Source organism: Salibacter halophilus (genome assembly GCF_008806325.1).
Taxonomy (GTDB): domain Bacteria; phylum Bacteroidota; class Bacteroidia; order Flavobacteriales_G; family Salibacteraceae; genus Salibacter; species Salibacter halophilus.
This window is the reverse complement of the sequence record NZ_WACR01000012.1, coordinates 1-103892: the sequence shown is the minus strand read 5'-3', so window position 1 is coordinate 103892 and position 103892 is coordinate 1. Positions and strand designations below refer to the sequence as shown.

General features: G+C 40.0%; 88 protein-coding genes, 1 tRNA gene and 1 pseudogene. 49 read left to right on the top strand and 41 right to left on the bottom strand.

Annotation, left to right across the window (positions count from 1 at the left end):
- Nucleotides 1-1131, bottom strand: a 1131-nt coding sequence (locus F3059_RS12820; RefSeq protein ID WP_223274619.1) for a LamG domain-containing protein, incomplete at its 3' end; no start/stop codon positions are given.
- Nucleotides 1132-1288: 157 nt separating this feature from the next.
- Between F3059_RS12820 and F3059_RS12815 the strand changes: the two genes are divergently transcribed.
- A complete protein-coding gene (locus tag F3059_RS12815) occupies nt 1289-1738 on the top strand; it encodes a GatB/YqeY domain-containing protein (protein WP_151169904.1) in 450 nt (149 codons plus the stop codon).
- Nucleotides 1739-1815: 77 nt separating this feature from the next.
- Nucleotides 1816-2811, top strand: coding sequence for an aminopeptidase (locus tag F3059_RS12810; protein ID WP_170265176.1), 996 nt, complete (start codon nt 1816-1818; stop codon nt 2809-2811).
- An 89-nt stretch (nt 2812-2900) separates the two neighbouring features.
- Here F3059_RS12810 and groL read toward each other — a convergent pair whose 3' ends face one another.
- The 7 genes from groL to miaB form a co-directional block, all read right to left on the bottom strand.
- Nucleotides 2901-4547, bottom strand: a complete 1647-nt coding sequence (gene groL, locus F3059_RS12805) for a chaperonin GroEL (protein WP_151169900.1) — start codon at nt 4545-4547, stop codon at nt 2901-2903.
- 37 nt (nt 4548-4584) lie between these two features.
- Nucleotides 4585-4863, bottom strand: coding sequence for a co-chaperone GroES (locus F3059_RS12800; RefSeq protein WP_151169898.1), 279 nt, complete (start codon nt 4861-4863; stop codon nt 4585-4587).
- A 181-nt stretch (nt 4864-5044) separates the two neighbouring features.
- Entirely contained in the window at nt 5045-5467 is a 423-nt protein-coding gene (secG, locus tag F3059_RS13855) for a preprotein translocase subunit SecG (protein WP_151169896.1), read from the bottom strand.
- A gap of 6 nt (nt 5468-5473) precedes the next feature.
- A complete protein-coding gene (locus tag F3059_RS12790; protein ID WP_151169894.1) occupies nt 5474-6424 on the bottom strand; it encodes a tetratricopeptide repeat protein in 951 nt (316 codons plus the stop codon).
- Nucleotides 6424-6927: an LptE family protein gene (locus F3059_RS12785; RefSeq protein ID WP_151169892.1), complete on the bottom strand. Its 504-nt coding sequence runs from the start codon at nt 6925-6927 to the stop codon at nt 6424-6426. Before F3059_RS12785 ends, F3059_RS12790 begins: the two co-directional genes overlap by 1 nt.
- Before the next feature lies 1 nt (nt 6928).
- Nucleotides 6929-8179: a sigma-54 interaction domain-containing protein gene (locus F3059_RS12780; RefSeq protein WP_151169890.1), complete on the bottom strand. Its 1251-nt coding sequence runs from the start codon at nt 8177-8179 to the stop codon at nt 6929-6931.
- 2 nt (nt 8180-8181) lie between these two features.
- Nucleotides 8182-9642, bottom strand: coding sequence for a tRNA (N6-isopentenyl adenosine(37)-C2)-methylthiotransferase MiaB (gene miaB, locus F3059_RS12775; protein WP_151169888.1), 1461 nt, complete (start codon nt 9640-9642; stop codon nt 8182-8184).
- A gap of 222 nt (nt 9643-9864) precedes the next feature.
- On the opposite strand from miaB, the gene topA reads away from it, so the two are divergent.
- The 7 genes from topA to porN all read left to right on the top strand — a co-directional run bounded on the left by topA (nt 9865) and on the right by porN (nt 19444).
- The gene (topA, locus tag F3059_RS12770) at nt 9865-12210 is read left to right on the top strand and encodes a type I DNA topoisomerase (protein ID WP_151169886.1); all 2346 of its coding nucleotides are present in this window, start codon (nt 9865-9867) and stop codon (nt 12208-12210) included.
- 2 nt (nt 12211-12212) lie between these two features.
- Nucleotides 12213-13382 carry a formimidoylglutamase gene (locus F3059_RS12765; RefSeq protein ID WP_151169884.1) on the top strand — a complete coding sequence of 390 codons (1170 nt, stop codon included), beginning with the start codon at nt 12213-12215 and terminating at the stop codon, nt 13380-13382.
- 132 nt (nt 13383-13514) lie between these two features.
- Nucleotides 13515-14501, top strand: coding sequence for a PorP/SprF family type IX secretion system membrane protein (locus F3059_RS12760; RefSeq protein ID WP_151169882.1), 987 nt, complete (start codon nt 13515-13517; stop codon nt 14499-14501).
- Between the two features lie 91 nt (nt 14502-14592).
- A complete protein-coding gene (porK, locus tag F3059_RS12755; RefSeq protein ID WP_151169880.1) occupies nt 14593-15906 on the top strand; it encodes a T9SS ring complex lipoprotein PorK/GldK in 1314 nt (437 codons plus the stop codon).
- 42 nt (nt 15907-15948) lie between these two features.
- A complete protein-coding gene (gene porL / locus F3059_RS12750; protein ID WP_151169878.1) occupies nt 15949-16782 on the top strand; it encodes a type IX secretion system motor protein PorL/GldL in 834 nt (277 codons plus the stop codon).
- A gap of 89 nt (nt 16783-16871) precedes the next feature.
- Complete coding sequence (porM, locus tag F3059_RS12745; RefSeq protein ID WP_151169876.1) at nt 16872-18566, top strand: type IX secretion system motor protein PorM/GldM; 1695 nt, start codon at nt 16872-16874, stop codon at nt 18564-18566.
- 8 nt (nt 18567-18574) lie between these two features.
- Entirely contained in the window at nt 18575-19444 is an 870-nt protein-coding gene (gene porN, locus F3059_RS12740; protein WP_151169874.1) for a type IX secretion system ring subunit PorN/GldN, read from the top strand.
- Nucleotides 19445-19518: 74 nt separating this feature from the next.
- On the opposite strand, the gene der is transcribed toward porN, so the two are convergent.
- Nucleotides 19519-20832: a ribosome biogenesis GTPase Der gene (der, locus tag F3059_RS12735; protein ID WP_151169872.1), complete on the bottom strand. Its 1314-nt coding sequence runs from the start codon at nt 20830-20832 to the stop codon at nt 19519-19521.
- 3 nt (nt 20833-20835) lie between these two features.
- Nucleotides 20836-21714, bottom strand: a complete 879-nt coding sequence (gene era, locus F3059_RS12730; protein ID WP_151169870.1) for a GTPase Era — start codon at nt 21712-21714, stop codon at nt 20836-20838.
- Between the two features lie 121 nt (nt 21715-21835).
- On the opposite strand from era, the gene F3059_RS12725 reads away from it, so the two are divergent.
- A tRNA-Met gene (locus F3059_RS12725) sits at nt 21836-21908 on the top strand.
- A 57-nt stretch (nt 21909-21965) separates the two neighbouring features.
- On the opposite strand, the gene F3059_RS12720 is transcribed toward F3059_RS12725, so the two are convergent.
- From F3059_RS12720 to F3059_RS12705, 4 genes are all read right to left on the bottom strand, one after another.
- Nucleotides 21966-23405, bottom strand: a complete 1440-nt coding sequence (locus tag F3059_RS12720; RefSeq protein ID WP_151169868.1) for an O-antigen ligase family protein — start codon at nt 23403-23405, stop codon at nt 21966-21968.
- A 3-nt stretch (nt 23406-23408) separates the two neighbouring features.
- Nucleotides 23409-24434, bottom strand: a complete 1026-nt coding sequence (locus tag F3059_RS12715) for a GumC domain-containing protein (RefSeq protein WP_151169866.1) — start codon at nt 24432-24434, stop codon at nt 23409-23411.
- A 121-nt stretch (nt 24435-24555) separates the two neighbouring features.
- A complete protein-coding gene (locus tag F3059_RS12710; protein ID WP_170265175.1) occupies nt 24556-26001 on the bottom strand; it encodes a flippase in 1446 nt (481 codons plus the stop codon).
- A gap of 1 nt (nt 26002) precedes the next feature.
- Complete coding sequence (locus tag F3059_RS12705) at nt 26003-26734, bottom strand: FkbM family methyltransferase (protein ID WP_151169862.1); 732 nt, start codon at nt 26732-26734, stop codon at nt 26003-26005.
- Nucleotides 26735-26805: 71 nt separating this feature from the next.
- On the opposite strand from F3059_RS12705, the gene F3059_RS12700 reads away from it, so the two are divergent.
- From F3059_RS12700 to F3059_RS12675, 6 genes are read left to right on the top strand one after another with little or no spacing between them, the layout of a single operon-like run.
- Nucleotides 26806-27933 (top strand): glycosyltransferase family 4 protein, encoded by a 1128-nt coding sequence (locus F3059_RS12700; protein WP_151169860.1) that lies wholly within the window; start codon nt 26806-26808, stop codon nt 27931-27933.
- Entirely contained in the window at nt 27930-28535 is a 606-nt protein-coding gene (locus F3059_RS12695) for a ribonuclease HII (RefSeq protein WP_151169858.1), read from the top strand. Before F3059_RS12700 ends, F3059_RS12695 begins: the two co-directional genes overlap by 4 nt.
- Complete coding sequence (locus F3059_RS12690; RefSeq protein WP_151169856.1) at nt 28532-29137, top strand: hypothetical protein; 606 nt, start codon at nt 28532-28534, stop codon at nt 29135-29137. The genes F3059_RS12695 and F3059_RS12690 overlap by 4 nt, the downstream gene beginning before the upstream one ends.
- A complete protein-coding gene (locus F3059_RS12685) occupies nt 29134-29922 on the top strand; it encodes a peptidylprolyl isomerase (protein WP_151169854.1) in 789 nt (262 codons plus the stop codon). The genes F3059_RS12690 and F3059_RS12685 overlap by 4 nt, the downstream gene beginning before the upstream one ends.
- Nucleotides 29923-29927: 5 nt before the next feature.
- On the top strand, nt 29928-32636 hold the full coding sequence (locus F3059_RS12680) for a DUF3352 domain-containing protein (protein WP_151169852.1): 2709 nt from the start codon (nt 29928-29930) through the stop codon (nt 32634-32636).
- Between the two features lie 21 nt (nt 32637-32657).
- Nucleotides 32658-34010, top strand: coding sequence for a DUF5723 family protein (locus F3059_RS12675; protein WP_151169850.1), 1353 nt, complete (start codon nt 32658-32660; stop codon nt 34008-34010).
- 297 nt (nt 34011-34307) lie between these two features.
- On the opposite strand, the gene F3059_RS12670 is transcribed toward F3059_RS12675, so the two are convergent.
- Both F3059_RS12670 and F3059_RS12665 read right to left on the bottom strand, forming a co-directional pair.
- The gene (locus F3059_RS12670) at nt 34308-35300 is read right to left on the bottom strand and encodes a glucosaminidase domain-containing protein (RefSeq protein WP_223274618.1); all 993 of its coding nucleotides are present in this window, start codon (nt 35298-35300) and stop codon (nt 34308-34310) included.
- 93 nt (nt 35301-35393) lie between these two features.
- On the bottom strand, nt 35394-36368 hold the full coding sequence (locus tag F3059_RS12665) for a D-alanine--D-alanine ligase (RefSeq protein WP_151169846.1): 975 nt from the start codon (nt 36366-36368) through the stop codon (nt 35394-35396).
- 86 nt (nt 36369-36454) lie between these two features.
- Between F3059_RS12665 and F3059_RS12660 the strand changes: the two genes are divergently transcribed.
- Both F3059_RS12660 and F3059_RS12655 read left to right on the top strand, forming a co-directional pair.
- Nucleotides 36455-37594 carry an acyloxyacyl hydrolase gene (locus F3059_RS12660; RefSeq protein WP_151169844.1) on the top strand — a complete coding sequence of 380 codons (1140 nt, stop codon included), beginning with the start codon at nt 36455-36457 and terminating at the stop codon, nt 37592-37594.
- On the top strand, nt 37579-38313 hold the full coding sequence (locus F3059_RS12655; protein ID WP_151169842.1) for a GIN domain-containing protein: 735 nt from the start codon (nt 37579-37581) through the stop codon (nt 38311-38313). The genes F3059_RS12660 and F3059_RS12655 overlap by 16 nt, the downstream gene beginning before the upstream one ends.
- Nucleotide 38314: 1 nt before the next feature.
- Here F3059_RS12655 and F3059_RS12650 read toward each other — a convergent pair whose 3' ends face one another.
- Nucleotides 38315-38995 (bottom strand): SDR family oxidoreductase, encoded by a 681-nt coding sequence (locus F3059_RS12650; protein ID WP_151169840.1) that lies wholly within the window; start codon nt 38993-38995, stop codon nt 38315-38317.
- Between the two features lie 20 nt (nt 38996-39015).
- Here F3059_RS12650 and F3059_RS12645 point away from each other — a divergent pair, with 20 nt between their 5' ends.
- On the top strand, nt 39016-39570 hold the full coding sequence (locus F3059_RS12645; RefSeq protein WP_151169838.1) for a hypothetical protein: 555 nt from the start codon (nt 39016-39018) through the stop codon (nt 39568-39570).
- Here the strand turns inward: F3059_RS12645 and purL are convergent.
- The gene (gene purL / locus F3059_RS12640; protein ID WP_151169836.1) at nt 39567-41804 is read right to left on the bottom strand and encodes a phosphoribosylformylglycinamidine synthase subunit PurL; all 2238 of its coding nucleotides are present in this window, start codon (nt 41802-41804) and stop codon (nt 39567-39569) included. The genes F3059_RS12645 and purL overlap by 4 nt on opposite strands.
- A 153-nt stretch (nt 41805-41957) precedes the next feature.
- Between purL and F3059_RS12635 the strand changes: the two genes are divergently transcribed.
- Both F3059_RS12635 and F3059_RS12630 read left to right on the top strand, forming a co-directional pair.
- Nucleotides 41958-43598 carry an amidohydrolase gene (locus F3059_RS12635; RefSeq protein ID WP_151169834.1) on the top strand — a complete coding sequence of 547 codons (1641 nt, stop codon included), beginning with the start codon at nt 41958-41960 and terminating at the stop codon, nt 43596-43598.
- Nucleotides 43582-44226: a CAP domain-containing protein gene (locus tag F3059_RS12630; protein ID WP_151169832.1), complete on the top strand. Its 645-nt coding sequence runs from the start codon at nt 43582-43584 to the stop codon at nt 44224-44226. Before F3059_RS12635 ends, F3059_RS12630 begins: the two co-directional genes overlap by 17 nt.
- On the opposite strand, the gene F3059_RS12625 is transcribed toward F3059_RS12630, so the two are convergent.
- Nucleotides 44227-45240, bottom strand: a complete 1014-nt coding sequence (locus F3059_RS12625) for an NAD(P)H-dependent flavin oxidoreductase (protein WP_151169830.1) — start codon at nt 45238-45240, stop codon at nt 44227-44229.
- An 82-nt stretch (nt 45241-45322) separates the two neighbouring features.
- Here F3059_RS12625 and F3059_RS12620 point away from each other — a divergent pair, with 82 nt between their 5' ends.
- Entirely contained in the window at nt 45323-47098 is a 1776-nt protein-coding gene (locus tag F3059_RS12620) for an AMP-dependent synthetase/ligase (RefSeq protein WP_151169828.1), read from the top strand.
- A 21-nt stretch (nt 47099-47119) separates the two neighbouring features.
- Here F3059_RS12620 and F3059_RS12615 read toward each other — a convergent pair whose 3' ends face one another.
- From F3059_RS12615 to F3059_RS12600, 4 genes are read right to left on the bottom strand one after another with little or no spacing between them, the layout of a single operon-like run.
- The gene (locus F3059_RS12615) at nt 47120-48547 is read right to left on the bottom strand and encodes a TolC family protein (protein ID WP_151169826.1); all 1428 of its coding nucleotides are present in this window, start codon (nt 48545-48547) and stop codon (nt 47120-47122) included.
- Complete coding sequence (locus tag F3059_RS12610; protein ID WP_151169824.1) at nt 48547-49929, bottom strand: HlyD family secretion protein; 1383 nt, start codon at nt 49927-49929, stop codon at nt 48547-48549. Before F3059_RS12610 ends, F3059_RS12615 begins: the two co-directional genes overlap by 1 nt.
- Entirely contained in the window at nt 49910-51661 is a 1752-nt protein-coding gene (locus F3059_RS12605) for a peptidase domain-containing ABC transporter (RefSeq protein ID WP_151169822.1), read from the bottom strand. The genes F3059_RS12610 and F3059_RS12605 overlap by 20 nt, the downstream gene beginning before the upstream one ends.
- Nucleotides 51658-52323 carry a TetR/AcrR family transcriptional regulator gene (locus tag F3059_RS12600; RefSeq protein ID WP_151169820.1) on the bottom strand — a complete coding sequence of 222 codons (666 nt, stop codon included), beginning with the start codon at nt 52321-52323 and terminating at the stop codon, nt 51658-51660. The genes F3059_RS12605 and F3059_RS12600 overlap by 4 nt, the downstream gene beginning before the upstream one ends.
- A 164-nt stretch (nt 52324-52487) precedes the next feature.
- Between F3059_RS12600 and F3059_RS12595 the strand changes: the two genes are divergently transcribed.
- Nucleotides 52488-54005 carry a SulP family inorganic anion transporter gene (locus F3059_RS12595; protein WP_151169818.1) on the top strand — a complete coding sequence of 506 codons (1518 nt, stop codon included), beginning with the start codon at nt 52488-52490 and terminating at the stop codon, nt 54003-54005.
- A 23-nt stretch (nt 54006-54028) separates the two neighbouring features.
- On the opposite strand, the gene crcB is transcribed toward F3059_RS12595, so the two are convergent.
- The 5 genes from crcB to hpt are packed head-to-tail and all read right to left on the bottom strand — an operon-like array spanning nt 54029 to nt 57143.
- Nucleotides 54029-54406: a fluoride efflux transporter CrcB gene (crcB, locus tag F3059_RS12590; protein ID WP_151169816.1), complete on the bottom strand. Its 378-nt coding sequence runs from the start codon at nt 54404-54406 to the stop codon at nt 54029-54031.
- The gene (locus F3059_RS12585) at nt 54391-54996 is read right to left on the bottom strand and encodes a phosphatase PAP2 family protein (RefSeq protein WP_151169814.1); all 606 of its coding nucleotides are present in this window, start codon (nt 54994-54996) and stop codon (nt 54391-54393) included. Before F3059_RS12585 ends, crcB begins: the two co-directional genes overlap by 16 nt.
- Nucleotides 54989-56011 carry a GTPase ObgE gene (gene obgE / locus F3059_RS12580; protein ID WP_151169812.1) on the bottom strand — a complete coding sequence of 341 codons (1023 nt, stop codon included), beginning with the start codon at nt 56009-56011 and terminating at the stop codon, nt 54989-54991. The genes F3059_RS12585 and obgE overlap by 8 nt, the downstream gene beginning before the upstream one ends.
- A 9-nt stretch (nt 56012-56020) precedes the next feature.
- Nucleotides 56021-56593: an adenylate kinase gene (locus tag F3059_RS13850; protein WP_151169810.1), complete on the bottom strand. Its 573-nt coding sequence runs from the start codon at nt 56591-56593 to the stop codon at nt 56021-56023.
- 10 nt (nt 56594-56603) lie between these two features.
- Nucleotides 56604-57143 (bottom strand): hypoxanthine phosphoribosyltransferase, encoded by a 540-nt coding sequence (hpt, locus tag F3059_RS13845; RefSeq protein ID WP_151169912.1) that lies wholly within the window; start codon nt 57141-57143, stop codon nt 56604-56606.
- Between the two features lie 302 nt (nt 57144-57445).
- Between hpt and F3059_RS12565 the strand changes: the two genes are divergently transcribed.
- From F3059_RS12565 to F3059_RS13835, 13 genes are all read left to right on the top strand, one after another.
- Nucleotides 57446-60328 (top strand): T9SS type A sorting domain-containing protein, encoded by a 2883-nt coding sequence (locus F3059_RS12565; protein WP_151169808.1) that lies wholly within the window; start codon nt 57446-57448, stop codon nt 60326-60328.
- A gap of 12 nt (nt 60329-60340) precedes the next feature.
- Nucleotides 60341-60973 carry a hypothetical protein gene (locus tag F3059_RS12560; protein ID WP_151169806.1) on the top strand — a complete coding sequence of 211 codons (633 nt, stop codon included), beginning with the start codon at nt 60341-60343 and terminating at the stop codon, nt 60971-60973.
- Nucleotides 60974-61060: 87 nt separating this feature from the next.
- Complete coding sequence (locus tag F3059_RS12555; RefSeq protein ID WP_151169804.1) at nt 61061-62197, top strand: 5-(carboxyamino)imidazole ribonucleotide synthase; 1137 nt, start codon at nt 61061-61063, stop codon at nt 62195-62197.
- The gene (gene purE / locus F3059_RS12550) at nt 62194-62682 is read left to right on the top strand and encodes a 5-(carboxyamino)imidazole ribonucleotide mutase (protein ID WP_151169802.1); all 489 of its coding nucleotides are present in this window, start codon (nt 62194-62196) and stop codon (nt 62680-62682) included. Before F3059_RS12555 ends, purE begins: the two co-directional genes overlap by 4 nt.
- Before the next feature lie 67 nt (nt 62683-62749).
- The gene (locus F3059_RS12545; RefSeq protein WP_151169800.1) at nt 62750-63568 is read left to right on the top strand and encodes a PorV/PorQ family protein; all 819 of its coding nucleotides are present in this window, start codon (nt 62750-62752) and stop codon (nt 63566-63568) included.
- On the top strand, nt 63558-65654 hold the full coding sequence (locus F3059_RS12540; RefSeq protein ID WP_151169798.1) for a ComEA family DNA-binding protein: 2097 nt from the start codon (nt 63558-63560) through the stop codon (nt 65652-65654). Before F3059_RS12545 ends, F3059_RS12540 begins: the two co-directional genes overlap by 11 nt.
- Before the next feature lie 211 nt (nt 65655-65865).
- Nucleotides 65866-66063: a helix-turn-helix domain-containing protein gene (locus F3059_RS12535; protein ID WP_151169796.1), complete on the top strand. Its 198-nt coding sequence runs from the start codon at nt 65866-65868 to the stop codon at nt 66061-66063.
- Nucleotides 66063-69443, top strand: coding sequence for a helicase-related protein (locus tag F3059_RS12530; protein ID WP_151169794.1), 3381 nt, complete (start codon nt 66063-66065; stop codon nt 69441-69443). The genes F3059_RS12535 and F3059_RS12530 overlap by 1 nt, the downstream gene beginning before the upstream one ends.
- A gap of 30 nt (nt 69444-69473) precedes the next feature.
- Nucleotides 69474-70301, top strand: coding sequence for a KilA-N domain-containing protein (locus F3059_RS12525; RefSeq protein ID WP_151169792.1), 828 nt, complete (start codon nt 69474-69476; stop codon nt 70299-70301).
- The gene (locus F3059_RS12520) at nt 70298-73984 is read left to right on the top strand and encodes an Eco57I restriction-modification methylase domain-containing protein (RefSeq protein WP_151169790.1); all 3687 of its coding nucleotides are present in this window, start codon (nt 70298-70300) and stop codon (nt 73982-73984) included. Before F3059_RS12525 ends, F3059_RS12520 begins: the two co-directional genes overlap by 4 nt.
- A 28-nt stretch (nt 73985-74012) precedes the next feature.
- Nucleotides 74013-75044, top strand: coding sequence for an SIR2 family protein (locus F3059_RS12515; protein WP_151169788.1), 1032 nt, complete (start codon nt 74013-74015; stop codon nt 75042-75044).
- Nucleotides 75045-75049: 5 nt separating this feature from the next.
- Complete coding sequence (locus F3059_RS12510) at nt 75050-76810, top strand: ATP-binding protein (RefSeq protein ID WP_151169786.1); 1761 nt, start codon at nt 75050-75052, stop codon at nt 76808-76810.
- A gap of 62 nt (nt 76811-76872) precedes the next feature.
- Nucleotides 76873-77004: a hypothetical protein gene (locus tag F3059_RS13835; protein WP_262713931.1), complete on the top strand. Its 132-nt coding sequence runs from the start codon at nt 76873-76875 to the stop codon at nt 77002-77004.
- Between the two features lie 409 nt (nt 77005-77413).
- On the opposite strand, the gene F3059_RS12500 is transcribed toward F3059_RS13835, so the two are convergent.
- Both F3059_RS12500 and F3059_RS12495 read right to left on the bottom strand, forming a co-directional pair.
- On the bottom strand, nt 77414-77785 hold the full coding sequence (locus F3059_RS12500; RefSeq protein WP_151169782.1) for a type II toxin-antitoxin system HicB family antitoxin: 372 nt from the start codon (nt 77783-77785) through the stop codon (nt 77414-77416).
- 91 nt (nt 77786-77876) lie between these two features.
- Nucleotides 77877-78116 carry a type II toxin-antitoxin system HicA family toxin gene (locus tag F3059_RS12495; RefSeq protein WP_151169780.1) on the bottom strand — a complete coding sequence of 80 codons (240 nt, stop codon included), beginning with the start codon at nt 78114-78116 and terminating at the stop codon, nt 77877-77879.
- A 121-nt stretch (nt 78117-78237) separates the two neighbouring features.
- Here F3059_RS12495 and F3059_RS12490 point away from each other — a divergent pair, with 121 nt between their 5' ends.
- Entirely contained in the window at nt 78238-78696 is a 459-nt protein-coding gene (locus F3059_RS12490) for a hypothetical protein (RefSeq protein WP_151169778.1), read from the top strand.
- Here the strand turns inward: F3059_RS12490 and F3059_RS12485 are convergent.
- Genes F3059_RS12485 through porX form a run of 6 tightly spaced genes read right to left on the bottom strand, consistent with a single transcriptional unit; the run spans nt 78683 to nt 84598 of the window.
- Entirely contained in the window at nt 78683-79954 is a 1272-nt protein-coding gene (locus F3059_RS12485; RefSeq protein WP_170265173.1) for a 3-phosphoshikimate 1-carboxyvinyltransferase, read from the bottom strand. The genes F3059_RS12490 and F3059_RS12485 overlap by 14 nt on opposite strands.
- A complete protein-coding gene (gene aroB / locus F3059_RS12480) occupies nt 79951-81012 on the bottom strand; it encodes a 3-dehydroquinate synthase (RefSeq protein WP_151169774.1) in 1062 nt (353 codons plus the stop codon). Before aroB ends, F3059_RS12485 begins: the two co-directional genes overlap by 4 nt.
- A 2-nt stretch (nt 81013-81014) precedes the next feature.
- Complete coding sequence (locus F3059_RS12475) at nt 81015-81419, bottom strand: hypothetical protein (RefSeq protein WP_151169772.1); 405 nt, start codon at nt 81417-81419, stop codon at nt 81015-81017.
- Nucleotide 81420: 1 nt separating this feature from the next.
- Nucleotides 81421-82638 carry an alanine dehydrogenase gene (locus F3059_RS12470; RefSeq protein ID WP_151169770.1) on the bottom strand — a complete coding sequence of 406 codons (1218 nt, stop codon included), beginning with the start codon at nt 82636-82638 and terminating at the stop codon, nt 81421-81423.
- The gene (gene tsaE / locus F3059_RS12465; RefSeq protein ID WP_151169768.1) at nt 82635-83054 is read right to left on the bottom strand and encodes a tRNA (adenosine(37)-N6)-threonylcarbamoyltransferase complex ATPase subunit type 1 TsaE; all 420 of its coding nucleotides are present in this window, start codon (nt 83052-83054) and stop codon (nt 82635-82637) included. The genes F3059_RS12470 and tsaE overlap by 4 nt, the downstream gene beginning before the upstream one ends.
- Nucleotides 83054-84598: a T9SS response regulator signal transducer PorX gene (gene porX, locus F3059_RS12460; RefSeq protein ID WP_151169766.1), complete on the bottom strand. Its 1545-nt coding sequence runs from the start codon at nt 84596-84598 to the stop codon at nt 83054-83056. The genes tsaE and porX overlap by 1 nt, the downstream gene beginning before the upstream one ends.
- 67 nt (nt 84599-84665) lie before the next feature.
- Between porX and F3059_RS12455 the strand changes: the two genes are divergently transcribed.
- The 7 genes from F3059_RS12455 (at nt 84666) to F3059_RS12425 (ending at nt 91445) form a co-directional block, all read left to right on the top strand.
- Nucleotides 84666-85898, top strand: a complete 1233-nt coding sequence (locus tag F3059_RS12455; RefSeq protein ID WP_151169764.1) for an HD domain-containing protein — start codon at nt 84666-84668, stop codon at nt 85896-85898.
- A 111-nt stretch (nt 85899-86009) separates the two neighbouring features.
- Nucleotides 86010-87065, top strand: coding sequence for a UDP-3-O-(3-hydroxymyristoyl)glucosamine N-acyltransferase (lpxD, locus tag F3059_RS12450; RefSeq protein ID WP_151169762.1), 1056 nt, complete (start codon nt 86010-86012; stop codon nt 87063-87065).
- Between the two features lie 2 nt (nt 87066-87067).
- Entirely contained in the window at nt 87068-88465 is a 1398-nt protein-coding gene (locus F3059_RS12445) for a bifunctional UDP-3-O-[3-hydroxymyristoyl] N-acetylglucosamine deacetylase/3-hydroxyacyl-ACP dehydratase (RefSeq protein WP_151169760.1), read from the top strand.
- A gap of 10 nt (nt 88466-88475) precedes the next feature.
- On the top strand, nt 88476-89252 hold the full coding sequence (gene lpxA, locus F3059_RS12440) for an acyl-ACP--UDP-N-acetylglucosamine O-acyltransferase (protein ID WP_223274617.1): 777 nt from the start codon (nt 88476-88478) through the stop codon (nt 89250-89252).
- A 3-nt stretch (nt 89253-89255) separates the two neighbouring features.
- Complete coding sequence (locus F3059_RS12435; RefSeq protein ID WP_151169758.1) at nt 89256-89885, top strand: ABC transporter ATP-binding protein; 630 nt, start codon at nt 89256-89258, stop codon at nt 89883-89885.
- A 44-nt stretch (nt 89886-89929) separates the two neighbouring features.
- A complete protein-coding gene (gene efp / locus F3059_RS12430; RefSeq protein ID WP_151169756.1) occupies nt 89930-90496 on the top strand; it encodes an elongation factor P in 567 nt (188 codons plus the stop codon).
- A 31-nt stretch (nt 90497-90527) separates the two neighbouring features.
- Nucleotides 90528-91445 carry a UDP-3-O-(3-hydroxymyristoyl)glucosamine N-acyltransferase gene (locus tag F3059_RS12425; protein WP_151169754.1) on the top strand — a complete coding sequence of 306 codons (918 nt, stop codon included), beginning with the start codon at nt 90528-90530 and terminating at the stop codon, nt 91443-91445.
- Between the two features lie 2 nt (nt 91446-91447).
- On the opposite strand, the gene F3059_RS12420 is transcribed toward F3059_RS12425, so the two are convergent.
- A complete protein-coding gene (locus F3059_RS12420; protein ID WP_151169752.1) occupies nt 91448-92248 on the bottom strand; it encodes an XRE family transcriptional regulator in 801 nt (266 codons plus the stop codon).
- Nucleotides 92249-92332: 84 nt separating this feature from the next.
- On the opposite strand from F3059_RS12420, the gene F3059_RS12415 reads away from it, so the two are divergent.
- A complete protein-coding gene (locus F3059_RS12415; protein ID WP_223274616.1) occupies nt 92333-93430 on the top strand; it encodes a PA0069 family radical SAM protein in 1098 nt (365 codons plus the stop codon).
- A gap of 3 nt (nt 93431-93433) precedes the next feature.
- Here F3059_RS12415 and F3059_RS12410 read toward each other — a convergent pair whose 3' ends face one another.
- The 4 genes from F3059_RS12410 to kynU all read right to left on the bottom strand — a co-directional run bounded on the left by F3059_RS12410 (nt 93434) and on the right by kynU (nt 97141).
- On the bottom strand, nt 93434-94258 hold the full coding sequence (locus F3059_RS12410) for a hypothetical protein (RefSeq protein ID WP_151169751.1): 825 nt from the start codon (nt 94256-94258) through the stop codon (nt 93434-93436).
- Complete coding sequence (locus F3059_RS12405; RefSeq protein ID WP_151169748.1) at nt 94248-95591, bottom strand: FAD-dependent oxidoreductase; 1344 nt, start codon at nt 95589-95591, stop codon at nt 94248-94250. Before F3059_RS12405 ends, F3059_RS12410 begins: the two co-directional genes overlap by 11 nt.
- Before the next feature lie 153 nt (nt 95592-95744).
- Nucleotides 95745-95873 carry a hypothetical protein gene (locus F3059_RS13830; protein ID WP_262713930.1) on the bottom strand — a complete coding sequence of 43 codons (129 nt, stop codon included), beginning with the start codon at nt 95871-95873 and terminating at the stop codon, nt 95745-95747.
- Complete coding sequence (gene kynU, locus F3059_RS12400; RefSeq protein WP_151169746.1) at nt 95870-97141, bottom strand: kynureninase; 1272 nt, start codon at nt 97139-97141, stop codon at nt 95870-95872. The genes F3059_RS13830 and kynU overlap by 4 nt, the downstream gene beginning before the upstream one ends.
- Nucleotides 97142-97289: 148 nt before the next feature.
- Between kynU and hemL the strand changes: the two genes are divergently transcribed.
- The 4 genes and pseudogenes from hemL to F3059_RS12380 all read left to right on the top strand — a co-directional run.
- Nucleotides 97290-98579: a glutamate-1-semialdehyde 2,1-aminomutase gene (hemL, locus tag F3059_RS12395; protein WP_151169744.1), complete on the top strand. Its 1290-nt coding sequence runs from the start codon at nt 97290-97292 to the stop codon at nt 98577-98579.
- A 209-nt stretch (nt 98580-98788) separates the two neighbouring features.
- Nucleotides 98789-100057, top strand: coding sequence for a methionine adenosyltransferase (metK, locus tag F3059_RS12390; RefSeq protein WP_151169742.1), 1269 nt, complete (start codon nt 98789-98791; stop codon nt 100055-100057).
- Between the two features lie 154 nt (nt 100058-100211).
- Entirely contained in the window at nt 100212-102596 is a 2385-nt protein-coding gene (locus F3059_RS12385) for a T9SS type A sorting domain-containing protein (protein WP_151169740.1), read from the top strand.
- Between the two features lie 336 nt (nt 102597-102932).
- Nucleotides 102933-103892: pseudogene (locus tag F3059_RS12380) on the top strand (hypothetical protein); the annotation flags it as partial.

Genomic DNA, 103892 nt, shown 5'->3' with positions numbered 1-103892 from the left:
ACAATTAGCAGGCGAAGTTACCTGAACAGTGTAGAGTCCGGTATCGTTAACGAGCGTGAAAGAATCGGTAGAAGAAGTGTTCCATAAGTAAGTAAAACCGGAATCAGCTCCAATCACATAAAGTGAATCGCCACAACTGTTAGAAACAGGAGGAACAATAGAAATATCAGGAAATGAATCCAGTGTAAAGGAATACGTAACAGAATCGGGGCAAATCGTAGAGTTGCGGTAGAGTTTGAATTCGTAGTAGCCTCCTGATTGAATTTGGATCTGAAAGGTGTCGTTGTTTTGAGTAAAAGAAGTATCAGGCGTGTTGACAACCCACGTTTTAGAAAAAACATTGTTGGTGTCAGCAGAATATCCAGTAAGGATATCACCAAGACACAGGTTATTTGAATCGAGCCCGAAAAAGCTAATATTTGAAAAACTTATATCGAATAAATTTTGAATTTCAGAGCTTGTTAGTTTTCTATCCCAAACCCCAGTGTCATCTATTTTTCCTTCGTAATGAAAAATCGGAACAAGGTTGTTTGGTGGATTAGTACACCATCTTGACATCCCGAAATAATATGGGACACTTGATGAGTTCGAGGAATTAGGTATAGATATTGAATTGAATAATTGACCGTTGAGATAATAATGAAGAGAGTCAGCAATAGCATCTTTAACCATTGTTATCATTTGCCAGTCGTAACAAGGAGAGACCTGACTTCCTGTAATATTACCAGTTGAAATACCATCTTGTCTTAATTTCACTCTTATTGTATCATAAAAATCTAATGTTATGATATCTTGACCTGCACCGTAAGGGCATCCATATTTTTTAAAGAGGTGTTCTTTAGTATTAGGATCAAATTCAACAGGTTTAAACCAAAGATTAATCGAAAAGTTGTCGCTATTTCCAAATACTAACTCGTTAGGAGCTGGAATCTCTATAAAATCATCTACTCCGTCAAAATCGTAAGCGCTATTTTGATTTCCAAAACGGTCTGTAGTCAAAGATACTCCGCCAAATAGATTTCCATCATTATTGAAAGTACTCTCATCATTTGCATTACCATTAAAAGGGTACCAAGCAATTAGCCCGTTAGATGGCACGTTTGGAGGAAGCGTTTGAGTATTTCCTGACATGTAAAACGATATCAGAATAGTTAAAAAAACTAGTTTTTTTAAATAGGGCATTATAGGATTGAATTCAATACTTTATGACAAATTAATAAAAATTAGTTTAAAGTAGCCTGTCTCTTCTTATTTTACAGATATTTATCTTTGCACAAAACATTGAACAATGACTTTAAAAGACAAGATAAACAACGACATTAAAAATGCTATGAAAGCGAAGGAGCGTGAGAAGTTGGAAGCTCTCCGCTCGATTAAGTCTGCCATTCTGAATGCAGAATCAGAAAAAGCCGGATCTGAACTCAACGAAGAAAAAGAGTTGGGAATGCTACAAAAGCTTTTAAAGCAAAGAAAAGATAGTGCTGAGCTTTACAAAGAGCAGGGGCGCGATGATCTCGCAAAAGATGAAGAACTTCAGGCAGCTATTATCGAGGAGTACATGCCAGAGCAAATGAGTGAAGATGATGTGAGAGCTGAAGTACAAAAAGCAATTGAGCAAACCGGAGCTTCTGGTCCTTCTGATATGGGGAAAGTAATGGGACCTCTCGTTGGAAAACTAAAAGGAAAAGCAGATGGTAAATTGATATCTTCACTTGTTAAAGAAGAACTCAATAAATAACTTTCTGTCTTTGTAAAAATGATAATTTAGGGGTGAATTTATTCATCCCTTTTTTATTTCAGGAAATGCGGTTATTCATGTCTAATGCAATAGTCATCTTACTTTTATCTGGATTGGCTTTCCTCGATCTCATCGGTTATGGAATTAGACAAGGCGTAGGACAATTGAAAATCTTGCGCAAAGCTGAGCCGCTTGAAGAGGTTCTTAAGAAAGACGAACTGCCAAATAATTATCGCGATAAAATAAAGTGGATCAATGAGGTGAAGCAATTCGCTTACGATTCTTTAAAACTCGATAAGACTGATAATTACACTACTTTTTATGATCATGGTGATGATCCCATTCTATGGGTAGTGACTGCCACACCACAGTTTTCACTTCAGCCACATCGCTGGAAGTATCCCTTTCTTGGGAGTTTACCATACAAAGGACATTTCAAGAAAAAACTCGCTGTAAGAGAGAAGCGAAACCTCGATACATTGGGGTTTGATACAAGAATTGGAAGTGTTGATGCCTGGAGTACTCTCGGGTGGTTTTCAGATCCCATTTTGAGCGGAATGTTACAGCGAGACTCTGCCGAGTTAGCCGAGTTGATCATTCACGAGCTCACACATTCAACCATTTACCTTCCCTCACAGGGCGATTTCAACGAGAATCTGGCAACGTTCATCGGTAGACAGGGAGCTATGAAATTGTTGATCTCAAAAGGTGAAAAAGATCTTTTAAAGCGTTACGGTCAGAACCTGGATGATGAAGTAACCCTAAGACTATACCTCAATCAGTCTGCGAAAGATCTGGATTCGCTTTATCAGAATTTTGATTCTGATCTTTCTGGATTGAAAAAAAGAAATTTAAAAAAGCAGAAAATTCAGTCAATTCTTGACGGTTTGCTCAAGCTCGAATTAAAAGAAAAAGACCTAAATCCGGCTTATTTTAACTCTGACCGAGTAAACAATGCCTTCTTTTCAACTTATCTCACGTATAATTCTGCCCAGGACAGTTTACAGTCAGATCTTGATCAAAACTATGGGGGAGACCTCGTTCGCTACATCGATCATTTCAGAGATATGTGACAGCAAAATTTCCGGATCTGACCATTACCAAATAAAAAATCCCGACTTCAAAAGAAGCCGGGATTTTTATGTTTAACTAAATGGGTTGATTACATCATTCCTGGCATTCCGCCACCCATGCCGCCTGGCATTCCGCCACCTGCAGCATCGTTGTCATCTTCTGGTTCATCAGCCATTACGCACTCAGTTGTGAGTAACATACCAGCAATTGAACCTGCGTTTTCAAGTGCTACGCGCGTCACTTTTGTGGGATCAATAACACCAGCTTTGAGAAGATTTTCATACTTCTCAGTGCGAGCGTTATATCCGAAATCATCTTTTCCTTCAAGGACTTTTTGAACGATTACAGCGCCTTCACCACCTGCGTTGTGTACGATTTGGCGAAGCGGCTCTTCAAGTGATCTGCGAACGATTGCGATACCAGTTGTTTCGTCTTCGTTTTCACCTTCAAGTGATTCGATTGCTTTAATTCCACGGATTAGCGCAATACCACCACCCGGTACGATTCCTTCTTCAACCGCTGCACGAGTTGCTGCGAGCGCATCGTCAACACGGTCTTTCTTCTCTTTCATTTCAACTTCAGTAGCTGCACCGATGTAAAGAACAGCAACTCCACCAGCTAATTTTGCAAGGCGTTCCTGAAGTTTTTCTTTATCGTAATCAGATGTAGTTGATTCGATTTGCGCTTTTATTTGGTTGACGCGAGCATCGATATTGTCTTTTGCTCCGTTACCATTTACGATAGTCGTGTTGTCTTTATCGATTTGGATTTTTTCGCAAGTACCGAGGTCTTCAATAGTTGTATCTTCTAATTTACGACCCTGATCTTCACTGATTACATTTCCACCAGTTAAAATTGCGATATCTTCGAGCATTGCTTTTCTGCGGTCACCAAATCCTGGAGCTTTAACAGCTGCGATTTTAAGTGATCCACGGAGTTTATTCACTACGAGAGTAGCAAGTGCTTCCCCTTCAATGTCCTCAGCAATGATCAATAATGGTTTTCCACTTTGAGCAGTTTTCTCAAGGATCGGAACCATATCCTTCATTGTAGAAATCTTCTTGTCGAAGATGAGGATGTAAGGATTCTCAAGATCAGCGATCATTTTTTCAGAATCAGTCACGAAATAAGGCGAGAGGTATCCGCGATCAAATTGCATACCTTCAACTGTTTTTACTTCAGTCTCAGTTCCTTTCGCTTCTTCAACACTGATTACACCATCTTTACCAACTTTTTTCATCGCTTTAGCGATAAGGCTTCCGATTGTGTTGTCGTTGTTCGCTGATATAGACGCGATTTGTTCAATTTTAGAGTTGTCATCACCAACTTTCTTAGAAATTCCAGTTAGGTGTTTTACAACTTCAGCTACAGCTTTGTCAATCCCGCGCTTTAGGTCCATTGGGTTAGCACCTGAAGCTACGTTCTTAAGACCTGTAGTGATCATTGATTGTGCTAAAACTGTAGCGGTTGTTGTACCGTCTCCGGCAACATCAGCAGTTTTAGAAGCAACTTCTTTTACCATTTGAGCGCCCATGTTTTGGAACGGCTCTTTCAGCTCAACTTCTTTTGCTACTGTAACACCATCTTTAGTTACTTGTGGTGCTCCAAATTTTTTGTCGATAACTACATTACGACCTTTTGGTCCTAATGTAACCTTTACTGCATTCGCCAATGCATCAACACCAGCTCTAAGCTGATCTCTTGCGTCAATGTCGTATAAAATATCTTTAGCCATTTTTATTCAGATTTAGTTTTATTCAAAAATTGAATGATTAAACAATTGCGAATATGTCTGATTCGCGCATGATCAAATAGTCTTTACCTTCAATAGAAATTTCGGTACCGGAGAATTTACCGTAAAGAACAGTGTCTCCTTCTTTTACCGTCATCGGTTCATCTTTTTTACCGGCTCCTACAGCTACAACATTGCCTCTTTGAGGCTTTTCTTTTGCTGTGTCAGGAATGATAATTCCGCTAGCTGTTTTCTCTTCTGCAGGTGCTGGTTCTACTACCACGCGATCTGCTAAAGGTTTTATTTTTAATCCTGCCATTTTATAAGAATTTTAAAATTTATTGTTTTTAAATTTTCAGTTGTGGCATTGTCATAAAATGTGCCAATAGTGTAGCAGATACATTTTGTCAGCGCATGGAGAATTTTGGGCAAAAAAAAATGTCAGCATGCTGTCATGCTGACATTTTTTATAGAGTGAAACTATAATGTGTAATGTCAAATTATTCCTGATCTTCTTCTTCGTCATCGAAGATTGGCAAATCTTCACCACCGCCATTTTCTGCAGGAGCTTGTTGTTGCTGTTGCTGCTGAGGCTGTTGTTGTTGCGGTTGACCGGGTTGTTGGGGAGTTTGAGTTGGTTGAGATTCCATCAATTCTTCAAGTTCTCCGCCCTGGTTTTGATTTCCTGTAGCAACCTGTTCTTTTTTCATGAAAGAAGAAGATGCTATACTGAGCAACATCAACACGATTACAAGTGTCCATGTAGATTTTTCGAGGAAGTCGGTTGTGCGCTTAACACCACCAATTTGGTTAGCTCCTGAAAATCCTGATGCCAAACCACCACCTTTAGGGTTCTGAACGAGAACAACTAAGATGAGTAAAAGGCAAACAACTGCGATAAGTACGGTGAAAAAAGTTGCCATAATTATTTATTTGTCTTGATTATCGATCTTTTTAAGTTGGCCGGCAAAGTAAGCCTTTTTTTCGGGATATTTCAACATGAGTTTGTTGTAGATATTTTTTGCCTTTTCAATATTACCTTGCTGGATGTATATTTTGGCTAATGTCTCTGTTACAAAGTCATTGTTATCAATGACATTCATGCGGGAAATGCCCTCTGGTGAAAAGTCTTCATCTTTGTCGACTTTTGAAATTTGTGGCTCTTCTTTTATGAATTTGTCGATCAGCTTTTTTTGCTCTTGCTTTTGTTCTTTTTTTTCTTTCTCGCGGACTTTTTCGAGTCGTTCTTTATCTAAGATCTGGAGCCATTTTGAAAATGCCTGCCTTTCATTTGGAGAAAGCTTTTTCTCCTCACGGTCAGAGCCGGATGTTTCCTCGGGCTTTTCAGTCTCTTCTACAGTTTCGTTTTTCTCAGGGATTTCGTCAGATGTGAAGGCATAAGCACTTTCCATCGCGTGCTTGAGAACCTCACTTTCCAGCTCATCGAGTTGTTCCTCTTTTTGCGGATTTACTTCATCTGAGTTTTCTTTCTTTTCATCAGGTATAACTGTGGTTTCACCTTTCAATGAATGAAACTGAAGTGGCTTTTGAAAAGCTACTTCTTCATCTGTAGCGGTTTCTTCTTTTTGAGCTTTTGCTGGCTCGGGTTGCGGTTTCTCAACAGTGCTGGCTATAGTGGTTCTGACCGTTTCCCTGTAAAGCAATTCGTACAATCTTTTGCGATTGGGAATGAGGATAGCGGTTTTTTTTATTTGCTGGCCAGCGTGCAAGTCATTGTTGTCATGTAGTTTTTTGGCAAGAAGTAAATGTGGTAAAGTCATGTAAGGAAAATCACCAACTAGCTGATTGAGCTCCTCAACCGATACTTCGTTGAGAACATCAATATTCCTCAGTAATTGTGTGATTTTTTGACTGTTCATTACCAATTTCCAATAGCGTTCTGCAAGATATCTTGAGTAAGCTGCCTGTTGATATCCTCTATTAGTTGATCCTCAACTTGCTTTAAAGATGCAGTACTTTCGTAATCCTCAAATTTACTAAACCGTTTTTCAAAATTGTCTTCTTCATTGAGTGTATTTGTGAAACGTACATTTACAGTTATCGTCAATCTGTTGAGTGCTGCCTGCTCATTTCCCTGAACAGCAACCGGTGCATTGTTGTAGCCCACAATTTCACCTTCAAACTGGAGCTCACCATTGTTCTCAACTAATGCAATATTCGTTTGCTGGAGAAAAATATCTTTTAAACTTTCTGTAAAAGCCTGGCTGTAAGTTGGTGGAGCTAATGGAGCTACACTTGGGAAATATTGAATGCTCACCGTTTCTGCATCAGTGCTAATGCCTGTAAACGAATAATTCACTTTGCAGTTTTGCAGCAAAACAGGGATGCAAAGAAGCATTATGGCTGTAAAAAAACGTTTCATATTAACTCAATTCGTACTCTTTAATTTTTCTGTAGAGTGTGCGTTCAGATACACCTAATTCTTCAGCTGCATACTTGCGTTTACCATTGTGCTTCTCAAGTGCTTTCTTGATCAATATTCTTTCTTGATCTTCGAGATTTAATGACTCTTCAACTTCCTGGTGCTGGTGGAAATTTGAGTCCTGGAACTCGGCTTGTGCAGCGTATCCTTCACTCGTATTGGCCGGAAGTTGCAATGCTTGATATTCCGGATCTTTAGCCGGATCAGTCTCTGCCTCAGTGTAAAGCTCTTTGATGATTTGTGTATCCTCATCAGAGATGCTGCCGTCTTTTAATAGATCACCAACCAGTTTTTTGAGATCGTTCATCTCATTCCTGAGATCGAAAAGTATTTTGTAGAGAATTTCTCTTTCGTTTAAGTCACTGTCTGATCCGGAAGCACTTTGCCTCGTAGCAGGTAGGTTGGATTTCGATAAATCCGGGAGGTACTTGAGCAGGGTTTGAGCATCGATATTTCGTTCCTCTTCTAATACGTTGAGCTGCTCCGTGATATTCTTGAGCTGGCGGATGTTTCCGTGCCAGTAATAGCGTTCGAGCATTTCACGAGCTTCATCTGTAAGACGGATGAGAGGCGTTCTGTATTTCTCAGAGAAATCAGCTGCAAATTTTCTAAAGAGAAGATGGATGTCCTCTTTTCTTTTACGCAGTGCTGGTAAGTGAATGGGGACAGTATTTAACCTGTAATAAAGGTCTTCTCTAAACTTGCCTTCATCAATTGCTTTTGAAATATCCACATTCGTTGCCGCAACGATTCTCACATCCGTTTTTTGAACTTTTGACGAGCCCACTTTCAAGAATTCTCCTGCCTCTAAAACACGCAAGAGTTTAACCTGAGTTTCAAGGGGCATTTCAGCTACTTCATCGAGGAAGATTGTACCGCCATTAGCTTCTTCAAAATATCCTTTTCGTTCAGTACCGGCTCCGGTGAAAGATCCTTTTACGTGCCCAAAAAGTTCAGAGTCCATCGTGCCTGATGGAATGGCTCCACAGTTTACCGCGATGTAGGAATTGTGCTTCCTCGGGCTCTGACTGTGAATAATTTGCGGAATAGCTTCTTTACCAACGCCACTTTCACCCGTTACCAAAATTGATAAATCAGTTGAAGCAACGCGTACAGCTGTTTCCAAAGCACGGTTTAAGCCATCGTTATTCCCGATGATGCTAAAACGTTGCTTAATGGGTTGTAAATTCATTTTTAGGCTGTTGTTAGTACTTTTTCTTCTTCCACAACTTCACCGAGTAGCGTTGCGCTAGTGCAATCGTTTACTTTCACTTTTACGTACTGCCCTTTTTTGTGATCACCTTTTGGGAACACGATCATGGTGTTGTGTGTATTTCGACCACACAAATCAGCATCAGATTTTTTTGAAACACCTTCGATCAGAACCTCAAACGTTTTGCCGAGTTGGCGTTTGTTGCTCTCGGCAGAGTGTTGTTGTTGTAGTTGGATAACTTCTTGTAACCTCGCTTTTTTGATTTCATCTGGGACGTCATCTTCAAATTTTCGTTCGGCTACAGTTCTCGGGCGTTCTGAATATCTGAACATGTAAGCGAAGTCGTATTTCACCTCTTTCATGAGGCTAATAGTATCATTGTGTTGCTCATCAGTTTCGCCACAAAAGCCTGTGATAATATCAGTAGAAATTGCACAATCTGGAATGATGCGGTGAATAGCTTCAATTCTGTTCAAGTACCACTCTCTCGAGTAACCGCGGTTCATTTTTTTGAGCATTTCTGTATTTCCGCTCTGTACAGGGAGGTGAATATACTTGCAAATATTATCATACTTCGCCATTGCGTGAAGTACATCATCAGTCATGTCTTTAGGGTGAGAAGTTGAGAATCGGATTCTCAAATCAGGGGCAACCTGAGCGACCATTTCAAGGAGTTCGGCAAAGTTCACCGTAGGCTTAGATTCGTCCTTGATTCTGCCTTTGCTGGACATATTCCAGCGGTAACTGTCAACATTTTGTCCTAAAAGTGTCACTTCTCTGTATCCGTTATCGTGAAGTTCTTTAGCTTCTTGTACGATAGATTGAGGATCGCGACTTCTCTCACGGCCACGAGTGAAAGGAACTACACAAAAAGAACACATGTTGTCACAGCCACGCATTATAGAGATAAAAGCTGTTACTCCGTTTTTATCGAGACGAACAGGAGAAATATCAGCATAAGTTTCCTCTCTTGAAAGAAGTACGTTTACTGCTTTTTGGCCGCCTTCAACTTCACTGATCAGACCCGGAAGATCGCGATAGGCATCAGGCCCGGCTACCAGATCAACGAGTTTTTCCTGATCGAGCAATTTTTTCTTGAGGCGTTCTGCCATGCATCCTAAAACTCCAACAACGAGGTTTGGTCGCTCCTTTTTTGCGTTTTTGAATTGCTTGAGGCGAGTGCGAACACGTTGCTCAGCGTTATCTCTGATAGAACATGTATTGAGTAGCACAACATCAGCTTCACTACTTTGGCTAACCGTTTCGTAGCCCTCTTTTGAAAGTATTGAAGCGACTACTTCGCTATCTGAAAAGTTCATTTGACAACCATAGCTTTCAAGATAAAGTTTTTTATTTCCTCCCTTAGTGGAATCTAATAAAGTTGCTTCACCTTGTTTGCTTTCATCAATAGTTTTATTTCCTTCGTGCAATCCTTCTATCATGCCTTATCAGTTTTAGCAATTCTAAGCCCGCAAAAATAACGATTTGCGTGTTGGTGTCAAAATGACAGTTGCGAATGAATTGTTAAAATCTAAGGTCAATCCCTTATTTTTTAGCTTTATGTTAGTTGCGGCTATTGCAAAGAGAAAAAATGTTTGCTTTTCTTTGTAAGCATTCAACAAGGTATTAATATGCCTGTTAGAGATTAAAATGTCGAGTAAAATATGAACTTAGTTATAGTGGAGTCGCCTGCAAAGGCTAAAACGATTGAGGGGTTTTTGGGTAAGGATTTTGTCGTGAAGTCGAGTTACGGACATGTTCGGGATTTAGCCAAAAAAGGACTCTCAGTAGATGTTGATAATGCATTTACACCAAATTACGAGATTTTATCAGATAAAAAGAAACTGATCACTGAACTCAAGAAGCTTGCGAAAAAATCAGAGATGGTTTGGTTAGCAACGGATGAGGACCGCGAGGGAGAAGCTATTTCTTGGCACTTATACAATGTGCTTGGACTAAAGCCGGAGAAAACCAAGAGGATTGTATTCAATGAAATTACAAAACCGGCAATAACAAAAGCAATTGAAAATCCGCGTGATATAAACGATGACCTGGTAAATGCTCAGCAGGCAAGAAGAGTTTTAGATAGACTAGTAGGTTTTGAGTTGTCTCCGGTTCTTTGGCGAAAAGTGCAGCCAAAACTGAGTGCCGGAAGGGTGCAAAGTGTTACTGTGAGACTCATTGTTGAGCGCGAACGTGAAATAGAAAACTTTACTCCTCAAAACTCATTCAAGGTATCAGCTTATTTTGATGTTGATGGTACAACATTGAAAGCTGAGCTGAATAAAAAATTCAAAACAGCAGAAGAGGCAAAGTCATTCTTAAACGAATGCTCTGATAGTAACTTTTCAATTGATAAGCTGGAGAAAAAGCCGGGTAAAAGAACTCCGGCTGCTCCATTTACTACATCAACGTTACAGCAGGAAGCTTCCAGAAAACTCGGTTTTTCTGTTGCTCAAACTATGTCGGTCGCTCAAAGGCTTTACGAATCAGGTAAAATCACTTACATGCGTACCGATTCTACTAATTTGAGTGATACTGCAATCAAGCAGAGTAAGGCTGTCATCAGTGATAAGTTCGGATCTGACTATCACAAAAGCAGGAATTACGCAACAAAGTCGAAAGGTGCTCAGGAAGCTCACGAAGCTATTCGTCCAACAAATTTAGGTGTTAACGAAGCTGGTGATGATTCAGCACAGCAGCGACTTTACGATTTAATTTGGAAAAGAACGATCGCCACTCAAATGGCTGATGCTAAACTCGAACGCACTACAGTTACGATTCCTGTTCAGAACCGGGATGAAGTTTTCACAGCTAAAGGTGAAGTAGTGAAATTTGACGGTTTCCTCAAGGTGTATGTTGAGTCGACTGATGATGAGCACGAAGAGGATAAGAAAAATACGCAAGGACTTTTACCACCACTAAAAGAAGGGCAGGAGTTAGAGCTTCAGAAAATTGATGCAATTGAAAGGTTCACGCATCATCCACCAAGATATACTGAGGCTAGCCTTGTGAAAAAACTCGAGGAGTTGGGTATTGGGAGACCTTCCACATATGCGCCAACAATCAGTACAATTCAGAAACGCGGCTATGTCGTGAAAGAAGATCGTGATGGTTACGAGAGAAAATATCGTCATCTAACTTTAAAGGACAGTAATGTCAAAGAGGAGGAGAAAAAAGAGACAACCGGTGCAGAGCGCAAAAAACTTTTCCCAACTGATATTGGTGTTGTTGTAAATGACTTTTTGATCGATAACTTTACCAAAATTCTCGATTACAATTTCACTGCTGAGGTGGAAAAAGAATTTGATGATATTGCTCAGGGTCAGCTAGAGTGGAATAAAATGATCGATAATTTTTACGGTCCATTCCATTCAAATGTTGAAGATACGCTCGAACATTCAGAACGCGCTAAAGGTGAACGACACCTAGGAGACGACCCAAAAACAGGAAAGCCTGTTTATGCCAAAATAGGCCGTTACGGCCCCATGGTTCAGTTGGGTGAAACGGAATCTGAAGAGAAACCGAAGTTCGCTTCTTTGAGAAAGAACCAGAGTATCCAGCAGATTTCTCTTGAGGAAGCCCTGGAACTTTTCAAACTTCCGAGAGAGTTAGGTGAGTTTGAAGGAGAAAAAGTGTCGGCTAATGTTGGTAGATACGGTCCTTATGTTAGGCACCAAAATCAGTTCGTCAGCTTAAAAGAAGACGACCCGATGGAGGTCAACTTAGACAGGGCAATTGAGTTGATCAAAGAAAAACGCGAGCAGGCTGAAAAGAATAAAATCAAGACTTTCGAGTCAGAGCCGGACTTGCAGGTTCTGAACGGTAGATATGGCCCATACATTAAATACAAGAAGAAGAATTTTAGAATTCCTAAAGATGTAGAACCTGAAGAGTTGACTCTAGAGCAGTGCATGGAGATCATTGAAAAGGGAGGTAAATCAGGAAAGGGCAAAAAGAAGTCGACTAAGTCAAAGACCAAAAAGAGTACTAAAGCTAAGGGGAAATAACGATGGATATTGCATTTTACTTCAATGAGGTAGATGCTCAGCTCATGAAAAATGAGAAGGGCGACCTCGGCTCCATTATCGAAAAGCACGGTGACGGTGAACTGCCATCTATTACTGAAGGCGTTCAAATTGTTTTGTTTGGGGTTGGAGAATCACGAAATGCATTATCAAATAAAGGGTCAGAACACGGAGCCAATTATGTGAGAAGCTATCTCTATAAACTCAAAAAGGATACAGGATTTAACTTACCTATAATTGATTTGGGGAATATCCTGGGTGGCGAAACTGTATCTGACACTTACTATGCTGTTAGTTCGGTAGTCGCTTATCTTGTGAAACGCAACTGCATTCCTGTAATTATTGGCGGAACGCAGGATTTGACATATGCGAATTACTTGGCTTATGAGAATTTGGAACAAGTTGTGAATTTAACGACTATCGACAGGAAATTCGATATGGGCGTTTCTCAGGAAGAGGAAATCAACAATGAAAACTTCCTCAGTAAAATTTTACTGCATCAACCTAATTACTTGTTTCACTACACTAATATTGGTAATCAGAGTTACTTTGTCGATGAGGATGTTAAAGACCTTATAGATAAACTCCATTTTGATGAACTCAGACTTGGTTTATGCAGGCGGGATATGAAATTGGTTGAGCCACTTGTTAGAAACTCTGATATTGTCAGTTTTGATATGAGTTCTATTAAAGGAAGCGATTCTCCGGGGAATGAACTAGCAGGTCCAAATGGACTCACCAATGATGAATGCTGCCAGGTGGCGAGATATGCTGGTATCAGTGAAAAGGTTACTTCAATTGGTTTTTATGAGTATGATCCCGAATTTGACCGTCAGGGTATATCAGCACATGTATTAGCTCAAATGATTTGGTATTTTATTGATGGTGTAAACTCAAGAAAAGGAGATTTACCTTTGATGAATTCTAAAAACTACCTTAAATATAGAGTGCACATAGATGGTTTTGATGAAGACCTGGTTTTTTTGAAAAGTGTTAAGACAGATAGATGGTGGATGAATGTGCCATTCCCTTCTCCAAAAGCTAACCGTTTTAAAAGACATCAATTGGTGCCCTGCAGTTATGAGGATTATCAGGAGGCCTGTAAAAATGAAGTTCCTGATTTGTGGCTAAAGACTTACCAAAAGTTCTTGTAGCTTGCGTTTATATGACAATTCAATCTGTTTAAGTTATCACACGATTGATGTTAAAAATTTTTGTTAATAAAATCTTTTGACTATTTTAGCGATCACTATTTGGACAATTGCTTTAATAAAGCGTATTACTCTATGAAGAAAATTTTACTTTGGAGCATTGCTGTAATGAGCGTGACTACTGTTTTTGGGCAGCAAGACCCCCAATTCACGCAGAATTATTTTAACAGATTCTATCCGAACCCTGCAGTAGCAGGAAGTAATGACGGAATTTGCGCAACACTTATTGGGCGTCAACAGTGGGTTGGCTTTGAAGGTCGTCCTGAGTCGTATTTGTTTACGGCTCATATGCCATTCACTGATCCATGGTTGAATCAGTCTCATGGAGTTGGCTTTAGTGTTTTGTCTGATAAACTCGGTCAAGAGTCAACTTTTGGCTTTAAGGTTTCTTACGCTTACAGAAGGGCTATTGGTCCGGGTATGTTAAGTGGTGGAATTGGCCTTGGATTAATAAATAAAACCATTAATAATGACTGGGATGCAGTTGATGATTTTCAGGTAGACCCGTCTATTCCTGATAATGGTGCATCTGATTTGTCATTTGATATGGATTTTGGCTTGTATTACAAGATTCCTAAAAAAGCTTACGTAGGTGTTAGTGTTACACACCTCAATGGAGCTGTTTTACAGGATGAGGATGAAAATGCCGCAAGTATTCCTGCTAATCTTGAATACGGTATGGCTCGTCATATTTATGTAATGGCTGGATACCAGACTCAAATAATTAGTCCGGATTGGCAAATTAAGCCTAATGTATTCATTAAGTCTGATGGCGTTTCAACAACATTTGATATTGCCGGGCTGATCGAATACCAAGAACGTTTTTGGGGAGGTATCAATTACAGATTACAAGATGCGATTGGTCCAATCTTAGGGGTGAATTACCAAATGCCCGGAACTGGTTTAACAGGCGGGATGTTGAAAGTTGGATATTCTTATGATGTAACTACTTCTCAGTTGAGAAAACATAGCTCTGGATCTCATGAGTTAATGATCAATTACTGCATGAACATCATTTCTAAACCAAAATTTGAGCGTCACAGAACAGTTAGATTCCTGTAATATTTCATAATAATTGAATAAACAAGGCGTTAAATCTGGCACAATTTAATTGTAAGATTATATTTGTGTCACCGATATAAAACACACCAGCATGAAACGATTGTTGTTTTTCTTAATAATAGGTGCTTTTGTAGCCAGTTGTGGTCCTCGTGAGACGGGCCAGCTAATTGGTGTGCAAAACAGACCGGCATGGTATGATATTGATCCGTATGGAACAGTTTACATACCAATGGGAAGCTTTACAATGGGCGGGAACGACCAAGATGTACCTTATGCTCATGTTTCTAAAGCTAAAACAGTTTCTGTTCAGGCATTTTACATGGATGATACAGAAATCACAAATAACGAATACCGTCAATTTGTACATTGGGTTAGAGATTCGATGGCTTTGACTCTTCTAGCAGATGTTGATGAAGAACAATACTTCATTATGGAAGATCAGTACGGTAGAGAGCTCGATGAGCCCAAATTGAATTGGGATGCAGAAATTCCATGGAACAGTCCTGAAGAAGATGTTCAGGATGCACTAGCGCCATTGTTTTACCCTCGAGCAGAACGTATTCACGGTATTAAACAAATTGATACGAGAAGGTTGATCTATGAATATACATGGATGAATTATAGAAAAGCTGCTAACAAAGGTCGTCCTCGTCACCAGTATGGTGAACCAGAAGGATTAGATCGTACCAGCTTTATTGAAAGAGATAGGGTAGAAGTGTACCCAGATACTTTATGTTGGGTAGCTGATTTCTCTTACTCATTTAATGAGCCAATGACGAATACTTATTTCTGGCATCCTGCATACGATGATTATCCTGTTGTAGGTGTTAATTGGAAACAAGCTACAGCATTCTCTCAATGGAGAACTCAATTATTCAACTCTTTCTTGAGAAGAGCAGGGGTTCCAATGGTTCAGGATTTTAGATTGCCTTCTGAATCTGAATGGGAGTACGCAGCACGCGGAGGATTAGATCTTTCTTCATACCCATGGGGCTCGCCTTACATAAGGAATGATAAAGGTTGTTTCCTTGCTAACTTTAAACCGTTGAGAGGTAATTATGTAGATGATGGTGGATTCCATACTGTTGCAGCCAACTCTTACTCCCCTAATGATTACGGCCTGTATTGTATGGCTGGTAACGTATCAGAATGGACAAAGAATGCATATGACGAGTCAGCTTATAGTTTCTCCCATGATCTCAATATGGATTATCAATATCAGGCTGATGAAAATGATTTACCTGTATTTAAAAGAAAAGTTATTCGTGGTGGATCATGGAAAGATGTTGGTTACTACATCCAAAATGGGACAAGAGCTTACGAATATCAAGATACAGCAAAAAGTTACATAGGTTTTAGAAACGTAATGACCTACCTCGGTAGGGCTAAAGGCGATAGATTATAATTTTTATTAACGCAGTTAAACTGAACTCTAAATCGATTAATTATGAGCAAGGAAATAACAGGTTTTAAACCGGGAAGTAAAAGCTGGAAAAACTTCATGGCGAAGTTATACGGTATTGGTGGTGCCATCGTGATTATTGGTGCACTCTTTAAATTACAACACTACCCCGGTTCTAGTCTTATGCTTATCCTTGGACTTGGAACAGAAGCCCTTATTTTTACATTTTCCGCATTTGAACCCCTACATGAAGAACCAGATTGGTCAAAAGTTTATCCAGAATTAGCTGAAGATTATGATGGTGAGCCAGCTCAAGGCGGCCGCGGTGGCGGTGGCGGAGGTGGAGTTTCCTCAACTCAGGAACTCGATCTCATGTTGGAGCAGGCCAAGATAGGACCTGACCTAATTGAAAGTTTGGGTAAAGGCATGAATAACCTGGCAGACACAGCTAAGAATATGAATAACTTGGGGGATGTTGCTGGAGCTACAAACGATTTTGTAGATAATGTTAAAGATGCTTCAAACAGAGTAGGAGAATTATCAGAATCTTATCACCATGCTGCTGAATCATTAACAGGGTTATCTGTTTCTAATGAAGATGGAGCTACTTATGCTGAAAATCTCAAAAAGGTAACTGATAATCTATCAGCACTGAATAATGTATATGAGTTACAATTGAAAAACTCTCAAGATCAAGCTGAGGTTTCTAATCAAATGTTTGAAAACATTCAGGAACTCATTACTAATCTCAATAATTCTGTTGAAGATACGAGAAGATATAAGGATAACATTTCTGAGCTGTCTAATAACTTAGAATCGCTCAATACAGTATATGGAAATATGTTATCTGCTATGAATTTCCAGAAGCCACAGAGCTAAATAGAATCTTGATTTAAATTATTAATTGTTGAATCTTATAAAAGAGAGACACTAGGTTGTCTCTCTTTCATAATAAATAAAGGAAACAAATGGCTGGAGGAAAAGAGACACCCAGGCAGAAGATGATCGGGATGATGTATCTCGTGCTCATGGCGCTCCTCGCGATGAACGTTTCGAAAGAAGTGCTTCTTTCTTTTGTCGTGATTAACGATGCTATGGAACAAACAAATGAAGCCCTTGCTGAGCAAAATGCCGGCACCATGGCTGAGTTCCAAAAACAAGCTTCTATAAACCCTGAAAAGGTTGGGCCATGGTTGAAAAAAGCTGAAAAAGTTGTATCAGCTTCTGATGATTTAGATAATTACCTTAGAGATCTTAAACAGGTTTTAATTGCACAAACAGAAACAGGAGCAGAAGATAACGAGACTGCAAAGCAGAATTATGTTGAATCTAGAACGGCTGATGAAATACCTAAAGATTCAGTTTGGAGTCTTCGTTATGTAGAAGCTAAAGATAGCTATGATGCTGTAACCTCTATTATGATTGGATCTGAACCAGCTAACCCAAAAGAAGGTCCTTTCACAGCTTTAGAGTTGAGAAGTAAGATGCAAGAGTTTAACTCTAACATTAAATCAGCTATTCCAGATAAACATCAAGCTAACTGGGACATGGGATTTGAGTTTAATCCAGTTCGTGTTGCTCGTGATGAAGTTCAGGAATGGGAATCTGCTAACTTTTATCATGTTCCAATTTCTGCGGTTATCACAAACTTGAGTCGTTATCAGGCAGAAGCTAAAAAAATAGAAAGTGATGCCTTGAAGCTTCTCTTCAGTGAAATTAGCGCTGAGGATTTCAAGTTCGATACACTTGCTGTAAAGGTAATTCCTAATTCAAATTATGTAACATTAGGTGACTCATTTAAAGCTGATGTAATTGTTGCAGCTTACAGTACTACTGATAATCCAAAATTAGAAGTTGGACAATCAATAGACACTTCAAGTGCTAATCCTGAGGATTGGAAAATTTTAGACCCATTAGACACATCAAGAGTAACTGTTGAAAATGGTGTGGCACAATATGCTTACAAACCAACTACTGCAGGAGAAGTTGAATGGGGCGGATTTATTAAAATTAGAAAACCAGGAACTGATCAATACGTTCCTTATCCATTCAAGCATAAATTCATTGCAGCAAAGCCATCAACAGTTGTATCTCCTGTTAAGATGAATGTTGTTTATCGAGGTCTTTGGAATCCAATTGATGTGTCTGTTGCTGGGTTTAGTGCTCAAAAGATTAAAGCAAGCGCTTCTAATGCTCAGATGAAACAAGTTGGACCTGGACAGTATGAAGTTAAACCAGGGAATGGGCAGGAAGTTAAAGTAACTGTACAAGTTCAAACTGAAGACGGAGGTACTAAATCAATGGGACAACCGTTTACATTTAGAGTTAAGAACATACCTAAACCTGAGCCTTACTTTGCAGGACAAACAGGTAAAGGATCACTACCTGGAGGAGCGCTCAAAGTAGGAAATAAAGTAAATGCTGTTCTTAAAGATTTTGACTTTGAAGGTGTGAAATACAACGTTGTTGAATTTACAGTTAGTACTCTTAAAGCAGGACGATATGTTTCTAAAGAGTCTAACAGTGCTAGTATCACACCTGCACAAAGAGCTTTATTAGATGGCTTAGGTCGTGGAGACCGTGTTACCTTTGAAAATATTTGGGCAGTTGGTCCAGATGGTCAAAGAAAAAATATAGGTAATATCATTATTGACGTTAAATAGGAGTAGTTATGAAAACCGTTGTTTCACTTCTTTCTTTATTGGCTATATCTCTAACTGGGTTTAGTCAGGTGTTAGATCCAGGAGAGTCTCCATTAGATGGGGTTTACTCCAAATCTATGCACAATGCCAATCGTGAACCAATACCTTACGTCCATCTTCGTGAGGCCGATCTCATGTGGTTGAAACGTGTTTGGAGAATGGTTGACATGGAAGAAAAAATGAACCAGGTTTTCTATTACCCAAAAGATCCTGCTCAGGGAAGAAAAAACTTTATCACCATATTAATGGAGGCTATTACTGAATCTGGTAACATAACAGCTTATGCTGCTGAAGATGAAAGTGGTAATCCGAATGATATGTTTACAATTCCCATGACTCCTGAAGAGATTAAAGAAGATGTTCTTTCTTACTCTTCAACAATTTCTATTACAGATCCAAATACAGGTCAACCGATGGACTCTACAGTATATACTGATATAGAGTATAATCAAATAAAGCGTTTTAAGATTAAAGAAGAAGTTTTTTTTGATAAACAAAGATCTGTACTTGAATTTAGAATATTAGGAATTGCTCCAATGGTTCCTGCTTATAACTCGAACGGAGAACTGGTTAACGTACAGGAAGGTTTTTGGGTTTATTTTCCAGAAGCGAGAAGAGTTTTAGCGCAAGCAGAGGTGTATAACCGTCATAATGATGTACACAGGCTTACTTATGATGACATTTTTATGAAGAGAATGTTTTCTTCTAAGATTGTGAAAGAGAGTAATGTTTACGATAGAAGCCTTGAACAATATCTCTCACCTCTAGATGCTTTACTTGAAGCTGAGAAAATAGAAGATAAGATCTTCAGATTTGAACACGATCTTTGGAGTTTCTAATAGTTGGAACTTTACGATATCTAAAAAAGGCTACCTGGTAGCCTTTTTTATTGCCCTATTATTTAGAAAAGATATTATTTTTTTCTCATGAATATTCTAACCGGTGTCCCGGTAAAATCAAACTGGTCCCTTAACTTGTTTTCGAGAAAACGTTTGTACGGTTCTTTTACATATTGAGGAAGATTCGCAAAAAAGGCAAATGACGGAAACTTCGTAGGGAGCTGTGTCACGTACTTTATCTTTATATATTTCCCCTTTAATGCCGGTGGTGGTTGTTTAGCGATTACAGTCTGGAAATAATCATTAAGAGGTGAAGTTTTAATCCTTCGTTTACGATTCTCGTAAGCTCTGATAGCCGCATCAAGTGATTTGTGAATTCTCTGCTTGGTCAATACAGATGTGAAAATAATTTCAACATCATCAAACGGATTAATTCTCGATCTTATAAGCTTCTCAAATTTCTTAGCTGTTTGATGATCTTTTTCGATCAAATCCCATTTATTTACAAGTATTACAACAGCTTTGTTGTTTTTAGCAATAAGACTAAAAATATTTAGATCCTGTGAGTGAAAACCTTCTTCAGCATCTATCATCAAAATACAAACATCTGAGCTTTCTATCGATCTAATAGAACGCATGACAGAGTAAAACTCTAGGTCATCATGGACCTTAGACTTTTTTCTGAGTCCGGCTGTATCTACCAGCGTAAAATCAAATCCATAGGCTTTGTAATGTGTATCTATCGAGTCTCTTGTTGTACCTGAAACTGGAGTCACAATATTTCGGTCAGATCCTGTGAGTGCGTTAATAAAAGATGACTTACCAGCATTTGGTCTACCCACAACTGATATGCGCGGTAATTCCTCGGCTTCTTCGTCCGGATCTGACTGTGGCTTTGGGAATTTTGCAACTACTTCATCTAAAAGATCACCTGTACCGCTACCATTCATAGCTGAAATAGGATAAGGTTCACCAAGTCCCATAGCGTAGAACTCTGATGCGTCCATTTTACGTTCGTTTGTATCAGCCTTGTTGGCTACTACAAAAACAGGTCGATCTTGCTTTCTTAGTAGGTTGGCCACATCATTATCCATATCGGTGATTCCTGTCATTGTATCGACAACGAACATAATCACATCAGCTTCCTCAACGGCCAATTGTACCTGCTTGCGAATTTCATCCTCAAATACATCGTCACTTCCGGTGACATAGCCGCCTGTATCAATGATGCTGAATTCTTTTCCAATCCATTCTGTTTTACCGTAATGACGATCACGCGTAACTCCGCTAAATTCATCTACGATGGCATCACGCGTGCCAACTAAACGGTTGAAAAATGTTGATTTTCCTACGTTGGGTCTCCCAACGATGGCTACCATGTTTGACATATCTTATTGAATGTATCCGAAGCGTTTTAGCTTATTTGCGTTGCTTCTCCAGTTTTTATCTACTTTAACGTACAGGTCTAAAAAAACCTGCTTTCCTACAAATGCTTCAATATCTTTACGAGCATCTATCCCAACTTGTTTGAGCGCTTTTCCGCCTTTACCGATGAGAATACCTTTTTGAGAATCTCTTTCCACGTAAATCTCAGCTCTGGTTCTGACGATATCTTTTTCCTCCTTGTATGATTCTACGACTACTTCTGCTGCGTACGGAATTTCCTTTTTGTAATGGAGGAGTAGTTTTTCGCGAATAATTTCAGATACGAAAAAGCGCATCGGTTTATCAGTGAGCTGATCTTTTGGGAAGTATGGAGGTGACTCTGGTAAAAGTTCAGTGATCTTTTTCAGAACCAAATCGACATTCAGGTTATGAAGTGCTGAAATTGGTAATATCTCAGCCTGTGGGAATTCCTTATTCCAAAACTCCACCTTTTCTTCGAGCTCCTCCTGGCTCGATAGATCAATCTTGTTGACCAACACGAGAGTTGGGAGTGAAGCTTCATTTATTCGTTTGATCAAATCAGGATTTTTAAATCCTTTTTCACCAATCTCCACAACAACGAGAAGCACATCAGCATCCTGTAATGCATTGTACACGTAATTCAACATCGACTCGTGTAACTTGTATGCAGGATTTACAATTCCTGGTGTGTCTGAATAGACGATTTGAAAATCCTCACCATTCACAATTCCCATTATGCGATGGCGCGTAGTTTGAGCTTTTGAAGTAATGATGGACAGCCTTTCACCTACCAACTTATTCATCAACGTGGATTTTCCTACATTCGGACTACCGATGATGTTTACGAATCCCGATTTGTGCAATGTGATTTTAATTTTAGATTTCTTTTGCAAAGAAACGAAATCTTTTATTACATTTGCACTCCGCTATCGAAAAGGATAGCAAGCGTTCTGAAAAATAAACCGATTTAGGTTAAAGATATATCGCGGAGTGGAGCAGTTGGTAGCTCGTTGGGCTCATAACCCAAAGGTCGCAGGTTCGAGTCCTGCCTCCGCAACTTATTTAGGCTGGTCTATCGACCGGCCTTTTTTATTTCCAAAGGTTTCTCAGTTTATTAGTTGGTCTTTTCTGTCTCTGGCTCATTCTTCTCACAGTAAAGGTCCATCACCACAATTACAGCCAAAAAGCCCCAAAACGGGACACTCGCTTTGTCTGTATCGAGGAAGTTGTTGAGGATTCCATGAGTCAAATAAGTTGTGAGGCCAAGAATAACAGACATCAAAATAGCTCTGTCGCGTTTGTGTTTAAGCTTGTAATACAGAGGTATTCCTGTGTGATAAAGCATGAAAACGATCAGTAAAAAAGTCAACATTCCCATTACGCCCTGTTCAGCTAATGGTCCAAAATACTCGCTATGAGCAGTTCCCAGGTCGCCAAAGTTTGTTGAAATAATGGTCAGATCCGAAGAGTGCTGATAAGGAGCGTATAAAAATGCATACGTTCCGGGGCCCTTACCCATAACAGGGTCTTCAGCAAACATCCTAAAAGCTGATTTCCACCTGTTGATTCGTTCCAAATTTGAAGCATCAGTTGCAACATTTGTAATCGATTGTACGTGCTCTGCTAAATTACCTGATGAGTCCTGCCTATTCTGTTCGAGTTCCTGAAGAATTGTAGATTGAAAAGAAAAGAACAGCGCTACAAGTGTGACACCTAATAGCGACAGAACCCACCAGCGAATGCGTAGTTTGATGAAAATGGCAAGGAATATTGCAGCCACAACGCTTACCCAGGCAGCCCTGGTATAGCTCATGATCAATCCAATCAAAAAGATGAAAAAGAAAAATCCAGAAACAATTTTTGCGTCAATTTTAAATTTTTCATCAAACATAAAATTGAACAAGAGCGGAATAAACATCGCGATCAAAGCACCATAACTCGTGTGATCATTAAAAAATGGAGACATTACCCAGTGGGCTGCTTTTTCATCAAAAGCTCTAACATATTGGCGGGACATCGTGTAAATGATGACAAACGTCATCGGGATGATGTACATCCAAAAATACTTAATCAACAGATCTCTGTATCGAAACATCTGTACAGCGATAAAGTAAAATGTCACAACAAACCACAATCTTGAGATCAAAAACTTGAAAGAAACAAGTGGTAACTCACTGGTGATTGATGTCAAAAACATCCAAATGAGATTGATGAAAATCGCAATACTAATAGGATGCCTGACTATTCTCATGTCGTACCGATGATCGTAAAAAACCTTGAAAAGGAAAACGAGCATGGCTCCGAACATGAGTGGATCAGTAGGCAGAGTGAGTCCAAAACCGCCACCAACGTTATCAATTGTGATTGAAATTGGCGTAACAAAAACAATCAACAACATCAACCAGTGTAGCCTGAACAGGGCGAGGTATACAATTACCAGAGCAACGGGTAAAGCGAGAAACCAAAGTACCTCAAAGTAGAGAAACAGAGCTGCCAATCCGATGAAAGCCAACCCAGATCCGTAAACCCATTTTTGTTTTAAGCTATCCAGCACAAACTACTTTTTTTCGGAAGATCTCAACCTGCGGAAGTTCTCATAACCGATAATTACCAGAATTGTCAAAAGAAATGCAGAAAGTGTCGATACAACTACGATCAACCACCTAACAGGATATGCCTTTTTCTCTTGCGGAACAGCTCGGTTCACAACGAATTTGTGCGAAACACTTTGATTGGCATCTACTTTAACCTCTTCGTATTTACCCTGGATCAGCACAAAACGCTCTCTCAAAAACTCGAGGTTCTCAGTCATCGACTTGTAAGCCGATCCATATTTTGCGAGTGTGTCCAATTTTGCTTCAAGTGTTCTGATAGCACGTTGGTTATTGTTAGAAATCGCTTCGTAATAAACTTTCGTCAACTGCTCAATTTGTTTTTCATATTCGTGAACTCCTTTATTCCTCAGAATAGTGAGAGAGTCATCGAGCGTTTGCATGTAATTACTCAGGTCTTTGTATTCCTGTTCAATTACAACAAGCGCATCTCTTGCACGCTCACGGAGCATTTCGTTTTTTGTAGAATCGACAAGTGATGCAATGTCATTGGCAATATTGGCAGCCATTTGCGGATCTTTATCCAATACGTCTATCCTGATAGAATTAAACTCAGTTCGCTTGAAGTTGACATTACTTTCCCATTCTTGTCCTAGACGCGTTTTGGCATATTCAGCTTCAGGGTCAATTTCATAGTGCTCCATCAAATTGTATTTCCCCCAAATCTTCCACTTGATCTTGTCAGAGTTCAAAATCTGAAGCATTGCCTCTGCCTGTTCTTCTTCACCAAAAGTTGAGATGTCATTTTTCCCCTGGGCATCTTCAGTCATCACGGCTTTTGAGAGTGAACTGTTTTGTGCAGGGAAAAAGATCACGCTTGAGTTGTACTTTTCTTCAATCAAAAGTGAAACAACTGAACTGACAATTGCAGCTAAAACAGAAACAATGATTAAGGGTTTGCGGTATCTGAGCAGGAATACGATCAGGTTACTCGAGTCGAATTCTGCTTTGTTCTGGGTTTGATCAGTCATGAAATATTGATTTTAAAGCGCCAAAAATATGAAACGAACATAAACAAACTTTCATCACACCTCTATAACTAGTGTGAATTAGTCTGCAAACTCGATGATAATTGAGTAAAACAACGGTAGGTCAGGCCCTATATTTTAGCAAATTAAACAAATCTTTTAATCTGATGAGCTTTAAAAGGAACGCGCCTGTAATGGTCAGAACCGGTATAGCGAAAACACCAGCATATTTCGGGATTTGAGTTTGCTTTTCAAGATAAATGAGTCCCGCCATGAATATAATTAGCCCGAGTGATTTCAATAGATCCTTTTTATGAATTCTAAGGTCATTGAATTTGTTAGCTGCAACGAATTGCGAAATAGCCACACCGCTTTGAGTGAATGCTGTAGCCCAGGCGGCACCGAGAGCTCCATAACTGTGAATCAAGAACCAATTGAGGATAACATTAACCACTATTCCTGCCAGGGATAAAAGGTTCAACAATTTCATTTTGCCCTGGGCTGTAAGTAAGGTTCCGTATATGTAGTTAGCAGCCATCGCAATAAAAGCGATCATCAAAACCGGGAAAATAGAAGCTGTTTTTTCCAATTCTGCTTTGTAGAGCAAATCAATTAATTCACCTCCATAAAACCAGGACCAAATAGAAATTATCACAGCCGGAATTAGCAAAAGTCTTACCGTCCAATCGACAATTGGTCTAACAGACTCTCTGTTCGCGATGAGTTTTGAGAAAACCGGTAACAGTAGTGTGGCAAACAAAAAGGCGAACATATTAGCTGCTTCATACACTTTGTATCCCTGAGCGTAAATTCCGGCTTCAGTAGTTCCGTTGGGTAAAAGCCGCTCAATCATCACCGAGTCGATGCGCGTGTAGAATGACATGAGTAATGTCAAAAGCGCAAAAGGGTAGCTTTGTCTCACGACCTTTTTGAGCAATCCTTTTTTTATCGTCCATTTAATTTTTACGGTTTTTCCCGCCATCACCATGACCGCATAAACGATGGTTAAAGCGTAAGCTATTGTTTGTGCCCAGGCAAAATGGAAAATGGAAAATCCTGCTTCATTCGGTTCTGACCATAAAAGGGCTCCACAAATCACGATCATCAATATGCGATCTAAAACAGAAGCTACGCTATCCCACTTGAAAAGGTGGAGGCCGGCTAAATTTGATCGCAAAAACATGAGAGCTGAAGAAAGAAAAAGGTTGAGGGCTATGATCCACAATAAGTCGAGATAGTGTGATGGATATTTCATCACCCAAATACCTAAGATCATAAGAACTGCTAGATAGATGATGCCTAAAAGCAGCTTGACGCCAGATATTGTCACGAAATGATTTTTGACAAAGTAGTTGTCCTGTGCTACTTGCTTATTCGTGTAGTTGTTGAGTCCGGCATCTAGAATGATGAAAAACAAATACCCAAAATTGAGCAAGGAGAAATATGTTCCAAACTCGGTTGGACCCACGGCATTTTGCACCATAACGGTGATGCCTAAAATCCAAAAGGGTTTAACCAATAGGTTTAGGCCGAGCAAAAAAGCCAGATTTCTCAAAAACTTTTGCTGCAATTTAAAGGGTTTTAGTGCTAAAGATGAAGTTTTGAGTGTGGTGAAAATCAGGATTAAACGGGACTGTTTTATTGTCTACAACAGCATAACAGGTGTAGCCAAGATTCTTTAAAAGATCAAAGCATTTTTTCCTGTTTTCGTTTTCCCAAAGCTCAGTGTAAATAACGGGAAGATGTTGTTTTAAAAGCTCTTCACCTCCTTTGAGCACGAAATACTCAAAATTCTCAACATCCAGTTTAATACCACTTACACGCTCATTCTTCAACTCGGTTAGATCATCTAAACGAAATTGTTGAGTTGTTATTTTTTCACCCTCCGTAAAATCTGTAATCGATTCGTGATTGACATGACTAAGCCCCTGCATTTTAACATCATCCACAACAGGAACAATCATTTCAATTTCATCACGGTCAGATCCAAGCGCAAAATCGTAAACATCTACGTTTAGCAGTCCGTAGTGATCGATGACTTTTTTGAGAGCTTTCACATTTTGGGGAACGGGCTCAAATGCTTTTACAGATTGACACTTTCTTGCCAAATGAACACTCATGATTCCAATATTAGCTCCAATGTCTAATACTGTTGATTCTTTGGGAAGTAGTTTGAGGAAAGTGAAAAAATCTCTTTCATTACTGTCCCATTTGAGCGTATTTATTTTAAATCTTGCGAAAGTGAATAAATAGCGCTCGTACCCCAGTATGCTTTGTAAAAGGTATTTGATTCGTGTTTTCAAGGCGGTCAAAGATAGTTTTTTCCTCAAGTAGAATAAGGGATTACTTATTTTCGCAAACCAACGAAAGAAACATGAAGATTGCTGTCAATACAAGATTATTGTTGCCCGGTAAACTTGAGGGAATAGGATGGTTTACATACGAAACCATGAAACGTATTGTAAAACAGCATCCTGAACACGAGTTTCATTTCATTTTTGACAGAACTTACGACCCAGATTTCATTTTTGCCGATAATGTAAAAGCTCATGTTTTGAGTCCGCCAGCTCGTCATCCATTTCTCTTTTATCTTTGGTTTGAGTGGCGACTTCCATCTTTATTGCGAAAAATAAAGCCAGATGTATTTCTGTCACCTGATGGTTATCTCAGCTTGTCATCTTCTGTCAAACAATTGGCAGTAATTCACGACATAAACTTTGAGTACTATCCGTCATTTTTACCTCTTGGAGCAAGAATCTATCTAAAGACATTTTTCCCAAAATTTGCTCATAAAGCTACCAGAATAGCAACTGTATCAGAGTTTTCTAAAAATGACATCAGTTCTCAGTACAACATTGATAATTCACTAATCGATGTTGTTTACAATGGAGCATCCTCAATTTACAAACCCGTTGAGGAAGATGAAAAGAAGAAAGTAAAAGCAGACTTCACGAATGGGAGCGAGTACTTCGTTTATGTTGGTGCTATTCAACCGCGAAAAAATATCACCAATTTAATGCTGGCATTTGAACAGTTTAAGATTGAGTCTGGATCTGACCAAAAGCTCGTACTTGTTGGTGAAAAGAAATGGTGGAGCAAAAGACAAGAAGAAACATTTGATTCGCTGACCTACAAGAAAGATATTATCTTTACTGGTAGGTTAGAACAGGATGAGCTCAATCTTATTTTAGGCAGTGCGATGGCTTTGACTTACGTTTCATTATTTGAAGGTTTTGGTATTCCAATTCTCGAAGCTATGAACTGTGATGTTCCGGTTTTGACTTCCAGTGTGACTTCAATGCCTGAGGTTGCCGGAGAGGCAGCTTTACTCGTAAATCCTTTTACGGCCGAGAGTATAGCTGACGGAATGTTGGAACTGCATCAAAAACCGAAGTTGCGTAAGGAACTTGTTCTAAAAGGACGAGAACAAAGGGCGTTTTTCAATTGGGATAAAACAGCTGACTTAATGTGGCAAAGTATCACAAAAACAGCCGATCAATGAGTTTGCTTTTGCAACATACACCGGGAGTAATTGAAGCAGGTTGCGATGAAGCTGGGCGTGGCTGCCTTGCCGGACCAGTAGTTGCTGCAGCAGTCATTTTACCAAATAACTTTGAAAATGCACTACTCAATGACTCCAAGCAGCTTTCTGAGAAAAACAGAAATGAGTTGAGGTCAGTTATTGAAAAAGAAGCGTTGGCCTGGAAGGTCGCTTTTGTCGATCATGAAGAAATTGATGAAATCAATATTCTGAAAGCTTCTTTCATGGCGATGCACCGCGCAATTGACGGACTCAAAACAAAACCGGAATCTCTACTGATCGATGGAAACAGGTTCATTCCTTATGAAGGCATCAACCATCATTGTATCATCAAAGGTGATGGCAAATATTTGAGCATTGCAGCGGCAAGTATTTTAGCCAAAACGCACAGAGATCAATTCATGGAAGAACTTCATGAAAAGTTTCCCCATTACGGTTGGTTTAAAAACAAAGGTTATCCTACAAGGCAGCACAAAACGGCAATTGCCGAAATAGGCCCGTCACCTTATCACCGCAAGAGTTTCAACTGGAAAATCAGGCAAACTAAGCTCAAGCTAAAATGAGAAAAAGGCTGCTGATATTGTTTTTCTTTTCAACCTCAATCGTTGAGGCGAGCCATTACATGGACTATGTGATTTACAAGCAGGATACTTTTTATCAGGGCTATTTTGATGAATCACTGGTTCCTGGAAGTAAAGATGGCGTTTACCTTAAACCGGTTTTCAAAAACCGACTTTTTGGAACAACTCAGGAAGAGTTTTTTGAAGTCGTGAAGAAAGATCTTTACCCAAATGCTCACCAGTTGATTTCGATAAGCTCAAAAGGGGATTCATGTTTCATTGAGGTGGACTCATCAACCATCAGCTCAATTGATCCAAACAGATTTCACAATGAAATGCTGGCTACTTTAACTCAATCCTCGCTTTGCAATGTGGTGTTGATTGAAGTATCAGGCGAGCGGGGAACGGCTCTGACCATTAAAGATCTTACAGCCCCTTATTTCACTTTGGTTAATGATTCAGTTAGTAGCAAAGAAGAAACCTTAAAGGAAACACGAAAAGTTGATGAAATTGGTAAAATACAGCCACTTGAAATCATTTTACTCACCTTTGCTGCTGTATTTGCATTGACAACCTTATATTTAGCACTAAAATCGAAAAGATGATGAGATTTTTTCAAATCGCTGTACTCAGTTTGATACTTGTAAGTTGTGGAGGTTCACAGTCAGAACCGAAAGAAAAAAAGGAGCCAACGAACAAAATAGACAAAAAGGCTGAGCCTAAGGAAAAAGAGCCAAAAGAGAAGTCTTATCCAAAGCTCAATAATGAAAATGCAGCTGATTTTTTACTCGAATACGGCAAGGAAAACAAAGAAACAAGAGCTGTGATCAAAACAAGATTGGGTGATATTCAGGTTAAGTTATATGAAAACACTCCTGTTCACCGCGCAAATTTTGTCTACCTCACAAAGCGAGATTACTACGATATGACAGAGTTTTACCGCGTGGCTGAAGGTTTCATTTGCCAGGCTGGAAACAGCGATTCGTGGGATACACAAAGAATGAGAGCGAAAATTGGTCATTACACGCTCATGCCTGAATATGTGAAATCAAATATTCACAAATATGGAGCAATATCGGCAGCACGGCAGTACAAGAAAAACCCCGATGAAAGATCATCAGGTTATGAGTTTTTCATTTCCACAGGAAGGGTTTATTCAAAAGCTGAGCTAAAAGCTATTGAAAAAGAAGAAGGAATTACCTTTACTGATAAACAGCGAGAAGCTTATTCTACAGTAGGAGGTAATCCTTATTTAGATGGCGACCACACAGTATTTGGCGAAGTGATTAGCGGAATGGATGTGGTTGATGTCATTGACACGCTTGAAGTTGATCGCAAAGAATGGCCAAAAGACATTGTGCCTATTGATGTTGACATTGTAAACGAATAAATTATATGGTGAAAAGAATAATCCTCTATGTTTTTATAGCTCTGATGATTGGAGCGCTTGTTTGGGTTTTTCTGGACCTGCGACAGGCGAATAAACCCGTGAAAAGTGCGCTCTATGCAATTCCGCAAAGCTCATCGGTTGTCATTGAAAACGATAACCCATTTGAAACATGGAACCGGATTGCCAATAAAACTGTGATTTGGGAGGAGTTTAAATCGCTTGACGGCTTTCAGTATGCTGATTCTTCACTTTTCCACCTCGATACATTGCTCAAAAAAGATGAAAACTGGGAATCTTTATTGCGAGATGAAAAAACGTATTTGGTATTCAATCATACCGATAATGGTGCAGAATGGGGGTGGCTGATGAAGTTCCCCGCAAACTATGATTACACTGAGCTTGAAGGTGTTTTGACAGAGTCACTCGAGGCGAAAAAAGACTCAGCTGGTGCTTATTCGATCAGCATTCATGAGAAAAACTTTTTCGTGAGGTTTAAAGAGCAAATGGTAGTCGTTTCGCCAACAGAAAAATTCATTTCCAAATCACTTGAAACGCTAAAAACCGGGAAATCACTCGCGTCAGATTCGCTTTTTCAGGAAGTTTATAAAACCGCAGGCTCAACAAGGCACGGTCACGTTTTTGTCAATTACCAAAATATTTCTGCTATCGGTCAGAACCTTATTAAAGCTGGCGATGAGGAGGTTTTCAAAACTGTTACCAATCATTTTGCTGAATGGTCGGTGATGGATATTTCAATGAAATCTAACGAGGTAATGCTCAATGGATTTACGAATCTCGATCCGCTCGATAATCAGTTTTTGGGAACGTTTTCGAATCAGAGTCCGCACGATCATGATGCTGCTAAGATATTACCTGAAAACACAGCGTCATTCATTCATTTTGGATTTTCAAATTACCTCAACTGGTACGAGCACTATCGCCAATGGCTAGAAAAAACGAGTCAGCTCTACAGTCATGACAGCCTGATCAAAGAGCTGGAAGTGAATTATAAATTAACTTTAGAGAAAGACATTTTGCCGTGGATTGAACACGAGTCTGTTTTGGGATATTTAGATGACGAAACGCTCAATCATAAAGATCGCTACTTTGCAGTTGTCAAAACATCAAATGAAGTATTGGCGAGCAAAAAGTTAAAATCAGTTTCAATTGAAAGTGCTGAACCGCGCAGTTATCGCGATTATGAAATCCATCAACTCAAAACAGGTAAACAGTTTTCTCTGGCTTTTGGCAGACACTTTAAAGCGATTGAAAAACCGTTTTACACGATTATCGATCGGTTTGTGATTTTGGCAAACGATGAGCGCACATTGGTGAAAATAATCAATGATTACCTGGCTGGTGAACCACTTATCAAAAAAGAATCCTTTGCTGAGTTTAATGAAAGCGTTTCAGAGGAGTCGAATGTGTTTTTGTATTGTAATCCGGCTGCATCAGCCAATTTGCTGATGTCTTTTGGATCTGACCGTTTAGATAAGTTTATCGCTAAAAATAAAACCTTTATCAAGAAGTTCCAGGCTATTTCATTGCAGTGGAGCAGGGAGAGTGATAACCTATTTTATCAAAACGCTTACTTACTTCACAATCCGGTTTATAAGGAAGAAGTTCATTCTCTTTGGGAGTTGGCACTCGATACAACAACTTCTATGAAGCCGGCTGTTGTGAAAAATCATTATACCGGGGCGAATGAGATTTTCATTCAGGATGATAATAACAAGGTTTATTTGATAAGTAATACGGGCAAAGTGCTTTGGGAAAGGCAGATTGACGGACAAATTATCAGCGAAATCGAGCAGATTGACGTTTATCAAAATGATAAGCTTCAAATGATTTTCAATACTGATGAGGCTGTTTATTTGCTCGATAGACTTGGAAATGATGTAGAATCTTTTCCTGTGAAAATTGCCGGTGGAGCCTCTGCACCAATAACCGTATTGGACTACGATAATGATGGTGATCACAGGATTTTGGTTCCGACCAAAACGGGAGATTTACTGAACCTGAGCAATAGAGGCGAGCCAGTAAAAGGCTGGGCTTTTGAAAAGCAAGAATCGGCAATTAAAAGTCAGGTACTTTACACGGTTATTAAGCGAAAAGATTACCTGATTACGGTTAACGAAAAAGGGCATGTTTACGGTCACAGCAGGAGAGGAAATGTGAGACTTGAAATGGAGGAAGTGCTTCCTGTTCACAACAATTCAAACTTCTATTTACATTCAAATAGTTCGCTCGAATCGAGTTATTTATCAACTGCAGATTCTTTTGGGCTGGTTCATAATCTGCTTTTAGATGATCGTTTGATCAAGAAAGAGTTTGGCGATATTCATACTCCAAATATTTACTTACACGCTGATATCAATATGGATAATAAACCAGATTTTATTCTTGCCGATTCAAGCGGAGTTAGAGCCTGGAGTGATGATGACGATGAATTGTTGAATTACGAACTCGATAATGTAACACCAACCTCGCTCAACAACTACCAGTTTCAAAATACAAGTGCTGTTGGGGTTTCTTTCAGATCCAAAGATGAGATTTTGCTTATTGACAGAACCGGGAAACTATGGCCTCATTTCCCCTTGAGAGGTGGAATGCCATTCTCAATTTCTGATCTAAATGATGATGGCTCTTATAACTTGATCGTTGCAGATAAAAATGGGATATTGTACACATACCTGTTAGATGATAAAATGTAACTTTATACAAACCCTTTGCTGATGAAAAATCTAGTTTTACCATTGATCGTTTTCCTGTTTCTTTCATTCAATATGAATGCACAGCAGGAAACGATGCTATACGGCACTTCGAGGATTCCGCAGAGCTTTAAACTCAACCCGGCAATGATGCCATCCACAAAGTTGAATATTGGAATTCCGGCTACGAATATGCTTTTTGAAGTTGGTAAGTCGAAATTCAAAACCAAAGGAATTGTAACAAGGAGCGGTGATGGGTACGATGTAGACGTTGACGCTCTTGTCAATGGGTTCGAGGATCGCAATCAGGTTTTCATGAATTTCTCAAGTGAGTTGTTACACGGTGGTTTTAAAGTGGGGAACAACTATTTTCAGTTCAATATTTCTGAACGTATCGGCATCAAAGCTGACTTTCCTAAAGAGTTAGCTATCTTGTTTAGAGAAGTTTATGAAGAGCGTTACATCAATCAAAATTTAGCGGTCAATAATATACGTTTTAGTGGTTACCATACACGCGAATTCGGTTTTGGGTACAGTCGCAAAATCAATGATAAACTGAATGTAGGAGCCAGGTTCAAACTGCTTTACGGAGTTAGTAATTTCTACGCTGAAAGTACTGATCTTTATGTGGATACTCAGCTCCGCGATGAACAGGATGAAGTTGGAGGTAATATTACATACCAGTTTAGAAGCTCAGGTTATGAAAACTACAACGAAGGGAACATCGAAAACATTCTTTACGCAAATGGAAACTGGGGAGCCGGTTTTGATTTGGGAGCGGAGTATAAGTTTAATGACCGCATCTCTGCTTCGGCAAGTATTCTTGATTTGGGTTCGAGTATTCGGTTCAAAAATGACAACCATAACTACGAGCAAACAAATATTAATGTGAGTTTGCAACCTATGGATTTAGTGGCATTTTATTTTCAAAACGATTCCTTATCTGTAGAAGACCAGGTTCAAAAGTTTGCTGATAGTTTGCAGTCTGAAGTTGATCCTGTTGAAAATGGAGATGCTTACACTTACTCAATTCCAACCAGATTATTTTTATCAGGTACATTCGATATAACCAAAAAGCACAGCGTAACCTTGATCAATCAAAATATCTTTAGCGATCAACAAAATGTGAGTTACGTGAAAGCTGTTTATCGCGGCCAAATCAAAAACTTTTTCACCGGAATCGTGGGTTACGACTTGTATAACCCTTACACAAAGTGGTCGAATCTTGGGCTTGGGTTTTCCATCAATGGCGGACCTTTCCAGTTTTACCTGATGACTGAGGATTTTGTTTCGGTTCTCATCAGGCCTGATGATCAAATTCAGCCGAACTTAAGATTGGGAATGAACCTTACCTTTGGGAAAAATGAAGACGAATAGTTTTACTTAATCGTCAAAAATGGAAGAGTTTTATCTGGTTTTGTGGAGATTAATAACTTCATGAATTCTAGGGTTTCAATCAATTAAACCACCATTATAAATTCATTCTCCTCAGCCTTGACTACTAACGCTTTTGGTCAGCACTTTCAGCTTGTCCTTTAGTTGTTGGTACTCCCCAAGTCCAAACCTATTATCAACTTAAACACCTAATAATTCCATAGCGTTATTTGGACGGATTTCGACCTTGATCTCGGCCTCAAACCTCTCAACCTACAAACACCAAACTAACATTCGCATTTACTTGAAAAGCTTGAACTTTTCACTGACAGGCTTTGGTTTTTTTGATTGGAGGTACATTTTTTGACCGGGCTCTGGCTGTTCGCCTTTATCCATTCTGTTTTTTCTTCTCAACGCACCGTCTTTGATGCCGAAACGTTGTGATATTTCCCACATGCTATCACCTTTTTTAGCAGTGTAGAATTTTTGTGTCCCTTTGTATTTCTTTGGCTGAAGGTAAACTTTAGCACCCTTTTCAAACTCATAACCGCGATCTACATCATTGTACATCTTGATTTGCCATCTACCCATTTCCATTGTATGAGCAATTTCTCCGGGCGTTTCACCACCTTTTGCAGTCAGGTATTCAATTTCGTTTATGGTTTTACTCACGGCAGGTTTCGGACTTAAGTTTACGTCCTCAAAACCACTATTGTCATTTCCCCTGTTGTTAGAGCCTCTCTCGCTTTTTTTGCTATTATCAGCCAATGCCGGCTCTTCTACGTCTTCGCCCAACGCGATCTGATCGTAAACATAGAGCTTATTATCCTCAATGATTTTGATGAGTAGCTTGGGGTACTTTGGATTAGTAGCGTAACCTGCTTTTTTGAGCTCATGAGCCCATGATTTATAATCAGTTATATCCTGCTTGAAACAATTTTCATAACGCGACCTTTGCAGGAAATCACTGTGATCAGCGTAAGAATCATAGACATCTTCATAAACTCTAAAGCACTCACTTCGCTTGTCATCATCGTGGTAAGTTCTGGCACCTCGCCAACTCGAGTGACATTTAATCCCAAAGTGGTTATTGGATTTTTTCGCCAGTTCACTATTACCGTTTCTGCTTTCAAGTAATGCCTGAGCAAGAGTGATACTGGCCGGAATGCGATATTCTCGCATATTTTTAATAGCCAAATCCTTGTACTTTTCAATGTACTCCTGGCGTGTTAGATCCTGTCCAAAAACTGTAATGGTCAGAACCGTAAATAAAAGCGTTGTTATTATGCGCACTTTTCTCATTTCAAGCAAAAATAACGGCAAGTTTAGAGTAATGTTGTGAAATCGCAGCTCGTTTCCAACAATAGCGTGTGGATAGTAAATTGCCTATTGATGTAATGAATATTCAACCCACGAATTGAAAAACGATTTTAGACTATAACCGGCTGCAGTAACTTGCTGAGGAACTAAACTCGCTTCAGAAAGACCCGGTACAGTATTCACTTCAATGAAATACGGCTGGTTGTCTTTTACAATGAAATCAACCCTGCAAACACCTTTAAGGTCGAGTGTTTCAAAAATCAATTTTGAAATTCCGCTCACTTTTCGCTCGATTTCACCGTTCACCTGTGCCGGAGTTATTTCTTTTGATGCACCGTGATACTTGGCTTCGTAGTCAAAAAATTCATTTTCTGAGATGATTTCAGTAAGAGGCAACGATTTTATTTGGCCTTCAATATTGTGAACTCCACAAGTTACTTCCCGTCCCTGAATATACTCTTCCACAATTACGGTTTTATCAAATTCAAAAGCATATTCTATTGCGGGTAAAAGTTCATCGGCCGTTTTGACTTTTGTAATTCCAAAACTTGATCCTGCTTCATTGGGTTTGACAAAACACGGTAAGCCTACTATTTCAACAATTTCTGATAAATCGATTTGTTGGCTTCTCTTGAGGTATTTTGCCTTTGCCATCACAACTCCGTAGTGGCGTAGCAATGAAGAACACATAGCTTTGTTAAAGGTAAGTGCAGATTGAAAAGTTTGGCAGGAGGAATATGGGATTTCAAGTAAATCGAAATAACCCTGTAGCAATCCGTTTTCACCAGGGCTACCATGAATGGCTATGAAAACCCCATCAAAATTGATTTTATTATCATCGATAATGATTGAGAAATCGTCCTTGTTAACGGGATACTGGTGATCGTCTTTTTCACAGTACCATTCTTTACCGCGAACCATGATTTTGTAAACGTTGTACAGGTTTGTATCGAGGTTTCTCGCCACAACATTTGCACTTTTTAAACTCACCTCATATTCTGATGAGTCGCCACCCATGGCTACGGCTATATTTTTTTTCATAAAACGTGCCTTATTTCGCTGTTGTCCAAATTACGTTTAATTGACAGGTTGTACTTTTTCGTGGTTCTTTTTTGTAAACAAAATGAGTGTTAATTCTGATTTGGTTAGGTTCTGACCAAAAAGAGAAGTTCATTGAATACTATTTCTATTTTTATCCTGTGAAAAAGATACTCTGGACCATACTGTTTTTGCTGACTTTAAAAATGTGTGTTTCGCAAAGTGTGATTTTGAAACCTCATTATGGCTTTACCTGGCCGCATCGTTCAAGTATTACTCACCTTGTTCAAACTCATGCTGGAGGTATATCGCTCAATTATGAAAAGCAGGTGTCAGGAGAAAAGTTTTGGCATCGGGATTATGGTTTTCCATCTGCCGGAATATCGGGGTACTACACTCAGCTTGGAAACCGTGAAGTTCTGGGGTACGGACTTGGAGCTATCGGATATTTGAAATTCTATCCTTACAGGTTTTCAAAAGTGCAGTTCTATTTTACAACTGGCGCTGGCTATGGTTATATCAGTGAAAAATGGAATCCTGAAACTAATCATAAAAACATCATCATAAGCTCGCACAGTAATTTACTTATTCAGCTCGAAAGTGGAGTTGAGTTCAGGTTGAGCGATAAACTCAATACTTCCTTAGGAGTTGGAGTTACACATTACAGCAATGGCAGTACAACTTTGCCCAATAAAGGTGTAAATTACATCGCGATGAACTTTGGGCTCAGCTATCAGATTAATGAGCCCGATACTTTAGAAGTAAAACACAAATCGATTGATTCATCAAGGTATATGCTCAACTTGCGAGCATCTGGTTTTTACAAAGAAGGATTGTATGAGCTAACGGGGAAAAAACCTGTATCAACATTGAGACTTGAGTTCTCTTATAAAGCAGCCCGAAAATCAAAAATAACGCTTGGATCTGATCTCATGTATAACGGTGCACTAAAGAGTTACTATGATGAACAAGGGTTTGAAAATTCTAACAACTTCCAAATGGGTACTACAATTGGGTATCACCTGAATTTACATGCATTTGAAATATTCTTGCATCAGGGTTTTTACCTTTATTCATTCGATTATCCTGGTGGTCGCTTATATCAAAGATTTGGTCTCATGGTTGACTTGTCAAAAGGTTGGTTTATTAATGGAAGCATCAAGTCACATTTGGTAACTGCTGATTATTTTGAATTTGGAATAGGAAAAACGTTATGGCGAAGCAATTAGTAATGATAATCAGTTTGTTGACGCTCATTGCCGGCTGTGACAAAAGCCTGGTAGGCGATTGCTTTGTGAAAAGAGGTAGTGTGAAAACCGAATCCCGGTTTTTCGATCAAAGCTTTAACAGTATTCAGTGTCATGATATGGTAGATGTCGTGATCGTGCCGGATTCAACTCATTATGTCGAGGTTACTGCAGGAGAAAATTTGTTGGCTGATGTCACAACTAAAATTGAAGGTGACTTTTTGATAATCGACAAAGAATCGAATTGTAATTGGACCAGAAAATTTAAGAAGCCTACTGTTTATGTCCATTTACCAATGGTCAGAACCATCGAGTATCGCGGTAACGGGACAATAACAGCAAATGGTAGGTTAAAAGGAGATACATTGTCGATCCACATCTGGATGGGGGGAGAGAAAATAGATTTGAGCGTTGAATACGAAAGAGTTGAAACCTATCACCATTCCGGAACTACAGATGTAATTCTGAATGGAAAAGCAGGCGATCTTTCATGCTACAAGCACTCGATGGGGAAGTTGAAGCTTTTTGGGTTGCAAACATCAAATGGGTATATCGACTCAAAAAGCTCAACCGATGCCGAACTTTGGGTTACCGATAAGCTCGACTACAAAATCAATTTTGAAGGAGATGTCTTGCTGAAAGGAGATCCTCAAGTCAATAAAATTGAGCAAAATGGAAATGGTAAACTCATCCGCAAATGAATTATGGGTTTGATAACGAAAGTGGAATAATTTGTCCGTTACCGGCCTCGTGAAAATTGAGTGTCAAATTCAAAATTGTTTGAGCGGCTTTCTCTGAAGTGAGTTGTGCTTTTCCCTGTGGAAATGCTGTTTGAAACATTTCTGTCTCTACACTTCCTAAAGCAATAGAGTTAAAGCGACCGTCAGAATACTCTTCTTTGAGGCATTGTGTAGCAGCCATTATTGCAGCTTTAGATGCGCTGTAGCCTAGTAGCTCTGGAAATTTTACTGAGTTTTGGAATCCGCCCATGCTGCCAATTGTAACCGTGTGGTAATTTTCTGATAAACAATTGTTTTTTGTCAACTCTTTAAAAAGCAATAGAGGAGCTATTGAATTGACCTGAAACATTTTTTCCAAATCATTTTCAGAGATATTTTCCAGCTTGTTTTTAATCAGCAAACCCGCATTTAAAATGAGGTAATCGAGTTTTATTTTGTGGTTCTGAAGAGCGTTTACTAATTTATCTCTGCCATTTTTTTCAGTGTACAGGCACTCAACAACAATAAGATTTTCATTGTTGAGTTCATGCAATGTAGTGCCGTTACGCGTTACGGCTACAACTTTCATGTTATTTTTGAGTGCTTGTTTTGCGAGTGCGTAACCAAGTCCTCTGCTGCCACCGGTGATGAGTACTGTTTTCATTTATTCAATAGCTTTGAAATATGATATCAAAGAAAACAATTCTGCTTTTGGTTCTGACCATTACGGTTCCTTTTTTCCTGGGCGCTCAATATGTGCCCGAGGATAACGAAGAGAGTTATCAAAAGAAGGAGGAGAAAGAGAATTCTTTTGACTGGGATAACGCTTACGTAGGTGGCGGATTGGGACTCAATTTTGGAAATATCACGTACATCAATGTCAATCCCATTTTTGGTTACTGGTTTAGTGAAAAATTCACTTCAGGAGTTGGATTGAATTACCAGTATTTTTCTGATAATATCTACAACTATTCAACCAGTATGTACGGAGGGAATGTTTTCTCTCGTTATGTCGTTTACGACCCCATTTTCCTTCACGGTGAAATAGAAGTTTTAAACGGTGAGTTTGGCTACAATGAAGGGCGCAGTAACTTCACCAGTGTTTTTGTTGGCGGAGGTTACATGCAGCGTTACGGCAACAGTTTTATCGCTGCCACCTTGCTGTACAACCTCAATGATGATTCAAGGAGTCCGTACACGAACCCCTTATTCCGAATCAATTTTGGTGTAAACTTTTAATCCAGTGCCTTTTCTAAAGCTTCGTTGTAAAGCGATTTGAAGTGTGAAATGTCACCCCAACTCTCATCGTCAATCGTGATATCACCTTTGGTTACGTAGCCCAGTAAGCTGTAATCAATTCCGAAGTGTGTCATCATTTCCATGAAGTCTTCATTGTAAATAGTCGGAACCGAAACCACAACTCTCGATTGCGCCTCACCAAAGAGGAATGCGTCCTTGCGGATGATTTGATCTGTTGTGATATTGAATCCAAGGTCGCGGTGAACAGCACTTTCTAGAAGCGTTGTGAAGAGTCCGCCATTTGAGCAGTCGTGAGCTGATACGATCAGTTTTTCTTCGATCAGTTTTAGAACTGCATCCTGAACTTCCTGTTCGCTTTCGAGATCGAAATAAGGAGCCGGAGATTCTTTCACTCCGTGGTATTTAGCGAGATACTCACTCGATGAAATGTCGTTGTGGTTCTCACCGATAACGTAAATCATATCGCTTTCCTTTTTGAAGTCGAGCGACATCTTGTTCTCTTTATTCAGCAACCCTATCATTCCGATTGTAGGCGTTGGGAAAACCGGCACTTCACCGTCTTTCGTTACCGTTTGGTTGTAGAAGGAAACATTCCCACCTGTTACAGGAGTTTTGAGTGCTTCGCAGGCACTTCCCATTCCCTGAACAGCTTTTACAAACTGCCAGTAAGACTCAGGATTGTATGGATTTCCAAAGTTTAAGCAGTTACTAATTGCTGAAGGTTTTCCGCCTGTACAAACAATGTTTCTCGCAGCTTCACAAACAGCAATTTGAGTTCCTTTGTAAGGATCAGCGTTGACGTAGCGCGAGTTACAATCGACAGACATCGCAATGGCACGGTCAGATCCTTTGATCTGCGCTACACCCGCATCGGCCGGTTCGTTTGTTGTCATGTTTGCGGTTCCGACCATTGAATCGTACTGCTCAGAGATCCAGTTTTTTGATGCGATATTAGGTTGCTGAATTAAGAACTCGGCAACTTTTTTCAGATCCTTTGGTTCTTCAATGCTCGCAATGGTGAATTTTTGATATTCTTTGAAATATGCCGGTTCTGAATATTCGCGTTCATAAACCGGTGCTCCACCGCCTAGTACGAGTGGCTCAGCTGGTGTAGTAGCGATTAACTCTCCGTTTTTGTGGAAATTCAACACGCCACCTTCAGTAACCTCACCGATTTGTACAGCGTTGAGGTCCCACTTTTCAAAAATATCTTCAACAACTTTTTCTTTTCCTTTCTTCACAACTACGAGCATGCGCTCCTGAGACTCAGAAAGTAAAATTTCAAATCCGTGCATGCCATCCTGGCGAGTTGGAACTTTATCGAGGTCGATATCCATTCCAAAACCTTCTTCGGCAGACATCTCAGCTGTGGAACAAGTAATTCCGGCAGCTCCCATGTCCTGCATTCCAACAACAGCATCTGTATCAGCTAGTTCGAGTGTAGCTTCTAACAAAAGTTTTTCCTGGAACGGATCACCAACCTGAACAGACGGTAAATCATCTGTAGAGGCATCTGTAATGTCTTTTGAAGCAAAAGCAGCTCCGTGAATTCCGTCTTTCCCGGTTGCCGAACCTACTATGTAAACAGGGTTTCCTGCTCCGTGTGATGTAGCCGAAAGTGTTTTGCCCACTTCAACGATACCGGCAGAAAAAGCATTGACTAACGGATTCGTATTGAAAGATTCATCAAAAAATGTTTCTCCACTCAAAACAGGAACGCCAAACGAGTTTCCGTAATTGCCAATTCCTTTAACTACTCCTTTGAGTAGCCATTTTGTTTTGTCGAGTTTCAAATCTCCAAAGCGGAGCGAATTCATTTGAGCAATAGGGCGAGCTCCCATCGTGAAGATGTCGCGGTTGATTCCGCCAACACCAGTAGCTGCTCCCTGATACGGTTCAATAGCAGATGGGTGATTGTGCGATTCGATCTTGAATGCACAGGCGAGTCCATCGCCAATATCAACCAGCCCTGCATTTTCTTCACCTGCCTCAGCGAGGAGGTGTGGTCCCTTTTTAGGAAGGGTCTTTAGCCAAACGATAGAGTTTTTATAAGAGCAGTGCTCACTCCACATTGCAGAGTATATACTTACCTCGCAAAAATTGGGTTCGCGACCTAAGATTTCTTTCACTTTTTCGTACTCTTCTCCGAGTAATCCGAGTTGAATGGCTTGTTCTTTCGTGGCTATTACCGTATCTGCAGCGTTTTTAGACATGCTCTTATTTTTTGATGCTGCAAAAATAGGTATCTGTTTTGAGTTCGGTCTATATGAAACCGAGTTTTACCCTGAAAATTAGTCAGATCTCGAAAACATTTGGATGCATTTCTAAATGAAGTCCTTAATTTGCAATAGATAAAATAAAACTAAATGAGAAATATAGTCTTTGTATCACTTGCGCTTGCAGTTATTACATCCTGTTCAGGACTGCGAAAAGAAAAAGCCGACCTCATCGTTCACAACGGCACAATTTACACGGTCAATGAAACGAATGAAAAAGCTGAGGCGATGGCTATTCGAAATGATTCAATCATTGCCATAGGGGCAGAGCGCGAAATCATGAATCACTTTCAGTCCAAGAATACTGTTGACTTGCGCAGGAAGTTTATTTATCCCGGTTTTGCTGATGGACATTGCCATTTTTACGGTTATGCAAAAAGTCTGTTGAAAGTAAATTTAACTGGAACTAATAGTTGGGAGGAATGTATTTCAAAAACCAAAGACTTTGCTCAAAACAGCGAAACGAAATGGATAACCGGGAGAGGCTGGGACCAAAACGACTGGGAGGAAAAAAATTTTCCAACCAATAAAGAACTCAACGAATTGTTTCCTGATAAGCCTGTTTTATTACAGCGAATTGACGGCCATGCAGCAATTGCCAATCAGGCGGCTTTTGAAGCTGCCGGTGTTTCCGGATCTGAAAATGTGAAAGGCGGAGAAATCAAACTCGATGAAAACGGTAAACCAACCGGGTTACTCATCGATAATGCCGTTTCATTAATTTCACGGTCAGAGCCAGAGCCCGAAAGTTCACAGCTCCATAGCGCAATTCTCGAAGCTCAACAAAATTGTTTTGCCGTTGGCTTGACATCACTTTCTGATGCAGGGTTACCCATTAATGACATCGAGTTCATGCGCAAAATGCAACAGGATTCAGCTTTGTTGATGAGGTTGTACACAATGATTTCCTCGACTGATCCTAAGTTAGACAGCGTTTTGAAAAATGGTTTGATTCAGGAAAAGAGCTTCACATTGAGAAGCATCAAAATGTATGCAGATGGAGCTCTCGGGAGTAGAGGTGCGGCACTTTTAGAGCCGTATTCTGATGATCAGGATAATTATGGATTGCTGCTCAATGACGAGGAATATTTTAAAGAAATAGCTCAAAAGGCTGATGAATACGACTTTCAGCTCAATACTCATTGCATTGGCGATTCAGCAAACAGATTGATCCTCGATATTTACGGTAATGTTTTAAAAGGGACCAATGACAAACGCTGGAAAATTGAACATGCACAAATCGTGAACGAAGCTGATGTTTCAAAATTTCAGGAATACACAATCATTCCAAGTGTTCAACCAACACACGCAACTTCTGATGGTCCGTGGGCTCCTGAACGACTGGGCGATAGAGTGAATGATGCTTATATCTACAGCACGCTGCTAGATCAAAACAGAATTATCAACCTGGGGACAGATTTCCCGGTCGAGGGCATCGATCCGCTAAAAACATTCTACAGCGCTGTTTTCAGGACTGAGCTCGGCTCTGACCGTGAACCTTTTCAACCAAAGGAGAGTTTAACGAGAGAAGAAGCGCTTCGCGGAATGACCATTTGGCCTGCTCTTTCAAACTTTGAGGAAAGCTACAAAGGTTCGCTGGAGAAGGGGAAGTTGGCAGATTTTGTGGTGCTGAACAAGAATATAATGACCGCTCCGCAAAAGGCATTTGAAGATGTTGAAGTAGTTTACACGTATTTAGGAGGAAAAAAAGTTTATGAAAATACTAAGTAGTTTAACTGTGACTCTTTTTCTGGTTTTGAGCAGTATTGGTCAAATCCGGCTCAACGAGTTTTTCACTGATCAGGAAATCGCTCAGGCAGAAACAGCGAAATCTGCTGATTACCTCACAGACGAAGAAAAGCAGGTGTTCACCGTTACCAATTTGGCTCGTTTGTTTCCGCAAAAATTTGCTGATGATTATTTACCTGCTCTTGTAGAGAGTGCACAACCGTTTGAAAAATCGGGGAATTATCGCTCGTTGATCAGGGACCTGAAAAAGATGGAGCCCGTTCATGTGTTGAAGCCTCAAAAACTGCTTTACGAGATTGCTCAAAAGCATGCGATAGACATGGGTGAAGCTGGGAAAATTGGGCATGATGGTGCAAATGGGAAATCTTTTAGTAAAAGGATGCAGCCGATAATGGATGAGTATTACGGTTATGGTGAAAATTGCCAATACGGCTATGACAAGGCTTCGTGGATTGTTGTAGATCTCTTGATTGATGAAGGTATTCCGTCACTTGATCACAGGAAGAATTTATTGGCCAATGATTTTTATTTCATGGGGGCATCGATTGAACCGCATGAAAAATACAGATTCAACTGCGTGCAGGTTTTTGCGGCTCAAAAGGAAAAGTAATTATTGCTCTTTTAGTAAACTGTTGGTTTCCTGAATAGACGCGATTGTTTCATCCTCAAGTCGCTTGATTATTTCGCTCATCGGTGAAATATCTTCAATCATGTGGACACTCTTTCCAGCCGACCAAATTCGTTTGTAATTATTGGCTGCAACAGATTTCTCGAGCTTTTTCATGCCGAGGTATTGTACCCACATCTTAAAGTATTTTTTAGTCTTTTTGTTTTTGGAAAGCCAGCGCTCGAGGAAGTTTTGTTTGAGCCCGATTTTTTTAGCCTCATCGGTATTGATAACAGAGCTCGGAGTTCCAGAAAGCTTTGTTGTCATCACAATATCGTCCATTCCGGCCTCGACAATCGCCTGTTTGTAAGCGTCATTCACAGTAGCTTCTTTTGAAGCGATGAAACGAGTTCCCATAGAAACACCTTCAGCTCCGAGCGTAAGCGATGAAGCAATCGCGTTGCCGTGTGCGATCCCGCCAGCAGCGATCACCGGAATATTTGGGAATCGTTTTTTCAGAGCCGGGATCAAAATGTTCATCGGGTTGGGGCCGGCATGGCCACCAGCTCCCTGCGCGACAGCAATAAAACCATCTGCTCCGGCATCAGATACTTTTTGTGCATGTTTCAAATTTGTGACATCGCAAAAAACTTTCCCGCCATATTCGTGTGCAGCCTCAATGACATCAGTTGGGTTTCCGAGACTCGTGATGTAAAACGGAACTTTTTGTTCAATACAGATTTTGAGGTGTTTACTGTACAGCGGATTCGATTGCTGCACGATGAGGTTGACTCCGTAGTGGCCCAGTCCCCCATTTTGTTGATCGTATTCTTTAATTTCGGTCAGAACCTTTTCCAGCTCTCCGTCTTTCCTAAAGTTGAGTGTGGGGAAAACTCCCATTACTTTATTATCGATTGCAGCTTTTATCATTTCAGCGTTTGAAACCAAAAACATTGGCGCTACAATTAATGGAAAACGAAGTTTAAGTTCTTTAGAAAAGGCTGTTTCTACGACCATGGGGAAATATTGTTAATCTGCTATATCAATCAGGTAATCAAAATTAGTATTTTAGTGGAGCAACAAGTTAAATTAAAAAAGTATGTCGGCTGAATTGAAAAGGCTCTTTGATGTTATTTACTATCAAAAAGATCAATTTCCACAACCAGCGTGTTTATCCTCAAAGGAAAATGGCGATTGGAAAAAGTGGAGCACTGATGAGGTGATTGAACACGTTAATGCTTTTAGTAGAGGCTTGCTCGCGATGGGCATTCAGCCGGGCGATAAAATTGCCCTTATTTCGAATAACAGACCAGAGTGGTGTGTAGCTGATATGGGAATATTACAGGTTGGAGCAGTTGATGTTCCAATTTACCCAACTATTTCAGAAGAAGATTACAAGTATATTTTCAACCATGCTGAGATCAAACTCTGCATCGTTTCAGATGAAGAATTACTCGGGAAAGTGAGGTCGATAGAAAATGAAGTAGAAACACTCAAAGCTGTGTACACTTTTGACCAAATCCAGGGTGCTGATCACTGGACGAAAATAATGGATGCCGGATTTGACCAATACCAGGAAAAGGTTGATGAACTCAAAAGTAAAGTCAAATCTGAGGATCTGGCATCGATCATTTACACATCAGGCACAACAGGATTGCCAAAAGGCGTGATGTTGAGCCACTGGAATATCCTGTCAAATGCGATTGGCAGTAAGAAAAGATTGCCGGTTTCGCCTAACTCGCGTAGTTTGTCGTTCTTGCCGGTTTGCCACATTTATGAACGAATGTTGCTCTATTTGTACATGCTTTCAGGGGTGAGTATTTACTTTGCCGAATCACTCGATACAATTGGCGATAACCTGCGAGAAGTGAAACCTCAGGTTTTTACGGCAGTGCCGCGATTGCTGGAAAAAGTTTACGATAAAATTATCGAGAAAGGTGCCGGACTCAGCGGACTCAAAAAAGCGCTTTTCTTTTGGGCTGTTTCGCTCGCTGAAGAGTGGGAGCCTTACGGTCAGAACTCGGGCTGGTACAAATTCAAACACACTATTGCCGATAAGCTGATTTTCAGCAAGTGGCGTGAAGCCGTTGGTGGAAACGCACAGGCTGTAGCATCGGGGAGTGCGGCTTTACAACCTCGTTTGTCGAGGGTTTTCAATGCTGCCGGAATACCGGTTATGGAAGGTTACGGACTCACGGAAACGTCTCCTGTCATTGCAGTGAATGAAATGGATAACAGAGGCTTCATGGTTGGAACTGTTGGTAGGGTTCTGGATGATGTTGAAGTGAAAATTGCCGATGACGGTGAAATTTTGTGTAAAGGTCCTAACGTGATGATGGGCTATTACAAAGATCCAGAACGAACTGATGAGGTCATGACAGATAAAGAGTGGTTTCACACAGGAGATATTGGCGAGTTTACCGGACCAAAACACGATTTCCTCAAAATTACAGATCGCAAGAAGGAAATGTTCAAGACATCGGGTGGTAAATACGTGGCTCCACAGCCCATTGAGAATATGTTGAAATCATCTCGATTCATTGAAAACGCCATTATCGTGGGAGAAGGAAAAAAACACCCTGCGGTAATTGTGGTTCCAAATTTTGAAAACGTTGAGTTTTGGTGTAAGAAGCACAATGTAAAGTGCGGTTCTGACAAAGAAGAAATTATTAAGAACCAAAAGGTGATTGATCGAATTTGGGAAGAAGTGACAAATTGCACTGATCATCTTGGCCGCTGGGAACAGCCAAAGAAAATGGAACTCTGCGCAACTGAATGGACAATTGATGGCGGTGAGCTCACACCCACGCTAAAACTCAAACGGAGAGTTGTTCACGATAAATACAGTCACCTGATCGAGAAGATTTACAGTTGATGAAGGTTTCGGCTCTGACCGTTAAAACTGCCTAAACAGCACACCGCTCAGCTCCATGACTTTGGTTTGAGCGATTTTGTGTTTACGTTGTAGTTCAGTCAGTTTTTCCTGTGCCGAAACGAGCTTCATTTGACGTGAGTTGATGAGAAAGACAGAGCTTTCTCCATTGTCAAATTTAATCTCTTCGGCTTCGAGTAGCCTCTCGTAATTTATCACCGCCTCGGTTTGAATGTTGAGTTGTTCATTGAGGTTGATGAGCTTGTTGATAGCAGCGTTGAGCTTATTTTTCACGTTCAACATCTCGCTCGACATTTCAAAATTTGCCATGTCGAGTTTTGCGTTTGCGGCAGCAACTTCACCGCGGCCATCTCGAATGAAAATGGGCATTTTAAAATCGATCCCGAATTTGTAATTATTGTTGAGGTAAGCCCTCTGCAACTCGGCATTTTCGTAATCATCGTACCCACTCAGGTAATTGTAAGAGAGATCTAATTGAGGCTTGAGCTTTTCGAGTTTAAGTCTTCTGTCAATTTGAGCCTGCTGAATTTTAGCGCGGTTCATCTTCAGCTTTGGATGCAGATTGTAAATATTATTGAGCCAGGATTGAGCACTGTCGTTCACAATTTCTTTTGTTTTCACTTCATCGGTCAGATCCTGGGGCTGCATATCATCTTCGAGTTCTAGCGGAACTTCATCTTTCCAAAGAAATGTTTCCAACTCCATCTTTGCTTCAATGACCATTTGCCTGGCATCGATAACTTTAACCTGCTGTTGTTGAACTGATAGAAATGATTCAGTTGTATCGATTGCCGGTAAGTCACCGCCTAAATAGCTTTGAACGATTCCTTCAAACCGCTCCTGAGTAAGCTCGAGTGCGTTTTGATCGATATTCAGCAACGCATTAGCTTGCGACCATTTCCAATAAGCTGATGCTGCATCCTGCAAAAGTTGATTGAGTTCGAGAGTGCGCTCAGCCTGAGACATATTCGTCATGGCTTGAGCTTTGCGGAGTTGCGCCCTCCGTTGATCCATGAAGAGCCGTTTTCCAACCGGCACTTTAATGCCAGCTACAAGTAAGCCATTCTCAGGAACATTGTTTTCGGGATTTAGATATGTTCCTCGGTTGTATTCGTAAGCGACTTTTCCTTCTATCCCAAACCATGTTGGAACCTTGAGTCCGTATTCTGATATGTGGTAATATTCAGATCCGGCAAATCTCTTTTGATTGACACCACCGTAGAGTTGAGGATCAAAGCTACCTCTCGCAGACCTCAGGTTTCCCTCAGCCTGATCTACAAGAAGCCTTGCGTTTTTAGCCAGAGGATGTTCGTTTTTCACCCATGACATATACTGTTCAAAGGTGAGCAACTGGCCTTGATCGTTTTGGGCAAGAACAGCCTGTGATCCAAAGACGCAAAAAAAAGCTAGAATTATCGCAGTCCTGTTCATTACTTGATCACGTGCTTTGGTTCAACTTTGATCTTTGTTTTGTTGGCGTTTGAGTTTGGTGCGTTTTCATCAATTGACTCGTAAAAGTTTGGCGGGAAGCCGTTAAACTGACGCCACATCTCATACCAAACAGGAACTTCACCCAATAGGATAAACCCTTTAACTCCGCCACCCATTCTTATGAGCTCTGGCCAATCTACATCATCAGGAGGAGCAACGAGAATTCTAAACTTGTTATTATTACTACTCACATTATCTAGACCCACAACTTCAGCCGGGTAGGTTCCGATCGATAAATTTGGCCATCCTGAGAATACGAATGCAGGCCAGCCATCAAACTGGAGTCTTACATTATTTCCTTCATGTACAAGCGGGAAATCAACCGGATCAATATAAAGTGTTGCCGCGAGTTTGGCATTCTTTTTCACAAACCTGACGATTCCCTGTCCCTGTTTGATGTTTTGACCAACTCCGCCCTGTAGCGTTTCTGCAATATATCCATCATAAGGAGCGGTCACATATCTGTAGCCAACGCGCTTTTCGTAATTCGACAATTGATTGCGCAATTTATTGAGCGATCCTTCAGTTTCTGAAAGGCCATATCTCGCTTCAGCTAATGTGCTTTTGGTTTTAGCAATTTTCTCGTTGTAATCGTTTTCGATAGATGCCAGTTCAATCGTTGCGTTGAGCACTTCATTTTGACTGGAGAGTAATTTACTCTGAGCTGAGATCAATTTCGCTTGCTCTTTTTGAAGGTTATTCTGTCTCTTTTCAAGTTGAGTTTTTGATTTGAGTCCCTGTTCAAATAAATTTTGTTGACGAGTTAGCTGGTTTTCAGCGATTTCAAAATTCACTTTTGCAGCTTCGTAGTCAATGCTGTCTGCAGTTACTTTTAGTTTTGACTGTTTTAATTTGTTTCTCGCCTGGCTCAGTTTGATTTGCTTACCCTCCACTTGCAGTTCGAGTTGACCTTCTAGCGCATCGATTTTTTCTTTGTACGATTCAACAGCCTGCTTTTTATTTTTAACCTGATTCTTTGTTCTCTCGATCAATTGAGGGTCAAAATATTGATCTTTGATCTCAGAGATATGAATAATGGTGTCGCCTTTTTGAACAGCTTGACCTTCTCTCACAAACCATTTTTCAATTCTACCGTCAATTGTCGATTGAATGGTTTGAGGCCTTTCACTTGGAGACAGAGAGGTCACCTTACCCGTAGCATTGATATTCTGTGTCCACGGGAGGAATAGAATGATCACAAATGCTACAAATAGCACGACTAACCAGTATGCCAAAATTCGACCAAACCGAATATTGGATATGGTTCCAAGGGATTTTAGATCCCTCAGTTCTTCCATATGATCACTGAATAAAGAGTTCATCGAAGTACGGTTTAGTTTTAATTTCAGTGAATGTTCCCTGGTCTATAATTTGACCTTCTTTCATGATTAATATTCTGTCGCATTTTGATGCGAATAGCGTATCATTTGAAACCCCAATTAATGTCCAGAGATGGTTTTTATCAGTTAAATAATTGGCCAATCGTTCTCTTTCGCTTTTTTGGAGGTTGTGCATAAACTCCTCCATGACCAGTAGTTTTGGATCACAAACGATTGCTCTTGCAATTTTTATTTTTCTCAGAACACTTTTTGAGAGATACTTCCCCTCAGCCAGAATTGGTTCGTTGAGTCCGTCCTTTTGGTTCTGAATGAAATTCTCCATACCGAGAGCTGCTACAACTTCTCTTACTGTTTTCATTGATATATCACGGCCCATTACAATATTCTCAAGAATTGACCCATCGAATACATCCTCGTACGGCAATACATCACCTATGTTGCTACGCAGCGATTCGAGCTGGAAGTTGCCGAATGGGTAACCGTTGTAACTCAATTCACCGGTGAATTCCTCGAGCATTCCTGAAAATAAATTGGTTAAAATACCTTTTCCAGAACCGTTGTAACCGGTTATGCAAATCCGTTCACCTTTATTGATCTCGAGATCGATGCTTTTGAGTAACTCTCTGCCATGAAGTCCTTTGTATGTTATGTTTTTGAGTTTTACTGATATTGCTTTCTCATCTCCGAAAAGCTCATTGGCGTCATTTCCTTCTCTGTTATCTTCAATATCGACATCTGTCACAACACCCAGCTTGTCAGTAGCGGTTAAAACATCGTAGATAGTTTCGATACTGAGAAGGAGTTTTTCTACTGATGTTAAAATAATAAGAATGATGATTTCTGCAGCCACAAACTGACCCAGGTTGATTTCCTGTTCGATCACAAGTAATGAACCAACTATCAGTAAGCCGGCAGTTATAATGGTTTTGAACAGGATGATACTTCCGTACTGATAAACAAGGATGTTGAAGTGTTTTTTTCTTGCACCGAGATAGTTGACAACTAGAGAATCTGTTCTCTTGAAAGGAAGCTTCGATTTACCGATGATCTTGAAAGTATCCATAGTCCTGGCCATTTCTTCAAGCCAGTAAACTAATTGGTATTTATAGGTTGATTCCTTTATGCTGGTATTGAGACCTTTTGCACCTGTGAATTTGAAAATCACATAAAGCATAACAATCAAAAGCAAGCTGAATGCTATAAATACCGGGTGATAGGCCGCTAGTAATAAGAGTCCGAAAATGATTTGAATGATGGCCGATACAAAATCGATGAGGAGTTTTGAAAGTCCTTTTTGAATTGTCATTGTATCAAAAAAGCGGTTCATCAGTTCCGGTGGGTAGAGGTCTTGAAGTCCTTCTGTTTTAAACTTGGGTATCCGCCATGAAAAGGAAAAAGATGCTCTTGTAAAAATACGCTGTTGAATAACCTCAGCTACAAACAGTTGCATGATTTGCATACTACCGCTAAACATGACTCCAAGCGTAACCACAATAACAAGTATAACCCAGGATGATGAAAGTGCGGCACCTCCCATTATCAAACCAATAATAGCTTGAATTCCCAGAGGTAAAATCAAGTTCACCAACCCGTTAAAAACGGTATAGGTGAGCATGTAAATGATGTCCTTCTTGTCTGGTGACAACAGGTTGAAGAAATCATAAACTGGGTTTTTCTTCTTTGAGGTTTTTTTATCTACTTCTTCTTCAATCATTTATTTTTTTTAATAACTGAGAATACGATGTCTTTACAAAACTCAACTAAGGAACAATTTTTCTCATTTACATTTGTCAAAGATGGTAAATGATCTGCAAAATAAACCTGACTATGACCTCCTTCTATAATCAGTGATATCAAACTCTCTGCATATTTGTATTCAGGAGTAATTTCACGAATAATATTTGCGAGCTGTTTTGTGAGCGATTTGTAACTCTTGAAATACCCTTCTTTGTTGGTTTCATCAACATTTTTCCTCAAGTAAGTTTTGGCACTTTCACTGATGATAATTCGGTGTAAGGCTTTTTCATCAATGTGGGTAAAATTAGGGTCTCTTTCAATAGGTTGAGTCAAAAGCTCAATAATTATTTCAAGTTTAGCGTAAGGGTCAACAATATTGTTGATTGAAAAGTTTACCCTGTATTCCATCCAGTTCCAGTACCAACTGTTGAGATAGGCGAGTAATTGGTATTTATTCTCGAAATATCGGTAAATAGAAGCCTCTGTTGAATTGATCTCTTTTGATAGCTTCCTAAATGTGAAGTTTTCAAGCCCCCATTTATCGATGAGCGTTATTGAGTCGCTAACGATCATGCGTCCCAATTCGCTCGTTTCAGGATCCTTTATGTAAATTTTCTCATTTAACTTGATCTGGATCATAATGGGTTATGCGAATTAACAAATGCAATAGTAATACTATCATTTTAAATGTATGTACATTTTTTTGTTAAGGATTGTTATCGAAGAGTCATGAATTATTACATTTACATTGTATTAATTCTAAATCTGACAAACCCTAAACCAGAAAATTCAAAAGAGTCCAAATGTTCAAGTATGTAGGCAAGGATTTACCAGCCTCAATTGTTGTATTTCTCGTAGCGCTTCCATTATGTCTTGGAATTGCTTTGGCATCAGGAGCACCATTGTTTTCGGGATTGATTTCCGGTATTGTTGGTGGAATTGTTGCCGGTATTTTGAGCGGTTCGCATACTTCAGTTAGTGGTCCTGCAGCCGGGCTAACAGTAATCGTGTACAATGGAATTGAAACACTGGGGTCTTATGAAATCTTTCTACTGGCTGTTATTATGGCCGGAGTATTACAGTTTATTTTAGGAGTGGTCAGAGCCGGGGTTATCGGATATTATTTCCCCACCTCAGTCATCAAAGGAATGTTGGCGGCTATCGGGTTGATTTTGATACTCAAGCAAATACCACACGCTTTTGGTTACGATGTAGATCCTGAAGGGGATATGGAGTTTATCCAGGTCGATCAGGAAAACACCTTTTCTGAGATTATCAACGCTATCAATTTTATTCATCCCGGGGCTCTGATCGTGAGTATGATTTGTTTGTTAGTTTTAATTCTGCTCAAATCAACCAGGTTGAGTAATTTAAAACTACTGTCTTACATACCGGCAGAGTTGTGGGTTGTCTTGCTCGGGATTGGTTTAAATTCATTGTTCAAATTGCAGTTTCCCGACTTAGAAATTGAAAAATCTCACCTTGTCGATTTACCAATTGCTGATAACTTAATGGATTTTGCGGCACAGTTTACCCTTCCTGATTTTTCAGCTCTGGGTAATACAAACCTTTATGCAATTGCTGTCACTGTAGCGATGGTTGCCAGTCTTGAAACGCTACTCAGTCTGGAAGCAGCAGACAAACTGGATCCGAAAAAAAGAATTTCTCCAGCTAACAGGGAATTGCGGGCACAGGGAGTTTCAAATGTTGTTTCAGGATTAATTGGCGGGTTACCGGTTACAGCTGTGATTGTTCGCAGTACGGCTAATATTTCAGCAGGCGGACAAACAAAGTTGAGTGCTATCCTTCACGGGGTTTTACTTCTCGTTTGTATTTACCTCATTCCAGATTTTTTAAACTTAATTCCCTTGTCCTGTTTAGCGGCTATTCTTTTGATGGTTGGTTACAAGCTGATTGAGCCAAAAATCATCACCAACATGTATAAAAAGGGGAAAGATCAGTTCATTCCTTTTGCCGTTACAATCATTGCCATAATGTTTTCAAATCTCCTGGTTGGTATCGGGATTGGAATAGCGGTTGGACTCTTATTTGTCATAAGATCAAACTTTAGAAAAGCATTTACATTTTCTGAAGCTGATGGAGATTACGAAATGCGATTCAATAAAGATGTCACCTTTATCAACAAAGCTTTGATTTTAAGTCAGCTCGAAAAAGTGAAAGAAAATAGTCATCTCGTGATCGATGCTTCTCAATCTACGTTTATCGATAGTGATATCCGTGAAGCGCTCGATAACTTCAAAGATTCTGCTGCAGATAGAAACATCACGGTTGAATTCAAAGGGATGCAAAACTCGATTTAGTATTCAAAAGAGAACTGAATTGATCAGTCAACCGGCAACTTGATCAGCGCGTAAATTGCTGCACAACAAAGAACGAGACTCACCAAAATATTCAATGCGGCTATTCCGTACTGTTGCGATTTGAGCAGCAATACAGTTTCGTAACCAAAAGTGCTAAAGGTGCTAAATCCACCGCAAAAACCAACGACAACAAAAGGCCTTATCCAGTCAAACCTTCCTGATAACTGGCTGTAAGCACCAATACTCAATGCTAAAATTACACAGGCAAGTAAATTAGAAATGAGCGTAGCCAGCGGTAAATTTTGGTCAAAGTTTTTCACGGTCAGAACCGAAACCCCAAACCGACAAACTGATCCCAGTCCGCCACCCAAAAAAACGTATGCTATTATTTTCCAATCCATGCGGAGTGTAACTTATTGAGCAAATACCCCACGAGCAAGCCGTACAGGGTTCCGATCATTGCGCCAACTAAAATGTCTCCGGGGTAGTGGACGCCCAGGTAAATACGGGAATAAGATACAAAGAAAGCCCAAACTAAAAGGGTGATTGTGATACTCTTATTTTTGAAAATCATTGATAATAAGCCAAATAAAGCAAACGAGTTTGCTGCATGACTCGATGCAAAACCGAATTTACCGCCTTTGTAAACATGTCCTTTTGCGTATTCGTAAAACTCTGTGAACGGAGCTGTCACCGGATCATGAGAAGGTCTTAGTCGCTCGAAAAACGGTTTCATGAAACCTGAAGTCGTTTGATCAGCAAGAGTGATTGTGGCGCCAACGGCAACAGCAAGCATTCCTAAATTCTTCCACATTTTAACCTGATAGCCAGCGCTGAGGTGATGCCACGTTTTCACAAAAAGAAAAAAGTAGAATGGAATCCATGTTTTGGTTTCCGTAATAATCCAAAAGAACTCGTCCCAAAAGTTTGACTGCAAACCGTTGAGAAACAAAAATAGTCGTTGATCTATTTCAATAATCGACTCAAGCATCTTCCGGAATTTCTATGGCTTGCCATAGTTTATCTTTAAGCTCGGCAAGTCCTGTTTGCGCAACTGATGAAATGAAAACATATGGTATATCGGTAGGGAGCTCCTCTTTGAGCTCTGCGATTAGCTCCTCATCCAGCATATCAGCTTTAGTGATCGCCAAAACACGGTTTTTATCGAGTAATTGTGGATTGTACTTTTTCAACTCCCCTATGAGTACTTCGTATTCGTGCTTTACATCGTCACTGTCACACGGAACCATAAATAGCAGAGCGGCATTTCGCTCAATGTGTCTCAAGAATCGAATCCCCAAACCTTTTCCTTCAGCAGCTCCTTCGATGATTCCCGGAATATCGGCCATCACAAAACTGCGATCGTCACGGTATGAGATCATCCCCAGGTTAGGGGTGAGTGTTGTAAATGGATAATTTGCAATTTCAGGTTTGGCAGCACTCAGAACTGAAAGTAGCGTAGATTTCCCTGCATTTGGAAAACCAACAAGGCCCACATCAGCGAGGAGCTTTAGTTCGAGAACCTTCCAACTCTCATCACCTTCTTCGCCCGGTTGAGCGTAACGCGGGGTCTGATTGGTTGATGATTTGAAATGCGTGTTTCCCAGTCCGCCACGACCACCGTAAAGCAATACATGCTCTTCGTTGTGTTCGGTAACTTCAAAAGCTATTTCATTGGTCTCTGCATCGCGGGCAACGGTTCCGAGTGGAACTTCTAAAATCAAATCCTCACCCTGGGCTCCTGTTGAGCGCTGCTTTCCACCATCGCCACCGTGACCGGCTTTTACGTGTTTGCGGTATTTCAGGTGTAATAAAGTCCAAAGCTGTTTGTTGCCTTTGACAATTACATGACCACCTCTACCGCCATCACCGCCATCTGGGCCGCCTTTTGGTACAAACTTTTCACGTCTTAAATGAGCAGATCCGCTACCTCCATTTCCTGAAGTACAGTGAATCTTGACGTAATCAACAAAATTTGATTGTTGCTCTTTGCGGTTCTTACTCATTAAATCAGCTTACTTCTTTTCAATTGCGTGATACAAACGGTTGGTGATTTCATCGATTTCACCAACACCGTCAATACTCTCAAACTTATCCTGGTTGCGGTAGTAATCTTTGAGCGGAGCCGTTTTCTTTTGGTACTCTTCAATTCTGTTGCGGATGATCCCTTCATTTTGGTCATCAGCTCTTCCGCTTTCTTTTCCGCGCTCCAATAGGCGCTTGATCAATTCCTCTTCCTCAACTTCAAGGGCAACCATTTTGGTTACTTCAGTTTGTTTTCTCGCGAGGAATTTATCCAAAGCTTCAGCCTGGTTGACAGTTCTAGGGAATCCGTCAAAGATGAAACCGTTCGCATCCTGGTGTTTATCAACTTCACTTTCGAGAAGTTTTATGGTGAGCGAATCAGGAACTAACTCGCCTTTATCGATATAGCTTTTTGCTTCTTTTCCCAGTTCAGTTTCACCTTTGATATTGGCTCTGAATATGTCACCGGTTGATAGGTGGATTAGACCGTAGTGGTCGCGTATTCTTTCTGACTGAGTCCCTTTTCCAGCACCGGGAGGGCCGAACAACACTAAATTCAACATATCTATAGATTTAATCTTCTACAATTTTATAAATATCTTTTAGGTTCCTGCCGGCTCCATCATAATCTAAACCGTAGCCGATGATGAAGTCGTTGGGAATTTTAAAAAGGGCATAATCAATCTTATGCCCCAGCTTGTAACTATCGGGTTTTAAAAGCAAGCTGCAAATTGTTATTGAAGCTGGATTGTGTTTTTTGAGCTCGTTCACCAGTACATCAATTGTCCTTCCGGTATCTACAATATCTTCAATGATGACAATCGACTGACCTTCAATATCAGTTGGTGCACCGATCAACTGTTTTACCTTTCCGGTAGATTCTGTGCCACTGTATGATGCACATTTCACAAACTGAATTTCACAATCCAGCTCCACATGTTTCATAAGATCAGCACTGAACATGAATGCTCCATTCAGAACCGGAAGAAAAATTGGGGTCTGACCCGCATAATCATCGTTTATCTTCGAAGCAACATCAACAATCCTTTTCTCAATTTCATCATGCGTGATGAAAGGCTCAAACTGCTTGTCTTTTATCCTAATTAACCCCATAATACGAAAGCGCAAAGGTAATATTTTCCATAATGCTCAGTCAAAGTGATTTGAAATCACACTTGTAAAAAAAGTTGGCAACTTTATTTTTTGATTTTAGGGATGGGGAAAGTATACATCAAGGTTAATTTAATGTTAAAAATAAGTTTTTTAACAAAAATCTCATCTGCGGCTATACAAGGCTCGATGAGGTAAAGAGCACTATTAAAAGATGGTTAATATACACTTTATTATCATAAAGTATTGATTTCTATATTCTTTTTCATACCTTCATAAAAGATTTAACCCAAAGTTATACAGTTATGAAAAAGTCTAATCTATTAATCATCGTATTTTGCTCAATTATTGTAAATACTGTTAATGCTCAGGTAAATGATAGCATAACAGCTAATGTCAATAGTCAACTCCGCCACATGTTTGGCCAGTTGAATCCTCCTAATAATTCAACTCACTTATTTGATATGTCTGCCAGGATGACTCCAGACTGGCGATGGGATCATTACACAGATAGCACGATTCATCTCAATGAATGGTGGGGAATGTATGAAGAGTTGTATTATATGGCTTATGATACCACTACTCACACTGAAACAGAAACACTATTCGAAGAACTCAATAAAGTGAAATATGATACTGTTCCCATTTTAGCAATGAACTACAATTATCACAGGTTCATTGATTCTACTGTGTTTAATTCCGGAACGTATTTTAATTTTGATATACCAAATAACGTAATTACAGATAACCCAAGTAGGCCATCGTCACCCTATACGAATCACCAACTTTTTAAAGGAGTTACCTTCAAAAACACATCTCAGTTTAGGGAAGTAGTATTTAAGATAGATCCTCAGTTCTTATTGTCAGATATTCCTAATTCTAATGAATACACGAACGGTTCCTTTCAAATAGACTTTGGAGATGGAAATGGGTTTCAAACAATTAGCGGAGGTTCAATCAACTATATATCTGTAACCTATCCATCAAAAGGAACTTATGAAATTACTTACAGGATTCACAATACAGAAGAACAGTTTACATTTAAAAAGAATCACTCAGCCTTTAAGGTTTCTTCTAATGATATACCGAAACTCCCAAGTGACACTATTTATGAGGGTGAGCTTGAAGTTGGTGTTTATGATAATGCTTGCGAGAATATACCAGAAGAGAATCAGAAAGCCATAGTTTTCTTAACGGGATTTGATCCTTTTAATGGAAGAGACTTTTCAAGAGATTATTACGATTTACAAAGATCTGAACTTAATGAATTACAACTTTCAGGGTATGATATTTATGTTGTTCGATATGATAATTCAGGAAGAGATATAAGAGCAAACGCTTTAGATGTGGTAAATCTATTGGAATACCTGAAGTGTGAAAAATACCCCAATAGTGAAGAGCAATTCGTTGTCATGGGGTATTCTATGGGAGGACTTATCGGTCGTTATGCATTGACATGGATGGAGCAACCGGGTAATATTAACTATGAAGGATGTAAACCTTATAAATTACACAACACAAGACTATTTGTTAGTGTAGATGCTCCACAACAAGGAGCTAATGTTCCTTTAGCGTTTCAACATATATACAAAGGAGCTAGTGACCTTTATTCCGTCATACCCGGGTTTGCGCGAGGTATTATGGATGAATTTGCAACAGAACTTCGTGCAGAAATGATCGATATGCAATCAGTTAAACAGATGCTGATTTATCACATGGATACAAAAGATGTGTTTAACAGGTACCACAGGCATAGTGAAGGAATCCAGTTGTTTAACGAGTTGGATGCTATGGGGAACTACCCTAAATATGCTAAAAAAACAGCTATTGCTAATGGTATGCTCAATTCAGAGAATCAGATTAATGCCTATACAGGTGATGAAATGGTTAAAGATAGTACGCATTATTTTGATGGTGGATTTAGGACAAGATTGAATATACTCTGGTGGCAAGTCAATATTTTTGATGTTTCCCTTCAGGTAAACCCTTCTCCTCATGGGAATGGAAAATTGATAGATGCTAATCTCGATATTTTCGTCCCAAAATTGAATTTCGATATTTTTGGAGTGAGTTTAACCATTAACTCTTTTGTTGATCTGATTGATGTTAATAGCACGAGTATGTACCCGATCGATGTAGAGGCTGGTAGTTATTACGGGAGAGTTCGTGAGTTTCCCCAGTTTTCAAACTCACCCAGTACACTTGAATGGTATGATTGGCAAAACACATTTGCAATAGCCTATGCTCCACCGACTCCACCAACAATAAATACCACATTTGGTTTAGGAGTTGAGTTCCTTTCTGGAATACAGTCAAATGGTTTGGCATTTAATTTTATCCCGGTTGGGAGTGCCATTGATTTTACTGGTTCGTGGAACCCGAGTAATATAGAGTTTGACATTCAGTCAAACTATGGAGTTTCTTCTTTAATGGGAAACAATAACTATACCCCCTTCGATGTCATTATTACAAATGGTGATTTTACTCCTATAGATAATGAATATGAAACAGGTAATAATTGGGATCACGAACATCAGTTCCGAAATGATAAGCAATATCACATGGATACCGGTGAAGAAGTACGCGTATTAAATCGTGAGATTGGAGATGATAAAATGTGGCTTGAAAATTATGAACTCAACTGGGATGCTTCATTTTCAGCACGAGAAGTTTCAGCCGGGAAACACCAGTTTTTCATGTATCAATACCCTTCTCAGGCAGCCCAGTGGCCATTTGTTGGAGTTCCCGGTGCTTTATCAAGAGAGAATCCAATGGTTATTAACTCAGGAGCGAATGCAACGTTCTATTATGACTCAAATACAGGTTCGTTTACTGATCGTGGAGTTGTGAGAAATGGTACGTATGAACCTGTTGGATTAGATCAGTTTTATTGTGGTAGTGATGGTAAAAAACTAAATGTATCATCTAATCTAGGTAGCGATGTATCAAAAGGAATTGTTATATATCCAAACCCTACATCAAACAAGCTTTTTATTAAAGCAAAAGAGGATCAGAATATAAATGAGGTTTATTTATTTGATTTGACTGGGAGGGAGTTTTTTACCGAAAAAATCAACTCTCAATCTGCTACGATTGACTTGCAAAATAGATCATTGTCACCGGGTCAGTATATTTTAAAAATAAATACTCCTTATTCTACAGAAGTAGTAAAGTTAATTGTAAAATAAAAAATTTCGATTATGAAACCTCAAAATATTATCGCTTTACTATTCATTTTTTCATTGAGTTCTTGCTCATCGTGTTCAAAAGAGTTTGATTGCAAATCATATGACAACAATAATGCTTTACATAGTGTAACAGTTAACCCAAAACTGGATGCCTTAATTACTTTTACTAATGATTCATTTAATAATAATATTAGTTTGAACTTGATCAAAAGCGAAAAAAGTGATGCCTATGAGGAAACATGTACTGTCTTATCAACTTCATGTGGGTGTGAGCGTAATCTCGAAATTATAATGTCAAACGCAAAAAAAACAATAGAAATAAGTAACTCTATTAATATACTTGAATTTAGTGATAAGAATAAAAATCCTACAGGATATCAATACAGATTAAAAAGCACGCTGAGTAGTGGTGAAAAAATGTTGACACCCGTTGGGAATGAAATTGAGGGTACACTAAACGAATTGTTGCACCCCATCTCAATTAATGGTAAAACTTATGAGAATAGTTTCATCTTTAGAAATAGGGCACAAGAGTATCGAGATAGCACGGATATTCTAGATAGCCTCTGCATTCAAAAAGGAACGGGAATGATTGCTTTATGGATAGGTAAAGATGTTTGGTTGAGAGAAGACTTAGTAGAGTAGAATTTTTAATTCATTACTAGTTTTTCTCATTTAAAGCAAAACATCTTTATCGCCTTTATTCACGTGTTGGTTCACTATATTTGCCACATGGATAAAGCATTTTACAATTCAAACTTCAAGCTCGGCATTCTTGGCGGAGGTCAGTTAGGTCGTATGTTCATTCAGGAAGCGATCAACTACAACGCATCTGTTCACATTCTCGATCCCTCAGAGCTAGCGCCATGCAAGGATATTGCAACGTCATTCACACAAGGTGATTTGATGGATTATTCAACTGTCGTTTCTTTTGGTCAGAACCTGGACTTGTTGACGATTGAAATAGAGCATGTAAATGTAGATGCACTTGAAACGCTCGAGAAAGAAGGAGTAGAAGTTTATCCACAACCGCATATCCTGCGAATGATTCAGGATAAGGGAACGCAAAAAGAATTTTATAAAGAACATAGCATTCCAACTGCACCTTTCATTCTTTCAGATTCGTTTGACTACAATATTGAGTTACCCGTTGTACAAAAACTCCGGAAAGGAGGTTATGACGGGAAAGGTGTTCAGATCCTGAGAGACAAAAAGGACGTGACTCACGGCTTTCATGAGCCATCAGTATTTGAGGATCTGATCGATTTTGAAAAAGAACTCTCAGTAATCGTAGCCCGAAATACAAAAGGAGAAGTGAAAACATTCCCCGTTGTTGAACTCGAATTCAATCCGGAGGCTAACCTGGTAGAATATCTTTTTAGTCCGGCTGCAATTTCCCAGGAAGTAGAACAAAAAGCCCAGGACCTCGCAACTCAGGTTGCAGAATCGACAAAAGTAGTGGGGCTTTTGGCAGTAGAAATGTTCCTCACGAAAGACGGAGAAGTGATGGTTAATGAAATTGCTCCTCGTCCGCACAATAGCGGTCACCAAACAATCGAAGGAAATATCACTTCTCAGTTTGAGCAGTATTTAAGAGCGATAACCGGAATGCCACTCGGGGATACTTCAATTATAGCGCCATCTGTAATGGTGAATTTACTTGGAGAAAAAGATCACACCGGTGAAGCATTTGTAGAGGGACTCGAAGAAGTAATGGCAATTTCAGGAGCAACTGTTCACCTTTACGGAAAATGGAAGACGAAACCTTATCGTAAAATGGGACACGTTACAGTTGTTGATAAGGAATTGGAATCAGCTAAGGAGAAAGCAAAAAAGATTAAAGACACACTTAAAATCAAAACACGATGAGCGCACAGGTAGGAATCATCATGGGCAGTGATAGCGACTGGCCGGTAATGAAAGAAGCGGCAGAAATTCTCGATGAACTGGGTGTAGAGTACGAAAAAGAAATTATTTCGGCTCATCGCACACCTGAGCGAATGATGGATTATGCGAAAAATGCACATTCTCGCGGAATAAAAGTAATCGTTGCCGGAGCTGGAGGTGCAGCCCACTTACCCGGAATGACAGCGAGCATTACTCCGTTACCGGTTATCGGTGTTCCGGTTAAATCGAGCAACTCAATCGATGGATGGGATTCTGTTTTGAGTATTCTACAAATGCCGGGCGGAGTTCCAGTAGCAACTGTCGCACTTGACGGTGCTAAAAATGCTGGAATTCTAGCCGCTCAAATCATCGGTTCCGGAGATCATTCGGTTCTGACCAAAATTGAAGCTTACAAAAAATCATTAAAGGAAAAAGTGCTCGATAAGGCAGAGAAATTTAATAAGTAAAAGGATTTAACTTTTTCGCAAAGCAATTAATCATCAGATTGTTTTAATTTGTGAAAAATCAACCGCTTTGAAATTTTTATCAATTTTCCTGTTTGCCATTTTTAGCTCTCTTTTGTTGAGCGGGCAAACGCACAATCCACAACTGGGGGCCAGGGCAGCAGCCATGTCAAATGCCGCTGTCACGAATGTCGATGAGTGGGCAATTCACCACAACCAGGCCGCACTGGCTTATTTGGAAAAGCCAACAGCAGCCATCAGCTACCAAAACAGATTTTTGCTCAACGAACTCTCCACAAAAGCGGTAGCATTTGCTTTACCAACTGAAAATGCCGGGACATTTGGTGTTTCAGTATCGCAATTTGGTTACACGCAATACAACGAAACCAAAGCGGGAATCGCTTACGCCAGGCAGTTGGGGAAACGCATCTCGGCCGGTGTTCGGCTGAATTATTACCACATCGGGTTTCAGGAATCTTATTACGGGAACACAGGAGTTTTAACAGCCGAGATCGGGATGCTGGCCAAAGTAACTGATGATCTCACAATCGGAGCGCATCTCTACAACCCGTCTTACGCCAAAATTGCGGATTACAACGATGAGCGCATTCCGGTTATTTTGAGAATTGGCGGAGGGTACGAGTTCTCTGAAAAGCTCACGACAAATATCGAAGTGCAAAAAGACCTTGATAATGATGCTAATGTGAAAATTGGAGCAGAATATAAAGTCGTTGAAATGCTTTATCTGAGAGGCGGACTCTCGACAAATCATTTTGAAAACAGCTTTGGTTTTGGGCTTAATTTTGGCGGATTTTCAATCGATTTAGCATCCTCTTACCACTACATACTAGGATATTCACCACAAGCCTCCATGCATTATGCGTTTTGAGTTGAAACATATTCTGGTGCTGTTATCCTGCACGTTTTCAACTTTTCTTTTCGGTCAGAACCGGGAGGAAATCAAAAATTCCGTCATCCAGCAACGCATCGAGTTTTTAGCAGAGGAGGCCGAGAGCGAAAACATTGACTTCACTACTTTAACCGATGACTTGAGCTACTACTATGACTTCCCGATTAACCTCAACAATACAGATAGGGAAGAACTTGAAAGACTCAATTTACTCTCACCGTTTCAAATTGCCGGTATCCTTACATATGTTGCACAATTTGGGGAAATGAAAACCATTTACGAATTGCGTGAAGTGGAGAGTTTGGATCTGAATACGATCAATCAAATTTTACCTTTCGTGACCACAAGCCCTGTGAAAGATGACAAGAGCTTCGATCTAAAACGAGCTTTTAAATACGGTGGACACGATATCTTTTTGCGTTACAGCAGTGTACTAGAGGAACAGGAAGGATTTAGCCCAATAGCAGATTCGGTACTCGAAGAAAGTCCAAACCGCAGATACCTCGGCTCTCCCGAAAGACTTTATATGCGCTACCGGTACCAGTTTACCAACCAGCTTTCTTTTGGTTTTACTGGTGATAAAGATGCAGGAGAAGAATTCTTTTCAGGAAACAATAAAGAGGGTTTTGATTTTTATTCGGCTCATGTTTTTGCCAGGAATATTGGTCCGGTGAAGCAATTAGCGCTGGGAGATTATCACGCACAATTTGGTCAGGGTTTGGCTTTGTGGAGTGGCTTTTCATTTGGTAAAACACCAAATGCTTTAAATGCAATACGGTATGGGCAAAAGTTAAGAGCTTACACAAGTGCTAATGAAAACTTGTTTTTGCGTGGGGCGGCTGCAACTATCGAATTGTCAAATTCCATTTCAACAACTGTTTTTTACAGCAACAAAAATGTTGACGCCAACCGTGAAGGAAATGATACTGCCACTTCTGATGAAATTGTTTTCTCTTCTCTTCAGGCCAGTGGTTATCATAGAACACCGGGTGAAATGGCCGATAAATCTGCAGTGAATGAACAGATCATGGGAGGAAACGTGTCTTACGAGAAAAATAACTTCCATTTTGGGGTAACCGGAGTTCATTACAATTACGATGGATCATTCAACCGTAACTTGAGACTTTACAACAAATTCGATTTAAACGATGCTGAAACATACAATGCCAGTGCTGACTTAAACTGGATTGTAGGGAAGGTCAACTTCTTTGGAGAGGCGGCAGTTTCGCGAAATGGAGGTTGGGCATACATTAGCGGAGCTCAAATTGAACTCGACCCACGACTCGAAATGGTTGTTATCAATCGCAACTATCAAAAAGATTATCATTCGGTTTATGCGAGGGCATTTGGTGAGTCGAGCAACAACCAAAATGAAAGAGGAACTTATGTTGGAGGGCGCTTCAAAGTTGCACCGAGGTTGAACTTCACTGGTTACGCTGATTTCTACCGACACGACTGGATGAGCTTTAGAGTTGACGCTCCTTCAATTGGGGCAGATTACCTCGCACAACTCGATTACGCTCCCAGTAGCTATGTGGAAATGTATGTCCGCTACAGAACTGAAAGCGATAGGCGAAACGCCACAATGACTGAACGTCCGGTGAATGTGCCTGTCGATCAGGTTAGGCATAATTTCAGGTACGATATTGATTACAGTGTTTCTAAGAACCTGAGTTTGGGAAACCGTGTTGAGTACACTTTTTATCAAAACGGGGATGAAGATCCGGCAACCGGTTTTTTACTTTTTCAGGATGTGAAGTACAATCCCAACAAATCGAAATGGTCTTTTTGGGGCAGAATGGCGCTCTTTGATGTAACGGGTTACAACGCTCGCGTTTATGCTTACGAAAATGATGTGCTCTACTATTTTAGCATTCCGGCATTTTTTGATCGCGGATTCAGGTGGTACGGAATGTTGAAATTTGAACCAACTCGCTACCTCGATGTTTGGGCGAAGCTTGGGCAGTCTTATTACAGTAATGTTGATGAGATTAGTGCAGGGTTAAATCAAATCGACCAGCCTCACAAGACAGAGCTGCGCTTACAAATGAGAATTCGTTTTTAAGATTCTTTTAAAGTTGATTTGGGCAACATGCTGAAAAGACCAACGCGCAAATAGGCACATTTGGTTTTTGCCTACATACAAGCCATCGCTGAAAAACCAAAAGAGCCTGTTCTTTTAACTATATCTCGGACAGACTGAGAATTATTCGAACGCTTTTTGTATTGAAAAACGAGATATTAAACGTACATTAGGTGCTTGACTTATTGAAGACATGAACAGAATAAAAGAAGTTCTTGAGGTAAAAGGAATTAAGCAAAAATGGTTGGCTGAACAGCTTGGAAAGAGCTACAACATGGTTAATGGGTATGTTCAAAACAGACAACAACCCCGGTTGGAAGTGCTTTTTGAAATAGCAAAAATATTGGGGGTAAATCCTAAGGAATTGATTAAGGCTGAAGACAGTAACTAATGATATTAGATAACGAAAACGAAAATCTGAAAGTCCATGAGTGGATAAGCAAGTATACCGAAGAAGGTAAACTTGATATTGTAACTGGATACTTTACTATTGGAGCTTTGGCATACCTCTCCAAAACTGTAAATAATAAAGTTGAACAATATAGGTTAGTCCTTGGAGATATTGTGAATATTGACTTTGAGGAAAACCGGCCTCTTGACCTTCTAAACGAAAACATAACTATTGAAGCAGCTTTAAAACTCAAAAGTGTTTCTAAGGAATGTGTGAAATTTTTAAAACAAGATAAAGTATCAGCCAAAACACTTGAGCCAAATTTTTGCCATGCTAAAAACTACCTCTTTAACCCAGCGAAAAACGATGATAGAAACAAATACTTCATTTCGGGTAGCTCCAATCTTACTGAGGCCGGAATTGGACTAAAGCAGACTAGCAATGTGGAATTAAACATTGCCGAAACAGGAAATAATAACCAATACAAAGAACTGGTAGAATGGTTTGAAACACTTTGGAAAAGACCCCAGGCTCATAAGCAGAAAACCATAGTGCATAAAGATGGGACTAAAACCAAAGTTGATTTCAAGGAGTACCTTATCAATGAAATTGAGAGAATATTTATCAAGTATTCACCAAGGGATATTTACTATAAAATACTTTTTGAACTATTCGGAAATCAAATACTTGAAGAGGAAAATGATCCTGAATTCAACCGACAAGTAGGGCGACTTGAAAATTCAGTGGTTTATAACACACTTTATGATTTTCAGAAAAAAGGGGCTCTTAGCTTAATTCGTATGCTCCAAAAATACAATGGAGCAATCCTTGCAGACGCAGTAGGGCTAGGTAAAACATGGAGCGCACTTGCGGTAATGAAATTTTTCCAACTACAAGGCCGTGAGATACTTCTATTATGCCCCAAGAAACTGGAACATAACTGGAGACGATATCAAAGAAAACATGAATCAAGATTTGAAAAAGATCAATTAGATTACTCAATCCGTTTTCACACGGATTTAATTGATCAAAGACTTGAAAAATACACTGACCGTGCAGATAAATATTTCACCAATGACAAACCTAAATTGGTTGTTATTGATGAAAGCCACAACCTAAGGAATGATAAATCCAATCGTTACAAGTTTTTAATGGAGCATGTTCTCCAGCCAAATGAAGACATTAAAGTATTGCTTTTGTCGGCTACACCAATTAACAACTCTTTGAACGACATCAGGAATCAGTTCAAATTGATGGTTCAGGGAAATACTCATGGTTATGAGGAGTCTTTAGGAGTGAGAAACCTTGACTATTCATTTAGAACAGCGCAGAAAGCATTTAATGAATGGAGAAATGAACCGGAACCGAAAATATCGGAGTTCATTAAAAAACTTCCGGCCAACTTCTTTACGCTTACAGATACATTGACCGTTTCACGGACAAGAAAGATGATCGAGGGACAAGAGTCTGCACTAACGTTTCCAAAAAAGGGAAGGCCAAAAAATTTATTTGTTACACCCAATGAACTTGGGAAGTTCGAATCTTTTGAAGAGTTATTCGACCACTTCCCTCCCAAGCTTTCAGGTTATCAACCTTCTGCTTATATAGAAAAAATTGAGAGTGATGTTCTTCATGATGAAAGACAAAGGGAGTTCTTTCTAGTCAAGATGCTGTATATATTAATGGTTAAAAGATTGGAGTCATCATGGAATTCTTTCTTTTCAACAATCGGCAAAATCAAAGATCACCATCAAAATGCATTAGACTGGATAAAGGCATTTCAGCAAGAAAAGAAAAACGATACGTTAAAAGAAGATCGCAAGGACTTGTTTGAAGATGACGAACTGGAAGCGGAATATGAAGAGTATTCCCTGGGGAAGAAAAGAAAGGTGAAATTATCAGATATTGATGCTGCTGGAAATCTGGAATACTTTAAAGATGACCTCAAAAAGGATTTGGAATCACTGGATAGCCTATACTTAAATCTTTTGAAGTTTGAGGAGCGAATCAAAAAAGAAACCATACAACCCACAAACCACAATTCCGCTGATCATAAACTGGAAGTATTGATCAAACAGATTGAACAGAAAAGACAATCAAGCCATAATGCCAACAATCAAAAAGTAGTCATATTCACTGTTTACCGGGATACCGCTGAATACTTGTTTAAGCAATTAAAATCCAGAGGCTATGACAAGTTAGCCATGGTTTCAGGTTCCGGCTCTTTGGCTTCTGATACGGATGAGGAAAGCAAACTCTTTGAACCCATTCTGGAACGCTTCGCTCCCTACACCAAACTGTTTAAAGAAAAAGAATGGGATTTCGACATCAAAAAGGGCGACTGGGCAGCATATCAAAATTGGATCGCCTGGGTGAAAGAGAACCATCCTAAAACGTATGTGAAACTTCAAAGCCCTATCGACATTCTGATTGCCACGGATACGCTGAGTGAAGGACAAAATTTACAGGATGCCGACATGGTTATCAATTACGATATTCACTGGAATCCTGTTCGGATTATTCAGCGAATGGGACGTATTGACCGGCTGGGCTCACCGAATGAAAAAATATTTGGAATCAATTTCTGGCCTTCGAACAACATTAATAGTTACCTCGATTTACAGGGCAGAATAGAACAACGCATGGCAGCTATGAAATTAGCTGGATCAGAAGTCCAGTTGGATTTTTCTGAAACCTTCAAAGAAATGGCTGAAGACGAAAACCTTGAGAGTCGTCTCAAAGAGAGAATGATGAAGCAAATGCAAACTTCCTGGGAAGACATTGAAGTGAGTGATCAGGGATTGGGTTTTGATGACTTGTCACTGGAACGTTATCGTCAGGATTTAATGGAAGAGTTTAACAAGGACAAAGCCAAATACCAACACATGCCAAAGGGCGTTTATTCCGGTTTCAAAGCGGATGCTGCAATTTGTCCCGAAGACGGTATCATCGCCCTGTTAGGTTATCCAAACAGACCTCAGAAGGCTAAAACGCATGAATACAAGGTTTTTGACCTGATCTATATCAATAATAATGGACAATTGGTTCTGCTTAATCAAAAGGAGGTCCTGGATGCGATCACTTATCACAAGGATAGGGAACGATATGTACCCGATGCAATTGATAAAGGAAATGAGAATGAAATTCAAAGATTGGTTAAATCACTGAAAGCCTATTTAGACAGTCAAGCTGCAGAGGTAGCTGAACAAGAAGATGGCAGCACTAAAAAGACCATGGGCAAAGAAGCTAAAGATGTGCTGGCTAAACTGAGAAAGGGCGAGAAATCTGCGGTAGAACGGGTGAAACAAAACGTGAAAGTGGACGAGAAATATAGATTAGAAAATTTTGATTTAATAACCTGGTTTTTGGTCTCCGTTTAAATATGGCGAATTCGCCACAATAGAGAAACAATGGCAAAAAACAAGAAAATAGAAGTACAAGGAACGGAAATCACCTTTTTCAAAGGTAAAAAGGACGACTTTATATCACTGACTGATATTGCACGATATAAGGACTCTGCCAACATGAATGCCATCATCCAAAACTGGCTCAGGAATAGAAATACCATCGAATTACTTGGCTTTTGGGAGAAACTCAACAACCCTGATTTTAAACCCCTCGAATTCGAGGGGTTTAAAAAACAAGCCGGGCTCAATAGTTTTGTCCTCACTCCAAAACGCTGGATTGAAACAACAAACGCCATCGGTCTCATTTCTAAATCCGGCCGATATGGCGGTACGTACGCTCATAAAGACATTGCTTTTGAGTTTGCTTCCTGGATCTCCATCGAGTTCAAGCTTTATGTTATAAAGGAGTTCCAACGCCTAAAAGAGGTAGAAAGCAATCGTCAAAAACTCGACTGGAACCTGCAACGCACGCTTGCCAAAGTCAATTACTCCATTCATACCGATGCCATCAAGGAAAAACTGATTCCGGAAAGGCTCAATAAAAAACAAATATCTTTTGTATATGCAACGGAGGCTGACATGCTCAATATGGCACTTTTCGGAAAAACCGCAGCCGAATGGAGAAATGAAAACCCCGAAGCAAAAGGCAATATACGGGATGATGCTACTCTTGAACAACTGGTTGTACTCTCAAACCTGGAAAGTATCAATGCGGTATTGATCCGGCAGGGGCATTCACAATCAGAACGATTGGAGCAACTCAACGAGATCGCCATCACACAAATGACATCACTAATCAATAATTCGAATTTGAAAAAGCTGGATAAATGAAACTAACGCATTTTAAAGACATCAATTTTCTTCCGGCCATCAAGGCGCTCTTCAAAGAACTGAATGTGCCCATGAATTATGTGGCTGATGAGCCTACCACTGCAAAAGAAATTCTCAAGGATACCTACAAGGAAAACGAAACTTTCCGACTTGTTGATGATGTCTATTTCGTGGGTATGGTGGACGATGCGGCTTTTGAAGGCAATCAATCACTGGAAACGGAGAAAATCAAATCCGACTATGACGGTATCCTGATATTCGGAATTACCCTACACCCGCGACCAAACAATCTGTTGCCTACTCGTTCCCAACTGGCAGAAATTTCCCGCGCGTTCAACCGGGAGTTTTACTATACCCCTGTGGTATTGGTTTTTAAATACAAAGACGACCAAAAAAATTATTTGGCTTTTGCCAATACGGAGCGGTTGAAATACAAACAGGAATGGCGCGAAGGCGAAAAAGCGGGTAAGGTTTCCCTGCTTCGGGATATTGATATTCAAAAGCCCCATGCCGGTCATGAACGCATTATTGCAGAACTTCAAATTCCCCTCACCGGTAGAAATGCGGTGGATTCTTTTGCCAAACTCTACAATTACTGGCAGGAAGTATTTAATGTCAGCATCTTAAACAAGAAGTTTTATCAGGAACTTTCCAATTGGTACTTCTGGGCTATTAATCATGTTAAGTTTCCCTCAGAGCCAACCATAGAAGATGCTCATCGAAAAGAAGCCAACCTGGATGACCTCATTAAAGAGCACAATGCCACCAATGTCATTCGCTTGCTCACACGATTGTTGTTTACCTGGTTCATCAAAGAAAAGAAACTGGTTCCTGACGAACTTTTTGACCTGGATGCACTGCAAAAAGATATCCTCAATGAAATTTCTCCCTACCATGAAAACGGCATGTTCAAAGATGCCAATAAAGAAAGCGTTTACTACAAGGCTATTTTGCAAAACCTGTTTTTTGCTTCGCTCAACTGTCCCATAGAAGCGGATGAAACGGATAGGCGAACAAGAGGGTTTCGAGAGCTTACTACAAAATCAGGAAAGGAAGCCAGAGGAAAACATCAAGGTATAGATTATCTGATGAGATATGAAGAATATTTTAAAGATTCAGAAGCGTTTCTTGATCTCATGAATAAAAGCGTCCCATTCTTAAATGGTGGCTTATTTGAGTGTCTTGATGATAAAGAAAATAAAATATTATTAGATGGATTTTCAGATAACCTAAAAGGATACAAGGAGCAACTCATTGTACCGGACTATCTCTTTTTCGGGGCAACGGAACATGTGGATTTGAGCCCGGAATACGGAGTGAAAAATAAAGGGACAAAACAAGCAGCGGTAAAAGGGCTCATCAATATTCTCCATTCCTATAAGTTTACTGTTACTGAAAATACCCCCGTAGAAGAAGATGTGGCGCTTGACCCTGAATTACTGGGGAAAGTCTTTGAAAATCTACTGGCCAGTTACAACCCTGAAACCAAAACAACAGCCCGCAAGCAAACCGGCTCTTTCTACACTCCTAGGGAAATTGTGAATTACATGGTGGACGAGAGCCTGATCGCTTACCTGAAAAATGCAATAAAAGATTGGAACCTTGGTGATGAGGAACTGGATCAAAAATTACATCAACTAAGTTCTTTTGATCCCGGAAACCCGTTTGCCGAAGATGAAAAGCTCACTAAACAAATTGTAAAAGCCATAGATGAATGCAAAATTTTAGACCCGGCCTGTGGTTCCGGTGCATTTCCCATGGGCATTTTGCAGAAAATGGTGCACATGCTCCAAAAGCTTGACCCGGAGAATATCATTTGGAAAGAAGTGCAGAAAAACAAGGCCAAACAAGCGGCTGATGATGCATTCGAAATAGAAGATAAAGAAGAACGAAGTGAGCGCTTGCGTGAAATAGATGAGGCTTTTGACCGGAGTATTAACGATCCCGATTATGCCCGGAAGCTTTACCTGATTGAAAACTGTATATACGGGGTTGATATTCAGCCCATTGCCACCCAGATTTCCAAATTGCGCTTTTTCATCTCCCTGGTGGTGGATCAGCGTAAAAATAATGATAAGCCTAACTTCGGCATTCGTGCCCTGCCCAACCTCGAAACCAAGTTTGTGGCTGCCAATACGCTCATAGGAATTGATAAACCCAAAGACCAGCTGAATATCTTCGATGGTGGGGAAATTAAGAAATTGGAAAGCCAGCTTAAAAAAGTGCGTCACAAACTCTTTAGCGCACGAACTAAGGATACCAAACTTAAATATCGCGAAAAGGACGAAGAATTGCGCAGTGCCATTGCTGATGAGTTAAAACAAAGCGGATGGCCCAATGATACTGCAGAAAAATTGGCTGCATGGGATCCCTATGATCAAAACGCCTCTTCCACTTTCTTTGACCCGGAATGGATGTTTGATGTAAAAGCGTTTGATGTGGTGATTGGTAATCCGCCATATATTAATACTAAAAGTGGAATTCAATCAGCTTTTAAGAAATATTATAAGGAGCGTTACAATTCAGCAACTGGACAATTTGATTTATTTAGTCTGTTTATTGAGTTATCTCTAGAACATAGTAAGATACTTTCATTAATTGTTCCAAAGCCAATAATAAATAATGAGAACTATGAAGTTTTAAGAAGGTTAATCAATGATTGTGGTGTTCAAACACTTGTTACTGGCTCAAATATTTTTGAAAATGCAGGAGTTGAATCCTGCATATTTATCACAAATCCAAATACAAAGAAAACAAGAATTGAGCATTTTAATTTCACGAGAGGGTTTAAACACTTGTTTAAGGTAGCTTCCGAGAATTTCAATAAACTACCTTTCAAAATTTTCAATACTTTAATATACCCTGATGAGTACGAAATAATTGATAATATCCAAAGAAATTCCGTAAACCTTGAAACAATTATAGAAATATTCAGGGGAGTTGAATCAGGAAAAAAAGACAAAACAATTAACTCGAATGGCCAAGGGCATGAGCTACTGCGAGGAGAAGACTTATCTCAATTTAAAATACAAGATACGAACCTCTGGATTGATGCCGATTTCTCAAATACATCTAAATTTAAAACTAAAGAACTTTACAAAAGTCCAAAACTGTGTATCAGAAGAGTAGGAAACAAAGTGACAACAGCTATTGACCTTAAGAACAAAGTAAGTCTTAATACTGTATATAACTGTCACTTGAAGTCAGGTAATCATGAGAATTATTGGGGGTTATGCGCACTGTTAAATTCTTCTTTGATTAATTACTGGTTTTTCAAAGTTTACATTCTTGATGATGTCCTTTTTCCCTATCAAAGAGTGTCTCAGTTAGGAAAGATCCCCATAAAGAATGTTTACGAAGATTCAGTTCTCATTTTACTCTCAAAAATTCTACACTTCAATAGAGATTCATTAATTAATGCTATAGTAGATTCAGTGGTACTCAATCTTTACTTCTCCGACCACATGAAAGAGCGGGAGATTGATGTGCTGGAATTTGTAGAGCGGGATATGCAAAAAGTCATGCATGGCCGGGAGTTTGACAGCCTGGATGATGCAGAAAAAGAAAAGGTCATTGAGCAACTTCACGCTACTTGGAGTGATCCCGAGAATGAGGCGGTGAAGCGCATGGCGCAGTTTAAGAAGAAAAGCCCGGATATTTTGAAACCGATATTGGAAAGCTGATGAGTTAACTACAAACCTTAATTGGACAATGGACAAAGAAACATTTTTAAAGAGAATACAAGGTTTTGTAGAAGGCGTTCCGCTGATTGTACTTGGTAGTGGGGCTACTGTTCCATATGGATTACCTACAATGAGCCAATTAGCAGAGCAATTGGAAACGGAGATCAACTTTAACTCAGACGATAGGGATAATTATGAAGTATGGAATGAGTTTAAAAACAAATTGCAAAAGACAGGCGATTTAGAAACTGCCCTTCAGGAGACAAGAGTAACCGAAGCGATTTTGAAAAGAGTAATCAAATGTACCTGGAATTTCGTGAATGAAGCAGACAAAAAGGCCTTTGATAAGATTATATCAAATCCCCAAGAATTTCACTTGATAAACCTTCTCAAACATTTTGGAACTTCACAAAGGGAGTTGAGGGTAATTACAACCAATTATGATCGATTGGCCGAATATGCTTCAAGCTATACAAACGGATTTGCTTACACAGGATTCACTAATAATTATGTTGGCAATCATATTGCTGAGGCAGCCGACCAGAAGTACAAACAGTTAGACCATTACGGATATTTGATTAAAATTTGGAAAATACACGGTTCATTGGATTGGTTTAAAAATGGAGAAGGAGTAGTAAGGAGCTTCCCCCATTCACAATACATAGCTGATAATCATTCACCATGCATTATTACACCCGGTGCGGAAAAATATAGGGAATCGCTACAAGACCCATTCCGGTCAATTTTAACCCAAATTGATAAGGACTTTTCAAATGCCTCATCATTTTTATGTATTGGCTATGGTTTCAATGATGAGCATGTTCATCCCAAGTTGCTAAGTAAAGCCAAGAATGACAATATTCCCGTGGTTTTGGCAACCAAAGAAATTTCAAAAGCAGCTAAGAGGGAAATACTGAATAGTGATATTCAAAAATATGCGTTGATTGAAGATAATGGTAAAAATGGTACTCGTGTTTTTCTATCCGACCATGAGGAGGAAATAGTTTACGATAATGAAGACTTTTGGTCGGTAAGCGGTTTAATGTCAATTCTAAAATAACAAATATGGCAATATTCGATTTCGATAAATCAAATTCGGTAGGTAAAGTTTTCAGCGTTGACACCGGTACTGTCATTGTGAAGGTTGACAACCTAAACGAATTAAGGAAATTTCAAGTCAATCAATTAGTGGCCTTGCAAAGTTCTAAAGCTGGACAACATTTGATTGGATTGATAAGCAAAATCACAAGAAAAGTAGTTGATGACAAGGACACGGATGATACCACTCCGCATGATGATGTGTTTTTTCAGCTTTCCGAAAATCTGATTAAGGTAACCTTGATCGGCACTTTGTTTGACAAAAAAGGAGAGAAACGTGATGTGTTTCAGCGAAACATAGATTCCGTTCCAGAAATTGATGCGGAGTGCTATCCATTGCAAGGTAATAATCTAACTTCATTCATGGGGACTATCTCAAAAGTGAGCGAAGAAGGAGAAAAATCGCTTTCCATTGGAAAGTACTCAATTGACAACGATGCAGAAGCCTATCTGGATGGAGATAAGTTATTTCAACGTCATGCTGTTATTGTAGGAAGCACAGGTTCCGGAAAATCTTGGTGTGTCGCAAAGCTAATAGAGCAGATTGCTGATTTACCAATGGCAAACGGCTTATTATTTGATATTCACGGTGAGTACAGTACAGATGAATTTAAAAAGGAAGGCATTGAGCATTTCCGTGTGGCGAACCCTGGCGACCTTGCCAAGGAGAATAAATTAGACAATAATGTGCTAATGCTACCATACTGGCTTCTTACCTATGAAGAAATGCTTGCCATGCTTCTAGATAGAAGCGATAATAATGCTCCTAATCAGGCAATGATTTTTTCTAAAACTGTCACTGAAGAGAAAGAAAAATATTTAAAGAGTAAAAATGCTGATGAACTATTGGCTTCCTTCACAATTGACAGCCCAGTTCCGTATAAACTCGAAGAAGTACTGAATAAACTGCGTTATTATGACGAAGATGAGGAGGTGCCAGGTGCTAAAGCTGGAACAACAAAGGCAGGCCCAATGAGAAGCAGGCTGACAAGGTTTATACAAAGATTAGAAGCAAAAAAACAGGATAAGCGACTTGGTTTTTTATTTGATGTGACAGAAAGCGAAATGCAGCTTGACTGGATGGAAAAGTTTTGTTCTGCCCTAATGCTCGGAAAAGATAACAACCAAAGGAATGGCATTAAAGTCATTGACTTTTCAGAAGTGCCTTCTGATATTCTCCCACTCATAATTGGCTTGGTAGGGAGAATTATTTTTTCTGTTCAACAATGGACTCCTAAAGAAAATAGACACCCTATTTCACTATTTTGTGATGAAGCTCATCTGTATATTCCAGAAAGAATTACTTCCGACTCTGTTGAAAAACTTGGGTTAAATAATTTTGAGCGAATAGCAAAGGAAGGAAGAAAATATGGAGTTGGATTAGTTGTGATTAGCCAAAGACCTTCAGAAGTGAATAGAACAATCCTGAGTCAATGCAATAACTTTATTTCATTGCGATTAACAAATATTGACGATCAATCCGTTATAAAAAGACTACTCCCTGATAATCTTTCAGGATTGACTGATGTAGTTCCTGTGTTAGATATTGGAGAAGCATTAGTTGTCGGTGATGCTTCTTTACTGCCATCAAGAATAAATATTGATGAACCTAGTATCAAACCGTCCAGTGCTACATTGGATTTTTGGAAAGAATGGAGCAAACCAAAGGAAAAGGTACAGCAAGGATTAATTCAGGCAATTACAAACTTGAGAAAGCAGGGAAAATAATTCTACTAAATATACCACCGTCTATAAAAACGATTTGTACAGAAATCCTCGGTCTGACAAAAATGAACTGGAACAATACCCAATTTGACAATAAATATCCTATCACCATTGGATGTGCTCGAAAAGTAGGAGAGATTATGAAATATCTTGGAGAAAAGGACACACCAAAAGAAGCATATGCGTTTTACATGTAAAAAAACCAGACAACAAATGCCAACGCTCAACAGCCACACAATTACTCACAGCTTGCTTCTTTTTAAAAGTGTTCATGAACCGCGTTTGCCAAGCCGCGCAAAGCCAACGCGCCAACCAAAGCTTGTCAAAGAGTGTGTCTGAGCCAACGCACGGTCGAAAGAAAAGAAAGCACGATTGCACAACATTGTATAAGCGTAATGCGGGCTGAACGGCTAAAAATGAGTAATTCGGCTTCTTTGAAACTTTGCGATATGCGGAGTGTGAATTGCTTCGAAATCCTACACTAAGCTTATACTTGGCCAATAGGGCAACCATACGATTAAGGTAGTCTATTCTAAGGTTTTCTTATTGATTCATAAATAAGAGAATAGTTTTAACTTTTTTACTCAAGAATTCACACTAGAAGGGTTACACATCTGCAATATCACTATGTTTTTGCTTTCCAGTTATTTGGTCTATTCTGTATCGAATCGACTCAGCCACAAATGAGTTCAATGACTCTTGAGCTTCCATAGCTAATAAAGCAGCTTGTCTATGTAAATGGGAGGAAAGGCGCACATTGAAACTTCCCTTAAATGGCTTTTCAGGCTTTTCTCCTTCTTCTTTACAATATGAAAGGTAAGTGTCTATGGCATCTTTAAAGTCCTGCTCTAAATCCTTGCCAGTTTCTCCTTCATATGAAATCAAGCTTTTTATTCCCAGTACTTTACCATAAAGCAACTGATCCTCCACACTATACTCTATACTTCCAGTATAACCGCGATGCTTTAAATATTTCATGGTTTTAATGTGTTTTGTATTTCAAGTAATTTTAATTTCACTCAACTCTATCTTTATGGCTTTTGATTTTGAAAGCCTTCAATAGAATTGATTAGTCTTCTAATTTCTTTGCTATCTGTTTTAGCTGGTATTTTTTCATTATACCATCAGGATGCGGTTTGTGGAGTAATATTTTATCGCCTCGTTTATTTTTAAATAAAACTCGAGATCCAGATGTTTTCCCTTTTTTAACTTCTTCATATTCATAGTATTTTAATAGCTTCACTACTTCTTTGTAGTGGAAGTCTTTTGGAAAAGTGAAAAAACGAGCTTTTAATTTCTCTTTTTTCATAACGCAAAGTAACTAAATATAGTTGCAAGATACAATTTTATTATACTCCTGTTTTTGAACTCTTAAAAAGGAAGCTTACGTACAATACATCACGATTTCCATAAATACTTAATTTAGCAATATGAGAAGTTTTTTCGTACTTCCTTTTATGTTTTTGGCTCTGACCATTAACGCTCAGGAGCATGAGTCGGTTGAAGACCTGGCTAAAGATTTTGTGAAGGCGCTCAGGAAAATGGAGACGTCTTCGTTCATCGAGTTGTACGAAAAGGATTCTGTGATTGTCGAAAACTTCAATGAAAAACTGGGCTTTAACTACCACGACTCGCTGGTTGCTGACTTTTCAAGCCTCATTAAAACCGGACTCGAAAAAGGGATCGACTGGAATAAAATAAAGTTCGTTAAAGCTGAGTATATCACACGAACTGACGGACCATTTTTAATTGCTCAACCCACAGTTATCGTTTTTCAACACAGGTTGTTCAGGTATGCAATTAACATGAATTGTTCGCGTATTGAAGGTGATTGGGGATTTGTTCCCATCAAACGAAAAGTTCCGGATATTTATATCAAGAAGATTTAACCTCTTCAGTAACCATCTCAATTTTAAATCCCATTTTCTCCAAATCATTCCAAAAGTTGGGGTATGATTTAGCTACAACTTTAGGGTTGTCGATAGTTACAGACTCCATCACGAGTGCGAGAGGAGCAAATGACATCGCCATTCTGTGGTCGCCATAAGTGTTGATGTGAGCACTTACCGGTAGGCTTTCTGTTCGGTCGACAATGATTTCAGTATCGTCAATTACATCCACTTCAGCACCCAATCTTGTAAGTTCGATACGTAGGGCTTCAATGCGATCTGTCTCTTTAACTTTGAGTGTTTTTAAACCCAGGAGCGTTCCACTGCTTCCTAGTCCGGCAATTGTAACAGCTACTGTTTGAGCTAAATCTGGATTGTGGAGAAGCTCGAGTCGCTTGTGACTGATTCTTGTCGAGTCATCGAGTTTCACGAGTTCTACTCCGTCTTCACTGAAGTAGCTATCAACACCAAAGCCTTTGTAGATTCTGGAAACTGCACAATCGGCCTGAAGATTGGACTTATTAAGACCTTTAAGCTTGATTTGTGCTTCATTACTGAATGCTGCTAATTCGTACCAGTAAGAGGCTGCACTCCAGTCCGGTTCAATCTCGTAGGAGTCTGGCATTTCATAAGCACCGGGTTTTACTGAAAGTACATTTCCTTCCCAGGAATACTCAGCACCAAACTTATTCATGATGCGGAGAGTCATTTCGAGATAGGGTCGCGAAACCATATCACCCTTCAATGTAACTTCAATTCCTTTTTTACAATACGGAGCAATCATCGCCAAAGCTGATAGGTACTGGCTACTGATAGAAGCATCTAACTCCACAGAACCTCCTATGAGGTTTCTACCAGTAATAATGAGAGGTGGTTTTCCGGTTTCTTCAGCATAAGAAATATCAGCACCGAGATCCTGCAAAGCACTCACGAGGGCCTCAATAGGGCGATTTTTCATTTGCTCACTACAGGTAAGTTTTCGTTTACCCGGTAACAGGCTGAGCAATGCCATGATGAATCGGAAAGTTGTTCCGCCACTACCTGCATTGATCTCATCATGATTGATTTTTTCAAGAACACTAATCAATGACTTTGTATCCTGCGATTCAGAAATATTTTTGATCTCACAGTTGCTGTCACTCAAAAGCTTGATGATTAAAACTCTGTTGGAGACACTTTTAGAAAACGGCAATTTAATTTCGCCCTTTAATTTTTTGTCTTCCGGTGCAATAATCTTCACCGCTTCGCCTTCACTCATATTGCGTTCCATTGTTTAATTGCCGATTCAATATCTTCACTATTCACTTCAATTCCCCATTTCACCTTGCCCGGCTCTTCGAGTAACGAACAACGAATGTTTTGGTTTGTGTTTTTCTTGTCTGCAAGTGCTATTTCGGTCAGAGCCTCACCTCTAAATTCGAGCTTGAATACATCAGGATACCAGCTTTTGAGCTTTTCCTGAATGTTTTTTCTGATGTTATTATCCAATAAGTTTTTCTCTTCAGCGATGAAGTTTTCGATGACTATCCCGGCTGCAACTGCTTCACCGTGAAGTAATTCATGGTCAGATCCTAAAACTGCCGTTTCTACCGCATGGCCAATTGTGTGGCCAAGGTTGAGTATTTGTCGTTCGCCTTTTTCAAAAGGATCTGACTGAACAACCTGTTGCTTGACAGCGATTATTCTCTTTAGTAAGTCTGTAGTAATTACTTCTTTTGACGGAGATTCTATTTTTTGAATTTCTTCGAAAAGTGAAACATTGTCAATTAAAGCGTGCTTGTAGACTTCAGCCCAGCCGCTCATGAACTCTCTTTGCGGGAGGGTTTGTAGAAAATCGGTGTTGAGAAATGTAGCAACAGGATCATTAAATGTTCCAACCTGGTTTTTAACTCCATCTAAATTGATACCTGTTTTTCCGCCAATTGAGGCGTCAACCATTGCTAGCAGGGAAGTGGGAATATTGATAAAGTCGATTCCTCTTTTATAAGTTGAAGCGATAAATCCGCCCAAATCGGTAACCATACCACCGCCCAGATTGATGAGAACTGCATGTCTATCAGCATTGTGGCTCATCAGTGCCTGCCATAGCGAAATTGCAATTTCCGGTGATTTAGATCCTTCGCCATCCGGAACGAGTAAAATTTCAGCATCTTCAAGTTGAGATACACCAATTTGATCCAGTGTTAAGATGCAATGGTCGTGCGTGTTTTGATCAACCAGAATGAACTTGATTGAGTCGCTGTAATTCTCTTCTAAAAGAGTGTTTAACTGCGAGAAATCTTTATTGAAAATAAGATTTGAGTTTTTTGCTTGCATAATTAACAGGCGCAATCTTTTTCGCGTCCTACAATTCCAAAATCGAGTAATGTGTGGGTAGAGTCAGAGGAAAATTCAAATTCACCGAAAACCGTTACAGAACTCGATTTTTCCCACTCGATTTGGTAGATCCTGGGCTCTGACCGTGTACTACTTTCTTTGAAATTTATTTCGCCATCATTCATTACATTTTCAATATCCAGCGATGTGAGTTCATGGCATTTGAGCAAGCAGGTGTACTCATCAGGATATTGCAAATTTGAATCGGCTTTTAATTCGTTCAAAATTCGGTTTTTAGGTGTCCACGCTAACAACTCATCAGCGTTGCGATTGCGCAAAACTAATGCCCAGGTGAGGATTAATCCCAATCCTACTCCGATAAAATAAATTCTCAATCTACGCGCCATACTACAGTGCTGACATCAACAGGTCTAAATCTTTATAAGGGATTCCGTAAGATTCTCCCAAAAATTCGTTGGTGAGTGTTCCGTTGTAGATGTATACGCCTTTTCGCAATCCGCGGTTTTTCTTGAGGAGTGCATCTACACCGCCTTCTTCACCAATACTCAATAAAATTGGCGCGAAGATATTACTTAAGGCATAACTGGCAGTACGTGAAACGCGTGAAGCGATATTGGGAACGCAATAATGGATAACGCCATGTTTAGTGAAAACGGGATAATCGTGATTGGTAACTTCGCTGGTTCCAAATACGCCTCCCTGGTCAATGCTCACGTCAACAATGACAGAGCCTTTTTTCATGGCAGAAACCATTTCTTCAGAGACAACGCATGGAGTTCTTCCGTGCGGAGCTCTTATCGCTCCTATAGCAACATCTGCTGTTTTGAGCGCATTGGCTATAACTTTTGGCTGAAGGGTGGAGGTGAACAGGCGCTGACCGAGACTGTTTTGTAGTCTGCGCAATTTGTATGTGCTATTGTCGAAGACTTTAACTGTAGCTCCTAGTCCGAGTGCTGCACGAGTTGCATATTCGCCAACGCTTCCGGCTCCAATAATGACAACTTCAGATGGTTTAACTCCGGTAATTCCACCGAGCATTGTTCCAACTCCGTTGTTGTAATTGCTCAGGTATTCTGCTGCGATGAGAACCGCAGTATTTCCTCCTATTTCACCCATTGCGTTGACGATGGGCAGGTTTCCTTCTGCATCCATGAAATAATCCCAGGCAATTGCAGTGACGCGCTTGCTCATGAGGTTTTTGAGGAAGTTCTCTGGCTGAATAGAGAGTTGAAGAGCTGAGACTAATAGTTGCTTGCGCTGCATCAGGTTGATTTCGTCCATTGAAGGTGGCTCTACTTTGAGTATGACCTGTGCTTTGTAAACTTCATCTTTGCTCTCAACAATTTTAGCTCCGGCTTCGCTGTAATCGCGGTCGCTGAAATTGCTCGCTTTTCCGGCATCCATTTCAACCCAAACTTCGTGTCCGTTATTGGTTAGTAGAGCAACGGCCTCAGGAGCGAGAGCTACCCGGTTTTCCTGAAACGAAATTTCTCTTGGAATACCGATGTAGAGTTTCCTGGAATCTTCTTTCACTGCCAGGAGTTGTTCCTGCGGTTGGCGGGATGCTTCCTGGGATAAATTCTTTACTGGATCATCTGAACTCATGTGCCGGTAACTTTATAATTGCGCTCCTCAAAGTTACAATGTTGAATGACAATTTTCACTGTATCGGCAGGTAAAAGATTTTCAATTCGCTCAGGCCATTCGATCAGGCAAAGGTTTCCGCTGTCTAAATACTCTTCAAATCCGATGTCGTAAGCCTCTGTTTCATCCTCGAGCCGATAGAAATCAAAGTGGTAAACTTTACCGTTATCGTACTCGTTGACAAGGGCGAAAGTAGGACTGTTCACATCTGCTTTTTCAATACCGAGTTGGTGACAGATTTCTTTGATGAGTGTTGTCTTGCCTGCACCAAGGTCGCCATAGAACGCAAAAACATTGTGATCTGACCGTAAAGGCAGAATTGTTTCTTCAACGAAGCCTGGAAGATCATCTTCTTTTATGGTACTATCAACTGACATTATTTTGGCGTTAAAAGAATAAACGGAACAACCATTTCTTCAAGGGAAATTCCCCCGTGCTGGAAGGTGTCGCGATAGTATTTTACGTAGTAATTGTAATTATTGGGGTAGGCGAAAAACTTGTCTTCCTTGGCAAAGATGAACCGTGAAGCTACGTTTTGAGCAGGCAAAAATGCTTCTTCAGGTTTTTCGATATCGAGTACGTCCTTTTCTTTGTACTGAATGTTTTTCCCTACTTTGTAGCGCAAGTTTGTGTTGAGGTTTTTATCTCCAACAACTTTTGAAGGAGTTCCAACTCTAACTGTTCCGTGATCAGTTGTGATGATGAGGTTTGCCTCGTTCTCAGCAATTTGTCGTACAATATCGTAAAGGGGTGAGTGCTCAAACCAGCTCATAGTAAGACTGCGGTAAGCTGCTTCGTCATCTGCCAGTTCGCGAATTACTTCCATATCAGTACGAGCGTGGGAAAGCATGTCAACGAAATTGTAAACGATTACATTGAAATCGTTTTGCATGAGGTTAGAGAAATTCTCTGCCAGTTTCTTTCCGAACCGTAAATTCGTCACCTTGTTGTAGCTCGACTTTCCGTTGAACTCGAGTCGTTTGAGGTTGTTTTCTAAAAAGCTGTCTTCGCTTGCATTCTTGCTACCCTCATCATTTTCGTTTTTCCATAATTCAGGAAACATCTTTTGAATTTCGAGCGGTTTGAGACCGGCAAAAATTGAATTGCGGGCATAGTGAGTAGCTGTTGGTAAAATACTCAGGTAAGTACTCTCTTCTTCAATTCTGAAAAGCGACTCAAAAACCGGGCGCAAAACTTTCCACTGATCAAAGCGCAAGTTGTCGATAACGAGCATGAAAAGTGGCTTTTTATCGAAATGTGGCTTCACTTTTCTTTTGAAAAGGTTGTGAGACATCACAGGGGCCTGATCTTCATTGCGCATCCAGTACTGGTAATTGTCTTCAATGAAGCGAGAGAATTGAGCGTTAGCTTCTTCCTTTTGCATCTTCACGACATCCTTCATGCCGTCATCCTGGCTGCTTTCCAGTTCCAGCTCCCAGTAAACCATTTGACGGTAAATATCCATCCACTCGTCAATATCGAGCGGGTCGTTGAGTCGCATACCGATTTGCCTAAACTCCTGCTGATAGTTTGATGTCGTTTTTTGACTTACCAGTCGGTCAGTGTCGAGGTTCTTTTTAATAGAGAGTAAAATCTGCTTTGGATTTACCGGCTTGATGAGGTAATCAGAGATTTTTGAACCGATCGCTTCTTCCATAATCTGCTCTTCTTCACTCTTTGTGATCATCACAACAGGAACAGCGGGACGTTTTGTTTTGATTAAATCGAGCGTTTCCAAACCGGTGAGTCCCGGCATGTTTTCATCGAGAAAAATAATGTCAGGACTTTCATCAATTGCCAGTTCCAGCGCATCATCACCATTTGTTGCGGTCAGAACCGAAAACCCTTTTTCCTCGAGAAACATAATGTGTGGCTTGAGCAAATCGATCTCGTCATCGGCCCATAAAATTTTTACACTCATAAATATTTTAGACTTTTGCTAACCTTGTGACATTGTGCACAAGAGAAGTAATTTAAACCTATTTCAATTGACAACTACCAGTAAACGAAAAATATTTAACGATCCCATTTACGGGTTTATTTCAATTCCCAGCGAAATCGTTTTCGACCTCATTGAACATCGCTACCTGCAACGCTTGCGCAGGATTGCTCAACTTGGATTAACAAATATAGTGTACTCTGGCGCGAATCACACAAGATTTCAGCACACTTTGGGAGCGATGCATCTAATGAGCCGGGCTATAGATGTAATCAGATCTAAAGGTTTTGAAATAACTGATGAGGAAGCAACCGGGGCAACTATTGCAATTTTACTCCACGATATAGGTCACGGGCCGTTTTCTCATACATTAGAATACAGTCTCGTAGAAGGAGTCAATCACGAGTCTATTTCAGCACTTTTCATGAAAAGACTCAATAAGGAATTTGAAGGTGAACTGAGCCTGGCAATCGATATATTTAAAGGGAATTACCACAAAAAATATTTACACCAGTTAGTTTCGAGTCAGCTCGATGTCGATCGCCTCGATTATCTCAAACGCGATAGCTTTTTCACCGGAGTTTCTGAGGGCGTTATCGGATCTGAACGAATCATCAAAATGCTGAGTGTAGCAGATGGCGAACTAGCTGTGGAAGCGAAAGGAATTTACAGCATTGAAAAGTTTCTCGTAGCTCGCAGGTTGATGTACTGGCAGGTTTATTTGCACAAAACGGTATTGGCGGCAGAAAATTTACTGACAAAAATTCTCAAACGCGCTAAGGAGTTAGCATCTGAGAATGTTGACTTGTTTGCGTCTCCGGCTCTGAAAATATTCCTTTATCAAAGCCATTCGAGCAAAGATTTTCAGTCAGATCCAAAACTTCTCGATGAATTTGCCCGTCTCGATGACTTCGATATTATGGGTGCTATAAAGGTTTGGTGCGATCACGAAGATTTTGTGTTGAGTAATCTCTGTTGCATGCTCATCAATAGAACGCTCCTAAAAGTAGAGATCCAAAAGGATGAATTTGATCGAGGTAAAATCACCGAAAAACAGGCAGAAATCGCATCAAAATGGAAGCTAAGTGATCACGAAGCATCGTATTTCGTTTTTAGTAACGAAGTGGTGAACAGGGCTTACAGTCAAAAGACTGATAATATCAACATATTGCACAAAACCGGAGAGGTTATGGATATTGCAAATGATGCAGATTTGCTCAATATTTCCATGCTGTCAGAGCCTGTGAAGAAATACTTCCTGTGTTATCCTAAAAACGCTTAAATTTGCCGCGGTTTGTTGAAAAGTAATTTTTAGCGTTATTTAGCTTGAATTGTTTCACAATACCTTTGACCCGCACTAAAATAGCGCATTTCGAAAAAAGTTTTTCCCTACATGGAGTTTACAGCAGGGCAATTAGCAGAAATATTAAATGGAAAAATCGAAGGTGACGAAAGCACCAAAGTGAGTTCCTTGTCAAAGATTGATGAAGGCATAGAAAACTCCATTTCATTTCTCTACAGTACTGATTATCTTGAATATTTATATACCACGCAAGCAAGCGTTGTCATCATTAGTGATGAACTGAAGGTTGAAAAGGAAATGAAATTCAACCCAACTCTTATAAGGGTTGATGATGCGCGAATGGCTTTTGCCAAATTACTCGAAGCTTACAAAAGCATGCAGATGAACCACAAGAAAGGTATTCATCCTAGTGCTGTAATAGAGGAAGATGCTGAAGTTGGTGAGAATACTTACATCGGTCCGCAGGTTTATGTGGGGCACGGAGCTAAAATCGGTTCTGACTGTCAAATAAATGCTCAAGCAGTTATCGCTGAAAATGTGAAGATGGGTAACAATTGTGTGATCCATCACGGTGTTCGAATTCTCGAAGATTCTGTGATTGGCGATTATTGCACGATTCAATCCGGAGCAGTGATAGGCGGTGACGGTTTTGGTTTTCAACCAAACAGCGAAAACAATTATCAAAAAATTACACATGTTGGAAATGTGATTTTAGAGGATAATGTTGAAATAGGCGTCAACACGACAATTGATAAAGCTACATTCGGTTCAACGATTATCAGGAAAGGCGTTAAGCTCGATAACCTCATTCAGGTTGGTCACAACTGCGAGATTGGTGAGAATACTGTGATTGCTGCTCAAAGTGGTGTTGCCGGATCAGTGAAAATTGGAAAAAACTGTATGATTGGCGGGCAAGTTGGTTTTGCAGGTCATCAAAAAATAGCTGATGGCGTCAAAATAGCTGCACAATCTGGAATACAGGGAGATATAGAAAAAGAGAACGAAATAGTTCAGGGATCACCAGCATTGAATATTGGTGATTATAAACGCTCTTACGTGATCTTTAGGCAGTTACCTAAAGTCAAAGGAGAAGTGAGCGAACTCAAGAAAGAAATTAAGGATTTGAAAAATAAACTCGGCTCTTAGTGATGGCTGAAAAACAACAAACATTAAAAGAAAGTATTGAATTTAACGGTGTTGGCCTTCATACGGGAAAACCTGTTAAGATGATTATCAAACCTGCTCCGGCTAATCATTGGTTTAAATTCAAGAGGGTTGATCTCGAAGGAAACCCAATTATTTGTGCTGATGTCGACTATGTTTACTCAACTAAACGCGGTACAAGTTTGAAACAAAACGGTGCTGAAGTTCACACGACAGAGCACGTTTTAGCAGCACTCTACGGGATGTCAGTTGACAATGCGCTCATTGAAGTTGACGGCCCTGAAATTCCTATTCTCGATGGTAGCGCTCAACAATTTGTTGAAGCGATTAGTAAAGCAGGTCTTGAAGAACAGGATGCCGAGCGTGAATATTTTGAGTTGAGTGAAAACCTCAAATACGAAAACGAAGAAAAGCAGGCTGAGATATTAGCTGTTCCAGATGACGAATACCGTGTAACAGTAATGGTCGATTACAATTCACCACTGTTAGGTACACAGCACGCTATGATGTACAACATTCGTGAATTTGAAGATCAAATTTCAGGTTGTAGAACATTTGTTTTTCTCAGGGAACTCATGCAGTTGGTAAATGCTGGATTGATCAAAGGTGGAGATGTCAACAACGCCATTGTGATGATCGATACGGATTTGACCAAAGAAGAAAAAGAAAAGCTGGCAAGTACTTTCAATAAACCTGTTTCCATGCTCAAGGAAGTTGGAATAGGGATTTTGAATAATGTCGATTTGCGTTTTGAAAACGAGCCTGCTCGTCACAAGCTTCTCGATATCATTGGTGATTTGGCTCTGATGGGGAAACACATCAAAGCTCATATTCTGGCTGCTCGTCCAGGTCACTTGAGTAATTGTGAATTTGCAAAAGTGCTCAAGCAACAGGTGAAAAAACAGCGTACAAAACCACCTCAATACGATCTCACGAAAGAGCCTCTCTATAACATAAATGATGTTGAGGATATTCTCCCTCATCGCTATCCTTTTTTGTTAGTCGATAAGATTATTGAGCTACAGAAAGACGACTATGTTGTGGGTATGAAAAATGTGACTCGCAATGAAGAGTTTTTCAATGGTCACTTTCCCGGTGAACCAATTATGCCGGGTGTGATGATTATTGAGGCGATGGCTCAAACTGGAGGGTTCCTCGTTTTGGCGCATGTTGATGATCCAACTCAGTACGCCACTTATTTCATGAAAATTGACAAAGTTCGCTTCAAACACAAAGTGATTCCGGGTGATACGATTTTACTCAAGCTCGAACTACTCTCACCAATCAGGAGAGGTTTGGCTCACATGAAGGGAACAGCTTATGTTGGCGATAAAATTGCAGCTGAAGGTGAACTCCTCGCTCAAATTGCCAAAAAACAGTAAATAGAAGAGAATGGCCCAGGATAAAATGGCAAATATTCACCCAAATGCAAAAGTTGCAGACTCTGCAATAATTGAAGCTTTTGCAACGGTTGAAGAAGATGTGGAGATTGGTGAAGGAACGTGGATCGGACCAAACGCGGTAATCATGAACGGTGCACGCATCGGGAAGAATTGTAAAGTTTTTCCGGGAGCTGTCGTATCAGCCGAGCCACAGGACTTGAAATACCAGGGGGAAGATTCAATCGTGACCATTGGTGACAATACAATCATCAGGGAATGTGTAACGGTGAATAAAGGAACATCTGACCGGATGGAAACCAAAATCGGTAATAACTGCCTTTTGATGGCTTACGTTCACGTTGCACACGATACATTCATCGGTGATAATGTGATTGTAGCCGTTGGCGTTGCACTTGCCGGTCACATGGATATTGAAGATCATGTTATTATTGAAGGTCAGGCCGGAGCGCAACAATTTGTAAAAATTGGAGCTCATTCATTTATTGCGGCTTACAGCCAGGTTCGTAAAAATGTTCCGCCTTTTATCAAATGTGCTCGCGAGCCCTTGAGCTATACCGGTGTCAACACTATTGGCTTGAGGAGACGAGGTTGGGATGATAATGCAATCAAAGAGATTGAAAATATCTACCGCACTCTTTATGTACACAATAAAAACATATTGAACGCACTCAATCAAATTGAGGAAGAATATCCTGATAGTCCGCATAAACGCCAGATTGTCGATTTCATCAAAAACTCAGAAAACGGCATTGTAAAACGACCTTAACTTTTGAATATCAAGCTGCATAATGTTGGAAAACGCTACAATCGCGAGTGGATTTTTAAAGATCTTTCCCGTGAGTTAAAGGCAAATTCAACTTATGCTGTGGTGGGTAGAAATGGTTCCGGCAAATCGACTTTTCTCAAAGTTTTGTCCGGCAAGTTGAGCCCGTCAAAAGGAGATGTGAGTTATCACGGTCAGAGCCAGCATGACCCGGTTCCGACCGAAAAGATTTACAGGCAAATAGCCATGTGCGCGCCTTACCTCAGCATTTATGATGAGTTTACACTCAGCGAACTCATTCACTTTCAATCAAAGTTTAAGTCCTTTGCAAAAGAGATAAAAGAATCGGAAGTTCCTGAAATACTGGAGCTCGAAAGATTTAAAAATCGCGCCATCAATACATTCTCATCCGGAATGAAACAACGGGTGAAATTAGGACTGGCCGTTTTGTCTGATTCTAAGATTCTATTGCTCGATGAACCGGCATCAAACCTCGATCACGATGCGCAGGACTGGATGAATAAGCTAATCGAAAAATATTCAAAAGATCGGCTTACGGTAATTTGTACAAATCACCACAGCCAGGAACTAAAACTTTGCAACGAACAAATCAATATTCACGATTACAAAAAGTAACTGGATAGATTCTCTTATTTTCGCATGAACTAAAAATTTCAATAATGGCAACAACTTCAGATATCCGAAACGGACTTTGCATTGATTTTAATCACGACCTATGGCAGGTACAGGAATTCTTACACGTTAAACCGGGAAAAGGAAACGCGTTTGTGAGAACCAAACTCAAAAGTTTGACATCAGGAAAAGTTTTGGAACACACTTTCCCTGCCGGAACTAAAATTGATGATATTCGTGTTGAAAACCGTACTTATCAGTATCTCTACAAAGATGATACAGGTTTGCACTTCATGAACACTGATAATTTTGAGCAAACAAACCTTCCTGAAAAACTCATTGATGGAGCAGATTTGCTCAAAGAAGGTGATAAAGTAGATATCCTTTTCCATGCTGAAGAAGAGCGCCCGTTAGCTGTTGAAATGCCACAACACGTAGAAATGGAAATCACCTATACTGAGCCGGGTATAAAAGGTGACACAGCTACAAATACACTCAAGCCGGCAACCGTAGAAACAGGAGCTGAGGTCAAAGTGCCTTTATTCTGTGATATTGGCGACAAGATTAAAATCGATACGCGCAAGAGAGCTTATGTTGAACGCGTAAAAGATTAATTCCATACTTTTCAATTTACACTTTTTTTACATGAACTATTCAGAACCACAGGAGCTATCAAAAATCGCGTCACTTATCAATGCTGAAGTTGTTGGTGACGCTACCATGAAGGTAAAAGGCCAAAATGAAATTCACGTTGTGGAAGAGGGGGACATCGTCTTTGTAGATCATCCCAAGTACTACGATACGGCACTCAAATCTGCAGCAACTGTGGTTCTGATCAATAAAAAAGTAGATTGTCCTGAAGGCAAGGCGTTGCTGGTTGTTGATGATCCTTTTTCTGCATTCAATAAGCTAACCAAACATTTCAATCCGTTTATCGCGAGCAGTTCAACAATTGATGAAAATGCTGTGATAGGGGAGGATACTGTAATTCAACCCAATGTTTTCATCGGGCCAAAAGTGAAGATCGGGAAGAATTGTATTATTCATCCCGGGGTGAGTATTGTTGGCCACGCCACAATTGGCGATAATGTGATTATTCACGCAAACGTGGTCATTGGTAGCGAAGCTTTTTATTACAAAAAACGTGAGTCGGGATTTGATAAGCTGCTCACTGGCGGATCTGTCGTTATTGAAGATGATGTTGAAATAGGTGGCGGATCAACTGTCGATAGAGGTGTTACAGGTCCAACAACAATCGGATTGGACACGAAGATTGATAATCTCTGTCACATCGGTCACGATACCATTATCGGGAAGCATTGTCTCATTGCAGCCCACACCGGAGTTGGCGGTTGTTCAGTTATTGAAGACGATGTAACGATTTGGGGACGCGTTGGGGTTAAGAGCGGTGTCACAATTGGAGCCAAAGCTGAAATACTGGCTTGTTCGTGTGTTTCTAAATCGCTCGAAGGCGGTAAAACATATTTTGGGTTAGTGGCCCAGGAAAAAAGTGACGCCTGGAGAGAGATGGTGGCCGTTAGACGACTTGCTCGCCAAAAATAATCTCACTTTTCTTTATCCATCAGCTTTCTTACATCGCGCTGCAAAAGTGAAACCTGTTTTGAAAGCTCGGCATTGTTGAGGTTGTGATCGGGAATGTCTTTGCTGATGAAGTGGACAAATCGCCATATTTCGAGTACATCTTTAATGTGAACCTCGTAACTTTCATATTCGGGGTTTGTAGAATGTAATTCCAAAACTCCGTCTTTCGTAACCCGATCCACAATATTTTTCAAAACGATTCCATCTTCTCGTGTTACCACGATGTAAGGCTGCCTTTCATTCAATTGAGACCAATCGTCAAGATATTCGCCTATCACGAGTGATCCGTGAGGAATGGGCGGCATCGAATCTCCTGAAATCGGGAAAACGCGGTGCTTTCGGTTCTGATCGAGAAATGGCAAACTGAGACGCGGTAGCTCGCTGATGAATTCAGGATCTGAATAACCGGCAGTATAACCTGCTTTAGCTTCGGTCGGAACCAGCTCAATTTGTTCGTTATTGTCGTGATCAACCGTTGTTGCGAGAATGCGCAGGTGTTTGCCGCGTAAATCGACATCGTAACCTTCTTCGATCTTTTTGAGTTCAAGATCGGTCAGTTTGCTCATGTCTTGCCTCAGCAACCTGTCGATATTCACCTTAAAAAAATCAGAAATGCGCATGAGCGTTTTGAAATTGGGTTCAGCCGATCCATTTTCATAAGCACTCAATGTTGAACGCGTTAAACTCAATTCATCTGATAACGCTGATTGCGAAAGCGATTTGTGTTTACGCAGGGTCTTTAGGTTCAATTTAAAATAACTCATTTCCGGTAAAGTATTTTGTCAAAGTTATAATTTATGATAAATTATTTGTCTGAAAATTGACAAAAATATTGTCAAAATGAAATTATGAACGGAGGTTGTGATATGACGGTAAAAAATCAAAAGTTTAAAAGGAGAGGAGCTCACATTGCGCCCAATAATCGCTTTGAAAAATACCAGCGGTTTACAGATAATGAGTTTCTTGAGTTGTGTCATAAAGAAGATGAGTGGGAGGGAGATGATAAAACGCAATTCATTGAAGTATTTCCAAAAAGCATTGTCAACAAAGTAAATAGTCCTGATATTGGACACGGTTACAGCATGAATCCTTACCAGGGATGTGAACACGGGTGTATTTACTGTTATGCGAGAAACAGTCACGAATATTGGGGATACAGTGCCGGATCTGACTTTGAAAGAAAGGTTTTGGTGAAGAAAAATGCGGCTGATCTTCTCCAGCAAAAATTTAAAAGCAAGTCATGGAAACCAACTCCGATCATGCTATCCGGCAATACAGATTGCTATCAACCTGCAGAGGCAAGGTTTAAACTGACGAGAGAAATTTTGAAAGTCTGCCTGAAGCATCGCCATCCAGTTGGGATCATCACCAAAAATGCTTTGGTGTTGAGAGATTTGGATTTGCTGGAAGAGCTCAATTATCATCAGCTCGTTCATGTTTCGGTGTCGATTACTTCATTAGATGATGATTTGAGGAAAAAGCTTGAGCCGAGAACAGCATCAGTTCACAGGAGACTACAAACAGTGAGGAGGTTGAGTGCCTGCAATATTCCTGTCAATGTGATGTTGGCACCCATAATTCCCGGGATTAATGGTCACGAGTTGATTTCGCTCGTGAAAAAAGTTGGAGAGGCAGGAGCCGCCAATATCAATTATTTAGTCGTTAGGCTGAATGGTCATAACGGTGTTTTGTTTACAAACTGGTTGAAGCAACACTACCCTGACAGGCAGCGAAAGGTTCTCAACCAGGTTAAAGAGTTGCACGGTGGTAAAGTCAACGACTCGCGCTACGGAACCAGGATGAAAGGTGAAGGAACATGGGCGCACGAAATCAAAAAGCAGTTTGAAGTAGCGAAGTCGATGTACCTTCAAAAGAAAAGTTATCCCGATTATAATTGCTCAGCTTTTCGCAGACTCGACAGCGATCAATTGTCACTTTTTGAGTGAGGATCAGTCATCACCATAACCATTTTTGAATCCACCCGGTAGTTTGGGATTGTTGACATCAGGGCATTTTGTATCAGCCAGGTTGAAAGGCATAATCTTGACTCCTATTGTAAGTGGAACATATTGGTTGTGATAAATATCGAGTTGATATGATGATTCGGTTTGTGGGTAAGCATTGAAAACAGGAACTTCAGCATAAGGCAAAAGAACCAGATTGTTCGAGAGCATAATACCAAAGCCTAGTTGATAATGTACCTGCCCAACAATTTGCGGAGCTTCATTAAAATCATCTTTGAATGGTGAATTTTCGGCATATCCAACTTCCTGATTTCTGATAAATGCATATCCGGCATTTACGCCAATTGAGTTTTGAATGAAATTGTAATCGCCAATAGGAATTGTACTATTTAAATTAAAACTTCCCGATGCGTAATGTGCAAGCTGGGTGTGACTTCCCGATTGATCAATTGACTGATCATCGAAATCTTCACCGTGAAACAAGCCTTTATAAGATAGCGAATAATCGAAATAAGTGAAGCTAAGTGTACGCTTGAAATTGTAATAGCGGCCCACTTCAAGTTTGAGGCCCGGAATTATTTGAGGAGTTGTCGTGAGGTTCTGACCATTAACAGATGTGGTGTTTTCAGAGCCGATTAAACCGGTAACTCCGGCACCAAAAAGCCATCCGCCACGTTTGAAAATATCCTCGCTGGGAAAAACCTGTTCAAATTCATTCCGCGATTTATTGAAACCAGGCTTGTACTTTTTTTGAGCCTGGGCCAAAAATGCAAAGAACAGCGCTATGGTCAGAACCAAACTAACCCGCATCGTTCAGCGCTTCTAAAATTTCATTCTCGACCTCGTCAGAATCCCACTTTTCTTTGATATCGTCTCTATCCATCACCTTATCCATGATACGCTTTTGCTTTTGACCGGTTTCATAAGCTTCAGAGTAACGGATGTGGCTGAAAGTTACCTGTGAGTACAAAGGCATCCACTTATCAGGGTGTTTTTCGTAAATTTTATTTTCGATTTTCTTGCGGAGCAGGAACATTTCGTCACCTACGAGATCGCGCATTTCAATGTAGTTGTCGAGCGCTAGCTGTGCAATTGCATCACCATCGGGCTTTCGCTGTTTTGAAAACTCGTCAAATAGTTTGTGCCAGTCAGATCCGAGCTCATCGTACATTTCACTAAAAACAGAACAGTCTTCAAATCCGGCATTCATCCCCTGACCGTAAAACGGCACAATTGCGTGTGAAGAATCTCCCATCAGTAATACCTTGTCTTCATAATTCCACGGTTCGCAACGAATGATGACAAGTGACGATGTGGGATTCTCAAAATATTCATCAGCCAGATTGGGCATGATGTCATAAAAATCAGGAAAAGTCTTTTTAAAGAAACCTTCAACCTGATCCTTTGATTGTAGTGAATTGAAGGAGTATTCTCCATCATATGGGAAGAACAAGGTGCAGGTATAACTTCCATCTTCGTTTGGTAAGGCGATCAGCATAAATTTACCACGTGGCCAAATGTGAAGTGCATTTTTATCGAGCTTGTGAGTGCCGTCTTCATTAGCCGGAAGCAAAAGTTCTTTGTAGCCGTGTGTGAGATATTGCTGTGAATAGTTGAAACGATCGGTTTTCATGAGTCTGGTTCTCACGGCAGAGAAAGCGCCATCTGTTCCAAAAATTCTATCAGCCTTAACCTTTTTGATATTGCCTTCTTTGTCTTCAAACTCGAGCGTATTGGTTTCGAGGTTGAGATCGTTGCATTTTTGATCAAAGAAGAAAGAGACGTTATCGTATTCTGTAGCTTCGAGAAGTAGTCTTTTATTCAGATCGCCACGAGAAACAGAATAAATAGCCTGGTCGTCTTTTCCGTAAGGCTGAAAGCTGAGGTTTCCATTTTCATCGTGCATCCTGCGGCCATACATCGGGATGGTGATTTCTTCAATTTGCTTTTCAACACCGGCAAGTTTTAGAGCTTTCCATCCTCTCGTGGAAAGAGCAAGATTGATCGATCGACCACCTTTTAGTTCGACTTTCCGTAAGTCTGGACGTCTTTCATAAACTTCAACTTCGAATCCTTTTTTTGCTAGTAAAATAGCTTGCAACGAACCGACTAACCCGGCTCCGACTACTACAACTTTTTGCATGTTGGCGTAATAATTTGTTTCTCTTGTTCACCCAAACACAGTTTGGATGCTAGTGTTTGGACAAAGTTGGTGAAAAGTATGGAAATAGAGACGAGATTGATTCTAAATCAGAATTGAATTGAATCTAAATGAGATCTCAGGATCTGACCAAAACTAATCGTCTTCCATTCGTTTTTTGAAGTAGCGTCCTCCTCTTGGAGGTTTCGTTCCTTTTCGAACAGAAAAGCGTGCGATGACCATACCAACAAGTAGTATCGCAAATATGTAAAGGATGTCTGTCATACTGCTTCTTCGAGGATTTTACCAAATCTGTAAACATCTTCAAAGCTATTATAGAGAGGTACGGGAGCAATACGGATAACGTTTGGTTCGCGCCAATCTGCTATTACACCATTTTTAGAAAGATGATCAAAAAGTGCCTTTCCCTGTCCGTGACAAAGGATTGAAAGTTGGCAGCCACGTTGATTCATGTCTCGCGGGGTGATAATCTCAAAGTTTACGTTTTCGCTGTTCGCTGAAATTTGATCTACAACAAATTCGAGGTAGCCCGTGAGTTTTTCGCTTTTGGTTCTGAGCTTACTCATATCTAACTCGCTAAAGATGTCTAGTGAAGCTTTGTGAGGAGCCATTGCAAAAACGGGTGCATTTGATAATTGCCACGCTTCAGCAGTTGGCATTGGGTCAAAACGCTTTTCCATTTTGAATCGCTCATCCTTGTTGTGTCCCCACCAGCCGGCAAATCGCTTTATGTCTTTGTCAGTGCAGTGCTTTTCATGTACAAAAACTCCCGATACACTTCCGGGGCCTGAGTTCATGTATTTATAGGAACACCATGCTGCAAAATCGACATCCCAATCGTGAAGTTGGAGAGGGATATTCCCAGCAGCGTGAGCGAGATCCCATCCTACCATAGCTCCTGCAACGTGACCGGCTTTAGTGATCGTTTTCATATCCCAAACCTGGCCGGTGTAGTAATTCACCCCACCAATCATGATAAGCGCTATTTCATCGCGGTGCTCCTCGATTTTAGCCAGTACATCTTCGGTTCTGATCGTGTGCTCACCTTCTCGGGGATACAATTCGATGATTGCGTCATCAGCATCGTAGCCATGAAATTCAACCTGACTTTGAAGTGCGTACTGATCACTAGGAAATGCCTTGCCTTCACAAAGAATTTTGTATCGACTCCCTTCAGGGCGATAAAATGAAACCATGAGTAAGTGGAGGTTAGTAGTGAGTCCGTTCATGGCCGCAACCTCAGTTTCTTTTGCACCCACAATTTTGCTGAGCGGACCTGCAAACATTTCATGGTAACTAAACCACGGATGCTTTGCTTCAAAATGACCTTCCACACCGTATTTTGCCCAATCGTTGAGTTCCTGATCGATTACTTCCCTCGCAGATTTAGGTTGTAAACCGAGCGAGTTACCGGTGAAATAAACCGTGTCTTCTCCGTTGTGTTGCGGAATATGGAATCTTTCGCGGTAGCTTCTCAATGGATCGGCTTCATCAGCCTGTGCTGCAAATTCGTGTGTGAAAGCGTAATTCATTTTGATCAAATTTTCGCTGCAAACTTAGCAGTTCTGGTGTAATTAATGGTCAGAACCGAAAGTTTAGTCTTCGTCATTTTTTGACACTTCCCTGACCGCCCAGTTATTTGTAGACTTCTACATTTGTAGTCATTCAAAATATTAAAATATGAAGCGCGAAGAATCGAGTAAACTATTTGATAAAGCAAAAACATTATTTCCCGGTGGAGTCAACTCTCCAGTAAGAGCCTTTAAAAGTGTAGGTGGAAGCCCCATCTTTTTTGAAAGTGGAAAAGGTGCAATTTTGAAAGATGTAGACGGAAATGAGTTCATCGATTTTTGCTGTTCTTACGGTCCGCTCATTTTAGGACACGCCAATGATAAGGTGGTTGAAAATGTTCAAAAGACAGTTGCAAGAGGAACATCTTTTGGCGCACCAACGAAAGAAGAAAACGAATTAGCCGATACAATTCTATCAAACCACCGTTACATCGAGCGAATAAGGTTTGTCAACTCAGGTACTGAAGCGGCTATGAGTGCAATTCGTTTGGCTCGTGGATATACCGGCAAAAACAAGATCATCAAATTTGAAGGTTGTTATCACGGTCACGTTGATTCACTACTCGTCAAAGCCGGATCTGGTTTGGCGACTTTAGGGACTTCTTCATCTGCCGGTGTTCCTGAGGATACTGTAAAAGATACCATCGTTTTGCCTCTCAACAACAAAGAAGCTGTTGAGGAGGCAGTAAAAAAATACAAAGGTGAAATTGCAGCAATCGCATTGGAACCGATACCGGCCAATAACGGATTGTTGATCCAGGGAAAAGAATACTTGCAGTTCCTTAGAGATGTATGTGACAGAGAAGGAATCCTGCTCTTTTTTGACGAGGTGATTTCTGGCTTTAGAGTTGGTTTTGAAGGAGCAGCCGGCTATTACGATATTCAGCCAGATTTGATCGCATTCGGAAAAATCATTGGAGGCGGATTGCCTGTTGGCGCTTATGCTGCATCTGAAAAAGTGATGAGTAGCGTTTCTCCTGAGGGACCGGTTTACCAGGCGGGTACGCTTTCAGGAAATCCAGTGGCAATGTCGGCCGGAATCGCACAAATCAAAGAGTGCCTGAAACCTGGATTTTATACCGAATTAGCAGAAAAGACAGATAAGTTTTGTTCATCAATAGAATCGTATGCCAAAGAAAAAGGGTACGACTTTACAATGCCGCATATCGGCAGCATTTTTTGGTTGGCCTTTTCGAATGAAGCTATCAAGAGTGCTGATGCAATTCCTCAGGAAAGTGGTGATCACTTTAAGAAGTTGCACGCCATCTTGCTCGATAACGGTGTTCATCTTGGACCATCAGGATTTGAGGTTGGTTTCGTGAGTGAAGCTCACAGTAATGATGAGCTGGAAAAAGCTGCAAGTGAAATCAAAAAAGCACTCGATCAGTTATTTAGTTAAATTATTTATGGTCAGAACCGGACGTTTATTCGGTTCTGACCATTACTCGCAGGAAAGTAAAATTGAATTTTAACTCCTGTATTTTCATTTACTTTTCTTTACTTTGGGCCCCGTGGAAAGATTTGGCTGATTGCAACCACGCAAAAAAATGCTAAACGGAAAATCCAATCAGCTGTTGAGAATTCTACTCATAGCAAAAATTTATAAAAATGTCATATTTATTTACTTCGGAGTCCGTTAGTGAAGGACATCCCGATAAAGTATCAGATCAAATTTCAGACGCGATTTTAGATAATTTCCTGGCTTTTGACGAGCACTCAAAAGTAGCTTGCGAAACGATGGTGACAACCGGGCAGGTAGTGCTCGCAGGTGAAATTAAGTCAAACACCTATATTGATGTTCAGGATATTACGCGAAAAGTGATCAACGGAATTGGTTACAACAAAGGTGAGTACATGTTTGAGGCCAACTCGTGCGGAATCCTTTCAGCTCTTCACGAGCAATCGCCAGATATCAATCAGGGTGTAGATCGTGGAAATCCTGAAGATCAGGGAGCAGGTGACCAGGGTATGATGTTTGGTTACGCCACAAACGAGACCGATAACTACATGCCTTTGGCACTCGATTTATCGCACCGTATTTTAAAGGTGCTTTCTCAAATGCGCAGAGACGGTGACGAAATCACATACCTCCGTCCTGATGCTAAGGCACAGGTAACAATTGAGTACAGCGATGATGACGTTCCACAAAGGATCGACACAATCGTAGTTTCTACACAGCACGATGCTTTTGATTCTGACGACAACAAAATGTTGGAAGAAATCAAGCACGACATTATTAATAAGGTAATACCAAAAGTAAAAGCTCAGTTAGCTCCCGAGTTGCAAAAATTATTTGATGGTCAGATCCAGTACCACATCAATCCAACAGGGAAGTTCGTTATTGGTGGTCCGCACGGAGATGCCGGCTTGACAGGTAGAAAAATTATTGTCGATACATACGGAGGAAAAGGAGCTCACGGAGGTGGAGCATTTTCAGGAAAAGACCCAAGTAAAGTGGATCGATCAGCCGCTTATGCTGCTCGTCACATCGCGAAAAACCTCGTAGCAGCAGGTGTTGCCGATCAGCTACTCGTACAGGTTAGTTATGCCATTGGTGTAGCAGAACCTACGGGTGTTTATGTTGATACTTACAAAAGCAGCAATGTCGATTTAACCGATGGTGAAATCGCTCAAAAAGTGATGAAGCTGTTTGATCTCCGTCCCGGTATTATAGAAAAGTCGCTAAAACTCCGCAATCCAATATATGCTGAAACAGCAGCTTACGGACACATGGGGAGAGATTCTGAGTTAGTTACTAAGGAATTCGATAGATTGAGTTCTGACGGAAAAGAAACTATCAAGAGAGAAGTTGAGCTTTTCACCTGGGAAAAACTCGATAGAGTTGATGATGTCAAGAAGGAGTTTGGCATTGGCTAAACTTTAACAGACTTAATAAATTTTTTAAAGCCGCATATAGTTTCGCTGTATGCGGCTTTTTTTGTTATAAAAAATTGCAAAAGAGGATTGTGTAAAAGAATATTAGTTATTTTTATCAAGTTTTAGGATTTATCATAAATAAAAATTATTAGCTATGAGAAAAACTCTACACTTGTTCAATGTTGTTGTTTTTAGCCTTATATGTGTTGTTGGTTATTCCCAAACGTACACATTTACAAATGCTGGAGCAACTGGTGAAAATGGGCCAACACAAGCCCAAATCAATACTGCATACACCGGAACTAATTTGGATGGAGCAGTTACATCTAACGGAGGTATTCAGTACTGGGAAGTGCCTTCTTCTGGACTGTATGAAATTACTGCCCTCGGTGGACAGGGATACGGAACTTATGGAGGTCGAGGTGCAAGCATCACTGGTGAATTTCTACTCAATGGAGGAGATACTCTCAAAATCCTCGTTGGGCAGGCAGCACCAATATATCCCAGTCCAAGTTATGATCACCAGTACGGTGGAGGTGGAGGATCGTTTATTACAACGACTAATAATACACCTTTAATTGTTGCAGGTGGAGGAGGAGGAAACCACGCTCTATCTTTTATAGCTTCATGTGATGGTCAGATCACGCAAAATGGAGCAGCCGGTGTTGGTGGTTCAACTATTGGAGCTGGCGGAACTAATGGAAACGGTGGACAGCAAGCTTCTAGCGCTGATGGCGGTGCCGGAATATATGGTAACGGAAATGGATCTGCTGCCGGAGTTGCTTTTGTAAATGGCGGCCAGGGAGGATCTGATGAAGGAATTGGAGGCTTTGGTGGCGGTGGCGGAACCAGTAGCTGGAATAACTATCGCTGTGGTGGCGGTGGAGGTTATAGTGGTGGCGGTGCTGCTAACAACGGAGGGACATGTTGTCCTACCGGTGGAGGCGGTGGCTCATTCAATGGTGGTCAAAACCCCGTTAACCTTGCAGGAGTCCAAACCGGACATGGATTAGTTGTCATCAATAGACTTTCAGGAGGTGCACCTAATGATGCAGGTGTTTCATCAATTGAAGGTGATGGAGAAACTGTAACATGTGCAGGAATGTATGAACTGGAAGCTACAATAAATAATTTTGGTACTCTGCAGTTGAACTCATTTCAAGTTAACTGGAGCGTTAATGGTGCACTTCAAACGCCTCTCGTATTTAATAATGTTTTAGATACTTTAAATGGTCAGGGGTCAAGTGATACATTGTTGACCTTGGGTCAATTTGATATTCAATCTGCGGGAACATATAATATTATCGTTTGGACTAGTATGCCTAATGGAGTTAGTGATACATCAAACTTTAACGATACAAGTAGAGCAGAAATTTATGCAGACTTATTAGACCTGAGTGTTGTAGATTTTCAAGATGTGAGATGCGCAGGTGAATCCAACGGTGTAGTGAAAGTAACATCTAATGCTTACAATCCGGTTTACTATTGGAGTAGTGGTGCAATTGGTGATTCCGTTTCAACATTATGGGCAGAAACACATCAGGTTGTAGTTTCAGATACTACCAATCGTTGTCCTGATACTTTAGATGTAACAGTTTTGGAACCAACTCCAGTCTCTGTTAGTCTGCTATCAGGAGGAAGTGTGCCGTGTTTTGGTGATAATTTAGGAATGGTTTCAGTTGAAGGCCTTGGAGGAGTAGGAGGTTACACTTATTATTGGGGTAATGGTAGTACAGATAGTACAAGAAACAACTTGAATGTCAACACAACCCACAATGTTACTGTAACAGATGGTAATGGATGCCAGGCAACAGAATCGTTTACAATATTTGAACCTGAAGAGCTTCAAATAGAAACGACAAACATTAACTCAAATGCAGGTTGTGAAAATCAAATTGGGCTTGTTGCTATTGATGCAGTGGGAGGAACCGAACCATATTCTTACTCTTGGAGTAATGGAGCTACCGGTTCTGCTATAAGCGGCCTTTCAGGTGGCAATTATACGGTAACAGTGACAGATAAGAACGGATGTCAGCAAGTAGAATCTTACAGGATATATGATATTGACGTTTCAGTTACGAACTTATCTCCAACTTTAGTTGCTAACCTATCAGGAGCTACATATCAGTGGATTAATTGTGATACTGGTACTCCTGTAGATGGTGCTACAAGCAGTACTTTTACACCAGAAGATAATGGAAGTTATGCTGTAGTTATTTCAAGTGGAAATTGCTCTGATACATCAAGATGCATAGATGTACTCAATACATCAACAGATGTCTTAAATGGAGATCTTCAGAGATTAAATGTTTTCCCAAATCCATCCTCTGGCGAATTCTCATTGATTTTTGGTTCTACTGTCAAAAATGCAACAATAGAGTTGGTTGATGTTAAAGGTGTTACTTTAATGACTAGAGAGGTTGATTATCTTGAGAAGGGACAGAAGTTACTTTTCAATATTGATAGCAGTAAAGGTGTTTACTTCATGAACGTGAAAACAGATAATCACAAACAAGTATTAAGAATATTGATCAACTAAAAAATGATCAATAGTTAATTGTACCGATTATAGTATAAGTACAAGGAGTAGCTAATTTTAGCTACTCCTTTTTTATTTTGTATTAGAAAAAGGAACAAAACAAAAGTTGGAAGCTGTGTTTTTTTTTATAAATTGCGATTTCAATTATTGTAAGATACATGAAAATGTTCTTAGATTAAATAACAGTTTTAACAAATCAAGAAAGTTACGCTTATGGGAAAGAATTTACTTAATGTAACTAATATTCTAGCATTTGTAGCGTTGCTGCCAATTGCTTCAATAGCACAAAATTTTAATGCAACTGTCAGTAACTGTACTAACAGTACTGGAGGAAATATGACATTTACTTTTAATAATGTTAACTCACTTGGTTCACCAGGAGGAAACGGAACATTAACAGTTACTTATCATGGAGACTTAGATGGGTCAACAGAAACATTTGATTTAGAGGATGAAAATAACAATGTTCTTGCAACATCATTAAATACTCCTGGAAACCAATGTTCAGCTCAGGGGACGTCAACATTTACAATTCCATTGACCGATTTAAATAATTGGGCTACTGATGGTATTATAGAGTTTGAAACAATAGGTGCTTCAGCTGTTTCTTCTGGTATTTGTAATTGTAATTTTGGTGGTACTGGAGCTTCTGCCTCCTACTCCGTTACAATGGTTTTAAACTACCCTACTGTAAGTGGACCTAATGATGCTGGAGTTACAGCTGTTGATACATCTTTAGTTACTTGTAAAGGTCCAACTGATGTTTATGCAAATATCAAAAATTATGGTAATAACCAGTTGAACAATGTAATGGTTAACTGGAGTGTTGATAGTGTAGTTCAAACTCCCTTCCTTCTAAGCTCTATGCTTGATACATTGAATGGATCTGGTTCTACTGATACATTATTAAATATCGGCCAATACGATTTTGGACAATCTGGTGTTTATGATGTTAGAGTTTGGACTTCAATGCCTAATGGGGTTCCTGATACTTCTAACTTTAATGATACTATAGATGTTCAAATTGAAGCTGACATGATAGATCTTCAGGTAGCTGAAATGACAGATGTGTCTTGTTTTGGTGGATCTGACGGATATGTTAAAGTTACTAGTAATGGTTATGCTCCTACTTACATTTGGAGTAGTGGTTCTACAGGGGACTCTGTTACTAACTTATGGGCAGAGACTCATTTAGTAGTTGCTAACGATTCTGTTAGTTGTCCTGATACCCTTGAGGTTGTTGTTAATGAGCCTCCACTTCTTGAAGTGAACTTGCTCGAAGGAGGAAGTGTTCCA

What these genes read in the sequence shown, in the direction of transcription:
- F3059_RS12815 (WP_151169904.1), top strand. Translation starts at nt 1,289, where the DNA reads ATGACTTTAAAAGACAAGATAAACAACGACATTAAAAATGCTATGAAA.
- F3059_RS12810 (WP_170265176.1), top strand. Translation starts at nt 1,816, where the DNA reads ATGTCTAATGCAATAGTCATCTTACTTTTATCTGGATTGGCTTTCCTC.
- groL (WP_151169900.1), bottom strand. Translation starts at nt 4,547, where the DNA reads ATGGCTAAAGATATTTTATACGACATTGACGCAAGAGATCAGCTTAGA.
- F3059_RS12800 (WP_151169898.1), bottom strand. Translation starts at nt 4,863, where the DNA reads ATGGCAGGATTAAAAATAAAACCTTTAGCAGATCGCGTGGTAGTAGAA.
- secG (WP_151169896.1), bottom strand. Translation starts at nt 5,467, where the DNA reads ATGGCAACTTTTTTCACCGTACTTATCGCAGTTGTTTGCCTTTTACTC.
- F3059_RS12790 (WP_151169894.1), bottom strand. Translation starts at nt 6,424, where the DNA reads ATGAACAGTCAAAAAATCACACAATTACTGAGGAATATTGATGTTCTC.
- F3059_RS12785 (WP_151169892.1), bottom strand. Translation starts at nt 6,927, where the DNA reads ATGAAACGTTTTTTTACAGCCATAATGCTTCTTTGCATCCCTGTTTTG.
- F3059_RS12780 (WP_151169890.1), bottom strand. Translation starts at nt 8,179, where the DNA reads ATGAATTTACAACCCATTAAGCAACGTTTTAGCATCATCGGGAATAAC.
- miaB (WP_151169888.1), bottom strand. Translation starts at nt 9,642, where the DNA reads ATGATAGAAGGATTGCACGAAGGAAATAAAACTATTGATGAAAGCAAA.
- topA (WP_151169886.1), top strand. Translation starts at nt 9,865, where the DNA reads ATGAACTTAGTTATAGTGGAGTCGCCTGCAAAGGCTAAAACGATTGAG.
- F3059_RS12765 (WP_151169884.1), top strand. Translation starts at nt 12,213, where the DNA reads ATGGATATTGCATTTTACTTCAATGAGGTAGATGCTCAGCTCATGAAA.
- F3059_RS12760 (WP_151169882.1), top strand. Translation starts at nt 13,515, where the DNA reads ATGAAGAAAATTTTACTTTGGAGCATTGCTGTAATGAGCGTGACTACT.
- porK (WP_151169880.1), top strand. Translation starts at nt 14,593, where the DNA reads ATGAAACGATTGTTGTTTTTCTTAATAATAGGTGCTTTTGTAGCCAGT.
- porL (WP_151169878.1), top strand. Translation starts at nt 15,949, where the DNA reads ATGAGCAAGGAAATAACAGGTTTTAAACCGGGAAGTAAAAGCTGGAAA.
- porM (WP_151169876.1), top strand. Translation starts at nt 16,872, where the DNA reads ATGGCTGGAGGAAAAGAGACACCCAGGCAGAAGATGATCGGGATGATG.
- porN (WP_151169874.1), top strand. Translation starts at nt 18,575, where the DNA reads ATGAAAACCGTTGTTTCACTTCTTTCTTTATTGGCTATATCTCTAACT.
- der (WP_151169872.1), bottom strand. Translation starts at nt 20,832, where the DNA reads ATGTCAAACATGGTAGCCATCGTTGGGAGACCCAACGTAGGAAAATCA.
- F3059_RS12715 (WP_151169866.1), bottom strand. Translation starts at nt 24,434, where the DNA reads ATGACTGATCAAACCCAGAACAAAGCAGAATTCGACTCGAGTAACCTG.
- F3059_RS12700 (WP_151169860.1), top strand. Translation starts at nt 26,806, where the DNA reads ATGAAGATTGCTGTCAATACAAGATTATTGTTGCCCGGTAAACTTGAG.
- F3059_RS12695 (WP_151169858.1), top strand. Translation starts at nt 27,930, where the DNA reads ATGAGTTTGCTTTTGCAACATACACCGGGAGTAATTGAAGCAGGTTGC.
- F3059_RS12690 (WP_151169856.1), top strand. Translation starts at nt 28,532, where the DNA reads ATGAGAAAAAGGCTGCTGATATTGTTTTTCTTTTCAACCTCAATCGTT.
- F3059_RS12685 (WP_151169854.1), top strand. Translation starts at nt 29,134, where the DNA reads ATGATGAGATTTTTTCAAATCGCTGTACTCAGTTTGATACTTGTAAGT.
- F3059_RS12680 (WP_151169852.1), top strand. Translation starts at nt 29,928, where the DNA reads ATGGTGAAAAGAATAATCCTCTATGTTTTTATAGCTCTGATGATTGGA.
- F3059_RS12675 (WP_151169850.1), top strand. Translation starts at nt 32,658, where the DNA reads ATGAAAAATCTAGTTTTACCATTGATCGTTTTCCTGTTTCTTTCATTC.
- F3059_RS12665 (WP_151169846.1), bottom strand. Translation starts at nt 36,368, where the DNA reads ATGAAAAAAAATATAGCCGTAGCCATGGGTGGCGACTCATCAGAATAT.
- F3059_RS12655 (WP_151169842.1), top strand. Translation starts at nt 37,579, where the DNA reads ATGGCGAAGCAATTAGTAATGATAATCAGTTTGTTGACGCTCATTGCC.
- F3059_RS12650 (WP_151169840.1), bottom strand. Translation starts at nt 38,995, where the DNA reads ATGAAAACAGTACTCATCACCGGTGGCAGCAGAGGACTTGGTTACGCA.
- F3059_RS12645 (WP_151169838.1), top strand. Translation starts at nt 39,016, where the DNA reads ATGATATCAAAGAAAACAATTCTGCTTTTGGTTCTGACCATTACGGTT.
- purL (WP_151169836.1), bottom strand. Translation starts at nt 41,804, where the DNA reads ATGTCTAAAAACGCTGCAGATACGGTAATAGCCACGAAAGAACAAGCC.
- F3059_RS12635 (WP_151169834.1), top strand. Translation starts at nt 41,958, where the DNA reads ATGAGAAATATAGTCTTTGTATCACTTGCGCTTGCAGTTATTACATCC.
- F3059_RS12630 (WP_151169832.1), top strand. Translation starts at nt 43,582, where the DNA reads ATGAAAATACTAAGTAGTTTAACTGTGACTCTTTTTCTGGTTTTGAGC.
- F3059_RS12625 (WP_151169830.1), bottom strand. Translation starts at nt 45,240, where the DNA reads ATGGTCGTAGAAACAGCCTTTTCTAAAGAACTTAAACTTCGTTTTCCA.
- F3059_RS12620 (WP_151169828.1), top strand. Translation starts at nt 45,323, where the DNA reads ATGTCGGCTGAATTGAAAAGGCTCTTTGATGTTATTTACTATCAAAAA.
- F3059_RS12615 (WP_151169826.1), bottom strand. Translation starts at nt 48,547, where the DNA reads ATGAACAGGACTGCGATAATTCTAGCTTTTTTTTGCGTCTTTGGATCA.
- F3059_RS12610 (WP_151169824.1), bottom strand. Translation starts at nt 49,929, where the DNA reads ATGAACTCTTTATTCAGTGATCATATGGAAGAACTGAGGGATCTAAAA.
- F3059_RS12605 (WP_151169822.1), bottom strand. Translation starts at nt 51,661, where the DNA reads ATGATTGAAGAAGAAGTAGATAAAAAAACCTCAAAGAAGAAAAACCCA.
- F3059_RS12600 (WP_151169820.1), bottom strand. Translation starts at nt 52,323, where the DNA reads ATGATCCAGATCAAGTTAAATGAGAAAATTTACATAAAGGATCCTGAA.
- F3059_RS12595 (WP_151169818.1), top strand. Translation starts at nt 52,488, where the DNA reads ATGTTCAAGTATGTAGGCAAGGATTTACCAGCCTCAATTGTTGTATTT.
- crcB (WP_151169816.1), bottom strand. Translation starts at nt 54,406, where the DNA reads ATGGATTGGAAAATAATAGCATACGTTTTTTTGGGTGGCGGACTGGGA.
- F3059_RS12585 (WP_151169814.1), bottom strand. Translation starts at nt 54,996, where the DNA reads ATGCTTGAGTCGATTATTGAAATAGATCAACGACTATTTTTGTTTCTC.
- obgE (WP_151169812.1), bottom strand. Translation starts at nt 56,011, where the DNA reads ATGAGTAAGAACCGCAAAGAGCAACAATCAAATTTTGTTGATTACGTC.
- F3059_RS13850 (WP_151169810.1), bottom strand. Translation starts at nt 56,593, where the DNA reads ATGTTGAATTTAGTGTTGTTCGGCCCTCCCGGTGCTGGAAAAGGGACT.
- hpt (WP_151169912.1), bottom strand. Translation starts at nt 57,143, where the DNA reads ATGGGGTTAATTAGGATAAAAGACAAGCAGTTTGAGCCTTTCATCACG.
- F3059_RS12565 (WP_151169808.1), top strand. Translation starts at nt 57,446, where the DNA reads ATGAAAAAGTCTAATCTATTAATCATCGTATTTTGCTCAATTATTGTA.
- F3059_RS12560 (WP_151169806.1), top strand. Translation starts at nt 60,341, where the DNA reads ATGAAACCTCAAAATATTATCGCTTTACTATTCATTTTTTCATTGAGT.
- F3059_RS12555 (WP_151169804.1), top strand. Translation starts at nt 61,061, where the DNA reads ATGGATAAAGCATTTTACAATTCAAACTTCAAGCTCGGCATTCTTGGC.
- purE (WP_151169802.1), top strand. Translation starts at nt 62,194, where the DNA reads ATGAGCGCACAGGTAGGAATCATCATGGGCAGTGATAGCGACTGGCCG.
- F3059_RS12540 (WP_151169798.1), top strand. Translation starts at nt 63,558, where the DNA reads ATGCGTTTTGAGTTGAAACATATTCTGGTGCTGTTATCCTGCACGTTT.
- F3059_RS12535 (WP_151169796.1), top strand. Translation starts at nt 65,866, where the DNA reads ATGAACAGAATAAAAGAAGTTCTTGAGGTAAAAGGAATTAAGCAAAAA.
- F3059_RS12530 (WP_151169794.1), top strand. Translation starts at nt 66,063, where the DNA reads ATGATATTAGATAACGAAAACGAAAATCTGAAAGTCCATGAGTGGATA.
- F3059_RS12525 (WP_151169792.1), top strand. Translation starts at nt 69,474, where the DNA reads ATGGCAAAAAACAAGAAAATAGAAGTACAAGGAACGGAAATCACCTTT.
- F3059_RS12520 (WP_151169790.1), top strand. Translation starts at nt 70,298, where the DNA reads ATGAAACTAACGCATTTTAAAGACATCAATTTTCTTCCGGCCATCAAG.
- F3059_RS12515 (WP_151169788.1), top strand. Translation starts at nt 74,013, where the DNA reads ATGGACAAAGAAACATTTTTAAAGAGAATACAAGGTTTTGTAGAAGGC.
- F3059_RS12510 (WP_151169786.1), top strand. Translation starts at nt 75,050, where the DNA reads ATGGCAATATTCGATTTCGATAAATCAAATTCGGTAGGTAAAGTTTTC.
- F3059_RS13835 (WP_262713931.1), top strand. Translation starts at nt 76,873, where the DNA reads ATGAACTGGAACAATACCCAATTTGACAATAAATATCCTATCACCATT.
- F3059_RS12500 (WP_151169782.1), bottom strand. Translation starts at nt 77,785, where the DNA reads ATGAAATATTTAAAGCATCGCGGTTATACTGGAAGTATAGAGTATAGT.
- F3059_RS12495 (WP_151169780.1), bottom strand. Translation starts at nt 78,116, where the DNA reads ATGAAAAAAGAGAAATTAAAAGCTCGTTTTTTCACTTTTCCAAAAGAC.
- F3059_RS12490 (WP_151169778.1), top strand. Translation starts at nt 78,238, where the DNA reads ATGAGAAGTTTTTTCGTACTTCCTTTTATGTTTTTGGCTCTGACCATT.
- F3059_RS12485 (WP_170265173.1), bottom strand. Translation starts at nt 79,954, where the DNA reads ATGAGTGAAGGCGAAGCGGTGAAGATTATTGCACCGGAAGACAAAAAA.
- aroB (WP_151169774.1), bottom strand. Translation starts at nt 81,012, where the DNA reads ATGCAAGCAAAAAACTCAAATCTTATTTTCAATAAAGATTTCTCGCAG.
- F3059_RS12475 (WP_151169772.1), bottom strand. Translation starts at nt 81,419, where the DNA reads ATGGCGCGTAGATTGAGAATTTATTTTATCGGAGTAGGATTGGGATTA.
- F3059_RS12470 (WP_151169770.1), bottom strand. Translation starts at nt 82,638, where the DNA reads ATGAGTTCAGATGATCCAGTAAAGAATTTATCCCAGGAAGCATCCCGC.
- tsaE (WP_151169768.1), bottom strand. Translation starts at nt 83,054, where the DNA reads ATGTCAGTTGATAGTACCATAAAAGAAGATGATCTTCCAGGCTTCGTT.
- porX (WP_151169766.1), bottom strand. Translation starts at nt 84,598, where the DNA reads ATGAGTGTAAAAATTTTATGGGCCGATGACGAGATCGATTTGCTCAAG.
- lpxD (WP_151169762.1), top strand. Translation starts at nt 86,010, where the DNA reads ATGGAGTTTACAGCAGGGCAATTAGCAGAAATATTAAATGGAAAAATC.
- F3059_RS12445 (WP_151169760.1), top strand. Translation starts at nt 87,068, where the DNA reads ATGGCTGAAAAACAACAAACATTAAAAGAAAGTATTGAATTTAACGGT.
- lpxA (WP_223274617.1), top strand. Translation starts at nt 88,476, where the DNA reads ATGGCCCAGGATAAAATGGCAAATATTCACCCAAATGCAAAAGTTGCA.
- efp (WP_151169756.1), top strand. Translation starts at nt 89,930, where the DNA reads ATGGCAACAACTTCAGATATCCGAAACGGACTTTGCATTGATTTTAAT.
- F3059_RS12425 (WP_151169754.1), top strand. Translation starts at nt 90,528, where the DNA reads ATGAACTATTCAGAACCACAGGAGCTATCAAAAATCGCGTCACTTATC.
- F3059_RS12420 (WP_151169752.1), bottom strand. Translation starts at nt 92,248, where the DNA reads ATGAGTTATTTTAAATTGAACCTAAAGACCCTGCGTAAACACAAATCG.
- F3059_RS12415 (WP_223274616.1), top strand. Translation starts at nt 92,333, where the DNA reads ATGAACGGAGGTTGTGATATGACGGTAAAAAATCAAAAGTTTAAAAGG.
- F3059_RS12410 (WP_151169751.1), bottom strand. Translation starts at nt 94,258, where the DNA reads ATGCGGGTTAGTTTGGTTCTGACCATAGCGCTGTTCTTTGCATTTTTG.
- F3059_RS12405 (WP_151169748.1), bottom strand. Translation starts at nt 95,591, where the DNA reads ATGCAAAAAGTTGTAGTAGTCGGAGCCGGGTTAGTCGGTTCGTTGCAA.
- F3059_RS13830 (WP_262713930.1), bottom strand. Translation starts at nt 95,873, where the DNA reads ATGACAGACATCCTTTACATATTTGCGATACTACTTGTTGGTATGGTC.
- kynU (WP_151169746.1), bottom strand. Translation starts at nt 97,141, where the DNA reads ATGAATTACGCTTTCACACACGAATTTGCAGCACAGGCTGATGAAGCC.
- hemL (WP_151169744.1), top strand. Translation starts at nt 97,290, where the DNA reads ATGAAGCGCGAAGAATCGAGTAAACTATTTGATAAAGCAAAAACATTA.
- metK (WP_151169742.1), top strand. Translation starts at nt 98,789, where the DNA reads ATGTCATATTTATTTACTTCGGAGTCCGTTAGTGAAGGACATCCCGAT.
- F3059_RS12385 (WP_151169740.1), top strand. Translation starts at nt 100,212, where the DNA reads ATGAGAAAAACTCTACACTTGTTCAATGTTGTTGTTTTTAGCCTTATA.